The organism is Streptomyces indicus (assembly GCF_900100315.1).
Taxonomy (GTDB): Bacteria; Actinomycetota; Actinomycetes; order Streptomycetales; family Streptomycetaceae; genus Streptomyces; species Streptomyces indicus.
In genome coordinates, this window is sequence record NZ_FNFF01000004.1 from 56671 (window position 1) to 170223 (window position 113553).

The 113553-nt window shown below is 71.9% G+C and carries 105 protein-coding genes, 1 other RNA gene and 1 pseudogene (2 of these 107 cut by a window edge); 57 read left to right on the top strand and 50 right to left on the bottom strand.

Annotated features, from left to right (window positions below):
- A protein-coding gene (locus tag BLT97_RS12320; RefSeq protein WP_093609179.1) for a prenyltransferase/squalene oxidase repeat-containing protein crosses the window boundary here: on the top strand, positions 1-980 show its 3' portion. Its footprint begins 97 nt before the window's first position; the window shows 980 of its 1077 coding nt (coding positions 98-1077); its start codon lies beyond the left edge, outside the window; it ends in the stop codon at positions 978-980.
- Between the two features lie 79 nt (positions 981-1059).
- Here the strand turns inward: BLT97_RS12320 and BLT97_RS12325 are convergent, their stop codons facing one another.
- Complete coding sequence (locus tag BLT97_RS12325) at positions 1060-1350, bottom strand: hypothetical protein (protein WP_093609181.1); 291 nt, start codon at positions 1348-1350, stop codon at positions 1060-1062.
- Between the two features lie 260 nt (positions 1351-1610).
- Here BLT97_RS12325 and BLT97_RS12330 point away from each other — a divergent pair, with 260 nt between their 5' ends.
- Positions 1611-2150 carry a hypothetical protein gene (locus BLT97_RS12330; RefSeq protein ID WP_093609917.1) on the top strand — a complete coding sequence of 180 codons (540 nt, stop codon included), beginning with the start codon at positions 1611-1613 and terminating at the stop codon, positions 2148-2150.
- Between the two features lie 83 nt (positions 2151-2233).
- Here the strand turns inward: BLT97_RS12330 and BLT97_RS12335 are convergent, their stop codons facing one another.
- Positions 2234-3244, bottom strand: a complete 1011-nt coding sequence (locus BLT97_RS12335; RefSeq protein ID WP_093609183.1) for an LLM class F420-dependent oxidoreductase — start codon at positions 3242-3244, stop codon at positions 2234-2236.
- A gap of 153 nt (positions 3245-3397) precedes the next feature.
- The gene (locus tag BLT97_RS12340; RefSeq protein ID WP_093609185.1) at positions 3398-4237 is read right to left on the bottom strand and encodes a DUF5336 domain-containing protein; all 840 of its coding nucleotides are present in this window, start codon (positions 4235-4237) and stop codon (positions 3398-3400) included.
- Between the two features lie 360 nt (positions 4238-4597).
- Here BLT97_RS12340 and BLT97_RS12345 point away from each other — a divergent pair, with 360 nt between their 5' ends.
- Positions 4598-5257: a class I SAM-dependent methyltransferase gene (locus tag BLT97_RS12345; protein WP_093609187.1), complete on the top strand. Its 660-nt coding sequence runs from the start codon at positions 4598-4600 to the stop codon at positions 5255-5257.
- Positions 5258-5300: 43 nt separating this feature from the next.
- On the opposite strand, the gene BLT97_RS12350 is transcribed toward BLT97_RS12345, so the two are convergent.
- The 5 genes from BLT97_RS12350 to BLT97_RS12370 all read right to left on the bottom strand — a co-directional run bounded on the left by BLT97_RS12350 (position 5301) and on the right by BLT97_RS12370 (position 12406).
- Positions 5301-6104, bottom strand: coding sequence for an ATP-binding cassette domain-containing protein (locus BLT97_RS12350; protein WP_093609189.1), 804 nt, complete (start codon positions 6102-6104; stop codon positions 5301-5303).
- Positions 6101-8092 (bottom strand): dipeptide/oligopeptide/nickel ABC transporter permease/ATP-binding protein, encoded by a 1992-nt coding sequence (locus BLT97_RS12355; RefSeq protein ID WP_093609191.1) that lies wholly within the window; start codon positions 8090-8092, stop codon positions 6101-6103. Before BLT97_RS12355 ends, BLT97_RS12350 begins: the two co-directional genes overlap by 4 nt.
- Positions 8089-9111 (bottom strand): ABC transporter permease, encoded by a 1023-nt coding sequence (locus tag BLT97_RS12360; protein ID WP_245769289.1) that lies wholly within the window; start codon positions 9109-9111, stop codon positions 8089-8091. The genes BLT97_RS12355 and BLT97_RS12360 overlap by 4 nt, the downstream gene beginning before the upstream one ends.
- A 118-nt stretch (positions 9112-9229) precedes the next feature.
- Positions 9230-10810 (bottom strand): ABC transporter substrate-binding protein, encoded by a 1581-nt coding sequence (locus BLT97_RS12365; protein ID WP_093609193.1) that lies wholly within the window; start codon positions 10808-10810, stop codon positions 9230-9232.
- Between the two features lie 171 nt (positions 10811-10981).
- Complete coding sequence (locus BLT97_RS12370; RefSeq protein ID WP_093609195.1) at positions 10982-12406, bottom strand: amidase; 1425 nt, start codon at positions 12404-12406, stop codon at positions 10982-10984.
- Between the two features lie 172 nt (positions 12407-12578).
- On the opposite strand from BLT97_RS12370, the gene BLT97_RS12375 reads away from it, so the two are divergent.
- The gene (locus tag BLT97_RS12375; protein WP_093609197.1) at positions 12579-13547 is read left to right on the top strand and encodes an N-acetylmuramoyl-L-alanine amidase; all 969 of its coding nucleotides are present in this window, start codon (positions 12579-12581) and stop codon (positions 13545-13547) included.
- Positions 13548-13563: 16 nt separating this feature from the next.
- On the opposite strand, the gene BLT97_RS12380 is transcribed toward BLT97_RS12375, so the two are convergent.
- A complete protein-coding gene (locus BLT97_RS12380; protein ID WP_143041331.1) occupies positions 13564-13956 on the bottom strand; it encodes a DUF5955 family protein in 393 nt (130 codons plus the stop codon).
- A 2-nt stretch (positions 13957-13958) separates the two neighbouring features.
- A complete protein-coding gene (locus BLT97_RS12385) occupies positions 13959-15899 on the bottom strand; it encodes a hypothetical protein (RefSeq protein WP_245769290.1) in 1941 nt (646 codons plus the stop codon).
- A gap of 191 nt (positions 15900-16090) precedes the next feature.
- On the opposite strand from BLT97_RS12385, the gene BLT97_RS12390 reads away from it, so the two are divergent.
- The 3 genes from BLT97_RS12390 to BLT97_RS12400 all read left to right on the top strand — a co-directional run bounded on the left by BLT97_RS12390 (position 16091) and on the right by BLT97_RS12400 (position 21085).
- Positions 16091-18244, top strand: a complete 2154-nt coding sequence (locus BLT97_RS12390) for an acyl-CoA dehydrogenase family protein (protein ID WP_093609201.1) — start codon at positions 16091-16093, stop codon at positions 18242-18244.
- A 14-nt stretch (positions 18245-18258) separates the two neighbouring features.
- A complete protein-coding gene (locus BLT97_RS12395) occupies positions 18259-19446 on the top strand; it encodes a lipid-transfer protein (RefSeq protein WP_093609203.1) in 1188 nt (395 codons plus the stop codon).
- A 184-nt stretch (positions 19447-19630) separates the two neighbouring features.
- Complete coding sequence (locus tag BLT97_RS12400) at positions 19631-21085, top strand: MFS transporter (RefSeq protein WP_093609923.1); 1455 nt, start codon at positions 19631-19633, stop codon at positions 21083-21085.
- 31 nt (positions 21086-21116) lie between these two features.
- Here BLT97_RS12400 and BLT97_RS12405 read toward each other — a convergent pair whose 3' ends face one another.
- The 3 genes from BLT97_RS12405 to BLT97_RS12415 are packed head-to-tail and all read right to left on the bottom strand — an operon-like array spanning position 21117 to position 24096.
- Positions 21117-22355, bottom strand: a complete 1239-nt coding sequence (locus BLT97_RS12405; protein WP_093609925.1) for a sensor histidine kinase — start codon at positions 22353-22355, stop codon at positions 21117-21119.
- A gap of 5 nt (positions 22356-22360) precedes the next feature.
- Entirely contained in the window at positions 22361-23086 is a 726-nt protein-coding gene (locus tag BLT97_RS12410; protein ID WP_093609927.1) for an ABC transporter permease, read from the bottom strand.
- Between the two features lie 2 nt (positions 23087-23088).
- The gene (locus BLT97_RS12415; protein WP_093609205.1) at positions 23089-24096 is read right to left on the bottom strand and encodes an ABC transporter ATP-binding protein; all 1008 of its coding nucleotides are present in this window, start codon (positions 24094-24096) and stop codon (positions 23089-23091) included.
- 397 nt (positions 24097-24493) lie between these two features.
- Here BLT97_RS12415 and BLT97_RS12420 point away from each other — a divergent pair, with 397 nt between their 5' ends.
- The 3 genes from BLT97_RS12420 to BLT97_RS12430 all read left to right on the top strand — a co-directional run bounded on the left by BLT97_RS12420 (position 24494) and on the right by BLT97_RS12430 (position 27518).
- Positions 24494-25351, top strand: a complete 858-nt coding sequence (locus BLT97_RS12420) for a MaoC/PaaZ C-terminal domain-containing protein (RefSeq protein WP_093609207.1) — start codon at positions 24494-24496, stop codon at positions 25349-25351.
- Positions 25352-25418: 67 nt separating this feature from the next.
- Entirely contained in the window at positions 25419-26495 is a 1077-nt protein-coding gene (locus BLT97_RS12425) for a Zn-dependent alcohol dehydrogenase (RefSeq protein WP_093609209.1), read from the top strand.
- Positions 26496-26567: 72 nt separating this feature from the next.
- Positions 26568-27518: a 3-oxoacyl-ACP reductase gene (locus BLT97_RS12430; RefSeq protein WP_093609211.1), complete on the top strand. Its 951-nt coding sequence runs from the start codon at positions 26568-26570 to the stop codon at positions 27516-27518.
- Between the two features lie 108 nt (positions 27519-27626).
- Here the strand turns inward: BLT97_RS12430 and BLT97_RS37835 are convergent, their stop codons facing one another.
- Both BLT97_RS37835 and BLT97_RS12435 read right to left on the bottom strand, forming a co-directional pair.
- Positions 27627-27767 (bottom strand): hypothetical protein, encoded by a 141-nt coding sequence (locus BLT97_RS37835; RefSeq protein ID WP_176953743.1) that lies wholly within the window; start codon positions 27765-27767, stop codon positions 27627-27629.
- A gap of 107 nt (positions 27768-27874) precedes the next feature.
- A complete protein-coding gene (locus BLT97_RS12435) occupies positions 27875-29029 on the bottom strand; it encodes a hypothetical protein (RefSeq protein ID WP_093609213.1) in 1155 nt (384 codons plus the stop codon).
- Between the two features lie 292 nt (positions 29030-29321).
- On the opposite strand from BLT97_RS12435, the gene BLT97_RS12440 reads away from it, so the two are divergent.
- From BLT97_RS12440 to BLT97_RS12455, 4 genes are all read left to right on the top strand, one after another.
- Positions 29322-30359, top strand: coding sequence for an ABC transporter substrate-binding protein (locus BLT97_RS12440; RefSeq protein ID WP_093609215.1), 1038 nt, complete (start codon positions 29322-29324; stop codon positions 30357-30359).
- Between the two features lie 168 nt (positions 30360-30527).
- Positions 30528-31388: a Nif3-like dinuclear metal center hexameric protein gene (locus tag BLT97_RS12445; RefSeq protein ID WP_093609217.1), complete on the top strand. Its 861-nt coding sequence runs from the start codon at positions 30528-30530 to the stop codon at positions 31386-31388.
- Positions 31385-32128 carry a zinc ribbon domain-containing protein gene (locus tag BLT97_RS12450; RefSeq protein ID WP_218137302.1) on the top strand — a complete coding sequence of 248 codons (744 nt, stop codon included), beginning with the start codon at positions 31385-31387 and terminating at the stop codon, positions 32126-32128. Before BLT97_RS12445 ends, BLT97_RS12450 begins: the two co-directional genes overlap by 4 nt.
- 145 nt (positions 32129-32273) lie before the next feature.
- Entirely contained in the window at positions 32274-33440 is a 1167-nt protein-coding gene (locus tag BLT97_RS12455; RefSeq protein WP_093609219.1) for a bifunctional RNase H/acid phosphatase, read from the top strand.
- Positions 33441-33483: 43 nt separating this feature from the next.
- On the opposite strand, the gene eda is transcribed toward BLT97_RS12455, so the two are convergent.
- Positions 33484-34107 carry a bifunctional 4-hydroxy-2-oxoglutarate aldolase/2-dehydro-3-deoxy-phosphogluconate aldolase gene (eda, locus tag BLT97_RS12460; RefSeq protein ID WP_093609221.1) on the bottom strand — a complete coding sequence of 208 codons (624 nt, stop codon included), beginning with the start codon at positions 34105-34107 and terminating at the stop codon, positions 33484-33486.
- Positions 34108-34221: 114 nt separating this feature from the next.
- Entirely contained in the window at positions 34222-35022 is an 801-nt protein-coding gene (gene yaaA, locus BLT97_RS12465) for a peroxide stress protein YaaA (RefSeq protein WP_093609223.1), read from the bottom strand.
- Between the two features lie 122 nt (positions 35023-35144).
- Between yaaA and BLT97_RS12470 the strand changes: the two genes are divergently transcribed.
- On the top strand, positions 35145-36590 hold the full coding sequence (locus BLT97_RS12470) for an RNB domain-containing ribonuclease (protein ID WP_093609225.1): 1446 nt from the start codon (positions 35145-35147) through the stop codon (positions 36588-36590).
- Here the strand turns inward: BLT97_RS12470 and BLT97_RS12475 are convergent.
- Positions 36572-37237, bottom strand: a complete 666-nt coding sequence (locus BLT97_RS12475) for a hypothetical protein (protein ID WP_093609227.1) — start codon at positions 37235-37237, stop codon at positions 36572-36574. The genes BLT97_RS12470 and BLT97_RS12475 overlap by 19 nt on opposite strands.
- Entirely contained in the window at positions 37234-38013 is a 780-nt protein-coding gene (locus BLT97_RS12480; RefSeq protein WP_093609229.1) for a MerR family transcriptional regulator, read from the bottom strand. Before BLT97_RS12480 ends, BLT97_RS12475 begins: the two co-directional genes overlap by 4 nt.
- Before the next feature lie 167 nt (positions 38014-38180).
- Here BLT97_RS12480 and BLT97_RS12485 point away from each other — a divergent pair, with 167 nt between their 5' ends.
- From BLT97_RS12485 to BLT97_RS12505, 5 genes are all read left to right on the top strand, one after another.
- Positions 38181-38645, top strand: coding sequence for a DUF4260 family protein (locus tag BLT97_RS12485; protein WP_093609231.1), 465 nt, complete (start codon positions 38181-38183; stop codon positions 38643-38645).
- A complete protein-coding gene (locus BLT97_RS12490) occupies positions 38638-39162 on the top strand; it encodes a TetR/AcrR family transcriptional regulator (RefSeq protein ID WP_093609233.1) in 525 nt (174 codons plus the stop codon). Before BLT97_RS12485 ends, BLT97_RS12490 begins: the two co-directional genes overlap by 8 nt.
- Before the next feature lie 114 nt (positions 39163-39276).
- Complete coding sequence (locus BLT97_RS12495) at positions 39277-39939, top strand: deoxynucleoside kinase (protein ID WP_093609235.1); 663 nt, start codon at positions 39277-39279, stop codon at positions 39937-39939.
- A 53-nt stretch (positions 39940-39992) separates the two neighbouring features.
- Entirely contained in the window at positions 39993-40913 is a 921-nt protein-coding gene (locus tag BLT97_RS12500; RefSeq protein ID WP_245769291.1) for an amidohydrolase family protein, read from the top strand.
- Between the two features lie 394 nt (positions 40914-41307).
- Complete coding sequence (locus BLT97_RS12505) at positions 41308-42507, top strand: PP2C family protein-serine/threonine phosphatase (protein ID WP_093609237.1); 1200 nt, start codon at positions 41308-41310, stop codon at positions 42505-42507.
- 157 nt (positions 42508-42664) lie between these two features.
- On the opposite strand, the gene rnpB is transcribed toward BLT97_RS12505, so the two are convergent.
- Positions 42665-43066, bottom strand: an RNA gene (rnpB, locus tag BLT97_RS12510) — RNase P RNA component class A.
- Positions 43067-43207: 141 nt separating this feature from the next.
- Here rnpB and BLT97_RS12515 point away from each other — a divergent pair.
- The gene (locus tag BLT97_RS12515) at positions 43208-43819 is read left to right on the top strand and encodes a VOC family protein (protein ID WP_093609239.1); all 612 of its coding nucleotides are present in this window, start codon (positions 43208-43210) and stop codon (positions 43817-43819) included.
- Positions 43816-44256 (top strand): YdeI/OmpD-associated family protein, encoded by a 441-nt coding sequence (locus BLT97_RS12520; protein ID WP_093609241.1) that lies wholly within the window; start codon positions 43816-43818, stop codon positions 44254-44256. Before BLT97_RS12515 ends, BLT97_RS12520 begins: the two co-directional genes overlap by 4 nt.
- A 48-nt stretch (positions 44257-44304) precedes the next feature.
- On the opposite strand, the gene BLT97_RS12525 is transcribed toward BLT97_RS12520, so the two are convergent.
- On the bottom strand, positions 44305-44790 hold the full coding sequence (locus BLT97_RS12525; protein ID WP_176953744.1) for a hypothetical protein: 486 nt from the start codon (positions 44788-44790) through the stop codon (positions 44305-44307).
- Positions 44791-44948: 158 nt separating this feature from the next.
- On the opposite strand from BLT97_RS12525, the gene BLT97_RS12530 reads away from it, so the two are divergent.
- Positions 44949-45743: a hypothetical protein gene (locus BLT97_RS12530; RefSeq protein ID WP_093609245.1), complete on the top strand. Its 795-nt coding sequence runs from the start codon at positions 44949-44951 to the stop codon at positions 45741-45743.
- The gene (locus BLT97_RS12535) at positions 45740-45940 is read left to right on the top strand and encodes a hypothetical protein (protein ID WP_093609247.1); all 201 of its coding nucleotides are present in this window, start codon (positions 45740-45742) and stop codon (positions 45938-45940) included. Before BLT97_RS12530 ends, BLT97_RS12535 begins: the two co-directional genes overlap by 4 nt.
- A gap of 53 nt (positions 45941-45993) precedes the next feature.
- Here the strand turns inward: BLT97_RS12535 and BLT97_RS12540 are convergent, their stop codons facing one another.
- The 3 genes and pseudogenes from BLT97_RS12540 to BLT97_RS12550 form a co-directional block, all read right to left on the bottom strand.
- Entirely contained in the window at positions 45994-46848 is an 855-nt protein-coding gene (locus BLT97_RS12540) for a polysaccharide deacetylase family protein (protein WP_093609249.1), read from the bottom strand.
- 131 nt (positions 46849-46979) lie between these two features.
- Positions 46980-47180: pseudogene (locus BLT97_RS12545) on the bottom strand (DUF4287 domain-containing protein); the annotation flags it as partial.
- Positions 47181-47410: 230 nt separating this feature from the next.
- Positions 47411-48325: a glycosyltransferase family 2 protein gene (locus BLT97_RS12550; RefSeq protein WP_093609251.1), complete on the bottom strand. Its 915-nt coding sequence runs from the start codon at positions 48323-48325 to the stop codon at positions 47411-47413.
- Between the two features lie 203 nt (positions 48326-48528).
- Here BLT97_RS12550 and BLT97_RS12555 point away from each other — a divergent pair, with 203 nt between their 5' ends.
- The 3 genes from BLT97_RS12555 to BLT97_RS12565 all read left to right on the top strand — a co-directional run bounded on the left by BLT97_RS12555 (position 48529) and on the right by BLT97_RS12565 (position 51504).
- Entirely contained in the window at positions 48529-49539 is a 1011-nt protein-coding gene (locus BLT97_RS12555; protein ID WP_245769321.1) for an aldo/keto reductase, read from the top strand.
- A 97-nt stretch (positions 49540-49636) separates the two neighbouring features.
- Positions 49637-50290, top strand: coding sequence for a TetR/AcrR family transcriptional regulator (locus tag BLT97_RS12560; RefSeq protein WP_176953745.1), 654 nt, complete (start codon positions 49637-49639; stop codon positions 50288-50290).
- The gene (locus tag BLT97_RS12565; RefSeq protein WP_093609257.1) at positions 50287-51504 is read left to right on the top strand and encodes a cytochrome P450; all 1218 of its coding nucleotides are present in this window, start codon (positions 50287-50289) and stop codon (positions 51502-51504) included. The genes BLT97_RS12560 and BLT97_RS12565 overlap by 4 nt, the downstream gene beginning before the upstream one ends.
- A gap of 109 nt (positions 51505-51613) precedes the next feature.
- On the opposite strand, the gene BLT97_RS12570 is transcribed toward BLT97_RS12565, so the two are convergent.
- Together BLT97_RS12570 and BLT97_RS12575 are read right to left on the bottom strand one after the other, a co-directional pair.
- Positions 51614-52441 carry a PhzF family phenazine biosynthesis protein gene (locus BLT97_RS12570; RefSeq protein WP_093609259.1) on the bottom strand — a complete coding sequence of 276 codons (828 nt, stop codon included), beginning with the start codon at positions 52439-52441 and terminating at the stop codon, positions 51614-51616.
- A gap of 64 nt (positions 52442-52505) precedes the next feature.
- A complete protein-coding gene (locus BLT97_RS12575; RefSeq protein WP_093609261.1) occupies positions 52506-53261 on the bottom strand; it encodes an SDR family oxidoreductase in 756 nt (251 codons plus the stop codon).
- A gap of 135 nt (positions 53262-53396) precedes the next feature.
- On the opposite strand from BLT97_RS12575, the gene BLT97_RS12580 reads away from it, so the two are divergent.
- Positions 53397-55049, top strand: coding sequence for an alkaline phosphatase D family protein (locus tag BLT97_RS12580; RefSeq protein WP_093609263.1), 1653 nt, complete (start codon positions 53397-53399; stop codon positions 55047-55049).
- Between the two features lie 156 nt (positions 55050-55205).
- Positions 55206-56306, top strand: coding sequence for a serine hydrolase domain-containing protein (locus BLT97_RS12585; protein ID WP_245769322.1), 1101 nt, complete (start codon positions 55206-55208; stop codon positions 56304-56306).
- Between the two features lie 44 nt (positions 56307-56350).
- On the opposite strand, the gene BLT97_RS12590 is transcribed toward BLT97_RS12585, so the two are convergent.
- The gene (locus BLT97_RS12590; RefSeq protein ID WP_093609268.1) at positions 56351-57676 is read right to left on the bottom strand and encodes a PQQ-binding-like beta-propeller repeat protein; all 1326 of its coding nucleotides are present in this window, start codon (positions 57674-57676) and stop codon (positions 56351-56353) included.
- Between the two features lie 204 nt (positions 57677-57880).
- Here BLT97_RS12590 and BLT97_RS12595 point away from each other — a divergent pair, with 204 nt between their 5' ends.
- The gene (locus BLT97_RS12595) at positions 57881-58870 is read left to right on the top strand and encodes a small ribosomal subunit Rsm22 family protein (RefSeq protein WP_093609270.1); all 990 of its coding nucleotides are present in this window, start codon (positions 57881-57883) and stop codon (positions 58868-58870) included.
- A gap of 42 nt (positions 58871-58912) precedes the next feature.
- On the opposite strand, the gene ddaH is transcribed toward BLT97_RS12595, so the two are convergent.
- Positions 58913-59737, bottom strand: a complete 825-nt coding sequence (ddaH, locus tag BLT97_RS12600; protein ID WP_342742728.1) for a dimethylargininase — start codon at positions 59735-59737, stop codon at positions 58913-58915.
- A gap of 308 nt (positions 59738-60045) precedes the next feature.
- Here ddaH and BLT97_RS12605 point away from each other — a divergent pair, with 308 nt between their 5' ends.
- Together BLT97_RS12605 and BLT97_RS12610 are read left to right on the top strand one after the other, a co-directional pair.
- Positions 60046-60354: a hypothetical protein gene (locus BLT97_RS12605; protein WP_093609274.1), complete on the top strand. Its 309-nt coding sequence runs from the start codon at positions 60046-60048 to the stop codon at positions 60352-60354.
- Positions 60355-60456: 102 nt separating this feature from the next.
- Positions 60457-61107 (top strand): TetR/AcrR family transcriptional regulator, encoded by a 651-nt coding sequence (locus BLT97_RS12610; protein WP_093609276.1) that lies wholly within the window; start codon positions 60457-60459, stop codon positions 61105-61107.
- Positions 61108-61149: 42 nt separating this feature from the next.
- Here BLT97_RS12610 and BLT97_RS12615 read toward each other — a convergent pair whose 3' ends face one another.
- Complete coding sequence (locus tag BLT97_RS12615) at positions 61150-62088, bottom strand: glycerophosphodiester phosphodiesterase (protein ID WP_093609278.1); 939 nt, start codon at positions 62086-62088, stop codon at positions 61150-61152.
- 158 nt (positions 62089-62246) lie between these two features.
- Here BLT97_RS12615 and BLT97_RS12620 point away from each other — a divergent pair, with 158 nt between their 5' ends.
- Entirely contained in the window at positions 62247-62969 is a 723-nt protein-coding gene (locus tag BLT97_RS12620; RefSeq protein ID WP_093609280.1) for a bifunctional DNA primase/polymerase, read from the top strand.
- 79 nt (positions 62970-63048) lie between these two features.
- Here BLT97_RS12620 and BLT97_RS12625 read toward each other — a convergent pair whose 3' ends face one another.
- Positions 63049-63714: a PhzF family phenazine biosynthesis protein gene (locus BLT97_RS12625; RefSeq protein WP_245769292.1), complete on the bottom strand. Its 666-nt coding sequence runs from the start codon at positions 63712-63714 to the stop codon at positions 63049-63051.
- Entirely contained in the window at positions 63711-64682 is a 972-nt protein-coding gene (locus tag BLT97_RS12630; RefSeq protein ID WP_218137299.1) for a helix-turn-helix domain-containing protein, read from the bottom strand. Before BLT97_RS12630 ends, BLT97_RS12625 begins: the two co-directional genes overlap by 4 nt.
- A gap of 173 nt (positions 64683-64855) precedes the next feature.
- Here BLT97_RS12630 and BLT97_RS12635 point away from each other — a divergent pair, with 173 nt between their 5' ends.
- Positions 64856-65251 carry a cupin domain-containing protein gene (locus tag BLT97_RS12635; RefSeq protein WP_093609284.1) on the top strand — a complete coding sequence of 132 codons (396 nt, stop codon included), beginning with the start codon at positions 64856-64858 and terminating at the stop codon, positions 65249-65251.
- A 114-nt stretch (positions 65252-65365) separates the two neighbouring features.
- Here BLT97_RS12635 and BLT97_RS12640 read toward each other — a convergent pair whose 3' ends face one another.
- Entirely contained in the window at positions 65366-66931 is a 1566-nt protein-coding gene (locus BLT97_RS12640) for an HtaA domain-containing protein (protein WP_093609286.1), read from the bottom strand.
- A 55-nt stretch (positions 66932-66986) separates the two neighbouring features.
- Positions 66987-68447 (bottom strand): HtaA domain-containing protein, encoded by a 1461-nt coding sequence (locus BLT97_RS12645; RefSeq protein WP_093609288.1) that lies wholly within the window; start codon positions 68445-68447, stop codon positions 66987-66989.
- Between the two features lie 165 nt (positions 68448-68612).
- Here BLT97_RS12645 and BLT97_RS12650 point away from each other — a divergent pair, with 165 nt between their 5' ends.
- From BLT97_RS12650 to BLT97_RS12670, 5 genes are all read left to right on the top strand, one after another.
- A complete protein-coding gene (locus BLT97_RS12650; RefSeq protein WP_093609941.1) occupies positions 68613-69626 on the top strand; it encodes a heme/hemin ABC transporter substrate-binding protein in 1014 nt (337 codons plus the stop codon).
- Positions 69623-70738 carry a FecCD family ABC transporter permease gene (locus tag BLT97_RS12655; RefSeq protein WP_425442687.1) on the top strand — a complete coding sequence of 372 codons (1116 nt, stop codon included), beginning with the start codon at positions 69623-69625 and terminating at the stop codon, positions 70736-70738. Before BLT97_RS12650 ends, BLT97_RS12655 begins: the two co-directional genes overlap by 4 nt.
- Positions 70729-71565 (top strand): heme ABC transporter ATP-binding protein, encoded by an 837-nt coding sequence (locus BLT97_RS12660; protein WP_093609937.1) that lies wholly within the window; start codon positions 70729-70731, stop codon positions 71563-71565. Before BLT97_RS12655 ends, BLT97_RS12660 begins: the two co-directional genes overlap by 10 nt.
- 177 nt (positions 71566-71742) lie before the next feature.
- A complete protein-coding gene (locus tag BLT97_RS12665) occupies positions 71743-72732 on the top strand; it encodes an SCO2278 family lipoprotein (protein ID WP_093609290.1) in 990 nt (329 codons plus the stop codon).
- A 647-nt stretch (positions 72733-73379) separates the two neighbouring features.
- Entirely contained in the window at positions 73380-74729 is a 1350-nt protein-coding gene (locus BLT97_RS12670) for an MFS transporter (RefSeq protein WP_093609292.1), read from the top strand.
- A gap of 22 nt (positions 74730-74751) precedes the next feature.
- Here the strand turns inward: BLT97_RS12670 and BLT97_RS12675 are convergent, their stop codons facing one another.
- On the bottom strand, positions 74752-74976 hold the full coding sequence (locus BLT97_RS12675) for a hypothetical protein (protein ID WP_176953746.1): 225 nt from the start codon (positions 74974-74976) through the stop codon (positions 74752-74754).
- A gap of 80 nt (positions 74977-75056) precedes the next feature.
- Here BLT97_RS12675 and map point away from each other — a divergent pair, with 80 nt between their 5' ends.
- Complete coding sequence (gene map, locus BLT97_RS12680; protein WP_093609296.1) at positions 75057-75914, top strand: type I methionyl aminopeptidase; 858 nt, start codon at positions 75057-75059, stop codon at positions 75912-75914.
- Positions 75915-76145: 231 nt separating this feature from the next.
- Positions 76146-76808: a biliverdin-producing heme oxygenase gene (locus tag BLT97_RS12685; protein WP_093609298.1), complete on the top strand. Its 663-nt coding sequence runs from the start codon at positions 76146-76148 to the stop codon at positions 76806-76808.
- Between the two features lie 48 nt (positions 76809-76856).
- Here BLT97_RS12685 and BLT97_RS12690 read toward each other — a convergent pair whose 3' ends face one another.
- Positions 76857-77471, bottom strand: coding sequence for a hypothetical protein (locus BLT97_RS12690; RefSeq protein ID WP_093609300.1), 615 nt, complete (start codon positions 77469-77471; stop codon positions 76857-76859).
- A 241-nt stretch (positions 77472-77712) separates the two neighbouring features.
- Between BLT97_RS12690 and npdG the strand changes: the two genes are divergently transcribed.
- Positions 77713-78429 (top strand): NADPH-dependent F420 reductase, encoded by a 717-nt coding sequence (gene npdG, locus BLT97_RS12695; RefSeq protein ID WP_093609302.1) that lies wholly within the window; start codon positions 77713-77715, stop codon positions 78427-78429.
- 93 nt (positions 78430-78522) lie between these two features.
- The gene (locus BLT97_RS37840) at positions 78523-78693 is read left to right on the top strand and encodes a hypothetical protein (RefSeq protein ID WP_176953747.1); all 171 of its coding nucleotides are present in this window, start codon (positions 78523-78525) and stop codon (positions 78691-78693) included.
- Between the two features lie 22 nt (positions 78694-78715).
- Here BLT97_RS37840 and BLT97_RS12700 read toward each other — a convergent pair whose 3' ends face one another.
- Positions 78716-79513, bottom strand: coding sequence for a site-2 protease family protein (locus tag BLT97_RS12700; RefSeq protein WP_093609304.1), 798 nt, complete (start codon positions 79511-79513; stop codon positions 78716-78718).
- Between the two features lie 266 nt (positions 79514-79779).
- Between BLT97_RS12700 and panB the strand changes: the two genes are divergently transcribed.
- The 3 genes from panB to BLT97_RS12715 all read left to right on the top strand — a co-directional run bounded on the left by panB (position 79780) and on the right by BLT97_RS12715 (position 82792).
- A complete protein-coding gene (panB, locus tag BLT97_RS12705; RefSeq protein WP_245769293.1) occupies positions 79780-80679 on the top strand; it encodes a 3-methyl-2-oxobutanoate hydroxymethyltransferase in 900 nt (299 codons plus the stop codon).
- Positions 80680-80918: 239 nt separating this feature from the next.
- A complete protein-coding gene (locus BLT97_RS12710) occupies positions 80919-81941 on the top strand; it encodes an ATP-binding cassette domain-containing protein (RefSeq protein WP_093609308.1) in 1023 nt (340 codons plus the stop codon).
- Positions 81938-82792 carry an ABC transporter permease gene (locus BLT97_RS12715; protein ID WP_093609310.1) on the top strand — a complete coding sequence of 285 codons (855 nt, stop codon included), beginning with the start codon at positions 81938-81940 and terminating at the stop codon, positions 82790-82792. The genes BLT97_RS12710 and BLT97_RS12715 overlap by 4 nt, the downstream gene beginning before the upstream one ends.
- Before the next feature lie 86 nt (positions 82793-82878).
- Here BLT97_RS12715 and BLT97_RS12720 read toward each other — a convergent pair whose 3' ends face one another.
- Positions 82879-86355: an AfsR/SARP family transcriptional regulator gene (locus tag BLT97_RS12720; protein WP_093609312.1), complete on the bottom strand. Its 3477-nt coding sequence runs from the start codon at positions 86353-86355 to the stop codon at positions 82879-82881.
- A gap of 519 nt (positions 86356-86874) precedes the next feature.
- Here BLT97_RS12720 and BLT97_RS12730 point away from each other — a divergent pair.
- From BLT97_RS12730 to BLT97_RS12740, 3 genes are all read left to right on the top strand, one after another.
- Positions 86875-88464 carry an MFS transporter gene (locus tag BLT97_RS12730; RefSeq protein ID WP_093609314.1) on the top strand — a complete coding sequence of 530 codons (1590 nt, stop codon included), beginning with the start codon at positions 86875-86877 and terminating at the stop codon, positions 88462-88464.
- Between the two features lie 103 nt (positions 88465-88567).
- Complete coding sequence (locus BLT97_RS12735) at positions 88568-89215, top strand: TetR/AcrR family transcriptional regulator (protein WP_093609316.1); 648 nt, start codon at positions 88568-88570, stop codon at positions 89213-89215.
- A gap of 233 nt (positions 89216-89448) precedes the next feature.
- Positions 89449-90468: an endonuclease/exonuclease/phosphatase family protein gene (locus BLT97_RS12740; RefSeq protein ID WP_093609318.1), complete on the top strand. Its 1020-nt coding sequence runs from the start codon at positions 89449-89451 to the stop codon at positions 90466-90468.
- 10 nt (positions 90469-90478) lie between these two features.
- Here the strand turns inward: BLT97_RS12740 and BLT97_RS12745 are convergent, their stop codons facing one another.
- The 8 genes from BLT97_RS12745 to BLT97_RS12780 form a co-directional block, all read right to left on the bottom strand.
- Positions 90479-90748: a hypothetical protein gene (locus tag BLT97_RS12745; protein ID WP_093609320.1), complete on the bottom strand. Its 270-nt coding sequence runs from the start codon at positions 90746-90748 to the stop codon at positions 90479-90481.
- 125 nt (positions 90749-90873) lie between these two features.
- A complete protein-coding gene (locus BLT97_RS12750; protein WP_245769294.1) occupies positions 90874-91653 on the bottom strand; it encodes a DUF4190 domain-containing protein in 780 nt (259 codons plus the stop codon).
- Between the two features lie 293 nt (positions 91654-91946).
- Positions 91947-92405 (bottom strand): DUF5990 family protein, encoded by a 459-nt coding sequence (locus BLT97_RS12755; RefSeq protein ID WP_176953748.1) that lies wholly within the window; start codon positions 92403-92405, stop codon positions 91947-91949.
- A complete protein-coding gene (locus tag BLT97_RS12760; protein ID WP_093609324.1) occupies positions 92402-93301 on the bottom strand; it encodes an alpha/beta fold hydrolase in 900 nt (299 codons plus the stop codon). Before BLT97_RS12760 ends, BLT97_RS12755 begins: the two co-directional genes overlap by 4 nt.
- Positions 93302-93339: 38 nt before the next feature.
- Positions 93340-94047, bottom strand: coding sequence for a DUF998 domain-containing protein (locus BLT97_RS12765; RefSeq protein ID WP_093609326.1), 708 nt, complete (start codon positions 94045-94047; stop codon positions 93340-93342).
- A 63-nt stretch (positions 94048-94110) separates the two neighbouring features.
- A complete protein-coding gene (gene gadC, locus BLT97_RS12770) occupies positions 94111-95562 on the bottom strand; it encodes a glutamate/gamma-aminobutyrate antiporter GadC (protein WP_093609328.1) in 1452 nt (483 codons plus the stop codon).
- Between the two features lie 85 nt (positions 95563-95647).
- Complete coding sequence (locus tag BLT97_RS12775; RefSeq protein WP_425442689.1) at positions 95648-96283, bottom strand: DUF305 domain-containing protein; 636 nt, start codon at positions 96281-96283, stop codon at positions 95648-95650.
- A gap of 84 nt (positions 96284-96367) precedes the next feature.
- Entirely contained in the window at positions 96368-97030 is a 663-nt protein-coding gene (locus BLT97_RS12780) for a thioredoxin-like domain-containing protein (protein ID WP_176953749.1), read from the bottom strand.
- A 203-nt stretch (positions 97031-97233) separates the two neighbouring features.
- On the opposite strand from BLT97_RS12780, the gene glnA reads away from it, so the two are divergent.
- Entirely contained in the window at positions 97234-98595 is a 1362-nt protein-coding gene (gene glnA, locus BLT97_RS12785) for a type I glutamate--ammonia ligase (RefSeq protein ID WP_093609330.1), read from the top strand.
- A 39-nt stretch (positions 98596-98634) separates the two neighbouring features.
- Here the strand turns inward: glnA and BLT97_RS12790 are convergent, their stop codons facing one another.
- The 3 genes from BLT97_RS12790 to BLT97_RS12800 all read right to left on the bottom strand — a co-directional run bounded on the left by BLT97_RS12790 (position 98635) and on the right by BLT97_RS12800 (position 100111).
- Complete coding sequence (locus BLT97_RS12790) at positions 98635-99012, bottom strand: hypothetical protein (RefSeq protein ID WP_093609332.1); 378 nt, start codon at positions 99010-99012, stop codon at positions 98635-98637.
- 81 nt (positions 99013-99093) lie between these two features.
- Positions 99094-99564 (bottom strand): VOC family protein, encoded by a 471-nt coding sequence (locus tag BLT97_RS12795; protein ID WP_093609334.1) that lies wholly within the window; start codon positions 99562-99564, stop codon positions 99094-99096.
- A gap of 19 nt (positions 99565-99583) precedes the next feature.
- Positions 99584-100111: a pyridoxamine 5'-phosphate oxidase family protein gene (locus BLT97_RS12800; protein WP_093609337.1), complete on the bottom strand. Its 528-nt coding sequence runs from the start codon at positions 100109-100111 to the stop codon at positions 99584-99586.
- A gap of 220 nt (positions 100112-100331) precedes the next feature.
- On the opposite strand from BLT97_RS12800, the gene BLT97_RS12805 reads away from it, so the two are divergent.
- Positions 100332-103322 carry a bifunctional [glutamine synthetase] adenylyltransferase/[glutamine synthetase]-adenylyl-L-tyrosine phosphorylase gene (locus BLT97_RS12805; protein WP_093609339.1) on the top strand — a complete coding sequence of 997 codons (2991 nt, stop codon included), beginning with the start codon at positions 100332-100334 and terminating at the stop codon, positions 103320-103322.
- An 843-nt stretch (positions 103323-104165) separates the two neighbouring features.
- On the opposite strand, the gene BLT97_RS12810 is transcribed toward BLT97_RS12805, so the two are convergent.
- Together BLT97_RS12810 and BLT97_RS12815 are read right to left on the bottom strand one after the other, a co-directional pair.
- Positions 104166-105038, bottom strand: coding sequence for a phosphatase PAP2 family protein (locus tag BLT97_RS12810; RefSeq protein WP_093609341.1), 873 nt, complete (start codon positions 105036-105038; stop codon positions 104166-104168).
- 235 nt (positions 105039-105273) lie between these two features.
- Positions 105274-106290 (bottom strand): LacI family DNA-binding transcriptional regulator, encoded by a 1017-nt coding sequence (locus tag BLT97_RS12815; protein ID WP_281251128.1) that lies wholly within the window; start codon positions 106288-106290, stop codon positions 105274-105276.
- Between the two features lie 369 nt (positions 106291-106659).
- Here BLT97_RS12815 and BLT97_RS12820 point away from each other — a divergent pair, with 369 nt between their 5' ends.
- The 6 genes from BLT97_RS12820 to BLT97_RS12845 form a co-directional block, all read left to right on the top strand.
- The gene (locus tag BLT97_RS12820; RefSeq protein WP_093609345.1) at positions 106660-107934 is read left to right on the top strand and encodes an extracellular solute-binding protein; all 1275 of its coding nucleotides are present in this window, start codon (positions 106660-106662) and stop codon (positions 107932-107934) included.
- A 116-nt stretch (positions 107935-108050) separates the two neighbouring features.
- Positions 108051-108929, top strand: a complete 879-nt coding sequence (locus tag BLT97_RS12825) for a carbohydrate ABC transporter permease (protein ID WP_093609951.1) — start codon at positions 108051-108053, stop codon at positions 108927-108929.
- Positions 108926-109792 (top strand): sugar ABC transporter permease, encoded by an 867-nt coding sequence (locus BLT97_RS12830; RefSeq protein WP_245769295.1) that lies wholly within the window; start codon positions 108926-108928, stop codon positions 109790-109792. Before BLT97_RS12825 ends, BLT97_RS12830 begins: the two co-directional genes overlap by 4 nt.
- 55 nt (positions 109793-109847) lie before the next feature.
- The gene (locus BLT97_RS12835; RefSeq protein WP_093609347.1) at positions 109848-111572 is read left to right on the top strand and encodes a glycoside hydrolase family 13 protein; all 1725 of its coding nucleotides are present in this window, start codon (positions 109848-109850) and stop codon (positions 111570-111572) included.
- Positions 111560-112627: a LacI family DNA-binding transcriptional regulator gene (locus tag BLT97_RS12840; RefSeq protein ID WP_093609349.1), complete on the top strand. Its 1068-nt coding sequence runs from the start codon at positions 111560-111562 to the stop codon at positions 112625-112627. Before BLT97_RS12835 ends, BLT97_RS12840 begins: the two co-directional genes overlap by 13 nt.
- A 105-nt stretch (positions 112628-112732) precedes the next feature.
- Positions 112733-113553: the 5' portion of a carbohydrate-binding module family 20 domain-containing protein gene (locus BLT97_RS12845; protein WP_093609351.1), read on the top strand. Its footprint extends 883 nt past the window's final position; the window shows 821 of its 1704 coding nt (coding positions 1-821); the start codon lies at positions 112733-112735; its stop codon lies off the right edge, out of view.

A 113553-nucleotide genomic window follows, 5' to 3' on the forward strand; every position in this document is an offset into this window, starting at 1 on the left:
AGGACGGCGCCATCCCGTGGTTCCGCGGCCACCACCTCGACCCGTGGGACCACACCGAGGCCGCGATGGCGCTCGACGCGGCCGGCGAGCACGAGGCCGCCGCGCGCGCCTACGACTGGCTCGTACGCCACCAGCGCGAGGACGGCTCCTGGTACGCGGCCTACGCCGACGGGGACGCCGAGGCGCCCACCGACCGCGGCGCCGAGTCCAACTTCTGCGCGTACATAGCCGTCGGCGTCTGGCACCACTACCTCGCCACCGGTGACGACACCTTCCTCGACCGCATGTGGCCCGCCGTCTACGCGGCGATCGAGTGGGTGCTCGCCCTCCAGCAGCCCGGCGGTCAGATCGGCTGGAAGCGCGAGGAGGACGGCACGCCCGTCACCGACGCGCTGCTCACCGGCTCCTGCTCCATCCACCAGGCCCTGCGCTGCGCGCTCGCCATCGCCGAGCAGCGCGAAGAGCCGCAGCCCGACTGGGAGTTGGCGGCCGGCGCGCTCGGCCATGCGATACGGCGCCACCCCGAGCGGTTCCTCGACAAGGACCGCTACTCGATGGACTGGTACTACCCGGTGCTCGGCGGGGCGGTCACCGGCGCGGACGCCAAGTCCCGTATGGAGGAGGGCTGGGAGCGCTTCGTCGTGCCCGGCCTCGGGGTCCGGTGCGTCTCGCCCAACCCGTGGGTGACCGGCGGCGAATCGGCCGAACTCGCCCTCGCCCTGTGGGTGATGGGGGAGTCCGACCGCGCGCTGGAGATCCTCAAGTCCATCCAGCATCTGCGCGACCCGGAGTCGGGGCTCTACTGGACCGGCTACGTCTTCGAGGACAGCGCCGTCTGGCCGCAGGAACTCACCGCCTGGACGGCGGGCGCGGTGCTGCTCGCGGTGGCCGCGCTCGGCGGGCACGAGGCGACCTGTGCGGTGTTCGGCGAGGACCGGCTGCCGGCCGGGCTCGAACCGGACTGCTGCACCACGCCGTAGCAGGACCCGGCAGCGGCGCCGCGGCGGCGGGGGTTCGGCCGCGGGGCCACTGCCGGATGATCGGCGCCCTGGTACGGGCTCAGTAGCGGCGCAGACGGTTCGCCACGAGGTGGCCGACGAACAGGTACACGATCGCCGCCAGACCGTAGCCGCAGACGACGCGGGCCCAGGCCTCGTCGAAGGTGAACAGGTCGTGCGACCAGCCGGCCAGCCAGCGGGCGGCGTCCTGGACGAACTGCACCAGGTCGTTCGCCCGGTTCGCGTCCAGCAGGTACATCAAGATCCACAGGCCGATGATGGCCGCCATGATGTCGGCGATGACCGCGATCACGGTGCCGGCCTGCCAGGAACCCTTTCCGTTGCGAGACATACGCACCGGGTTACCGGCTTCCACGATTCGAAACCGCCCGCGGTCCGGTCGCCGCACCGGGCCGCCGCCCCCGCGGCACCGGCCCGCATCCCCGCGACACCGGCCCGCATCCCCGCAGCACCGGCCCGCCGCCCCGGATGGGCTCGCCCAAGTGGCGGCATGCGCGGGCCCGGGCGAGGCTGCGTCCAGGGCTGCGGTTCTCGTACGGCGCGGCCCACGTTCCTTGTGGGAGGACCACCGTGCTCAGCTCCGACTCCGCGATACGCCGCCCCTTCGTCGTCCGCGTGATCGCCGCCCTGGCCCTGTGCGGGCTGCTGCTCGCGGGCACCACGGCCTGCGGCTCCAGCGACAACGACGCCGCGGCCGACCCGAGCAGTACCAGCACCGCCGAGCAGCAGAAGTTCGCCAAGACCCGCTTCGTCGCCAACGCCGGGCTCGCGGCGGGCGCCGCCTACCAGTGGATCATCAAGCCGGCGCGTGAGGGCAAGTTCAAGCAGGGCGCGGACGGCCGGAAGTTCACGATGGTCAAGGCCGGTCTCGCCGGCGCCTTCGCGTACAACCGCCTGAAGGCCGCCGCGAAGAACGCCGAGGGCGACCCGCTGCTCTCCAAGGCCGTCGCGCCGCTGGTCGCGGGCATCGAGTCCCTCAAGGACCTGCCGGCCAAGCTGCGCAAGGGCGAGGGCGCGGACGATGTGGCCGGGATGTTCGACAACGTGATCAACTCGGTCAAGGACGCGGGCAAGGAAGCCGGCGCGCCGGTGGAGAACAAGGTGCCGTCGCTGTCCCAGCTGGGCGGCTGACCGCACGGCGACTCACCTGTGAGGTCCGGACGTACGAGGCGTACGTCCGGACCTCGCACGCGTCCTGGCTCCTGTCCGCGCTCCTATCCGTTCAGCTCGGCGAGTACCCGCAGCGTCTCCAGGTCCGGGGACATCACCAGGAGGTCGGTGACCGGGCCCTTGCGCCACAACTCCAGGCGTTCCGCGATGCGTTCGCGCGGCCCGACCAGGGAGATCTCGTCCGCGAAGGCGTCCGGCACGGCGAGCACCGCCTCCTCCTTGCGCCCCTGGGCGAACAGCTCCTGGATGTGCCGGGCCTCCGCCTCGTATCCCATCCGGGCCATCAGATCCGCGTGGAAGTTCTTCGAGGCGTGCCCCATCCCGCCGATGTAGAAGCCGAGCATCGCCTTCACCGGCAGCAGGCCGGCCGCCACGTCCTCGCAGACCTGCACGCGGGCCATCGGCGCGATCCGGAAGCCCTCGGGCAGGTCGGTGAGCGAGGCCTCGTAGACGTCCGTGCGCAGCGGCGACCAGTACAGCGGCAGCCAGCCGTCCGCGATCCGGGTGGTCTGCGCGATGTTCTTCGGGCCCTCGGCGCCCAGGAATACGGGGAGTTCGGCCCGCAGCGGGTGCGTGATCGGCTTCAGGGGTTTGCCGAGTCCGGTGCCGTCCTCTCCCGCGTACGGGTGCGAGTGGAAGCGGCCGTCCAGGCTCACCGGGCCTTCCCTGCGCAGGACTTGGCGGATCACGTCCACGTACTCGCGGGTCGCGGTCAGCGGGCTCTTCGGGAACGGCCGCCCGTACCAGCCCTCCACCACCTGCGGCCCGGACAGGCCGAGGCCGAGCATCATGCGGCCGCCGGAGAGGTGGTCGAGCGTGAGCGCGTGCATCGCCGTGGCCGTCGGCGTCCGCGCGGCCATCTGCGCAACCGCCGTGCCCAGCTTGATGGTTGAGGTGTGGGCGGCGATCCAGGTGAGCGGCGTGAAGCAGTCCGAGCCCCAGGCCTCCGCGGTCCACACGGAGTCGTAGCCGAGGCGCTCGGCCTCCTGGGCCAGCGCCACGTGGTCGGGCTTGGGGCCGCGTCCCCAGTAGCCGAGGGTGATCCCGAGCCGCATGCCTGCCCCCTGGTCGCGTACGCATTCTCCTCGCAACTGACGGGTCGTCAGCTCAGGGCACTGTAGGGGCTGTCCGTACACATGACAACGGCCCCCCGCCCGGTCGGGCGGAGGGCCGTGCTCACTTGCTCTCGTGCGGTGCGCCGCGGAAGGTCAGCCGCGCTGGATGCCCGTGGTGTCCTGGAGCACACCGCGACGGCCGTCCTGGGTCTGGGCGACGAGGCCCGGACCGCGCTGCTCCACCGCGAGGTACCAGGTACCCGGGGCCAGCTCGGCGATCGGCGTCGGGCTGCCGTCCTCGGCGTACAGCGGACGCTGCACCGGCACGGCGAACCAGAACGGCGAGAAGTCGCCCGCCGGCTGCGGGGCGCCGCCCTGCTGCGGACCGGGCTGCGTGGCCGCCGGACCGGGCTGCGGGAACCCGCCCTGCGAGTGCTGCGGCTGCTGCTGGCCGTAGGGCTGCTGCGGCTGACCCTGCTGGGCCCCCGGGTAGCCGTAGCCGCCCTGCGGCTGACCGCCGTACTGCGGGGCGGCGGGGCGGGGGGCGCCCATGAGGGGGGCCTTGAGGGCGGGCACCAGGTTGGTGGCGATGGCGGCTGCGGCGAGGACCAGGGCGGCGATCAGGCCGAGGATCGTGCCGGTGCCGGCATCGATCTGATCCGTGGGGAAGCCCTCCGCGGCGTCGAGGTAGGCCGGCAGGTCGAACATCTTGAAGAGCGCGCTCAGCGCCGAAGCGATCGTGAACGCGACGCCGATCTGCCCGAGCTCGAGCCCTGCGACCTTGCGGGCCGGCTGCTGGGCCCGGCCGACTGCGATGAGCAGCGCACCGACAATGCCGATCAGGTACACGCTGAGCAGGACGGATCCGTCGTCCCACGCCGTGGGGGCGTCGTCGCCGTCGTCGTCGAACATACCCAGGAAGGAGGCGATGAACAGCAACACCGCTGCCGCGATCACCACGCCGTCGCCTCGTGTCAGAGAGCGGAAATTCACTTCAGGTCCTTCATCGTCGTCGAGTCGTCGGTGGGCGTCGCTGTAGCCGGTGCGCGGGTGCGGCGCGCGCGGGAACGTGCACTGTCCTCACGCGCCGGACAGGCTGAATCCCCATCGGCGGCCCCCCATCGTACGGATGACACTATCGCCCGTTCGGCCTGGGTGTCTGCTCGGTATAAAGACCCCGACTGTCTACCCGGCTGTGAGAAAGGAGATGCGGGAGGGCGCTATTGGTTCCCGAACGGATACGGCAGCATGGGCGACCCCGGGAACTGGTGTACGCGTACGACGATCATGCACAGGACCCGCACAACATCCGCCCACCGCCCCGCCGTACGACTGCCGCATGGAGGCCCTCCGATGTCCGCCACCGCCGCGACCCCCAAGCCCGAGGTGCGGGCCGCCTTCGAGTCCGCAAAGGGTTTCATGCCGATCGGCGAGGGCCTCGCGCTGTACGCGGCCGCGGTCGAGGCCGGTGCGCTCGGGCTGCCCCTGCTGGAGGTGGGCACGTACTGCGGACGCTCCACGATCCTGCTCGCCGACGCCGCGCGCCAGACCGGGACCACGGCGCTCACCGTCGACCACCACCGGGGGAGCGAGGAGCAGCAGCCGGGCTGGGAGTACCACGACCCGGAGACCGTCGACCCGGAGGTCGGCCGGATGGACACGCTCCCCACCTTCCGGCGCACGCTGCACAAGGCGGGTCTGGAAGAGCACGTGATCGCGCTGGTCGGGAAGTCGCCGCAGGTGGCGCGGGTGTGGGGCGGGTCGCTCGGGTTCGTGTTCATCGACGGCGGGCACACCGACGAGCACGCCAACGCCGACTACGAGGGCTGGGTGCCGCATCTCGCCGAGGGCGGTCTGCTCCTGATCCACGACGTGTTCCCGGACCCGGTGGACGAGTTCACGGGGCAGGCCCCGTACCGGGTCTATCTGCGGGCGCTCGCCTCTGGTGCGTTCGCCGAGGTCTCGGCCACTGACTCGCTGCGCGTGCTGCGGCGGACCGGCCCCGGACTGTAGACCCGGGGCCGGACCCGTCTCACTTCGATAGGCCGGATCCGCCTCACTTCGATACGGCGGTCCCGCGCCGCTCCCGCAGCGGCTTCCCGTCCGGCACGCTCGCAAGGAGCAGCTTCGTGTAGTCGTGCTGCGGGGACGCGAAGATCCGGTCCCGCTGCTCGTGCTCCACGATCCGGCCGCCCGACATCACCGCCACCTCGTCACTGACATGCCGTACGACGGCGAGGTCGTGCGAGATGAACAGCATCGTCAGCCGCATCGAGGCGCGCAGGTCCCGCAGCACCCCGAGCACCTCGGCCTGTACCGAGCAGTCGAGGGCCGAGGTCACCTCGTCGGCCACGATCACCTCGGGTCCGACCGCCAACGCCCGTGCGATGGCGATGCGTTGGCGCTGGCCGCCGGAGAAGGCGTGCGGGTAGCGGTCGGCCGCGTCGGCGTCCATGGACACCTTCGCGAGCAGGGCGGCGATGGTGTCGCGGTGCGCTTCGGCGCGGCCGCGCAGGGGGTCGATGGCCTCGGCGAGCGCGTCCCCGACGGTCATCCGCGGGTTGAGGGAGGCGTACGGGTCCTGCGGGATCAGCTGGATCCGGCGGCGCAGCCGCGCGATCCGCTCGCGGCCCGCCCCGGCCATGTCCTCGCCGTCGATCAGGATCCGGCCCGCCGCGGGCCGCACCAGGCCCACGACCACCTTGGCGAGCGTGGACTTGCCGGAGCCGGACTCGCCGACGAGGCCGAGCGTGCGGCCCTCGTCGAGGGTCAGGCCGACGTCGTGCAGGACGTGCTTGCGGCGCGAGCCGAAGCCGAACGAGACGTCGACACCGTCGAGTTCGAGCACCCTGGTCGTCATCGTGCGGTCTCCTCCGCGTCCTGGGCGGCGCCCTGTTCCGGCAGTACGGGGCCGGCGGGCACGTCGCTGGTCTCGTGCACCGCGGCCGGTGCGCCCGCCTCGACCGCGGCCGGTGCGCCCGCCTCCGCCGGCTCGCCCACCACGTGGCACGCGGCCCGGGACCCTGTACCCGTGATCCGCAGCAGCGGCCGCTCCTCGTGGCACACCGGCCGCACCAGCGCGCAGCGCGGCGCGAACGCGCAGCCCGCGGGCCGGTCGGCCGGCTGGGGCGGGCGGCCCGGGATCGAGGCGGGCTCGGTGTCCTCGTCCACGGCCGGGGTGGCCGCCAACAGGGCCCGCGTGTAAGGGTGTTGCGCGTCCTTCGCCCGCAGCTGCCCGGCCGTCAGCTCCTCCACGAGCCGCCCGCTGTACATCACGAGCACCCGGTCGCACACGGACGAGACCACCGCGATGTCGTGCGAGATCAGCAGGATCGCCGTGCCGTCGCGCTCGTTGGCCTCCAGGAGCAGCTTCAGGACCTCGGCCTGCACGGTGACGTCGAGCGCGGTCGTGGGCTCGTCGGCGATGAGCAGCTTCGGTTTCGTCAGCATCGCCGAGGCGATCATCGCGCGCTGCCGCTGACCGCCGGAGAGCTCGTGCGGATACTGCTTCATCCGCGCCTCGGGGTGCGTGACATGCGCGAGCTTCAGCTGTTCGACCGCACGCCGCCGGGCCTCGCCCCGTCCCACGCCGCCGTGCACCCGGAGCGTCTCGGTGAGCTGGCCGCCCAGCTTGAGCACCGGGTTGAAGGAGGACGAGGGGTCCTGGTAGACGATGCCGATCTCGGTGGCCAGACGGGACCGGGACGGATTGCCGGTCAAGTCCAGGTCACCGACCCGGAGTTGGGCCGCGTCGGAGCGCAGCGGCTCCGGAAGCAGCTTGGCCAGGGACATCGCCGTAAGGGATTTGCCGGAGCCCGATTCGCCGACCACGCCCACGATCTCGCCGGGCGCGATGGACAGCGAGACGCCGTCGACGAGGCGGGTCCCGTCGGGCAGCGACACCACGAGGTCGTCGGCGACGGCGACCGCACCGGCCGCGGCGGACGCGTCCAGGGCGCCGAGCGCCGCCTTCACCTTCGCCCGGTCGCCGCGCGCCCGCCCGCCGCCCTCGTTCGGGCTGAGCGCCGCCGCGAGCCCGTCGCCGATCAGACCGCCGGCCAGACCCGCGAGCACGATCGCGACCGAGGGGCCGATCACGGGCGCGGGGTTGTTGTAGATGTCCTGGAGCCCGTCGGCGAGCAGCTTGCCCCAGTCGTAGGACGGGATCTGCACGCCGATCCCGAGGAAGGACAGGCCGGACAGAGCCTTCAGAGACACCGTGAACGCCACCGACACCAGCACGAGCAGCGGCTCGGCGATGTTCGGCACGATGTGCCGGCGCAGCAGGCGCAGCGGCGGTACGCCGAGCAGCCGGGCCGTGGAGACGAAGTCGCGGGCCGCGATGTTCGCCGCGAGGTTGGTGGTCAGCCGGGCGAAGGCCGGGCAGGTCGCCAGGCCGATCGCGACCACCGAGGTCACCGCGCCCGGCGAGAGCACCGCCGCGACGATCATCGCGAGCAGCACGGCCGGGTAGGAGATCATCACGTCGATCAGGCGCTGCCCGATCTCCCGCACCCGCGGACCCGCCACCCAGATCGCGGCCCCGAGGCCGATGCCGCCGACGGCCGCGATGGCCGTGGCGCCGAAGCACATGAGCAGCGTCGTGCGGGTGGCCACCAGGGTGCGGGCGAGCACGTCGCGCCCCTGCGGGTCGGTGCCGAACCAGTGCTCGGACGAGGAGGGCAGATACGGGGTACCGCCCAGCGCCTCCGCCTCGTCGCCCCAGATCCACGGGGCGACCAGGGCGAGCAGGAGCAGGGCGGCCATCACGGTCAGACCGGCGATGAGGCCCGGGGTGGGGCGCAGACGGCGGCGCGGGGCCGCGGGCTTGACGGCGGCGACGGTCATGCGGTGTTACCTGCCTTCGCGTTGAGCGTGCGCGGGTCGAGAAGGCCCAGCACCACGTCGACCAGGAGGTTGAGCAGGGCCGCGAGCAGCCCGATGACGAGGACCATGCCCTGGATGACGGGGTAGTCGCGAGCGATGATCGCCTTGAACGAGGCGAGTCCGACCCCGGGCCAGGCGAACACGGACTCGACGATCACGGTGCCGCCGAGCAGGCCGACCAGGATCAGACCGCCGACCGTCAGGGTCGAGGTCAGCAGGTTGGGCAGGGCGTGGCGCGCGTACAGGCGCAGGCCGCGCAGCCGGCGGCCGCGGGCGGTGCGCAGATAGTCCATGGTCAGGACGGCGGAGGTCTCGCGCCGCACGATGCGCGCGAGCGTGCAGACCGGGCCGATGCTCACGGCGAGCACGGGCAGCACCATCGCCGAGAGCGTGGCCGCACCGGACGGCGGCAGCCAGGCCAGCTTGACCGCGAACAGGGCCACGAGCAGAGTGCCGAGCACGTATTCGGGGATGGCCTGCGCGAAGGCGGTGGCCGAGGTGAAGGCCGTGTCGAGGCTCCGGCGCCGCCCGCCGCGGCAGGCCACGGCGACCGCCATGCCGAGCGGCACGCTCAGGACGAGCACCAGCACCATGGCCATCAGGGCCAGTTGGGCCGTGAACGGCATCCCGTCGCCGATCATCTTCCCGACCGGCTGCCCGGTCTGGAAGGACTCCCCGAGATCCCCGCGAAGCAGCCCGCCCACATAGTCGGTGAACTGCGTGAGCACCGGCTGGTCCAGGCCCATCTCCTGGCGGGTCTGGGCCAATTGCTCCGGGGTGGCGTTGGCACCCAGCCGCGCCTGGGCCGGATCGCCCGGCATCAGCTTGACCATGAGGAAGGTGCCGACGACCAGGGTGATCAGGACGCCCGCCAGGCCGACGGCCCGCCGCAGGGCGAACGCCAGCCAGGGCGAGCGGCTGCGCCCCGCTGCGGCACGGGCCTTGGGACCCGGCTCCGTGACGACTGCTGCTTCGGCCACCGGCCGTCCTCCTTTGCGCGCCCCCGTCCGGCGGGGGCTTGGCGTACGTACGAGCGCGGTCGCCGCCCGGCGTCCCGCCCCGCGTACGGGAGCGGAACAGCCGGGCGGCAGGCGGGAGTTACTTCTTCAGGCGGACGGTGCTGGTGTCGAGGATCCCGTCGGGGGATGCGATCTCGACCTTCTTGCCGCTGGTGTAGTAGGCCTTGATCGCCGTCAGGGGCAGCACGTCGCGGTTGGTGAGCGCGGCCTTCTGGGCCTTCTCCCACGCGGCGCACTTCTTCGCCTCGTCGACGTTGGCCATCGCCTCGCCGAAGCCCGCGGCGAAGTCCGGGTTGTTCACGGAGCCGAAGTTGCGTCCGGCCGGCGGGGCCTCGCCCACCAGGAGGCTGGCAGGGTGGGTCAGCAGGTTGGTGGTGTTCACGTTCGGCAGCACCGTGATGTCCCAGTCGCCCTTGCCGCCCGGCACCTCGGTGGCCCAGGTGGTGTTGTCGACGTTGCGCAGCTCGACCTCCGCGCCCGCCGCCTTCAGGACGGCCTGCACGAACTCGTTGCCGGCGCCCGACGCCACCGCGTTGGTGCCGACCACCTTCACCTTCACGCCCTTGAGCGCCTTGGCCGCCGCGGCCTTGTCCGGCTTGGCCAGCCAGGACTCGTCCGTGCTCGCGCACGGCACCGACTTGTCGGCGAGGGAGGCGATGACCTCGCCGGTGCCCTTGGTGACGGTGTCGTTGAAGGCCTTGCGGTCGATGGCCGCGCCCACCGCGTCACGGAACTTCTTGTCCGCGCCCGGGTGGCCCTCCTTCTGGTTGAACACCACCATCATGCGGATCAGCGGGGTGGGCACCATGGTGACCTTGTCCGGGGCCTTCGCCAGGCGGGCCGCGTCGGGGCCGGTGATGCCCGCGTAGTCCAGCGAGCCGCTCAGGAGCTCGTTGGCCATCGTGGACTCGTTGGGCAGGATCTTCATGACGACGGTCTTCGGCGCGTCGCCCGCCGGCGCCTTCTTGTACTTGGCGCCCCACGTGTAGCCGTCACGGCCGGCGAGCGTGTACGCGGAGCCGGCCGTGGACTTGTCCAGCCACCAGCGGCCCGTGCCCGCGCCCTTGCCGCCGGACTTCAGGAGCGACTCGTCCTTCAGGGCCTTCGGGCAGATGATGCCGGCCTGCGGGCTGCTCATCCCGTACAGGAGGTCCGAATACGGCTTCGCCAGCTTGACGTTGACGGTGCCCGCCTTGTCGTCGGCGGTGATCGTCGCGGTGTTGCCCGCGCCGAAGGCCGGGTAGCCGCCGGTCTTCGGGTCGGCGAGCCGCTTCAGCGAGGCGGCGATGTCCGTGGCCGTCAGCTTGGTGCCGTCGGTGCAGGTGATGCCCTCGTTGAGGGTGAACGTGGCTTCCTTGGCGGAGGGCTGCTCCCAGCTCTTGGCCAGGTTGCCGACGATCTCGCCGCCGTCGTCGCGGCGCACGAGGACGTCGTACAGCATCCGCGACATCACCAGGTCCTGCACGGCGGTGCCCTTGGCCGGGTCGAGCGTGGTCGGGTCGCCGGTCAGCTGGAGGGTGGCGGAACCGCCGCCCCCGCCCTTGCCCCCGCCGCCCGTGCTCGTGCCGTCGCTGGTGGTGCAGGCCGTGGCGGCCAGACCGAGGGCCGCTGCAAGCGCGGCCGCACGGACCGCGCCAGTGGTCTTGACCGAACGTGCCATGTTCCAGCCTCCAAGGGCGTACGTGCCTGGGTAGGGCGCGACAACGACAGGCCGCGGCTCGGGCCTGGTCGGATGGTTGGTGCGGGGTGGCGCTGTGTGGGGTTCGGGGTGTGGGGGATGCGGGGTCGGGGTGGAGGGCCGGGACCGGTGATGCTCAGCCCGCGGCGGGCCTCAGGCGAACAGCGGCGGACGCCGGTGGGCCCAGGGCTGTGCGGCCTCGATCTGCGCGCACAAGGAGATGAGCGCGGCCTCGCCCGCCGGACGCCCGGCGAGCATCACACCGATCGGCACGCCGTCCGCGCTCTGCCCGAGCGGCAGGCTCGCGGCCGGCTGGCCACTGGCGTTGAAGGCGGCCGTGAAGCAGCTGAGTCCGGTCTGGCGCTGCGCCTCCAGGAGCGCGTCGCCCTCCTGGAACCACTCGGGCGCCGGCGGGTGGACGGCCAGGGTGGGGGTGAGCACGGCGTCGAACGCGTCCATCGCCTCGACGGCCCGGCGGCTCCCGAGCTGGGTGCCGGTCATCGCGTCGAGGAACTGCTCGGCGCTCAGGCCCCGCCCGATCTCCCGCCACCACTTCGACAGCGGCCGCAGCTGCTCCTCGCTCGCCGTCTTCATCAGCAGGGACTGGGTGGCCCAGATGCCGAGGAAGGAGTCGCGCAGGGTGTCGCCGAAGGGGTTGGGGATCTCCACGACCTCGTGCCCGAGCGAGGCGAGCAGCTCGGCCGCCGCGGTGTGCGCCGCCATGATCTCCGGGTCCACCGCCAGCTCGTCCAGCCCCGGATCCGTATAGACACCGATCCGCAGCCGGCCCGGGTCGCGCCCGGCGTATTGAAGAAAGGACTCGCCGTCCGGCAGCGGAGGCGCCCAGTACGGGTCGCCGGGCTGCGGATGGGCCAGCGCGTCGAGCATCGCGGCGGCGTCGCGGACCGTCCAGGACAGCGGGCCCTGGATGGTGAACCCGGTGACGTCGCTGCCCACCGGACCGTTGCTGATCCGGCCGCGCGAGGGCTTGAGCCCGAAGATCCCGCAACAGGCCGCGGGGATACGGATGCTGCCGCCGCCGTCGCTGCCGTGCGCGAAGGGCACGAGCCCCGCCGCCACCGCGGCCGCGGCGCCCCCGCTGGAACCGCCGGCGGTCCGCGCGGTGTCCCACGGACTGCGCGCCGGACCCACCAGGTCGTTGTCGGTGTAGCCGGAAAGACCGAACTCGGGGGTGTTGGTCTTCCCGAGGCTGATCGTGCCCGCCTCGCGCAGCAGCCGTACGGCGTGCGCCTCGCGCTGCGGCACGAACTCCTCGAAGGCCTTCGAGCCGAAGGTGGTGCGCACGTCCGTGGTGGCGCTCAGGTCCTTGATCGCCGTCGGCACTCCGAAGAGCGGCGGCAGTGCGTCGAGGTCTCCGTGCGTCAGCCGCTGCTCGGCGGAGGAGGCCTGGTCACGGGCGCTTTCCGCGGTTACGGTGAGGAACGCGCCAAGCTGTGCGTCGTACCGGGCGATCCGGTCGAGGTGGTGCTCGACGAGCTCCACGGGGCTGATCTCGCCGCCTCGTACGGCCGCGGCCTGCGCGACCGCGTCGAGCTCGTGCAACCCGGACTGCCCCATTGCGAATCCTCCTGCGCCGGCTGTGCGGTACCTAGCGAGTGGTGCCACGCATCACACCTTCGCGTGCGTCACCCTGTCAATACCGACCGGTTGGTACGGCGCATAACGATTGCGTCGCGCCTGGTCACGGCTGGGGCGGCGGGCCGGGGTGCGGGGCGGCTAGGCTCGCACTGTGTCGTACGACGATCCCGATGACCCCGGCCCGCACCCGCGCCGCCCCCTGAGGCGGGGCGGCGGTCTGGTGGCCGTCGCCGCGCTGGTGCCGACCGCGCTGGCCGGCTGGCTGCTGTGGCAGGCGCTGAGCGGGACGGCGGACGAGGACGAACCCCCGAAGGTGCTGCCGCTGCCGAGCGCGTCGAGCTCCACCGCGCAGCAGACGCCCTCGGGCAAGGCCACCTCGAAGACCCCGGACGACCCCAAGCCGTCGAAGTCCTCCGCGAAGCCCTCCGCTTCGCCGGCCGGGAAGGGCCCGCTGGCCGGCAAGGTCGTCGTCCTCGACCCGGGTCACAACCCCTCGAACTTCAAGCACCCGCGGGACATCGCGCGCCTGGTCGACATCGGCACGAACAAGAAGGAGTGCGACACGACGGGGACGTCCACCAACTCCGGTTATACGGAAGCGGAGTTCACCCTCGACGTCGCGCACCGCGTCCGCGACCTGCTCGAAGACCAGGGCGCCACCGTCAAGCTGACCCAGAACCGCGACCGCGCCTTCGGCCCCTGCGTGGACGAGCGCGCCGAGATCGGCAACGAGGCGAAGGCGGACGCCGTCGTGTCCGTGCACGCGGACGGCTCCGGCGCAGGCAACCGCGGCTTCCATGTCATCCTGCCCGCGGCCGTGCACGCCGGCGGCGCCGACACCCGCGCGATCGTCGGCCCCTCGCGCGACCTGGGCGCGCGGATCGCGGGCAAATTCGTCGCCGCGACGGGCATGCGCCCCTCGAACTACATCGGCGAGGGCACGGGCCTCGACGTCCGCCGCGACCTCGGCGGCCTCAACCTGACAAAGGTCCCGAAGGTCTTCGTCGAATGCGGCAACATGCGCGACGCCACGGACGCGGCCCTGCTGACCAGCCCGTCCTGGCGGCAGAAGGCGGCGAAGGGGATCGCGGACGGGGTCTCGGGGTTCCTGGCGTCGTAGGCGCGACGCCTTCGTTTCAGCCTGCCAGCCCTTGAAGGCTGGCGATGAAGGCCTGCGTGATGGTGACGAGGGCCGCCACCGTGCCGATTCTTCCGCTCAACCCGTCTGCGTCGTCGCCGAGCTGCTGTCTGTCCGGCTGAGGACGACTCAGCTCGGCGTCGATCCGGCCGAGCCATCGTCGGGCAGCGGCACGGTCGGTCTCACTCAGTTCTCCTTCGTGGGCGTCCAATGCTGCGCGCAGGCGGGCGAATTCAGCGCGGGCAGCGACGAGGGCCGGAGGGGCCGGCGTGTGGCCCATGTGGTTGGACTGGGTCATGTCGCCTTTGACGGACCCGGTGTTGATCTGGTTGCTGTCGCCGGCCACGTGCATTCCGTCGTCGGAATCTCCTCGGCCACGGAAAATTGCCATGGTCACCCCTTGGAATCTGCTTCTTTTCCGGATTGGTTCGACTGTTGCATGGCGCCGCCCAGGTTCCCGGTGTTCACCTGGTTGTTGTCGCCGCTGACGAAGATGAACTGGGAGGCTTGCTTGCGGAAGTCGCCAGTCTCCACGCCTTGGTCGGCGAGGAAGGAGCTTGCCGATGCGAACATGCTGCTCTGCAGGATGGATATGTGACGTGTAGCGTCCTCGTGCTGGTGCATGTCGTCGATGCCGTTGTCGGAGCAACGTTCCCGCAGGCTCACCGCTTTGTCGTCCGGCGCCTTCCGTGGATCGAATATTCCGGCCGCTGTGTGCACGACGGCTTCCTTCGCCTTTTTGGCGTGGAGAATGCCGAGGCCACGACCCGTTCTCCGGTACACGTCACGGGCGAGGACCGCGACGTCGCCGACCGCCTGGAGCGGCGTCTGAACGATCTTCCAGACCAGCTCGGCACCATGTGCGGCCTCCACGCGGAGCTCCTCGCGCAGCGGCGCGAGCGCGTGTGGCCTGGTCACGAAGGTGAGCGTCTGGCCTTCAAGTGCTGCATGCGCGAATACGGTGACCACGATGTCGCCGTCCCAGTCGACGACTTGCGCCGCGAGATAGCGGCGGCGGAAGTGCCCGGACGGAGGCCGGCAGGATTCGTCCATCATCTCGCGTGCCTCGGGCCACCCTGCGTGTGTGCCCGGCTCGCTCTCCGTCCCCTTGGCCTGAGGCAGCTTCTTCCACTCGGAGTCGGGGACCGCGAACACTTCGAAGACATCGCAGTGTGGCAGAGCATGCGACTCGACCAAATGCCCCCGCAGTTTTTTGAGTTCGTCGCGCACGTAATCGAGCAGATGGTCTGCTTCGAATTTTCGCATGACCGTCTGCTCACCCTTGGAAGTCCGCTCGGCCAGACCGGGAGTTCCCTCCTGGTCCGCCGGTGTGTCCGCCGCGGTGTGGTCACCGGCGGGGGAGAGCTGGATGCGGACCACGTTCCGGTGAGCACCTCGGCTCGCGCCCACGAATCGGTCCACACGATGCTCGCGCCGATACGGAATGGCCTGCCACGTTTCTGCGGCAGCGCACGCCGCCACTCGCCGGGCGGCGCCAGGGGCCAGCCGGGGGCGCATCTGCGCGCTGGGCTTTCGGTCCGCGGAGAGAGACGCCACGTAGCCGAGGGCGAGCCAGCGATCACACGCGTAGACGGCCGAGAGTAGAGCTGAGAGCCAGAACGCCGCGGACGGCGCGTCTGACAAGGCGCGCTGGATGAGCGGCAGGTGAGGCTTCAGCTGCTGCCACGCGAGGAGCGCACCCGCGGCCAGGAGCGCGGCGGCGATGAGCGAGCCGGTGCCCCAGCGGGCCAGCCGCTTGAGCCGTCCTTCGGCTAGGAGCAACTGGAACAACAGCATCGTCGCTGCGAGTGTGCCCGCACCCCACGGATGCCGGACGGCGACCAGTGCGGTCGCGCCCGCCAGAGCGCAGACCCGAACGTGCCGCACGCGTTCCGCGGCGACGCTGTGCACCAGTGCAGGCACGAAGCTGAACCCGAACGAGGGGACTGGGCGCTTGGGTGCCGTGAGGATCTCATTCTGGATCCACCGGGCGAGACTGTCGCCCTGGAGCGGACTGAGAACTCTGACTGCACGCGGCTTCCGGCCCATCGTCCGGTCGTGCCATTGCCCGATCCGGTCCTTCAGTTGCCCGATCCGGTCCACGCGTGCGTGGACGACGGACGCGATCCGGCGGCTGGTCGGGTTGCCGTCCGGGAGTGGTCCCCGCTGCGCGTAGACGTCCCGTCGGACGCTCGAGCCGTTGAGGGACAGCGGCTTGGCGGTCAGGACGTCCACCGGTATCGCCGGTTCAGGGGCAGGCTTGGCCTGGGATGGATGGTGCCCATTGTCAGACGCATCGTCAGGCGACAGGCTCCACCAGGGTCGCAGGGACATGCTCCACCTCCCTGGGACCCCCGCACCAAGAGGGGCTCATCCTGCACCTGCGAGGCGAGGCTGACCAGAGGGCGAAGCCGCCGCGGGTGGCGATTGGCCGGAATCGCACGTCGCTGTTCGACGTCCGGCCGCGGAAAGCTGCCAGCAATCTGACCTTCCGTCAGATTGAAACGTGTTCTACTCTGCCCGCCATGGGGATCGGGATCACGCAAGAGCAACGCGAGTTGGCCGCTGCTGTGCGCGGATGGATCGCGCGGGCCGTGCCGCCGGAGGAAGTGCGCAAGGTGCTCGACGCGCCCGCCGGCGGCGGGCGGCCCGGGTTCTGGAGCGGGCTCGCCGAGCAGGGGCTGCTCGGGGTGCATCTGCCCGAGGAGTGCGGCGGCGGGGGCGGTGACCTCGTCGATCTCGCCGTCGTGGTCGAGGAGGCGGCCCAGGGCGCGCTGCCCGGACCGCTGATCGCCAACTCCCTTGCGTCCGCGGTCCTGGAGCGCGCCGGCGAGCGCGCTCTCGCGGCCGCGCTGGCCGAGGGGGAGCGGATCGGGGCGGTCGCGCTCGCGGCCGGCACCCTCACCTTCGTACGGGACGGCGAAGGGTATCTGCTCGACGGCGAGGCGCCTCCCGTACTCGGCGGCGGCGAGGCCGATCTGCTGCTGCTGGCCGCCCAAGGGGCCGAGGGCGTGCGGTGGTTCGTGGTCGACGCCGCGGAGCTCGCCGTACGCGTGCAGGAGAGTGCCGACCCGACGCGGCCCACCGCCGAGGTCCGGGCCGAAGGGGCGCGCGGGCGGCTGATCGAGGCCGACACCGGGCTCGTACGGGACCTCGCCGCGGTCGTGTTCGCCGCCGACGCCTGCGGGACCGCCGCCTGGGCGCTGCGGACGGCGGCCGAGTACGCCAAGGTGCGCGAGCAGTTCGGGCGGCCGATCGGGCAGTTCCAGGGGATCAAGCACCTGTGCGCCGACATGCTCGTGCGGGTCGAGCAGGCCAGGGCGCTGGTGTGGGACGCGGCCCGTGCCGCCGGTGAAGAGGCCGGAGAGGTACGGGAGTTGGCCGGGGCGCTCGCCGCCTCCGTCGCGCTCGACGCCGCGTTCAGCTGCGCCAAGGACTGCATCCAGGTGCTCGGCGGCATCGGGTTCACCTGGGAGCACGACGCCCATCTGTATCTGCGCCGTGCGCTCGTCGTCCGTCAGCTCTACGGGGCCGGGGACGCACACCGGCTGCGGGCCGTGCGGCTCGCCGAGGGCGGCGCGCGGCGCGAGCTGAGGCTCGAACTGCCGCAGGAGGCCGAGGAGTTCAGGGCGCAGGCGCGCGCGGCGATCGAGCCCGTCAAGGGACTCGACCCGAAGGCCGTACGGCGCGAGCTCGCGCCCACCGGGTACGCGGCCCCGTATCTGCCGAAGCCCTACGGGCTCGGCGCCGGGCCCGTGCAGCAGCTCGTCGTGCAGCAGGAGCTGCGGTCGGCCGGGGTGAAGGTGGCCGATCTGGGGATCGCGACCTGGGTGGTGCCCTCGCTGATCGCCTACGGGACCGGGGAGCAGCAGGACCGCTTCATCGGGCCCACGCTCCGCGGCGACCTGCGCTGGTGCCAGCTGTTCAGCGAGCCCGGGGCCGGTTCTGATCTCGCCTCGCTGCGGACCCGGGCCGAGCGGACCGAGGGCGGCTGGAAGGTCAACGGGCAGAAGGTGTGGACGAGTTCCGCGCACACCGCGGATTTCGGGATCCTGCTCGCCCGGACGAATCCGGAAGCGCCCAAGCACAAGGGGCTCACGTATTTCCTCGTCGACATGAAGAACACCCCGGGCATCGACATCCGGCCGCTGAAGGAGATCAGCGGCGAGGCGATGTTCAACGAGGTGTACTTCGACGACGTGCTGCTGCCGGCCGACGCGGTGGTGGGCGAGGTCGACGACGGCTGGAAGGTCGCGCGGAACACCCTCGGGAACGAACGCGTGCACATGGCCGACCAGATGACCTTCGACACCGGCCTGGAAATGCTCATCGCGCGCTCCGCCGATCTCGACAACGCCACCCGCGCCCGGATCGGCGCCCTCGCCGCCGAGGCGCACGCCCTCGCCTGCATCGGGCTGCGCACCACCCTCCAGCAGGTCTCGGGCATCGAACCCGGCGCCGGAGCCTCCATCCGCAAGCTCGTCCAGACCCCCCACCAGCAGAAAGTCGCCGATCTCGCCCTCGAACTTCTCGGCCCCGCAGGCGCGTTGCGCGAGGGTCCGGGAGCCGGGGCCGTGTACTCGTTCCTCATGTCCCGCTGTCTGACCATCGCGGGCGGCACCACCCAGGTCCAGCTCAATGTCGTCGCCGAGCGCATTCTCGGCCTGCCCAGGGACTGAAAGGCCACACCAGGATGAAGACGTACATCGTCGGCGTAGGCATGACCAAGTTCGAGAAGCCCGAGAGCCGGGACTGGCAGTACTGGGACATGGCGAAAGAGGCCGGCACGAAAGCCCTTGAAGACGCCGGGATTTCGTACGATCTCGTCGAGCAGGTGCCGGTCGGATACTGCTTCCAGGCCTCCACGGCGGGTCAGCGGGCCGCGTATGAAATAGGGCTCTCGGGCGTTCCCGTCTACAACGTGAACAACAACTGCGCGACCGCGTCGACCGCCTTGATGATGGCCCGGCAGTTCGTGGCCGGCGGGATCAACGACTGCGTGCTCGCGCTCGGCTTCGAGAAGATGAAGAAGGGCGCGCTCGGCGGGGGAGCGGACGGCGGCGACTTCAAGACCTCGCCCGTCGCCCGGCACTACGGGATCATGGCCGCCAAGCACGGCTTCGAGATGTCCCCGCCCACCGCGCAGATCTTCGGCGACGCGGCCCGCGAGCACATGGAGCTGTACGGCACGACCGAGGCGCAGCTCGCGGCGGTCGGCGCCAAGAACCACAGGCACTCGGCGAACAACCCGTACGCGCAGTTCCAGGACGTCTACACGGTGGACGAGATCCTGGCCGCCAAGACCATCCACCGGCCGCTGACCAAGCTCCAGTGCTCGCCCACCTCGGATGGCGCGGCCGCCGCGGTCGTGGTCTCGGAGCGGTTCGTGGAGCGGCACGGGCTCGGTGACAAGGCGGTGGAGATCGTCGCGCAGACCATGACCACCGACACCGAGGAGTCCTTCGCGTCCGGCTCGTGCATCGACGTCGTCGGCAAGCCGATGTCGGCGGCGGCCGGGCGGCAGGTCTTCGAGCAGGCCGGGCTCGGCATCGAGGACGTGGACGTCATCGAGCTGCACGACTGCTTCTCGATCAACGAGCTGCTCACCTACGAGGCGCTCGGGATGTGCGGCGAGGGCGAGTCCGGGAAGCTCGTCGAGTCCGGCGCGACCACGTACGGCGGGAAGTGGGTCGTGAACCCCTCGGGCGGTCTGATCTCCAAGGGCCACCCGCTGGGCGCGACCGGCCTCGCCCAGGTCGCGGAGCTGTCGTGGCAGCTGCGCGGGGAGGCCGGGGCGCGGCAGGTGGAAGGAGCCCGCGTCGGGCTCGCCCACAACATCGGGCTGGGCGGGGCGGCGGTCGTGACGATGCTGCGGAAGTGAGCTCGGCGCGGTCGCCGTGGAGGTGAGGGGTGTCACGTCCGCCGCGGACGTGAGGGCGATCACGTCTGCCGCGGACGTGAACGCCGTGGTGCGGGTACCCGGAGGGACCTAGTCCCCAAGACCGATGGCCGGTGCATCGAAACCCCGATGCGCCGGCCGTCCGCCGACTGAGAGCATGGCCGGCATGGCCCCGACACCCACCGACACCGCGATATCCACCCGCCCGCACCGCAGCCGCTCCATACCGACCTGGGCCGTGGTGCTCACGGCGTGTGCGGGCCAGTTCCTCGTCGTGCTCGACGTGTCCGTGGTCAACACCGCGCTGCCCTCGATGCGCGCCGACCTCGGGCTCAGCGCGCTCGGGCTGCAATGGGTGGTCAACGCGTACTCGATCGCCTTCGCCGGCTTCATGCTGCTCGGCGGCCGGGCCGGCGATCTCTTCGGGCGCAAGCGGATGTTCCTGCTCGGTCTCGCCCTGTTCACCGCCGCCTCGCTCGCCGGCGGACTCGCGCAGGAGAGCTGGCAGCTGCTCGCCGCCCGCGCCGTCCAGGGCCTGGGCGCCGCGGTGCTCGCCCCCTCCACCCTGACCCTGCTCACCTCGGCCGTCCCCGAAGGACCGGCCCGGGTGCGGGCCATCGGCACCTGGACCGCCGTCGGCGCGGGCGGCGGCGCGGCCGGCGGACTCGTCGGCGGGCTGCTCACCGACCTCCTGTCGTGGCGCTGGGTGCTGCTCATCAATGTGCCGGTCGGTGTGCTCGTGCTCGTGGCCGCCGTGTTCTGGCTGACCGAGAGCCGCGGCGGCGAACGGCGCCGGCTCGACCTGCCGGGCGCGGTCCTCGTCACGGCCGGCCTCGCCACCCTCGCGTACGGGATCGTGCAGACCGAGGTCGAGGGCTGGACGGCGCCCGGGACGCTGGTTCCGCTCGGCGCGGGCCTGCTGCTCATCGCCGTGTTCCTGCTGGTCGAGGCGCGCACGAAGGCGCCTCTGATGCCGCTCGGTCTGTTCCGGCTGCGGTCGGTGGCCGCGGCGAACGCCGTGATGATGGTGTGCGGCGCGGCCAGCTTCGCCATGTGGTTCTTCATGACGGTGTACGCGCAGAACGTGCTCGGCTACTCCGCCATCGAGGCCGGACTCGCCCTGGTCCCCTCCTCGTTGACGGTCATGCTCGGCTCGAAGCTCGCACCCCGCCTGATGCGGATGATCGGCGCGAAGAACGTCACCGTCCTCGGCATCCTGATCGCCGCATCCGGCTACGGCGTGCAGCAGGCGACGATCGCGCCCGACGGCGGGTACGTCGCCTCGATCCTGCTCCCCGGCATCCTGATGATGCTCGGCGCGGGCCTGGCCATGACCCCGCTCGCCTCGCTGGCCACCTCGGGGGCGGCGCCCTCGGAGGCGGGTCTGGTGTCGGGGCTCATCAACACCTCGCGCACGATGGGCGGCGCGCTCGGCCTGTCGATCCTGTCGACGATCGCCGCGGCGCAGTCGGGCGGGGCCTCGGATCCGGTGGCGCTGACCGACGGCTACGCGGCCGCGTTCCGTACGAGCGGACTGATCCTGCTCGGCGGGGTGCTGCTCGTCCTGGTGTGGCTGCCGTCGGCGGAGCGCCAGCCGAAGGCGGCCCAGCGCGTCTCCTGAAGTCCCTTCACCGGCAGGCGCGTTGGTGCGCTCAGCGCAGGGCCCGCCGGTCCGCGTCGGTGGCCAGGCGGGCCGTCACCCGGAATCCGCCGCGCTCCGCGGGCCCCCACTCCAGCGATCCGCCCGCTTGCGCGAGCCGCTCGGTGAGGCCGCGCAGTCCGCTGCCCGAGGGCCCTGTGCCCTCGCCCCGCCCGTCGTCGGTCACCGTCAGGACGGTGTCCCCGTCCGCCGCGGCCACCTCGATCCGGCAGACGGTGGCACCTGAGTGCCGTACGACATTGGTGACGGCCTCCCGTACCACCCAGGAGAGCAGCGCACCCGGCACCGGCGCGGGCGGCGGCCCGGACTGGCGGACCAGCGCGTCGATGCCCGCCGAGGCCAACGTGTCGCGGGCGCGGTCCAGTTCGGCCGTCAGGCTCGCGTCGCGGTAGCCGGTGACGGCCTCGCGGATCTCGGTGAGCGCCTGGCGCCCCACCGTCTCGATGTCGGCGATCTGCCGCAGCGAGGCCTCCGCGTCGTGCGGCGCGAGCCGGCGCGCGGCCTCGGACTTCACCACGATCAGGGAGAGCGTGTGGCCGAGCAGGTCGTGCAGGTCGCGGGAGAACCGCAGCCGCTCCTGCTCCACGGCGGAGCGGGCCAACTCCTCGCGGGTCTCGCGCAGTTCCACCACCTTCTCGGAGAGCGCGAGGATCGCGGCGGTCACCAGGCCGGAGAGCAGCGTGCCGTACCCGCTGGTGACCGCGGACCACGCGTCCGTGTCCCGCCACGCGCCGGTCACGGCGGCCGAACAGGTAAGCACCCCGACCGCCCAGGCGAGGCGCCGGCCCCGCAGCGCCGTGCCGACCGCGAGGGACAGCAGCGGGAACAGGGCGAGCCACGGCCCCCCGTAGCCGATCGCGAGCCCGTACGTCACCACCGCCATGCCGGACAGGGCCGTGTAGGTCCACCACGTGTCACGCCGCCGGAAGGTCTGCAACACCACTGAGACGTAGAGGGAGTTGAAGACGAGCAGGCCGATGCCGCCGATCCAGGGGTTGGGCGTCTCGCCGCGTACGACGTTCGAGAAGGCGCCCATCCCGAGCAGTAGCCACGGCAGGAAGGCATACGCGCTGCGCGGGCCGGGGCGCCGCCGCCCGGGTCCGCCGCCCCCGCCGCTCACCGGCCGATGTCCGTCGTCGCTCACCGGCCAGTGCCCGTCGTCGCTCACCGGCCGGTGCCCGTCGTCGCCGCTCGTCCGCGGGCTCGCGCTCTCGGTCCCCGTCACGGGCATCATGGTCACACCGTCCGGGCCGAGCGGCGATAGGAATGCGCCGCATACGCGCCGAACAGGACCAGCCACGCGAGCAGCACCGCGACCGTGCCGGCGCCCGGCGCGGCCCCCTCGGTCGTCGCCCAGCCGAGGTCGGCGAAGCTGTGGGCGGGGGAGTACGCGGACACGGTGCGCAGCCAGTCGGGGAACAGGTCGGCCGGGAACCACAGGCCGCCCACGATGGCCAGGCCCATCGTGCAGAGCATGTTGGCGATGCCGGTGACCTGGGTGCTGAGCCGGTAGCCGTTGCCCAGGCCGAGCATGGTGAACGGCAGCGCGCCCAGCCACAGGAGCAGCACCAGGGCGGCCCACTGCCAGGCCTCCATCCGTACGCCGTTGACGAGCGCACCCGCCGTCAGGACGGAGGCGATCGCCGGGAGCACCGTGACCGAGCCGCTCAGCGCACGGCCCGTCACGGCCTGGCGCGGGGTGAGCGGCGTGACCCGCAGCTGCCGCAGCCAGCCGCTGGAACGGTCGTCGGCGACGGCACCACCGGTGCCGAGCGCCGCGCCCAGCGCGCCGTAGGCCGCCATCCCCACCATGGCCGAGGTCTTCCACTCGGCCCCGTCCTCGCCGCTCGCACCGAGGTTGGTGAAGAGGAGGTACATCAGGACGGGCATGCCGATCCCGAGGACGACGAAACCGGTGTCCCGCAGGGTCCGGCGGATCTCCAGGCGCAGATAGTCGAGCACCATCACACGGACTCCATCTCATCGGTCGTGGCGGAAGGCGGGGTGGTGGCGGGGGCGGTCGTGACGCGGGCCCGCGCTGACCCGGGGGCTGCCGACGCGGTACCAGAGGCGTCCGTGCCGCTCGCGCCGGAGGTCAGGGTCAGGAACGCGGTCTCCAGGGAGGTCGCCTCGACCCGCAGGCCGCGCACCGCACCCCGCCCGGCCAGCGCGACCACGGTCGCGTCCGAGTCCTCGCTGCGCAGGCTCGCGCGGTCACCGCGGATCTCCACGGCCGTCACCCCCGGCAGGCCGGCCAGCCAGCCGGAACCCTCGCCGGCGAGGTCGAAGGAGACGAGCGTTCCGCCGGCGGCCCGCTTGAGCTCCTCGACCGTGCCGTCCGCGACGATCCGGCCGTGGTCGATGACCACGATCCGGTCGGCGTTCGCGTCCGCCTCCTGGAGGTAGTGGGTGGAGAACAGCACGGTGTTGCCGCGCCGGGCGTACGCGCGCATCGAGTCCCAGAACGCCTGGCGCGCCTCCACGTCGAGTGCGGCGGTCGGCTCGTCGAGGACGATCAGGCCGGGGTTGCCGGCGAGGGCGAGCGCGAACCGTACGCGCTGCACCTGGCCGCCCGAGAGACGGTCCACGCGCCGGTCGGCCTGCTCGGTCAGACCGGCGAGCGCGAGCGCTTCGGCCACGGGCATCGGACGCGGGTACGTACGGCCCACGAAACCGATGAGCTCGCGGACCGTGACCCGTGAGATGGGCCGTCCGTCCTGGAGCATCGCGCCCACGAGACCGGCGCGGACGGCGCGTTCGGGGGTGGTGCCGAACAGGCGGACCGAGCCCTCGTCCGGCTCGTCGAGGCCGAGCAGCATCGAGATGGTGGTGGACTTGCCGGCGCCGTTGCGGCCGAGCAGCGCCACCGTCTCGCCGCGCTCGATGGCGAGGTCGACGCCGTCCACGGCACGCACGGAGGGAAAGGCCTTGACCACCTGGTGCAGGTCCACAGCTCGCGGGGTCGTTGTCATGCCTCGACCGTACGGAGCGGGGCGGGGGCGGCGGCAGAATCAGCTGTCAGGAGCTCCGTAGGACAAATGTCATGGGTGGCGGGGTGACATGGGGGGTGTGAAAGGCCGCCGGCCAGGGCGTGCGCAGGCTGAAGTTCCAGCGCACACCAGTGATCTGACATCACGTCAGAATTCTGTGGCGGGACCCTTCACAACTGCCGGGGGGCGCGTTATACATGGGGATCACTGGCCTAGAACGCGTTCTAGAACGGGCCCTGAGAGGGCTCGGACGGGACACTTCGGGGCCGGTCCGATGCGACCTCGGTGCGGCCGACGGTGCGGACGGCCGCACCGAGGTCTTCCACGTGCGTGACCCGCACAGCTCACGCGCACGAACAGCCCAAGGAGCAGCGTCCCCATGCCCATTGATGCCGCCAAGGCCGTTTCCTCCGAGCCGCGCAGCACCGACCTGACCTGGGACCACAAGGACATCCAGCTCTACCACCTGGGTCTCGGCGCGGGAATCCCGGCGACCGACCCGGACGAGCTGCGCTACACCCTCGAATCCAAGCTCCAGGTCCTGCCGAGCTTCGCGACCGTGGCCGGCGGCGGCATGGCGGCCGCGGGCGGCCTGTCCGCGCCCGGCATCGACGTGAACCTCGCGGCCGTCCTGCACGGCGGCCAGACCGTCACGCTGCACCGGCCGATCCCCGTCAAGGGCAAGGCCGTCCAGACCTCGACGATCCCGGCCGTGTACGACAAGGGCAAGGCCGCCGTGATCGTCATGCGCTCGGAGGTCGCCGACGACGACGGGCCGCTGTGGACCTGCGACACCCAGATCTTCGTCCGCGGCGAGGGCGGCTTCGGCGGCGAGCGCGGACCCTCGAACCGGCTCGAACTGCCCGACCGCGCCCCGGACAGGACCGTCGAGAAGCCCATCCGCGAGGACCAGGCGCTGCTCTACCGGCTGTCCGGGGACTGGAACCCGCTGCACGCCGACCCGGAGTTCGCCAAGCTGGCCGGCTTCGACAAGCCGATCCTGCACGGCCTGTGCTCGTACGGGATGACGCTCAAGGCCGTGGTCGACAGCCTCCTGGACGGCGATGTGACCCGCGTGCGCTCGTACACCACCCGCTTCGCCGGCGTGGTCTTCCCGGGCGAGACCCTCCGGATCCGCATCTGGCGGCTGGCCGAAGGCCGGGCCCAGGTGTCGGTGACCGCGGTCGAACGGGACGACGCGCCCGTGCTCGCGGACACCGTGGTCGAGCACTCCTGATTCAGCCCCGCCCAACCTCCTTATTGCTCACGCCTGTTCCGCACCGCATCCGAGAAGGAGCCGCACCATGCGCGCAGCCGTACTGCACGAGATCGGCCAGGACAAGCTGGAAGTGCTCGACGACTTCGAGACCACCGGCTTCGGTCCCGGCAAGGTGAAGATCCGGGTGCGGGCCACCGGCCTGTGCCACTCGGACCTGTCCGCGATGAGCGGTGTGCTGCCCCAGCCCGGCCCGTTCGTGCCCGGGCACGAGGGCGCGGGCGAGATCCTGGAGGTCGGCGAGGGCGTCACGCACGTCAAGCCCGGCGACCGGGTGCTCGTGTGCTGGCTGCCCGCGTGCGAGCAGTGCCCCGCGTGCAAGCGCGGCCAGAAGCAGCTGTGCCTGGCCGGGTTCATGAACGCCGGCATCCCCAACTACAAGCGCCCCAGTGGCGATGTGTTCGGCTTCGCGGGCACCGGCACCTTCGCCGAGGAGACCGTGGTCGACGCGCGCTGCGCCGTGCCGATCCCGGACGACGTGCCCTTCGACATCGCCGCGCTCATCGGCTGCGGTGTCACCACCGGACTCGGCGCGGCCATCAACACCGCCGATGTGGCGGCCGGTTCCTCGGTGGCCGTGATCGGCTGCGGTGGTGTGGGCATCTCCGCGATCCAGGGCGCGAAGCTGAAGGGCGCGGCGGAGATCGTCGCCGTGGACCCGGTGGAGTCGCGGCGCGAGGCCGCCCTCAAGTTCGGTGCCACCAAGGCGATCTCGCCCGAGGAGCTGGACGACGCCAAGCAGAACGTCACGGGCGGCGAGGGCTTCGACTACGTCTTCGAGGTCGTCGGCAAGTCCGCCACCGCGCGCAAGGCCTACGAGACCACCCGCCGCGGCGGCAGCCTCATCGTGGTCGGCGCGGGTGCGCTCGACGACTACCTGCAGTTCAACATGTTCGAGCTGTTCTTCGACGAGAAGAAGATCCTGCCGTCCATGTACGGCGGCGGCGATGTCCTCACCTCGTACGAGCGGGCCATCGCCCTGTGGCGCGCGGGCCGTATCGACCTCGAGGGCCTCATCACGCACCGGGTGCCGCTGAGCGAGATCAACGAGGCCATCGAGCAGATGCGCACCGGTGTCGCGCTGCGCACCTGCATCGAGATCTGAGTACGCCGCACTCCGCAGCGCACGGGGCGCCGTACTCGGAACTCCGAACTCCGTACTTACGAGGGGACTTTGATGTCACAGGGGAACTTGCCGCTGGCCGGCCTTTCCGCGATCGTCACGGGGGCCGGGCGCGGCCTCGGCCGGGCCGAGGCCCTGGAGCTGGCCCGGCTCGGCGCGAGCGTCGTGGTCAACGACTACGGGCAGCCGGGCAGGGACGGTTCCGGCGAGGCCTCGGCGGCTCCCGCCGAGGAGGTCGCCGCCGAGATCAGGGCGGCGGGCGGCCGGGCCGTCGCGCACCTGGGCGACGTCGCCGACCACGAACAGGCCCGCCAGTTGGTGCAGTTGGCGATCGACGAGTTCGGCAAGCTGGACATCCTGGTCAACAACGCCGGCATCCTGCGCGACCGGATGGTCTTCTCGATGTCCGAGGACGAGTGGGACTCGGTGATCCGCGTCCACCTCAAGGGCCACTTCAACACGACGCACTTCGCGTCCGTGCACTGGCGGGCCCGGTCCAAGGAGGCGGGCGGCCCGGTCTTCGGCCGGATCATCAACACCTCGTCGGAGGCCTTCCTCGCGGGGTCGGCCGGTCAGCCCAACTATGCCGCCGCGAAGGGCGGGATCGTGGGTCTGACCACCTCCACCGCGCTCGCGCTCGGCAAGTACGGCGTCACGGCCAACGCGATCTGCCCCCGCGCCCGCACCCGGATGACCGAGGACGTGTTCGCCGGCTTCCAGGAGCCGACGGACGGCACGCTCGACAAGCTGGCGCCCGAGCACGTGGCCCCGCTGGTCGGCTACCTCGCCTCACCCGCGGCCGCCAAGGTCAACGGGCAGCTGCTCGTGGTGCACGGCGGCATTGTCGCGATCGTCGAACGGCCCAAGGTGGCCGCGAAGTTCGACACCGCGAAGGAGGCGTTCACGTACGAGGAGCTCGACGAGCTGATCACGCCCTGGTACGAGGAGCGGCCGGCGGGGGAGACGTTCGCGGCGGCGGAGGTGCTTGGCCTCAAGCACGGCTGAGGTCCTGTGAGCCTCGCACCGAAGCACGGCTGAGGATCTCAAGGCGTACGTGAAGGGCCGACCGGAGCGCATCCGGTCGGCCCTTCACACCTTCCGCGCGGCGCTCGGTCAGGCAGCCGCCCGGCTCTCCTCGGCGACCCGGCGGTGCCGCCCCGCGGGCGTCGTCTCGACGTCCTGCTCGGCGGCCGGGCCGCGGTGGCGGCCGTGCCCCTCCTCGGTCCCTGCCATGCCGCTGTCGTGCTCGCTCATCAACTTCACCCCGTTGATTTTGGTGCTGTCGTTCCGGGTGTGCGTGGTGCGTACCCGTGATTCCCCGGATGATGCATCCGGGGATGCTTGATCATCGGCCGTCGAGTCTAACGACCGGCCAACCGGCCCGTGAGCTGGGCCTGTTGCAGCGGTACGGGCCGCGGGGCGCTCGGCGCGGGCGCGGCCGCGAGGGCGGGCACCGGCGCCGGTCCGGGCACCGGTTCGGGCGCGGGCGGGGTGATCCGCGCCAGGCCGCAGGGGGTGTCCTCGGTGACGTACGGCAGCAGCAGCTCCGCACTCTGCGTCTCCCGGCCCGGCGCCCACAGCGCGCACCCGAGCCAGCCGTAAGGCGCCGCGAGCTGCTGGGTCCGGCGCTGCTGCGGGGACCAGACGCCCAGCCACGAACCGCCCGCCCCGTCGATGCGCAGCGCCACCGCGCACGCCTCGGGGCTGAGGACCTGGCCGGGCTGTATGGCCAGCGGTGTCACCGCGCAGTCCTCCAGACGCAGCGCCTCGGGGAAGCGGACCGGCAGCGTGGAACCCAACTGGCCCCAGCCGAGCCGGTCGTGCCCGGGGGCGTCGGAGCGGACCATGATGAAACCGCTGCCGGGGTCGGCGAGCAGCAGCCGGTCGTCGGAGTCGTCGCCGATCTGGAGCAGCGGCGAGACCTCACCCCCGCGCTCCAGATCGACGGCGACCGTCCTCGTGCGCCCGTCCAGCTCCCGGTCGAGCGCCAGCATCCGCCCCGTACGGTCCAGCCACACCCCGCCCGAGCAGCGGCCCGGCACCTGCGCGACCAGCTCGGGCCCGAACGCGCCGCCCGCCACCAGCCATACCGCACTCGACCGCTCACCCGGTGCGAGCGCATACGCGCAACTGCCGCTGGGCGAGGGCGGAAGCAGCGTCAGGTCGGCGGTCTCGACGGCGCCGAGCGGCAGTTGACCCGTCCCGGGCCCGGTCGGGTAGAGCAGCGAGAACAGATGCCGGCCGTCCGCGACGCGGTGCACGAGCACCCGCCCGTCGGCCAGCGGCAGCACCTCGGTGCCCGGCTCCTCGGGCTGGTCGAGCGGGAGCGGCACCGCGTAGGGCTCGGCGCTGTCGAGGCTCCACCGCTCCGGGCACCACACGTCGCCGCGCGGGGCCAGCCGGGCCGCGTAGGAACCGTCGGCCGCGATCGTGAACCCTGGAAACCGCACCGCACCCGCCGCGTCGGGCGACTCGTCCCCCGAGGCCGTGTCCGTGGCACACGCCGTCGTCGTCATCCAGCCTTCACCTCCGGGGACGAAAGCTAGTTTTCGCACGCACTGGCGTGGGACGCGCCGCCTCGCGCTTCACACCAAAGGGTGGCGATGTCCTGATTCGCCTGAGGGGGAGCGGGGTCGTGTGCTGGTGGCCGTGGGGTGCCCGGTGAGGGTCCTGTCGGAAGCGTCACAGGGGGCGGCGGTGCACGGCGGTGCCCGGGATGCGTAAGGTGAGGGTTGCCTAAGCAAACCCTGTGCGTGCACGTCCCCCCCCCGGCGCGAGCCGTGTGCCGCCCGCCTTTCTGGAGCGTCGATGTCCCTTCGCCGCCGCGGCACCGCAGCCGCAGCCCTCGCCGTAGCCGCCGCGCTGACCCTCGGAGCCTGCTCCGCGGACAGCGGCTCGGGCGGCACCGAGAAGTCGGAGAACGGCTCGGGCAGCAAGAAGGTCGCCACCGGCGGCGAGGACTTCGCGGACGCCGCGGCCGAGACCGCGAAGATGGGCACGGACGCGAAGCCGGGCGAGTTCCCGCGCACCATCACGCACGCGCTCGGCAAGACCGAGATCAAGGCGCAGCCCAAGCGCGTCGTGGTGCTCGACGTCGGCGAGCTCGACAACGTCGTCTCGCTCGGCATCAAGCCCGTCGGCTACGCCCCCACCGAGGGCGACGACGGCATCCCCGAGTACCTGAGCAAGGCCGCCGGCAGCCCGAAGAACGTGGGCACGATCAACTCCCTCAACATGGAGGCCATCGCGGCCCTCAAGCCCGACCTGATCCTGGGCTCGCAGCTGCGCGCGGAGAAGCTCTACCCGCAGCTCTCCAAGATCGCCCCGACCGTGTTCTCCATCCGCCCGGGCTTCACCTGGAAGGAGAACTACCTCCTCAACGCCACCGCGCTCGACAAGCGGGCCGAGGCCGAGGAGAAGCTCGGAGCGTACGAGGAGGCCGCGAAGCAGCTCGGCGCGGACCTCGGCGACAAGAAGCCGACCGTCACGATGCTGCGCTACATGCCGGACCGCATCCGCCTGTACGCGAAGGCCTCGTTCATCGGCACGATCCTGGAGGACGTGGGCGTCCCGCGCCCGAAGAACCAGCAGATCGACGACCTCGCCACCGAGATCAGCCCCGAGAAGATCGACGAGGCCGACGCGGACTGGATCTTCACCGGCGTCTACGGCGACGTGAACAAGACCAAGCGCGACACCGCCGAGGACAACCCGCTCTGGAAGAAGCTCGGCGCGGTGAAGAACGGCCAGGCGAAGGACGTCCCGGACGAGACCTGGTACCTGGGCCTCGGTGTCACGGCTGCGCATGAGGTGCTCGACGATCTTCGTGGGTTCCTCGTCAAGTAACGCGTACGGGCCGGGCGGTCAGCGCGCACGGGCCGGTCGGTGGCGCGGCCACCGCGCGGAAGGCGGGCCACTCCCGGTGGGAGCGGCCCGCCTCCCCGTTCTCCGCCCGGTCCGAAGGCCGCCCCCGGCGATGGGCCGACATCCGCGCACCCCAGGTAGCATCGCTCCGTGCCCCGCCTGAACGAAGTCCTCGCCGCGCTCGACGCCCTCTGGCCCCCCGACCGGGCCGAATCGTGGGACGCCGTCGGCACGGTCTGCGGGGATCCTCAGGCCGAGGTGGGGCGGGTCCTGTTCGCGGTCGACCCCGTGCAGGAGATCGTCGACGAGGCCGTGGCGCTGGGCGCCGACCTCCTCGTCACGCACCACCCGCTCTACCTGCGCGGCACGACCACGGTCGCGGCCTCCCACTTCAAGGGCCGCGTGATCCACGACCTGATCAAGAACGACGTCGCGCTGCACGTCGCCCACACCAACGCCGACACCGCCGACCCCGGTGTCTCCGACGCCCTCGCGGGCGCGCTGGACCTGCACGTCGTACGGCCTCTCGTGCCCGACCCGTCGGACGACAAGGGCCGCCGCGGCCTCGGCCGCATCTGCGAGCTGCGCCACCCGATGCCGCTGCGCGAGTTCGCCGCGTACGCCGCCGAGCGCCTGCCCGCCGCCGCGCAGGGCATCCGCGCGGCCGGCGACCCGGACCAGGTGATCACCACCGTCGCCGTCTCCGGCGGCTCCGGCGACAGCCTCTTCCCGTACGTACGCGAAGCCGGCGTCGACGCCTTCCTCACCGCCGACCTGCGCCACCACCCGGCCTCCGAGGCCGTGCAGCACACCGGGCTCGCCCTGCTCGACGCCGCGCACTGGGCCACCGAGTGGCCCTGGTGCGAACAGGCCGCGGCACAGCTCGACGAAATCTCCGACCGTCACGGCTGGGGCCTTCGGGTCCACGTCTCGAAGACGGTCACCGACCCCTGGACCACCCACGCGGCCGCCGAGGCGGCCGACGACACCACAGCAGGAGCCCCCAACTGAACGCCGCGCCCGCCGACCAGATCCGACTCCTCGACGTCCAGGCCCTCGACGTACGCCTGTCGCAGCTCGCCCACAAGCGCAAGTCGCTGCCCGAGCACGCCGAGATCGAGTCGCTGACCAAGGACCACACCCAGCTGCGCGACCTGCTCGTCGCCGCGCAGACCGAGGAGGGCGACTGCGCCCGCGAGCAGACCAAGGCCGAGCAGGACGTGGACCAGGTGCGCCAGCGCGCCGTCCGCGACCAGCAGCGCCTGGACTCCGGCGCGGTCACCAGCCCGAAGGACCTGGAGAACCTCCAGCGCGAGATCGCCTCCCTCGCCAAGCGCCAGGGCGACCTGGAGGACGTGGTGCTCGAGGTCATGGAGCGCCGCGAGTCCGCGCAGGAGCGGGTCTCCGAGCTGACCGAGCGGGTCGGTTCGGTGCAGGGGAAGATCGACGACGCCACGGCCCGCCGTGACGCCGCGTTCGAGGAGATCGACGGCGAGATCGCCTCGGTCATTAAGGAGCGCGAGGTCGTCGCCGGCTCGGTGCCGGCCGACCTCCTGAAGCTCTACGACAAGCTGCGCGAGAAGGAGGGAGGCGTGGGCGCGGCCCGCCTCTACCAGCGCCGCTGCGAGGGCTGCCGCCTGGAGCTCAACATCACCGAGCTCAACGAGGTCCGTGCGGCCGCGCCCGACGCGATCGTGCGCTGCGAGAACTGCCGCCGCATCCTGGTGCGTACGTCGGAGTCCGGGCTCTAGGACACGGAGGGGCTCGGGGGCGGGCTTCGGGCTTCGGCCTTTCGGATCCGTGCTCCGGGCTTCGGCCTTCCGGGTTCCGGCTCCGGACTTCGCTCAGGGGGACGACAGGCTTCGGGCTGCTCAAAGTGAGGACGGACTGCGGGTCATGCGTTTCGTGATCGAGGCCGACGGCGGGTCCCGGGGCAATCCGGGGCCCGCGGGCTACGGCGCCGTGGTCATCGACGGCGACAGCGGCGAAGTGCTCGCCGAGCGCGCCGAGTTCATCGGGGTCGCGAGCAACAACGTTGCGGAGTACCGCGGTCTGATCGCGGGTCTGGAGGCGGCCTTCGCCCTGGACCCGGCGGGCACCGTGACCGTGCGGATGGACTCCAAGCTCGTGGTCGAGCAGATGTCGGGCCGCTGGAAGATCAAGCACCCGGACATGAAGCCCCTTGCTGCACGGGCGCGTTCGGCCTTCCCGCCGGCCGCGGTCACGTACGAGTGGATCCCGCGCGAGCGGAACAAGCACGCCGACCGCCTGGCCAACGAGGCGATGGACGCGGGCAAGCGGGGCGAACCGTGGGACCCGTCGGCCTCGACGGCGGACCTGGACACGCGTGCGGCGCGCAATGCCGCGGCGGCCCGGGAGCCGTCGGGCGCGGAACCGTCGGCGTCCCCCGCCCCCTCCGCCCCCTCCGCCCCGGACATGGGCACCCCCACCACCTTCGTCCTCCTGCGCCACGGCGAGACCGCGCTCACGCCCCAAAAGCGGTTCTCCGGCAGCGGCGGCAGCGACCCCGCGCTCTCCGACGCCGGCCTCGCCCAGGCCGAACGCGTCGCCGCCGCGCTGGCCGCGCGCGGCACGATCCAGGCGGTGGTCTCCTCGCCGCTGCTCCGCTGCCGCCAGACGGCCTCGGTGGCCGCGGCCCGCCTCGGCCTCGACGTGAGCATCGAAGAGGGCCTGCGCGAAACGGACTTCGGAGCCTTCGAGGGCCTGACGTTCGCCGAGGCCAAGGAGCGCTTCCCGGCCGAACTCGACGCCTGGCTCGCCTCACCCGACGCGGCGCCCCCGGGCGGCGAGTCCTTCGCCGAGGTCGCCGAGCGCGTCGCCGCCACCCGCGACCGGCTGACCGAGCGCTACGCGGGCCGCACGGTCCTGCTCGTCACCCACGTCACCCCGGTGAAGACCCTGGTACGGCTCGCCCTCGGCGCCCCGCCCGAGTCCCTGTTCCGCATGGAACTCTCGGCCGCCTCCCTGACCGCGATCGCGTACTACGCGGACGGCAACGCGAGCGTCCGCCTCTTCAACGACACGTCGCACCTGCGCAGTTGAAGAACTCGCCTGCGCATGTGGGGGACTCGCCCCACCCGCGCAGTCAGCGACGCAGCCCGGCCGCCTCGCGCGCCAGCTTCTCCACCCGCGCCCAGTCCTTCGCCGCCACCGCGTCCGCCGGGAGCATCCAACTGCCGCCCACGCACCCGACGTTCTTCAGCGCGAGGTAGCCGGGCGCGGAGGCCGGGGTGATGCCGCCCGTGGGGCAGAAACGGGCCTGGGGGAGCGGACCCGCGAGGGACTTGAGGTAGGCGGTGCCGCCCGCGGCCTCGGCCGGGAAGAACTTCATCTCGTGCACCCCGCGCTCGAGCAGCGCCACGACCTCCGACGTGGTCGAGACACCCGGCAGGAACGGCACCCCCGACCCCTTCATCGCGTCGAGCAGCGCCTCCGTCCAGCCGGGGCTGACCAGGAAGCGCGCCCCGGCAGCGACGGAATCCTCGACGTTGCGCGCCGAGATGACCGTGCCCGCGCCGACCACCGCGTCCGGCACCTCGTCCGCGACCGCCCGGATCGCGTCGAGCGCGGCGGGCGTGCGCAGCGTGACCTCGATCGCGCGCAGCCCGCCGGCGACGAGAGCCCGCGCGAGCGGCACGGCGTCGGCGAGGTCGTCGATCACGACGACGGGGACGACAGGGGCGAGATCGAGCACGGAGTCGGAAGCCATGCCCTCATCCTGCCGCCCGCACCGCACAATGCGCAAAGCCCATTGCGCCCTCCGCAACGCACAGGTGGGGTGGCCCTTCAGCGGATCGCTTCAGAGGGCCCCAGCGCGACCCCCTCAGTGGATCTCCGTCACCACCACGTCCAGCGACCACGGACGCCCGGCCCGCGCCGGTGCCTCCGCCTCGACCACGTATCCGAGATCCCGCAGCGCCGTGACCAGCTCGGCCGGTGCCGACGGGCTCGCGCCCGCGGTCAGGAGATCCCGTACGAGACGGCCCTTGGTCGCCTTGTTGAAGTGGCTCACCACCGAGCGCTTCTCCACCCCGTCGACCATCTGCGCGTGCAGCACCCGCACCGTCGCCGTCCGCGCGGCCACCTCGCCCTTCGGCTTCCAGGCGTTCGCGTACGCCGACGAGCGCAGGTCCAGGACCAGGCCGTCCCCGGCCGCCTCCGGCATCACCTCCGCCATCGGCCCGCGCCAGTACGCGCCCAGCGCCCCGAGGCCCGGCAGCTTCACGCCCATCGAGCATCGGTACGAGGGGATCCGGTCGTTGATGCGCACCGCGCCCCACAGCCCGGAGAAGACGAGCAGCGACTTCGTCGCGCGCCGCTTGGCCGCCGCGTCCAGGGAGGCCAGGCCCAGGGCGTCGTAGAGGACGCCCGTGTAGATGTCGCCGGCCGGGCGCGCGCCCGCCACGCGCAGCTCCGTGTTCTTGGCGATCTCGCCGCGCAGGCCCTCGCTCAGACCGAGCACCTCGCGGGCCTTCTCCTCGTCGGTGACGCACAGCTCGACCAGCTCGTCGAGCACGGCGGCGCGCGCCTCGGCGAGGCCGGGCAGGGACAGTGACTCGGGCTTGAGCGGGGCGCCACGGCCCGAGTCGGCCTTGCCCTCCGACGGCGGCAACAGCACGAGCACGTTCGTTCTCCTTCAGCGGTACGAGGCGGGGGTGCGGCCCCGGTGCAGGGTACCGAGCCGGAGAGCACCCCCGTGCGTCACCGACCGCGCGCCCGGGCCCTGTCCGCCCTAGGCTCGGTGCCATGCCTCGCCGCCCCATGCATGTGACCGGAGCAGCCGAAGCCCCGCTGCGGGCCGCCTTGCGCGAGCTGCGGACCCGCCTGGAAGTGCCCGCGGACTTCCCGCCCGACGTCCTCGCGGAGGCCGCGGAAGCCGTCAAGTCGCCCGATCTGAGCGGGCACCGGGACGCGACCGACCTGCCGTTCTTCACCATCGACCCGCCCACGTCGAAGGACCTGGACCAGGCGATGTTCCTGGAGCGGCGCGAGGGCGGCGGCTTCCGGGTGCGGTACGCGATCGCGGACGTGGCCGCCTGGGTGAAGCCGGGCGGGGCGCTGGACCGCGAGGCGCACGCGCGCGTGACCACCCTCTACTTCCCGGACGAGAGGACGCCGCTGCACCCGCCCGTCCTCTCCGAGGGCGCCGCGAGTCTGCTGCCCGGCCAGGACTGCCCGGCCCTGCTGTGGACCATCGACCTCGACGCGGAAGGGCGGTCCGTCGCCACGGATGTGCAGCGGGCGCTCGTCCGCAGCCGCGCCAAGCTCGACTACGAAGGCGTCCAGCAGGCCATCGACGCGGGCACCGCCGAGGAACCGCTCGCCCTGCTCAAGGAGATCGGCCTCCTGCGCGACGCCCAGGAGATCGCCCGCGGCGGCATCTCGCTCAATGTCCCCGAGCAGGAGATCGTCGAGCGCCCGGACGGCTACCACCTGGCCTACCGCGCCCCGCTGCCCGCCGACGGCTGGAACGCCCACATCTCCCTGCTCACCGGCGCCGCGGCCGCCGACCTGATGCTCGGTTACGGCACCGGCATCCTGCGCACCCTGCCCTCCGCCCCGCAGGGCGCGGTGGGCCGGCTGCGCCGCTCCGCGAAGGCCCTCGGCATCGACTGGCCGCACCACGTCCCGTACGCCGATGTCGTACGCGGCCTCGACCCGCGCAAGGAGAAGCACGCGGCCTTCCTCCAGGAGTGCACGACCCTCCTGAGGGGCGCGGGCTACACGGTGTTCACCGGCGGCGAGCTGCCCGACCCGCGGATCCACGCCGCCGTCGCCGACGAGTACACGCACTGCACCGCGCCCCTGCGCCGCCTCGTCGACCGGTACGCGGGCGAGATCTGCCTGGCCGCGGCCGCCGGGCGCGGCACTCCCGAGTGGGTGCTCACGGCTCTGGACGCGCTGCCGCAGGAGATGGCCGACGGTACGCGGCGGGCCAACAGCATCGAGCGCGAGTGCGTGGACATCGTCGAGGCGGCGCTGCTCAGGGACCGGGTCGGCGAGATGTTCGACGCCGTCGTGGTCGATGTGAAGGAGCAGCAACCGACCGTCGGCACCGTGCACTTGGAGGAGCCGGCCGTGGTCGCCCGGATCGAGGGCGGCGGGTCCAGGCTGCCGCTCGGCGAACGGCTGCGGGTGCGGCTCACGCAGGCCGATCCGGGACGGGCGAAGGTTCAGTTCGCGCCGGCGTGATCCCCGCTCTCGCGCGCGTCCGCCGCCTGCGTCTGTGCTTGCTTCACCGCGGCCACCAGCGCCGCCGGATCGTCGGCGTTGAACCGGATCACGCGCGCCTCGCCCCGTGATCCCAGCGGCCGTACGAACGGGACCGCTTCCACGAGCTCGACGGTCACGGTGGTCTGCCCGCCGATGACCACGTCGAGCACGCCGTCCTCGCTCAACTGGAAGTGCTTGCCCTGCGGATAGCGGCGCTCCACCCGTACCGACCGGATGTCCCGCGCCCGCAGCCGCAGGTCGAACAGCGCCCCGTACCGGATCCTCAACGAGCCGTCCGCCCCGGCCACATGGGGCCGGGTCACGCACGCCGCGTGCAGCCCGAGGATCTGGAGGACGCCGTACACGTCGACGAACGTGACCACCGCGTGCACGGTCGGCCAGGGGATCAGGAAGGCCAGCACCACGGTCTCGACGACGGCCACGAACAGGAAGCCGAAGATCAGGGCGGTCTGCGCCTGGGTGTACCCCGCGCCGTGCGCACCGGGCCCGACCTCGTGCCGCCGCCGGGTGATCCAGAGCCACAGGCTGCGGAAGGCCTTGAACTCGTGGACGGTGAGCCGCTTCAGAACCCGCCAGGCGGCGCTCGCCCTCGTACCGCTGCTCATCCCGTGCCCCTCCCTGCCCGTGCCGTCAACGCGGTCATGAACCGCCGGATCACCGCCGCCTGCGCCGGCGCGAAATCGTCCAGGAGCGCCTGTCCGTAAGGGTGTTCGCGGCTCGCGTCGCCCACGCCCGCGAGCAGGCCGAGCATCGTGTCCGGCACGGCCGCGGCGAACTCCTCGGCGAGCGGCCCGATCCGCGGATCGTCCGGCGCCGCGTGCTCGAGCGCGTCGAGCCGCTCGTACAACTCCTGCATCCGCGCCGCCAGTCCGGGGTCCTGGGCGAGCGGGCGCAGGGCGGCGAGGATCCGGTCGCGCTCCTCGGACGGTGCCATCGAGTCGATCAGCATCAGATGCTGGCGGTCCTTGGCGGCGCTCGCGGAACGGCTGGGCGAGAACGCGCCGAGCAGCTCCGCGAGCCCCGGCGACACCGGCCCCTCGGCGGGCAGCGTGCCCGCCTTCGCCTGCTCCAGGAGCACCCGCAGGCGCGCCCGGAGCTCCTCGATCGCGGCCTCCTGGCGGGCGAGGTCCTCGTCCAACTCCTGGAGTACCTCGGCCAGTTCGCGCCCCTCGTCGTCGGCGAGGACGTCGCGCACCTCGGGCAGGCCGAGCCCCAGCTCGGTGAGCCGCCGGATGCGGGCGAGCACGACGGCGTGCCGGACGCCGTAGTCGCGGTAGCCGTTGGGCAGCCGGTCGGGTTCGGGCAGCAGCCCGAGGTGGTGGTAATGCCGCACGGCGCGCGGGGTGACCCCGGCGAGCGCGGCGATCTCGCCGATGCGCATGCCCTCAGTAGAAACCCTGACGCTGCGACAAGGTCAAGCCGCCGCGGGCGCCTCTCGCCTGCAGGGCTTGACGGCTAACGGTGTTAGCCCTACGTTGGTGGCTAACGGGGTTAGCCATTCTGAAGCCCGCCGCTTCGAGCCGCCCCCGTCGACCGAAAGGACCCGTCATGGCCACCGCCACCGCCGCGACCGGCGCCGGCTCCGCCACCACCGCGAAGCCCACTGGCGCCACCGCAGGCACGAAGCTCCGCCCGGGCGCCAAACTCCGCCGCGGGGCCTGGCTCGCGAACGGCCTCTTCTGGACGGCGTTCGCGGTCCTGGAGGCCGTCAACCACGGCTGGCTCGCCGGCCTCGTGGCCTTCGCGTTCTTCCTCGCCCCGGACTTCGCGCTCTTCATCGACCTGCCGGGCTCCGCGCGCATGCCGCGCGGCGGACTCTCACCGCGCGCCGTCCCGTACTACAACGGCGCCCACCGCGCACTGCTCCCGGTCTCCCTCATGGCCGCCTACACCTTCCTGCCGGTGGACGCGCCCGCGCTCTTCGCGGGCCTGTGCGGCTGGCTGGCCCACATCTCGTACGATCGCGCCTTCGGCTACGGACTGCGGACGAAGGAAGGGTTCCAGCGTGCCTGAGGGCTCCACCACCGACCGGCTCACCCCGCGCAAGCGCGAGATCGTGACCGAGGCCCGCGCCCTGCTCGAGGAGCACGGCGCCGGCGCGCTGACCATGCGGGCGCTCGCCGACCGCCTCGGCATCAAGGCGCCCTCGCTCTACAAGCACTTCCCGGACAAGGCGGCGCTCGAGCTCGAACTGATCGTGCTCGGCCTGGAGGAGACGGCCGAGGCGCTCGAAGCCGCCGCGGACTCCCTGCCCTCGCTGATGAAGGCGTACCAGGCCTACGCCCTGGCCCACCCCCACCTCTACCGCCTCAACACGGAGCGTGCCCTGCCCCGCGAGAAGCTCCCCGAGGGCCTCGAAGCCCGCGCGGCGGCCCCGCTCCTGCGGGTCTGCGGCGGCGACGTGGACACGGCACGGGCGGCCTGGGCCTTCGCCCACGGGATGGTGATCCTCCAGCTCAACGGCCGGTTTCCGGACGACGCCGATCTGTCGGCGGCATGGGAGACCGGGGCGGACGCCTTCGAAGGGTGAGGAAGGCCGCAGCGGCCCGAGGGTGCTCCGGTCCTGACGACGCGAACTGTCATTTAAGCTTCAGGGCGGCTCGCGGGGAGGTGGGTCGCCTGTACCCGAGGGAGAAGTGAGGTAATGCCGGTGATCTGCGTCGGAGGCATGATCGGAATCGGCAAGACGAGCGTCGCCGAACTGATCGCCAAGGAGCTGGGCAGCGAGGTCTTCTACGAGAGCGTCGAGGACAACCCGATCCTGCCGCTCTTCTACACGGCGACCCCGGAGGAGATACAGGCCAAGCGCTACCCCTTCCTCCTCCAGCTCTACTTCCTGCAGACCCGGTTCGCCGCGATCAAGCAGGCGTACAAGCAGAACGACAACGTCCTCGACCGCTCCATCTACGAGGACTGGTACTTCGCCAAGGTCAACCACGACCTCGGCCGCATCAGCTCCCTCGAGATGCAGGTGTACGAGGGTCTGCTCGACGAGATGATGCGCGAGATCGACGGCCTGCCGTACCGCAAGGCCCCCGACCTCATGGTCTACCTCAAGGCGGACTTCGAGACGGTCCTGCACCGGATCGGCCTGCGCGGCCGCGACTTCGAGCAGGACGAGAGCCTCGTCGAGTACTACCGGATCCTGTGGTCGGGCTACGACGACTGGGTCCACAAGCACTACTCGGCCAGCGAGGTCCTCGTCATCGACATGAACCACACCGACGTGGTGAACCACCCCGAGGACGCGGCCCGCGTGGTCCAGGAGGTCAAGGACGCGCTGGCGGCGGTCGGCCGGCGGGCCTGAGGCCGGCGCACGCACGGCACCCCGATCGCGTGGACCGAAGGAGTCACACGGACGTGCGGGAGACGCAGGACGAAGCGGTCGAGGTCGAGGAGTTCTGGCGCGGGCTCGGCCTGCCCGGACTGATCGACGTGCACACGCACTTCATGCCCGAGCGGGTCCTGAAGAAGGTCTGGGCGTACTTCGACGCGGTCGGCCCGATGACCGGGGTGCCCTGGCCGATCACCTACCGGGACGCCGAGGACGAACGCGTCGGAAGACTGCGGGAGTTCGGCGTACGGGCCTTCACCGCCATGATCTACCCGCACAAGCCCGGCATGGCCGCCTGGCTCAACGACTGGGCCTGCGGGTTCGCCGCCCGCACCCCGGACTGTCTGCACACCGGCACGTTCTTCCCGGAACCCGGTGCCGCAGACGAGGTCCGCCGCACGATCGAGGCCGGCGCCGCGATCTTCAAGGCGCATCTCCAGGTCGGCGCCTACGACCCGACGGACCGGCTGCTCGACGACGTGTGGGGCACGCTCGCGGAGAGCGGCACCCCCGTCGTCACACACTGCGGTTCCGGACCCGTCCCCGGCCGGCACACCGGCCCCGGCCCCATCGGCGCGGTCCTGGCCCGCCACCCCCGACTGCGCCTGATCGTCGCCCACATGGGGACGCCCGAGTACGCCGAGTTCCTGGACCTCGCGGACCGCTTCCCGAACGTCCACCTGGACACGACCATGGTGTTCACCGACTTCACGGAACGGCTGGCCCCCTTCCCGCCCGACCTGCTGCCGCGCCTGACCCACCACCAGAACCGCATCCTGCTCGGCACCGACTTCCCGAACATCCCCTACTCGTACGCACACGCCCTGGACGCCCTCGCCCGCCTCGGCCTTGACGACACCTGGCTCCGCGCAGTCTGCTTCACCAACGCCACCCGCCTCTTCGCCTCCGCACCTGCGGTGCGACGCCTGTCCGGCACACCGGACTGACCACGGCGCCCCGGACCGCGAGCCCGCTGCAGGCGCGGATCAGCTTGCTCCGCGAGGCCGGGTGCCTTCCCGGTCCACCTCCCGCACTGGTCAGCCGGGGCGGCCGGGCGCCGAGCCCGACTGACTTGGCCGGTGAGTGGACCCGCTGCTCGCTTCTTGCGCATGAGGCGCCTGCGCAACGCAAGGAGGCAATCGCACTCAAACGTTCGATGGTCAGGGCAATCATGGCGGGTGATGACCGAATCCCAACCGGGCGTAGCCTGTGCCGGCGAAGGTTGCTCTGTGCCACCGAAGTCTGAGCGGCTCAAGTCACCTGCACCGTGGCGACTGTTGTGGGGGTGATGACCAGGGCGTCGGGGGGAAAGAGGGTCCCTGACTCAGGGAGACTGCAGTGATGGAGCGTAATCGGATCGGGCTGGCCGAGGTACTGGCAGCAGCGGAGGACGCAGCGCCGGTACGTTCCCTTGATGTCGTGGCACACAACCTGCGCGATCGGTTCGGCGCGCGTTACGTGTCGTTCCTGTTCGTCGACGTCGTCGGCAGACGCTTGCTCCGGGTCAATGACAAGGCGACATCGCCACAGGAGCACGCCGCCGAGCAGGTTCCCCTGACCGGCAGTGTCTACGACGACGTCCTGCGCACCCAGAAAGTGGTGCGCGTGCCGGAAGGCGCGCAGGCACAGCGAGTGCTCGCCCCGGTGACCAACCGCGGCGACGCCATCGGGGTCCTGGAGCTGCACATCACCCACGTCACACAGGACGTCCTGGAGCAGGTGGAGGAGGCCGCGCACGCGCTGGCGTACATCATCGTCACCGACCGGCGCTTCACCGACCTCTACCACTGGGGCAATCGCACCGCGACCGTCACCCTCGCCGCGGAGATCCAGCGCCAGCTCCTGCCCTCGGCTCCCTCGTGCGAGGCTGCCGAGTTCACCCTCGCCGGCGCCCTCGTCCCGGCCTCCGACATCGCCGGTGACACGTACGACTACAGCCTCGACCACGACACCCTGCACCTGTCCATCACCGACGCCATGGGGCACGACGTCGACGCCTCCCTCATGGCCACTCTCTTGGTCAACGCCTCCCGCGGCGCCCGCCGCGCCGGCACCGACCTTGCCGAACAGGCCCGCCAGACCCATCAGGCCCTCATCGACCACGGCAGAAGGACCTTCGCCACCGGACAACTGATGCGCATCGCTCTGGACGGGAGCAGCGCCCAGCTCGTCAACGCGGGCCACCTGTGGCCCCTACGGCTGCGCGAGGGCACCGTCGACGAGATCAAGCTGCACATCAACCTCCCCTTCGGCGTACTCCCGCAGGGCGCCTACCGGGTACAGGACATCGACCTGCGCCCCGGCGACCGCCTCGTCTTCTACACCGACGGCATGCAGGAGCGCCAAGCAGAAGCAGTCGACCTACCGCGCCTTATCCGCGACACCTCAACCGAGCACCCCCGCGAGGCCGTACGCGCCATGGTCAACGCCGTCACCGACGCCTGCCACGGCCACGTGAGAGACGACGCCACCGTCCTGTGCCTCGACTGGCACGGCCCTGTCCCCGCGGACCGAAACGCGAAGCACCGACGCTCGGCCTGACACGCAACACCATCACTCGACCTCCGGCGGCACTCGCTCGGAGTTCGCCGTCACGGCAGGCGAACAGCGCTGCTGGAAGAAAGCCCGGCTCGCAGTGGACACCGAATCGCCGTACGAACGGCCTTGGCCGAGGAACCCGAGGTCAGAGCCATAAAGGCGGACGAGTCGGCCTGTACGCCGGGTTCTGTCTCCCCAGTGCCTTGCGGCCCAGGGGGAGGCGGTCATCCATCTAGGGCCGGCATTGCTGCCGGCCTCGTGCGGTCTACCCGCGGACTCGGGCGGGCAGCCCTCGAACGTCCGCGCAGGAGCACCGGGGTGCTCCCTCTTGACCTTGCTCCGGGTGGGGTTTACCTAGCCGCCCGAGTCACCTCGGGCGCTGGTGGTCTCTTACACCACCGTTTCACCCTTACCGGGAGCCGAAGCTCCCGGCGGTCTGTTTTCTGTGGCACTGTCCCGCGGGTCACCCCGGGTGGGCGTTACCCACCACCCTGCCCTGTGGAGCCCGGACGTTCCTCGCCGCAGATCCGAAGATCTCCGCCGCGACCGCCCGGCCGGCTCGTCCGCCGTGCCGCCATCGTACCGGCCCGGGGGCGGGTGTGATCACGCCGCCGTCCGGGGCGGGGCGGCCGGAGCGTGCCCCGGCCGCATCCGTCAGCTTTCGAGAAGCGCGGCTCCGGGACCCGTCGCTAGCTTGAATGACATGACCTCCATCGAGCACCTCACCATCGAGGCCGCCGACGCCGCGGCCGCCCAGCGCTTCTACGCCGAGGCCTTCGGGCTGGAGAAGCAGGTACGCGTACGGGCCTCCGAGGCGCCGACGTCCGGCTTCCGGGGCTTCACGGTGTCCCTCGTCGTCGCCCAGCCCTCGATCGTGCACGGCTTCTTCGACGCCGCGATCGCCGCCGGGGCCACCGAGCTGAAGCCCGCCAAGAAGTCCCTGTGGGGATACGGCGGCGTCGTCCAGGCTCCCGACGGGACGGTCTGGCAGCTCGTGAGCTCCTCGAAGAAGGACACCGGACCCGACAGCCGCAAGATCGACGAGGTCGTGCTGCTGCTCGGCGTCTCGGACATGTCCGCCAGCAAGAAGTTCTACGTCGAGCGCGGGCTCACCGTCGCCAAGAGCTTCGGCGGCAAGTACACCGAGTTCGACGGCACGGGCAGCGCGGTGAAGCTCTCGCTCTATCCGCGCAAGGGACTCGGCAAGGTCGCCGGGGTCCCGACCGAGGGCAGCGGCTCGCACCGGCTCGCCGTCGGCAGCGGCTTCGGGGAGTTCACCGACCCGGACGGCTTCGTGTGGGAGAGCGCGGCATGAGGTTCCGTACGGTGGTCGAACCCCCCGAGCCCATGAACGGGCTCGAAGTGCCGGCCGAGCTCGTCGAGCAGCTCGGTGGCGGCAAGCGGCCGCCCGTGACCATCACGATCAACGGGCACACCTGGCGCAGCCGGGTCGCGATCATGCGCGGCCGCTGTCTGCTCGGGCTGTCCAACGCCAACCGGAAGGCCGCCGGGGTCGAGATCGGCGAGGAGGTGGAGGTGGACCTGCGCCTCGACACCGAGCCGCGCGTGGTCACCGAACCCGAGGACCTCGCCCGCGCCCTCGACGCGGACCCGGCCGCCCGCGCCGCCTTCGACGCCCTGCCCCAGGGCCGCAGGCGGCAGCACGTGCTCGCGGTCGACGGCGCGAAGAAGCCGGAGACGCGGCTGCGCCGGATCGAGAAGGTCATCGAGGAGCTGCGCGCGGCCGGGTGACGACGGCGTTCGCCTCGCCCAGGGAGCGTCATGCTTTCAGGAGGCGCCTCACCACTCCAGTTCGAGCGAGCCCCCCACCGGCAGCGCATGCCAGCGGTCCGCGTACGCGTCCAACTGCGCCACGATCTCCTCGACGACCGGCGGGAGTTCGGCCGGTACGTAGGCCGGCAGCGACGTGGTGAAACCGCGGCGCAGCTCCCAGACCGGGACCGCGATCCCGGCGAGCTCCTCGGAGCGGCCCATGTCCGCCGAGGCCTGCGGGGTGGGCTTGTGCGGCTTGGTCTTGCGGCGGCGCATCGCCTTGGTGCGCTCGGCGGGGTCGGCCGGCCAGAACAGCCCGTTGTCGCCGGCCGCGAGCCGTCCGTACACCCCGAGCCGGATCCCCGCGACCGCCTCGACCACGAAGTGCACGAGATCGTGCGGCAGATAGGGATGTCCGCCCGGGCCGCCCCGAGGGGCGAGCCGCGGCCCGGTCTCGCGGTGGACCGCGATGTCGTAACTCGTCCCGGGGCCCTTGGTGTACACGACGCGCATACGCCGCACGCTAGGCGGCGGCCGGAGCGGCCGCATCTGCTTTTCGGGGGCGCTCCCAGGCGGGAACGGGGGTGCGGTGGGGCGGTGAGGGCCCGGCGGGCGCGGTGCCCGGGCGCGCCAGTAGGGTGCAGGGCGCCGATGCCGACGAGGGGGAGCGGATGGATGCCACCACACGCGCAGCGATGATCCTCGCGGGTGTGACCGCGGTTGTCGTTCTGACCCTCGCCCTGCTCCATCGCTTCACCGACCTGCCGCTGTGGCCGCGCCGCCGGCGGCCGGCCGAGCGGCCCGTCGTCGACTGGAGCTCGGCTCCCGATCTGCCCGCGTACGACTACGCCGTCCTGTACGAGCTCGCAGCCCGGCGCCGCGACGCCCTGGGCCGTGCCGTGCGCTGCGCGCGCGAGGCAGGGCTGCCGCTGCCCGAGGACGGCCTGGACACCGCCTTCGAGCGGCGCACGGGACAGCCGTACGACCGCCGGGCCGAGGAGGGCGTCGACCTCGCAGATGTCGCCGCCGTCCTGGAGGTCACCCGGATCGGCATGCGGTCGCTGGCCTGTCTGACGCAGGGCAGCACCCTCGTCCTCGACCCGCCCTGCTACTTCAACCCGCTGCACGAGCGCGGCACCGAGCGGATCCCGTATCCGCCGGACGCGTTCAGCGCGCCGGATCCCGAGGGCCACGACGGGGACCAGGGCGAGGACGAGGAGGATCACGGGGTGGCCGCCTGTGCGGCCTGCGCTGCCGGACCGGCGGAGCCGCTCCTCGTATGGACGCGCGAAGGGACGTTCCCGTACTACCGGATGGAGTCCGGGACCAAAGCCGTGTACCAGACCTCCGGCTACGGCGCCGCGGTGCCCGAGTGGGACGCGGACGACCTGCTCACGGCCTTCGTGGAGTGGCATGTCTTCGACCAGTACGACGAGAACGGCGCCCTGAAGGAGAACGCCTCATGACCACCGTGGACTGGTCCCGTGCCGTGGCCGGCATCTTGGTCGGGCTGCTGCTCGTCCCGCTGCTCCTGCAACCGCTCGCCCTGCTCACCGCACGGATCGTGCGCCGCAGGCCGCTGCCGCCGACGCGCGCGCAGCGTCGCGCCCGGGCCGAACTGGCCGCCGTACTCGACGAGTTCGCCGAGCACGGGGGCCGGTGAGGAGAGCGGGCGCGGCGGGTGCCGCGGGCCCGTGCGGAAGCGGGCGCGCCGCGCTACGGCCGGTACACCGCCCCCGGCTCGGGTACGCCCGGCGCCATGAGCTGCGGGACCGTGACGAACGTGTAGCCCTGTGCCTTCAGGGACTTGATGATGCCGGGCACCGCCGGGACCGTGCCGTCGTAGATGTCGTGCAGCAGGATGATGCCGTCGCGGTCCGCCTGGTCGAGGACGCGTCGCTCGATGAGCTTCGAGTCCGTGGTCGAGTAGTCCTTGGCCGTGACGCTCCACAGGACCTGCGACAGGCCCAGCTCCTTGCAGACCTGCGTGACCTTCTCGTCGGTGCGGCCCTGCGGCGGGCGCATCAGTGTGGGCTCCTTGCCCGTGATGTCCTTGACGGCCTGCTGCGTGCGGTCGAGTTCGGCGCGGATCTCGTCCTTGCTCAGGTCCGTGAGGATGCCGTGGGTCCAGGTGTGGTTGGCGACCTCGTGTCCCTCGTCGGCCAGGCGCTTGACCACGTCCGGGTACTTCTTGACGTGGTTCTTGCCGAGCAGGAAGAAGGTCGCGGGCACCTTCTCCCTCTTCAGGGTGTCCAGGAGCTCGGGGGTGTCCTTGCCCGGCCCCGCGTCGAAGGTCAGCGCGATGCACTTCGCCTCGCGGCAGTCGACGGCGCCGAACTGCCCCTTGGCGTCGGCGGCCGCGTCGGCGCGTACGTCGCTCGGTGCGACGGTGTCGGTCCCCCAGGAGGACAGCGCGGTGACCGTCGCCACCGTGGCCGCGGTCAGGGCCGCGGCCGCCGCCAAAGCGAGGTGGCGGCGGCGGAACCGCCGCTTGCCGGCGCCGCCCCCGGATGCCCCCGCGTCCTCCCCCGATGCGCTGGTGCCGGCCGTGGATGTGCTGTTGTCGTGCATGGTTCTCCCCCATGGTCGTGCTCAGTCGCCATGGAGGAGGGGGAGGGGGAGGGCCGGGTTGCCTGGTCTGCGTAAGGACGGGGTAAATGTGGCCGGGATCACCGGGGCCGTCCCGGTGGCACGGGACCCGGTCAGGCCTTACGGGACTCCGCGAGCGTGTGCGCCACGAGCGCGTTCGCGTGGCCGTGGCCCAGGCCGTGCTCCGACTTGAGCCAGGCGACCAGCTCCATGTGGCGCTCCAGGGGAGAGGAGCGGATCAGCTCGAACCACTCCTCGACGGGGCGGCCGTACTTCTTCTCGATGGACGGGAAGTAGCTGGCCGGGCCCTTGACCGCGGGCTTGGCGGCGGGCTTGGCAGCGGACCGGGTGGCGGGCTCGGTGGACGCGGCGGCGGTGTTCTTCGAAGCGGCGGTCATCTGTCTGTCTCCTTGGCGCGGGCGCGGGCGCGGGCGCGGGCGCGAATGCGGATGCGGATACGGCGCGGTGCTGTGCTGTCGAGGAGAAGACGCCGCCCGGCGCGGTAACTCATCGCCTGGGTACAGGTGATGTGGATCACTCCTCGTCAGATCACCGGCGGCCGTCCAAGACGCGTCATCCGCCACACCGTCCGCCAGCGCATCGGACGCCGTCCGCCGCACCCGGTGCGCACCCCTTCCGCGAACCCGCCCGCCCAGGCGCGCAGTCCGCCGAGCGCGGTGGCGCGCCCGGGGCCGAGCAGGGCCGGTGCCGTGCGGGCCAGCGTGAGCAGGGTCCAGGTCCCGAGGTAGACGGGGACCAGCGGCAACGGAAGCCGGCGGCGCGCGAGCCAGACGCGGTTGCGGGCGGTCATGCGGAAGTAGACGGCGTGCCGTGCCGGTGAGGTCCTGGGGTGCTGGAGCAGCAGCTCCGGTTCGTACAGGACCTTCCAGCCCGCGTCGAGGGCGCGCCAGGCGAGGTCGGTCTCCTCGTGCGTGAAGAAGAACTCGGCCGGCCAGTCGCCGACTTCGTCGAGCATCCGCATCGAGAAGGCGTGCGCGCCGCCGAGGAAGGAGGTCACGAGCCCGCGCCGCATGGGGTCGCCCGCGCGCAGCCGCGGCACGTGCCGGCGCTGGGTCTCGCCGTGTTCGTCGGCGATACGGAACCCCACGATGCCGAGCCGGCCGTCGGCCGCGTACAGGTCGCGCACCCTGCGCAGCACGTCGGCCTCGGTGAGCAGTCCGTCGTCGTCGAGCTCGACGACCACGTCGATGTCCCCGTACTCCCGCAGACGGGCCAGTGCGACATTGCGGCCGCCGGGGCAGCCGAGGTTCTCTTCGGTCTCGACCACCGTCAACTCGCCCGGCAGGTCCGGGAATCCGCCCAGGCGCGTGCCGTTGCCGACGATGACGATCCGGTCCGGGGCCACGTCCTGCTTGGCGACCGAGTCGAGCAGGGCGGCGACCTCGGCGGGGCGGTTGCCCATGGTCACGATGGCGACGGCGATGCGGGGGTCGCTCACGGGTGCTCCTGAACTCAGGTGGCGGCCGAAGGGGGAGGCCGGCGCGATGGGGCGATGGTAGTCGTTCAGGGGGAGTACGCCTGTCAGGTGGCAGCCGTTCACCGAAGCGCTCCGGCCCACGCCTTGCCTTCGTGTGCGCTTCAACTCCTAGCGTCCGCCGCATGACGAAATCGACGAGCACGACCACGACCACGAGCACGACCATGAGCACGACCACGAGCACGAGCACACGCCAACTCGGCGGCTCCGGTATCACCGTCAGCGCCCTCGGCCTCGGCTGCTGGGCCATCGGCGGTGAGTGGTGGGACACCGAGGGGCAGCCCCTCGGCTGGGGCAAGGTCGACGACGAGGAGTCGGTACGGGCCGTGCGCCGCGCCCTCGACCTCGGCGTCACCTTCTTCGACACCGCCGACACCTACGGTGCGGGACACAGCGAACGCGTCCTGGGCAAGGCGCTCGCCGGGCGGCGCGACGAGGTGGTCCTCGCCACCAAGTGGGGAAACGTCTTCGACGAGTCGACGCGCACCCTCACCGGCAGCGACGACTCTCCCGCGTATCAGAGGAAGGCACTCGAAGCCTCGCTGCGGCGGCTCGGGACCGACCGGATCGACCTCTACCAGCTGCACATCTCCGAGGCGGATCCCGAGCGGGCGGCCCTGCTGCGCGAACAGTGCGAGGAGTTCGTACGGGACGGGCTGATCCGTGCGTACGCGTGGAGCACGGACGATCCCGTACGGGCGCGGGTGTTCGCGCAGGGGCCCGGCTGTGCGGCGGTGCAGCACCGGTGCAACGTGCTCCAGGACGCGCCCGAAATGCTGGCCCTGTGCGAGGAGTCGGGGCTCGCCGCCGTCATCCGCAGCCCGCTGGCCATGGGGCTGCTCACCGGCAAGTACGCCGACGGCGGCACCCCCGGCGCCGGCGACATCCGCAGCGCGCCGCCCGAGTGGCTGCCCGGGTTCGGGGCCGGGGGAGCGCCGGACGAGGAGTGGCTGGCGCGGGTCGAGGCCGTACGCGAAATCCTCACCAGCGGCGGCCGCACCCTCGCGCAGGGCGCGCTGGGCTGGCTGTGGGCCCGCAGCGAGCGCACGATTCCGATCCCCGGCTTCCGCACCGTCGCCCAGGTCGAGCAGAACGCGGGCGCCCTCGCGCACGGTCCGCTGACGTCCGGCCAGCTCACCGAGCTGGACGGAATCCTTGCGCGCACAAAGGATTGACGGTCCGTCAGGAATATGAGTACCTCTACTTATGTCGGCGGCCCGATATAAGTGGCCCCCGCAGCCAAGGCCTGCACGGCGACCGGGAGGGGGCATCGTGGCGCGGCGTACCCAGGCGGAGCGCAAGAGCGAGACCCGGGCCCGGCTGATCGACGCGGCGGCGGAGCTGTTCGCGCGCAAGGGGTTCCACGCCGTGTCCGCCGAGGCCGTGGCGGACGCGGCGGACCGCACGACCGGCGCGCTCTACAGTCACTTCGGCGGCAAGGAGGGGCTGCTGCTCGCCCTCCTGGAGGTGTGGAAGCAGCGCACCGTCGAGCGCCTCACCGCGGAGATCCACCAACTGCCCGACCCCGCACCGCACTTCGCCGCGATGTGGGAGGCGATCACCGCGCCGGCCGAGGACCGCGGCGAGGCCTGGCTGCTCCTGGAGATCGAGCTGTGGCAGCACGGCGCTCGCGACCCGGTGCTCGGCCCGCTGATCGCCCGCCGCTACGCGGAGATCCGCGGCCAGCTCGGCGAAGGCCTGGCCGACTGGGCCGAGGCCACCGGCACCGAGCTCCCGTACGACCCGGACGAGACCGGCGCCCTGGTGCTCGGGCTGCTGCTCGGCTGCGCGCTCCAGCACCGCTTCGCACCCCACGCCGTACCCGAAGAGCTGGTCGTCCACGCGCTGAGCTCGCTGCTCGGCCTGCGGGCCCCGGCGGCACGAGGCAGTGACCGCAAGACACATCCGAAGGAGGCTCGGCCATGACGGCACCCGCATTGAACGAGATCAATCTGCTCGAGGACACCTGGGCCCGTGAAGTCCCGCACGCCCAGTTCAAGCTGCTGCGCCGCGAGGACCCCGTCCACTGGCACGAACTCCCGGACGGCGAGGGCTTCTTCGCCATCACCAAGCACGAGGACATCATCAAGCTGAGCCGCGACCCCGAGCTGTGGTCGGTGGAGAAGGGCTCCTTCTTCATACGGGACCAGACGGACCAGTCCCTGGAGAACCTCGCGCTCACCCTCGTCGGCATGGACCCGCCCAAGCACAGCCGCTTCCGCAAGCTGGTCAACGCCGCCTTCGCGCCCCGGATGATCCGCAAGCTCACCGAGGACATCAAGCGCCGCGCCGACCTGCTCGCGCAGAAGATCGAGCCGGGTGCCGAGATCGAGTTCGTGGAGCAGATCGCCTCGCGGCTGCCCCTGGAAGTCATCTGCGAAATGATGGGCATCCCGCCGGAGGACGAGGACCACATCATCGACTGGTCCAACCGCATGGTGGGCTTCCAGGACCCCGACTTCCGTACGACGCCCGAGGACGGCCAGGTCGCGGCCGCCGAGATCTACCTGCGCTGCAACCAGCTCGCCGAGGAGCGGCAGACCGACCCGCGCGAGGACATCGTCAGCGCCCTGGTGCACGGCGAGGTGGACGGCGAGAAGCTCACCACGCACGAGATCAACATGTTCTTCGTGACGCTGATCGTGGCGGGCAACGAGACCACTCGCAACCTGCTCTCCGGAGCGCTTCTGGAGATCGCTACCAACGACGCGCTGCGCGAGGACCTGGTGCGCAACGTGGAGGACGACGCGCTGTGGCGCTCGGCCACCGAGGAGTTCCTGCGCTGGAACGGCTCGATCCACAACTTCCGCCGCACCGCGACGCGCGACACCGAGGTGCGCGGCGTGAAGATCCGCGAGGGCCAGAAGGCCGTGCTCTTCTACACCTCGGGCAACCGCGACGAGGACATCTTCGAGAACCCGGACGTCTTCGACCCGCGCCGCTCGCCGAACGACCACGTGACGTTCGGCGGCGGCGGGCCGCACTTCTGCCTCGGCTCGGGCCTCGCGCGCACCGAGATCAACGCGCAACTGCGGGCGATCCTGCGCCGCTGCCCGAACGTCGAGCTGACGGGCGAGCCGCGGCGCATGCGCTCGGACTTCATCAACGGCATCAAGTACCTGCCGGTGCGGTTCAGTTGAGCTGTTTCTCCGACCCGGTCAGCTGATCGTGACCGACCCGGTCAACTGATCGTGACCGACCCGGTCAGCTGATCGCGACCGACCCGGTCAGCTGATCGTGACCGCCCGCTCAGCTGATCGCGACCGCGGTGCCGGCGACCCGTACGCGCGGGTCGCCGGCCCGCAGGGTCACGGTCAGGAGCGAGGGCCGGCCCATGTCCTCGCCCTGGTGCAGGGTGAGCACGGACTCCTCCTTCACCAGGCCGAGTTCGCGCGCGTACGCGCCGAAGGCGACGGCCGCCGCGCCCGTGGCCGCGTCCTCCACCACCCCGCCGACCGGGAACGGGTCGCGGACGTGGAAGACCGTCTCGCCCGCGCGGTGCACGAGCTGCACGGTGGTGAGGTCGAGGCGCTCCATCAGGGCCTTCAGGCGCTCGAAGTCGTACGAGAGGTCGGCGAGGCGCTCGCGCGTGGCGGCCGAGATCACCAGGTGGTTGTTGCCGGCGAAGGCGATCCGGGGTGGCAGCTCGGGGTCGAGGTCGGCGGCCGGCCAGCCGAGCGCGGCGAGCGCCTCGTCGAGGTCGGCGGCCCCGACCTCCTTCAGGTGCGGCTCCACGCTGGTGAGCGTGGCGCGCACCTCGCCGTCCACGTCCTCGGTGGTCACGGGGATTTCGCCCGCGGGCGTCTTGAACAGGTAGTCGCCGGGACCGAGGGCCACGGCGGTGGCGACGGTGGCGTGACCGCAGAAGGCGACCTCGGCCTCGGGCGAGAAGAACCGCAGCGTGTGGTCCGGGAGCAGGAACGCCGTCTCGCTGTAGCCGAGTTCGGCGGCGATGGCGAGCATCTCGGCGTCGGTGAGGCCGCTCGCGTCCAGGACGACGCCGGCGGGGTTGCCGCCGGCCGGGTCGGAGGAGAAGGCGGTGTAGCGCAGGATGTCGGGGCGCGTCTCGTGGCTCATGCCGTTAGTAAACCGGCGGGCCGCCGGGCATCTTCCGGCGGCCCGCGAGGGCGTCGGTGTTGCCCTAACCCCGTCCGATATACGGCATGTTGGTGGCGAGGACCGTCGCGAACTGGACGTTCGCCTCCAGGGGCAGCTCCGCCATGAAGCGCACCTGGCGGGCCACGTCCGCCACGTCCATCACGGGCTCGGGTGCCAGCTCGCCGTTCGCCTGGAGGATCCCGGACTGCATCCGTGACGTCATGTCCGTGGCCGCGTTCCCGATGTCGATCTGCGAGGCGGCGATCCGGTACGGCCGGCCGTCCAGGGAGAGGGACTTCGTCAGGCCCGTCATCGCGTGCTTGGTCGCCGTGTACGCCACCGAGTGCGGGCGCGGCACATGCGCCGAGATCGACCCGTTGTTGATGATCCGCCCGCCCTGCGGGTCCTGCGCCTTGAACTGGCGGAAGGCCGCCTGCGCGCACAGGAATGCCCCGTTGAGGTTGGTGTCCACCACGTGCCGCCAGGCCTCGTAGGAGAGCTCGTCCAGCGGGACGCCGCCGGGGCCGAACGTCCCCGCGTTGTTGAAGAGCAGGTCGAGGCGTCCGAAGCGGTCGACGGCGGCGGCGAACAGCGCCGACACCTCGTCCGGCGCGGCCACGTCCGCGGTCACGCACACCACGTCGGCCGGTCCGGCCAGCGCCGCCGTCTCCTCCAGGGCCTCCCTACGGCGCCCCGCCAGGGCGAGGGACCAGCCGGAGGCCGCGAGCTCCAGGGCCACCGCGCGGCCGATTCCGGAGCCCGCGCCGGTCACCACTGCGGTCTTCGTCGTCTGCGTCATGGCCCCGCACCCTACGTCAGCAGGGAACATGTACCGCTCATCTGTCCGCCATGTGATTGTCCTGTACGTGACAGATCGGCGTCGTCCTCCGCCACTCGAATGCCCCTGACGCACATCAGCCAGGGGAGGACACGGATGGCATCCGCCGTATCGCCGAGCAGCCGGGAGAACCAGCACAGCCCCGAACTGCGCGCCGCCGCACGCCACTTGGGCCGCCGCCGCTTTCTGACCGTCACGGGCGCCGCGGCCGCGCTCGCCTTCGCCACCAACCTGCCGGGCACCGGCGTCGCGCACGCGGCCGAGCTCGACGCGCGCAGGATCACCGAGAACCCGTTCACGCTCGGCGTCGCCTCCGGTGATCCGCAGCCCGGCTCGGCCCTGCTGTGGACGAGACTCGCCCCGCAGCCCTTCGCCGCCGACGGCGGGCTGCCCGCCGAGCGGGTGCAGGTGGAATGGCAGGTCGCGCACGACTCCCGCTTCCGGCGCATCGCCCGGCGCGGCACCACGATCGCGCACCCCGAGTTCAACCACTCCGTGCACGTCGAGGCCGACCACCTCGGCGAGGACCGCGTCTACTACTACCGCTTCCGCGTGGGCAGTTGGATCAGCCCCACCGGCCGCACCCGCACCGCGCCCGGCCGGGGCGCCAAGCTGTCCGGGCTCAAGCTCGCGGCCGTCTCCTGCCAGGCGTACCACGACGGCTACTGGACCGCGTACAAGCACCTGGCCGAGGAGGACCTCGACGTCGTCTTCCACCTCGGCGACTACCTGTACGAGTACGCCGTCACCTCCGCCGGCGGCAACCGCAACTACACGGACCGCGTGCTGCCCGACCACTACAACCGCGAGACCGTCACGCTCGACGACTACCGGATGCGCTACGGCCTGTACAAGTCGGACCCCGACCTGATGGCCGCGCACGCCGCCCACCCCTTCGTCGTCACCTGGGACGACCACGAGACCGAGAACAACTACGCGGGCGACACCCCCGAGAACTCGGTGCCGCCGGAGGAGTTCCTGCTGCGCCGCGCCGCCGCCTACCGCGCGTACTGGGAGAACCAGCCGCTGCGCCGCCCGCAGCAGCCCACGGGCCCCGACATGCAGCTGCACCGGCGGCTGCACTTCGGCCGGCACGCCCAGTTCGACATCCTCGACACCCGCCAGTACCGCAGCAACCAGGCGTACGGGGACGGCTGGCGCACTCCGGGCCCCGAGTCGGAGGACCCGGCCCGCACCATGACCGGCGCGAGCCAGGAGCGCTGGCTGACCGACGGCTGGAAGGCGTCGCGCGCCCGCTGGAACGTCGTCCCGCAGCAGGTGGTCTTCGCCCGCCGCAACCACCCCACGGCCGGCAACACCACCGTCTCCATGGACTCCTGGGACGGCTACCCGGCCTCCCGCTCGCGCGTCCTCGCGGGCGTGGAGTCCGCCGGCATCGAGAACTTCATGGTGCTCACCGGCGACGTGCACGTCTCGTACGCGCTCGACATCCACCGCGACCCGGCCGACCCCGCCACCCCCGTGGTCGGCACGGAGATCGTCACCACCTCCATCTCCAGCGGCCGCGACGGCAGCGAGCGGCCCGCGAACTGGGCGGACTACCTGGCGCGCAACCCGCACCTCAAGCACTACAACGGTCAGCGCGGCTACGTCACGGTCGAACTGGCCCGGGACCACGCACGCGCGGACTTCCGGACCGTGCCGTACATCCTGCGGCCCGGCGCCCCGGTCGCCACGGCCGCGTCCTTCGTGGTCGAGGCCGGCAACCCCGGTCTGCGCCCCGCCTGACGGCCACCGGGCCCCTGGTCGGCGGGTGCCGCCCGGGGGCCCGACTGGTGGCGAACGCGTGTTTCATGGCACGGTTCGTAACCAGGGATTTCGTGCACGGCCCTCAACGGGCGGCGCGGATCCGGCAGTCGGACCGTTCGCGGAAGGGGCAGAGCGCTGAGAGCACCACGTCTGCGCCCCGGCTCCGCCGAGCGGGCCGGCCTCGACCCCGCCGAGATCGAGGGCCTGATCGCCGAGGTCTCCGCGCTGCCCGGCACCTGGTGCGCGGGCGCCGTCCTCGCCGTGGGGCGCGGCCCCTTCCTGGTCGTCGAGGAGGCCTTCGGCTGGGCGGTCACCCACCGCTCGGTGGACGAGGAGCTGCCCGCGTACCGCAAAGTGCCCCTGCACACCGGCACACCCTTCGACCTGGCCTCGCTCACCAAGCTGTTCACGACCGTGGCGGCCGTGCAGCAGATGGAGCGCGGCCGGCTCGGGCTCGACGCGAAGGTGGCGTCCTATCTGCCGGAGTTCACCGGAGCCGCACGGCACGGCATCACCGTACGGCAGCTCCTCACGCACACCTCGGGCCTCAGGCCCGAACTCCCGCTCTACGACTGCGCGTCCGACGCCGAGCGGCTCGCGCTGCTGCGCGAGGAGGAGCCGAGCGGCGACCCGGGCACGTATCTCTACTCCGACCTCAACATGCTGCTCGTCCAGCACGTCCTCGAACGCATCACCGGCGAACGCCTCGACCGGCTCGTCCGCGACGGCATCACACGCCCGCTCGGCATGACCCAGACCGGCTTCGGGCCCTGCGCCTTCGCCGCCGCCACCGAGGACCAGCGCCGGCCGTGGGCCAAGGCGGACCGCGGGATGGTGCGCGGCACGGTGCACGACGAGAACGCCTTCGCGCTCGGGGGAGTGGCCGGGCACGCCGGCCTCTTCTCGACGACGGGCGACCTCGCGGTGTTCTGCCGCGCGCTGCTCGGCGGCGGCGGATACGGCACGGCGCGCATCCTCGGACCCGACTACGTGGACCTGATGCTGACCCCGCCCGGACTCGGGTTCCGGCTCGACGAGCCGTGGTTCATGGGCGAGTTGGCGGGCCGGGGCGCGGCCGGGCACACCGGGTTCACGGGCACGTCCCTGGTGATCGACCCGGCGACGGACACCTTCGTGGTGCTGCTCGCCAACACGGTCCACCCGCGCCGCCCGGCGAAGCCGTCGAGCGCGCCGCGGGCCGCGGCGGGGACGAGAGTGGCGCGGGCGGTGCGCTGAACCTGCTCCGGCAGCCCGGTGTTCGTACGTACGCGGACGCCGGCTCAGTTCTTCGCCGCGTACCCGACGAGATGGTGCACGTCCCGGCCGTCCGTCCAGCGGAAGATCCCCACCTCGCCGAGGTCGTGCACCGGCAGCCGTGCCGACCCGGGCAGGGCCTGCGGCTCGGGCACGGCGATCCGTACCGACACCGGCGTACCCCCGCCGCGGAGCGCGTCCTCGGGCGAGCGCGCGCCGCTCGCCCCGTACGCGACACCGCTGTCCCCGACGGTGGCGAGCGTCACGGGCTTGGCGCCGCTCCCGGCGGCGAAGCAGTGACCGCTCTTCCCCTCCAGGTCGAAGGCGAGCTGCCCCGCGACCAGATACCGGCCGTCGGGCGAGGTGACGGCCGCCGGGTAGCGGCCGGGCCGCAGCGCCGGACGGGGGCACTCGGCGGAGGCGAGCACCTTGCCGCTCGCCCCGTCGTGCACCGCCCAGATCTCCCGGTCGACGGGCTTGTTCTTCGCGGGCTTGTGGTCCCAGCGCGCCAGCACCCGGTCACCGGACACGGAGACGGCCGTCCCGGACACACCGCCCTTGGGCGCGGCCTTCCGCCCGTGCCAGGCCCCGCGCACCCAGAACTCGCCCTCGCCGTTGACCAGCGGCCCCTTGCTGGTGACCCCCACGACCTCGGTCAGCCGCCGGCAACCGGCACAGCCCTTGGGGTACTTGAGGTCGCCCGCCTTGTACGTGGCCGTCCGCGCCGTCTCCGGATCGAGCACCGCGGCCGTGCCGGAGCCGACGCCGACCACGAGCCCCGGCCCGGACGCGCTCACGGACGGAGCGGCCTCCCACGGCAGCTCGACCCGCTGCCGTGCACCGCCCACCGCTTCGTACAGGTCGACCACGAGCACCCGGTCCGCCTCGCTGAGCGGATCACCGCCGAGCTTCCCGTACGACCAGGTGGCGAAGTACTCCCGGCCGTCCTTGGCGACGGCGGCCAGCCGCGGCACCGTGCCGGGCGCGGCGGACAGCGGCCGCCAGGCCTCGCCGGCCCAGGCCTGCTTTCCCGTACGGACGTCGACGGCCCGCAGCCGGAAGCGGCCGCCGTCGGCGCGCTGGAGATACGTGAGGACCCGGGCGTGCGGCGCGAGCGCGTACTCCTCGGAGACACCCGAGAGCTCCCAGCCCTTCCCGGAGTCGTACGCGGCGGGCACGTCGAGCCGGGTCGCGGGGCCCCGGCCCGTCGCGGCCGGCTTCTTCGGCGGGCTGCCGTCCCCGGAGTCGTCCCCGGAGCCGTCCTTCTTCCCGCCGCAGGTCGCGAGCAGGAGCAGCAGGGCCAGGACCACCACGCCCACGACGAGGCCGGTGCGCACGATCTTGTCTCCCACTGGTCCCCCCGGTGCGCGACAGTCCGCTCCGCCGGTCGGCTCGTCCTGCCCACCGGCGATCACCGGCAGCGTAGCAACGGGCGCACCCGCCACAGGAGTTCAGCGCCGTCACTGTCCGGATGCAGCCGGGTACGCGGACCGTGACAGTCCGCCCCCTGCCCGGTGCGCACCGGCGGCGCCCCGCGCACCGCCTAGAATCCCGCCGTGAACGCCCCCCTTCCTCCCGCCGATCTCCTGCGCACCGCCCTTGCGGACCTGCTCGACGGGCTCCCGCCCAAGCAGGCCGCCCAGGCCGTCGAGCGGCTGATCGCCAACTACCGCGGCCGGACCCCGACCGACGCCCCCGTGTTGCGCGACCGCTCCGACGTGGCCGCGTATGCCGCGTACCGGATGCCCGCCACGTTCGAGGCGGTACGGGGCGCACTGGACGCACTCGCCGACGCGGCCCCCGGCTGGGCACCGGCCCGCCACACCGACATCGGCGGCGGCACCGGCGCGGCCACCTGGGCCGTGAGCGCCACCTGGCCCGAGCCGCGGCCGGTCACCGTGCTCGACTGGGCCGAGCCCGCCCTCGCCCTCGGCCGCGAACTGGCCGGATCCCACCCGCTGTTGAGCGCCGCGGAGTGGCGCAAGGCGAGGATCGGATCGGCGCTCGCCCTCGACGAGACGGACCTCGTCACGATCTCGTACGTGCTCGGCGAGCTGACCGCCGAGGACCGCACCGCCGTCGTGGCCGCCGCCGCGGGCGCCGCGCAGGCCGTCGTGGTCGTCGAGCCCGGCACCCCCGACGGATACACCCGGATCATCGAGGCCCGCGACGCCCTGATCGCGGCCGGCTTCTCGATCGCCGCGCCCTGTCCGCACAGCGCCGCCTGCCCGATCGAGCCCGGCCGCGACTGGTGCCACTTCTCCGCGCGGGTGAGCCGCTCCTCGCTGCACCGGAAGGTCAAGGGCGGGTCGCTCCCGTACGAGGACGAGAAGTTCGCCTACGTGGCCGCCGTGCGGTTCCCCGCGGAGCCCGCGCCGAACCGCGTCGTGCGCAAGCCGCAGATCCGCAAGGGGCAGGTGCTGCTCGACCTGTGCACGGCCGAGGAGGCACTCGGCCGCGAGACGGTCACCAAGCGGCACGGCGCGCTGTACAAGGCGGCCCGTGACGCGGAGTGGGGCGACCCGTGGCCGCCCCACCAGGAGTGACGCCCAGGGGCGCAGGGCCCCTGGGCGCCAACAGCGCGATGCTCAGGAACGCAGCTCCTGCGTACAGCACTTCACGCTGCCGCCGCCCTTGAGCAGCTCACCGAGATCCATCCCGACCGGCTCGAACCCGCGCTCGCGCAGCGGCTCGAACAGGCCCACCGCGCCCTGCGGCAGCAGCACATGGAGCCCGTCGGAGACGGCGTTCATGCCGAGCGCGGCCGCATCCGGCTCGGACGCGATCAGCGCGTCGGGGAACAGCCGGCGCAGCACCTCCCGGCTGCCCTGCGAGAACGCGCCCGGGTAGTACATGACCTCGTCCGCCTCGTCGTCCAGGACCGCGAGGGCCGTGTCGAGGTGGTAGTAGCGCGGGTCGACCAGGTCCAGGCCGATCACCGGGCGGCCGAAGAACTCCTGGGCCTCGCCGTGCGAAAGCGGGCTGGCGCGGAAGCCGCGGCCCGCCAGGATCCACGAGGAGGTGACGGCGAAGTCGCCCTCGCCCTCGTTGATGTGCACGGGCTCGGCGACCTCGGCGAAGCCGTGGGCGCGGAACCAGGCCAGGTGCTCGGCGGCCTCCTCGGACCGCTCGGCGTGCGCGAACCGGGCCCCGAGCACGCGGCCGTCGATCACGGTCGCGCCGTTCGCCGAGAACACCATGTCCGGCAGCCCGGCCCGCGGCACGAGCTCCTCGACGGTGTGGCCGAGTGCGCGGTAGCGGTCCCGCAGGTCCTCCCACTGCGCGAGCGCGAGCGGGACGTCGACGGGCTTGCCGGGATCCATCCAGGGGTTGATGGAGTAGGTCACCTTGAAGTGCTCGGGTGGGCACATCAGATAGCGCCGGGGTCGGGCGCTGCGAGGCGCAGTACGCAAAGAGGGCTCCTCACGATCGGCCAGGACTCACCAGCCACGAGGCTGGTGCTGCCCATGGTCCGCTGCGAATGGCCCGGTTGCGCGGTGGCGAACGGGTTGTTTTCCCCGCGTCGTGGCAGGGCCCGCCGCCCGCCCTCGCGCGCGGCGTCCGGAAGGGCTCAGAAGAACGCCGCCGCGGGCCGCTGCACCGGGCGTAGGAAGGACCAGCACGGGCGCGCGTGCGCGGCCGCTTGCCGCCCGCCCGGCCCGGTGCTTGCTTGTTCCGTGAGCGCGTCCCGGCCCGGGGCGCGACTGCGGGGGAGGTCCCCATGAGCCAGAAGTTCGTCCAGATCATCGACTTCGCGTCGCAGCGGTTCGACGAGATGCGGGAGATCCTCGACCGCTTCGAGCAGCGGATGCAGGGCACGCCGGGCGGCCCCACGCACCGCATCCTGCTGGCGGACCGCGAGCAGTCGGGGCGCTACCTCGCGATCATCGAGTTCGAGTCGTACGAGGACGCCGCGCGCAACAACGACCGTCCCGAGGTGGCCGAGCTCAACCAGCAGCTCTCGGCGCTGTGCACGCGCCCGCCGGCCTTCACGAACTGCGACCTGAAGGACTCGCGCGAGCTGAAGTGACGGCGAGCTGGAGGAGTCGCAGGCGCCGAAGCGGCAAGCGGGACGATACGAAGCGCCAAGCGAGACGATACGTATCGCCTCGCTTGCTGCTACATTCGACGCATGGCCCCGAAGACCCCTGCCCCCAAGACCTCTGCCGCCAAGTCCGCCCCCGACGCCAAGCGCCGCAGCGAGCGTTCGCGGCGCGCCATCTACGAGGCCGCGCTCTCGATGGTGAGCGAGGTGGGCTACGGCAAGGTCACCATCGAGGGGATCGCCGCGCGCGCGGGCGTGGGCAAGCAGACGATCTACCGCTGGTGGTCCTCGAAGGCGGAGGTGCTTCTGGAGGCCTTCGTCGACCTGGGCCAGCAGGCCGCCGAGGCCGCGGGCGGCGAGGACGCCTTCGCCGCGCTGCCGGACACCGGGGACGTCGCGGCCGACCTCAAGACGGTGCTGCGCGCCACCGTCGACGAACTGCTCGACGAGAAGTACGACGCCCCCTACCGTGCGCTCGCTGCGGAGGGCGTGGTCAACCGCGAGCTGAGCGAGAAGTTCGTCCAGGCGCTCCTCGAACCCGGCCTCAGGCTGTACGTCGCGCGCATCGAGAAGGCGCAGCGGGACGGCCAGATCCGCGCGGACCTCGACCCGCGGATCGCCATGGAGCTCTTCGTCTCACCGCTGGCCCAGCGCTGGCTCCAGGGGACGGGCCCGCTGACGCACGCGTACACGGACACGGTCGTGGACTACGCGCTGCACGGACTCGCGCCGCGCTGACCGCCGGCGGTCCGCGACCGGCAGCCCTGGCTCAGCTCCGGCTCAGCCCTCGCTCAACGGGCGGGCCCGGACCGGGCCCTGCACCGGGGTGCGGGACAGCAGGCCGGGCGCGTCCGTGATCACGCCGTTGCAGCCGAGCCGCAGCACGCGGTCGCGCTGCTTCGGGGTGTTCACCGTGTGCGCCCACACCCGCGGGATGCCCGAGCGCACCGCGCGCTTCAGGTCCTCGTCGCGCGCCCGGTAGTCCACGTCGAGGACGGCCACGTACGGCCGGAAACGCTCGAAGCGGTCCGTGCGCATCTGCTGGTACGAGCGCCACAACTGGGCGGTAAGGCCCAGCTGGTGGGCACGCTTGGCCACGGCCGGCTTGTTGGAGTTGACCAGCACCGAGCGCGTGAGCCCGCGCCTGTGCACCATGCGCGCGAGCGTCCTGACGCTGTCGGCGTCCTTCGCCTCCAGCATGAGCACGACCTTGCCGCCGAAGCGGTCGAGCACCTCCGCGATGGTCGGCGGCCGCTCGGGCCGCCAGCTGTCGCGCAGCGCCGAGTCGGGGCGGCTGCGGACCTGGCGCCACTCCTTCAGGGTCAGTTTGCGGACCGGGCCCGTCTTGTCGGTCGTACGGTCCAGGGTGCGGTCGTGCATCGCCACCAGCGTGCCGTCGCGCAGCATCCGCGTGTCCACGTCGAGCACCTGCGCCGTGCCCCGCTGGTACGCGGCGACCAGGCCCGACATGGTGTTCTCCGGCACTTCCAGGGCGCCCCCGCGGTGCGCGGTGTAGACGACGGGCGGCAGCGCGTCGACGGTCACCGGAGAGCGGTCGGCGCGTGGGGCGGCGGGTGCGGAGGGGGCCGCGGGCGTGACGGCCGCGTGCGGGAAGGCGGCGGGGGCGGCCGGGGCGGGGGCGGCGTGGGCCGGGGTCAGGCCCGTGACGGCGAGAGCGGTGACGGCGGTGAGCGTGACCGGTGCGGCGAGGGTGACCATGACGACACGGTAGGTGCACAAATCCTGACTTGCCCGGCATCGACACCCGTCCGCGCTGCCCGCCCCCGGGCCCCCGGATACGGGGTGCGGCCACCCGGGGCGCAGGATGGTGGCACCATGGACGCCACGGGCGAGGGGAATGCGAGGTTAGGGGATAGATGGGCGAGGAGTTCGGACGCCGCTCCGGCGGACAGAGCAGGTTCTCCCAGTGGCTGCGTACGCGACGCCCCAAGGACACGGGCGACGGCGGCCGCGAAGCCCTGCTCGTCGCCGCCGCGGCAGCGGGCCTGCCGCTCGCACCGGCCGCGCACCCCGCCGGCTACCGCTGCTCCTGTGACCGCATCGGCTGTCCCACGCCCGCGCGCCACCCCGTCTCGTTCGCCTGGCAGACGCAGTCCACGACGGACAAGGCGCAGATCGAGCGCTGGGCCCGGCATCAGCCCGAGGCCAACTTCATCACCGCGACCGGCATGGTCCACGACGTGCTCGACGTACCGGCCGAGGCCGGGCGCGCGGCGCTCGACCGGCTCCTCGAAGCGGGCGTGGCCGTCGGTCCCGTGGCCGAGTCCGGCGACGGCCGCATGCTCTTCTTCACGGCCACCCGCGGCACCCCCGAGGACGAGGACGAGTGGTGGCCCTGCGAACTGGACTGCCACCCCGAGACGATGGACGAGCATCCGGGTCTGCGCTGGCACTGCCGTGGTTCCTACGTGCTCGTCCCGCCCGCGCGGCTGCCCGGTGACCTGTCGGTGGACTGGGTCCGCGGGCTCGAACACCCGCTGCCGGACCCGCTGACGCTGCTCGAGACCCTGACCGACGAATGCGCCCGGGTGGCGGGGGAGTCCCCGGACCCGGCGGAGGCGTGGCCGCTGCGGCGGTAGTCCGGTCGGGCTTCGCCGTGGGCGCTCGCGCCCCGGCGATCCGTGTGCGGCAGCCGTCCGCAGTCGACGGGCGCCGCCGTCAGCGGCGGGTGAGGGCCACCCGGCCCCCGACCTCGATCAGTCCGTCCGGCCCGGGCGCCGTGAGGATCTGCGAGCCCGCGCCCTGCGTGATGTTCAGGGCCCGGCCCAGGTGGTGGGTCAGGCGCAGGGCCGCGGCCCCCGTCGCCTCGTCCTCGTCGATGCCGTCGCCCCGGCCGGGGAACGCCCGGGCCCGTACGCGCCCGGCCGCCTCGTCCTGCCAGGCCCACGCATAGATCCACTCACCGGGCGGCGGTACGTCGAGTGCGTTCACCTCCTCGGGTGAGGAGTGCTGCCGCAGCGTACGGTCCGGCGCCCACTCGGCCCGTGCCGTGATCCATGTGAACTCGCCGTCCTGGCGCACCGCGACGACCCCCGCCGGGGTCACCAGCTCGGGCAGGTCGAGCAGCCAGGCCGCGCCGACGCACGGGTGGCCCGCGAACGGCAGCCGGACGCTCGGCGTGTGGATGTCGATCACGCCGCGCTCGTCGTCGTCCACGAACACCGTCTCGCTGTAGCCGAGTTCGGCCGCGAGCCGCTGCCGCGCCGCAGCGTCGCGAACCGCCGCGCCGTCGCGTACGACACCCAGCAGATTGCCGTGCCCGCCGTCGGGGCCGCAGAAGACCCGGACCACGTCGAGGCGCACACCAGAGGCTTGTTCCGTCACCCGGGCATTGAAGCACTGCCGCGCCGGCCCGCCGCCACGGCCCGTACGGTGCGGTCGACGGTCCGTGCGGCGCCGTCCGTGACTCGTGCGGCGTCGACGCCGGACCGCGTCGTGTCGCCGGCCGCCCAGGCGGTGTCGTCCACGGCCAGCCAGGGAGCCGCGGCCACGGCCGTGGGCGTCATCCCGGCGAAGGCCAGGGCGTCCCGGTGCAGATGGGACTGGTCGGCGTAGCCGCTCTCGGCCGCGACCGCGCCCGCGCTGTGCCCCGCCGCGAGCCGGTGCGCGGCATGGTCGAAACGGACCAGCTGCGCCGCGCGCTTGGGCGTCAGACCGATCTCGGCGCGGAACCGGGACCACAGCCGCTGCCGGCTCCAGCCGACCTCCGCCGCCAGAGCGTCGATCCGGATCTGCCCCCGGTGCGCGGTCAACTCCCGCCAGGTGTGGGCGACTTCGGGGGTGGCGGAGCGGCCGGCCACGTACCGGCGCAGGAGCTCGGCGTCGGCGATCGCGAACCGCTCCTGCCAGGAACCGGCGGCGCGCAGGCGCTCCTCGACCCGGCGGGCCCCGGCCCCCCAGAGGTCCTCCAGGGCGACCATCGCCCCGCCCGCGGACGGGAGTCGGCCGCTCCCGGCGGACGGAAGGACGCCGAGCACCGCATGCGCGACGACCGGGGACAGCCGGATCTGAAGACATTCGATGCCGCTGCCGCGCACGCGCAGGCCGCCGGGCGCGAGCCCGAGCACGGTGCTGCCCCGCTGCCGCCGCCCGTCCTCGCCCTCGACGAGCAGCCCCTCGCCGAACTCGAAGGCGATCATCACCGACGGATACGGCACCACGGGGAGGTCGAGGGGCTCGGCGGACCGGTCACGGAACCCGGCCATACCCACACCCGGCAGCCTCCCCGGCCGCTGCGGGGTGGCCACCTCCCACCGCGCGGCGGCGGCACGTGCGGACTCGACGGTGCGCATGCCTCCAGGTTACGAGGCCGCCCCGGGCCGGGGCTCGGGGCATCGTGATCTGTTCAACTCGGGGCACCGTGACATTTGTTCAATACGCGGCCCGCGGCCCGCGCCGAGACTGGCGGCCTGACCACCTGCCGACAGGCAACCTGTCGACCTGCCTCGCCGAAGGATGTGACCCGGTGACCGTGACCCCGATCGATCTCTTCATGAACTTCCTGCTCCTCGACCAGGGCGGCCAAGTCCGCGCAGAGAAGCCCGTGTTCGACCCGGGCAGGGACGGCTGGCAGCTGATGACCTTCCATGTGGAGACCGAGGCCGACGTGCACGGTGACCACTGGGAGATCCACACGGCCGCCGACGAGCTCGTGGCCTGCCTCTCCGGCGGCATCCGCATGATCCTGCGCCCCCAGGAGCCGGGCGAGGACGAGGAGGAGTGCAAGCTCCCGGCCGGCACCGCGGTCGTCGTGCCGCGCGGCCGCTGGCACCGCATCGCCCTGGACGGCCCGAGCGACATCCTGTCGGTCACGCTGCCGCGGGGCAGCCGCCTGGAGAAGCGGGCCGAGGCCGAGGCCTGAGCCGCGCCCGCACACGCCGACGGCGGGCCCTGTGCACACGCCCGCACACGCCGACGGCGGGTCCTGTGCACACAGGACCCGCCGTCATCCGTCTTGCTGTGACGTGCTCAGGCCTCAGGCCTGCTCGCCCTCCGCCGTGCGCCGGCGGCGGGCCGCGTAGACCACACCGGCGCCGGCGGCGACGACCGCGGCCGAGAGGCCGAGCAGCGGGCCGGCCGGGACGTCGGAACCGGTCGCGGCGAGGTTGCCGCTGCCGCCGACACTGCCGCCGCCGACGGTGCCGCCGCCGGCCGTGGACGAACCGGCGGTCGAGCCGCCCGCCGAACCGCCGCCCGAACCGCCCGTGCCGCCGGGCAGCGTGGCGTCCTCGTCGAGCGAGAGCGCGACCGTCACCGGGTCGAGCGGGTCGCCGGCGTTGTAGGGGGAGCCGACCGTGTCGTTGGCGAAGGTCTCGGCGCCCGCGGCGGTGAACTTCGCCGGGATCTTGTCGAGGAGCAGGACGTCCTTCTCGACCTTGTACGTGGCCTTGGCCAGGTCCAGGGTCGCGAACGCGACGTCGTTCTTCGTGCCGTCGGCGGTCTTGACGTCCACGAGCAGGGTGCCGGTGGCGCCCGCGGCCTTCACCTTGACGTCGCTGAACGTCATGTCGATGCCGTGCGCCTGGTACGCGAACCGCACGCTGCCGTCGAAGGACGCGTCGACCTTCTTGGCGTCGGCGTCGAACTCGGCGCTCTTGTACGGGAATTCATAGCCGGCGGACACCTTCTCGGCACCGCCCGAGGTGGTCACCTGGCCACCGGAGGAGATGTATCGCCGGAAGGACTCCTTGACGCCCCAGGTCAGCTTCCCGTCGACGACCTGCCCGTCGGGCTGCTCGGAGCCACCGGTCCCGCCGGTCCCACCGCTGGTGGACCCGCCGGTGGTCCCGCCGGTGTCGCCACCGGTGTCGCCACCGGTGCTGCCGCCGGTGGACCCGCCGGTGTTGCCACCGGTGGAACCGCCCGTGCTGCCGCCCGTGGAACCACCGGTGCTGCCACCGGTGTTGCCGCCCGTGGAGCCGCCCGTCGACCCACCGGTGCTGCCACCGGTACCGCCGCCCGGCGCCGGTGCCTTCACGGTCAGCTCGTCGCCCGCCTCACCCTCGTACGGGCCACCCAACTGCTCAGCGGCCTGCTTGGTGAGCTTGGTCTCCATGTCCCGCATGGACTGGGTGGCCGTGACCTCGGCCAGCGGTACGTCCTGCGTCAGCTTGCCGTCACGGGTGACATCAGCGGTGATGCTCTTCGCGGCGCTGTCGAACTGGATGTCCTCCAGCTTGACCTCGAAGCCGTGCCCCTTCGGGGGCGCGAGAGAGATGATGGTGACGCTGCCCTTGAAGGCGAGCTTCGTCTCGCGCGTCGGCTCACCGGTGTACGTACCCGTGCCGCCGGTGAACGTGAACACGCCGTTGTCCGCGGCCTGGCTCGCCCCGTCCGCCGTCGTGATCGTGGCAGCGGCCCCAGTGGGGAAGTCGCGGCCCAGGTAGTCGCGGTACGACTGCTTGATCCCCCACGTCAGCGTGTAGTCCTGCAACGGCGTCTCCGCCGCGGACGCCGAGGTCATCGTCAGGGAGGTGGCGCCGAGCGCGAGCGCCGTCGCGGCGGAGGCGGCAAGCGCTATGGAGCGACGGGAGGTGGCCATGACAGTGGTTCTCCTAGGGGGAGTAAGGGAGTTGAAGAGGTGAGGAGCGGCGGGCTCAGGAGTCCTCGGAGCCTTCGGAGGCACCCGTAGCCGCCGGCGCCGTACGCCGCTTGCGTACGACCACGAACGCGGCGCCCGCGAGAAGGAGCACACCCGCACCGATACCGATCGGCACCGCGGGCGAGCCCGAAGAGGAAGAGGAGGCGACCGGCTCGGTCTTCGCGTCGGGCGCGGCCGAGGCCGAGGAAGAGGGTGCGGACGAAGCCGAGGCGTCCGACCCCAGATCGGGCAGCGCCGGCAGCTTCGCCGACGCGTCGAGCGCCACCGCGAGCGACACCGGGTCCATCTCGGTGCCCGCCTTGTACATGCTGTTGAAGGCCTTCGCCCCGTCGGCCGTCAGCTTCGAGGGCGCCTCGGTCAGCGTGACCAGACCGTCGGCCGCCTTGAGCTTCGGCGCCTCGAAAGTGACCAGCGCGGCCTGCTTCTTGTCGTACTCGGGGCTCGCGACATCCGCGTACAGCGTGGCCTTGCCGTCCTTCGACTTCACGGCGAGCGCGCTGAGTTCGACGTCGAGCCCGTGCTCGCCGGTGAAGCGCACGCTGCCCTTGAACTTGGCGTCGAGGGTCTGCTTCTGCTCGTCGAACGTGCCCTCGCCCGCGGTGAAGCGGAACAGCGCTCCGCCGTCCTGCGCGCCCCCGGACAGCTTCCACTCACCCTTGGCGATGGAGCCGCCGACGTACTCGCGGAAGGTGCGGCGCACGCCCCAGTCGACGGCGGCGTCCTCGATACGGCCCGCCTTCGCGTCCTTCTTGCCCTGGTCCTTCTTGTCACCGGACGAGCCGGAGCCCGAGCCGGAATCCGAACCCGAACCGGACGAGGATCCGGACGACTTGAGCACGTCCGCGGACAGGCTGACCGGGTCGAGCGGGGTGCCGGCCACGTAGTAGCCGGCGAAGGCGTTCGCGCCCTGCGTCGTGAGCGTGGCCGGCACGTTGGCGAGGGCGACCGGGGAGCCGCCGCCCTTCATGTTGATCCCGGAGACATTGAGGCTGGCGAGCGGCACCTGCGCGGAACTCGTCACCTTGCCGGTGCTCTTCGCCTTGCTCACCATGTCCGCGTAGAGCGTCCCGGAGCCGCCGGAGATCCGCACGGTGGGCCGGGAGATGGTGAGGTCCAGTTCGTACGAGCCGTCGGACTTCCTGTGGCCGAGGAAGCGCACCCCGCCGGAGAAGCCGGCGCTCAGCGCACCGGTGTCCGGGTTGTACGAGCCCTTGGCGGAGTGGAAGCGGAACTGGCTGGCGCCCGCGGTCGCGGCACCGGCCTGGAGCGTGTAACTGCCCTTGGCTATCGGGCCGGTGACATAGCTCTGGAACGAGGCCTTGATGCCCCAGTCGAGCCGGCCGCCCTGCACCGTACGGTCCTCCGCGTGTGCCGCCGTCACCGGCAGCAGGGCGGCGAACAAGGCCCCGAGGGCCGCTACGGCGCCGGTGCGGGCAGCTCGTCTCGGCGAAGACATCGGTCCCCCTTCAAGGTCTGGTCATTGAGGTAAGGCTAACCTAAACTATGCGCGACCTGGTGCGGAACCCCTACCGGCCCAGCAACCGCAGAGGAAACAGCAGGGCTCGGAGTGAAGCCCTCAACGGCACGACAGGACGGTGGAGTTCGAGTGACCCCGGTGCGCATGCGGCGTCCCCTGCGGCTGGCGGGCGCGCTCGCCCTCGCGGCCTGCCTGGCCCTCACGGGCTGCGGCGGCAAGGCGGACAATCCCGCCGCAACAGCAGCGAAGGCGGACAAGAAGGCTGCTGCCCCGGACCGGGTGGAGCCGCTGTCCGGTACGCCGAAGCCGCAGCTTCCCGTCACCGTCACCTCGGCGGAGGGCAAGAAGGTCACCGTGAAGTCGGCCGACCGCATCGTGCCGCTCACGGGCGCCCTCAACGAGATCGTGTTCACGCTCGGGCTCGGCGACAAGGTGGTGGCCAAGGACATCACCGCCACCTTCGAACAGGCCGGCAAGCTCCCGACGGTGACCCGCGGACACGACGTCTCCGCCGAGAGCGTGCTCTCGCTCAGGCCCACGATCGTGATCGGCGACACCACCTCGGGTCCCGCCGAGGCGATGCAGCAGATACGCGACGCGGGCATCCCCGTGGTGCTCCTGGACACCGCGAAGAGCCTGGAAGACGTGAGCGAGCGGATCGAGGACGTGGCCGAGGTGCTCGGCGTCGAGCAGGCCGGCGAGCAGCTGGTCCGGCGCACCGAGGACCGTATCGCCGCCGTACAGAAGGGAATTCCGCAGCCGAAGGACGGCAGGAAGCCGCGGGTCGCCTTCCTCTACCTGCGCGGCACCGCCGCCGTCTATCTGATCGGCGGCGCCGATTCGGGCGCCGGATCGCTGCTCGAAGCGGCCGGAGCGGTCGACGCGGGTGCCGAGTCCGGCCTGAAGAAGGACTTCACCGCGATCACCCCCGAGGCCCTCGCCAAGGCGCAGCCCGACGTGATCCTCGTCATGACCAAGGGACTCGAGTCCGTGGGCGGCGTCGACGGCCTGGTCAAGATCCCGGGCGTCGCCGAGACCCCGGCCGGCATGGACCGCCGCGTGGTCGACATCCCCGACGGCGTGCTGCTCAACTACGGCCCGCGCACCGACGAGGTGCTCAAGTCGCTCGTCGACCAGCTCTACGGCGGTGCGAAGTGACCGCCACCGTGGCCCCCTCGAAGGACGCGGAGCCCTCCGCCGCCGAAGGACCCGCGACCCCCAAGTCGCCCTCCGGCAGGGCGCGCAGGAGCATCCCGTACCTCCTGACCGTCGGCATGCTCGCCGGCCTGGTCGTCATCTGCCTGCTGTCCGCCGGGATCGGCGCGTACAAGATCCCGCTCGGCGACGTCATCGGCTCCGTGCAGCACCGCATCGGACTCGGCGGCGCCGCGCTCGACCGCGTCGGCGAGAGCGTGCTGTGGAACGTGCGCTTCCCGCGCGTGGTGCTCGCCCTCATCGTCGGCGCTTCCTTGGGCTGCGCAGGGGCCCTGATGCAGGGCGTGTTCGGCAACCCGCTCGCCGAGCCCGCCGTCATCGGGATCTCCTCGGGCGCGGCCGTCGGCGGTGTGGCCTCGATCGCGTTCGGGCTCACCTTCCTCGGCACCTGGACGCTGCCCGTCTGCGCGTTCGTCGGCGGCCTGGTGACGGTCTTTCTCGTGTACGCGATGTCACGCTCCGGCGGCCGCACCGAGGTCGTCACCCTCATCCTCACCGGTGTCGCCGTGACCGCCTTCGGCATGGCGATGATCGGCCTGTTCATCTTCTTCGCGGACAACGCCGAGGTCACCCAGATCACCTTCTGGCAGCTCGGCTCCCTCGCGCAGGCCACCTGGCCGAAGGTGCTCGCCGTGCTGCCCTGGGCCCTGGTCGGTCTCGCCATCGCGCCCTTCTACTCCCGCAAGCTGGACCTGCTCGCGCTCGGCGAGCGGCCCGCGCGCCACCTCGGGGTGGACGTGGAGCGGATGCGCGTGGTCCTGATGTTCACCACCGCGCTGCTCACCGCCGCGGCCGTGGCCGTCTCCGGCATCATCAGCTTCGTCGGCCTGGTCGTCCCGCACCTGCTGCGCATGCTCGCCGGACCCGGCCACCGCTTCCTCATCCCGGGCAGCGCGCTCGGCGGCGCCCTCGTGCTCGCCGTGTGCGACCTGACGGCCCGCACCATCGCCGCCCCCGCCGAACTGCCGCTCGGCGTCCTGACCGGCCTCATCGGCAGCCCGTTCTTCTTCTGGCTGCTGCGCCGCACCCGCCGCAAGCAAGGAGGCTGGGCATGATCCGGTCGCTGTTCTCCGTACGCCACCGGGAACTGCCCGAGCCCGTCGAGCCCGGCACCGTCCTCACCTCCGCGCATGAGCTGCACGTCAAGCTGGGCGCGCGGCACGTCCTGCGCGGCGTGGACATCGAGGCGCGGGCGAGCGAGGTCGTGGCCCTCGTGGGCCCCAACGGGGCCGGGAAATCGACCCTGTTGGCCGCGCTCGCCACGGACCTCGCCCCCGACTCCGGAACCGTGCGGATCTGCGGCAGGGACGCGGGCACGTGGAGCGCCGGCGAACTCGCCCTGCGCCGCGCGGTGCTGCCCCAGTCGGCGCAGCTCTCCTTCCCGTTCCTCGTCGAAGAGGTCGTACGGATGGGCCGGGCGCCCTGGAGCGGCACCCCGCTCGCCGACAACGACGACGAGGTGATCGCCGCCGCGCTGCGGGCCACCGAGGCCACCGAGTTCACCGGCCGCCCCTTCTCGGCCCTGTCCGGCGGCGAACGCGCCCGCGTGGCGCTCGCCCGCGTCCTCGCACAGCAGGCGCCGCTGCTGCTGCTCGACGAGCCCACCGCGGCCCTCGACCTGCGCCACCAGGAACTGGTCCTGCGGGTCTGCCGGGAGCGGGCCGCCGCGGGCGACGCGGTCGTGGTCGTGCTGCACGACCTCGGGCTCGCCGCCGCGTATGCGGACCGCGTGGCCGTGCTGCACGAGGGCACCATCGCCGCCGACGGCCCGCCCGCCGAGGTCTTCGACGGCGAGCTGCTCAGCCGCGTCTACCGCCAGCCCGTCGAGGTGCTGCCCCATCCGCGGACGGGAACGCTGCTCGTGTTCCCCGAGCGCGGCTGAACCGCGCCATGGCGCGGGGCCGGCTGACCGGCGCCATGGTGCGGGGCCGGCTTCAGGTCACGGTGTGGCTGCGCTGTGACCTCCCCGCCCGGACCCCGGGCGCGCCCCCGGTAGGGTTCCGTGCGTCAGCACTGGGGCGGGTGGTCCCCTCGGGGGCCCGGGAGCAGAAGGCGAGCCATGAGCAGGGTGAGTCGGCCGGCAGCGGCGGGGGCAGCGGTGGCGGCCCTGGCCCTGACCGCGAGCGGATGCGTGACCGTGCACGGGGAGCGGGAGATCGTCCCGGCGGCGACGAAGTCCGAGGCCGCGCGTGCCCTGGAGGAGTTCACGGCCGCGTACAACAAGGCCGACAAGGAGTACGACCCGGCCGTCTCGCGGAACCGTGTGACCGGGCCGCTCGCCGCGATCAACCAGGCGGGCCTCAAGGCGAAGGGCAAGAACGCGCCGGAGGGCAACCCGAAGCACACGGAGCTGAAGCTCACCGACGCGGCCTTCCACATCCCCAAGAAGGCGGGCTGGCCGCGGTTCTTCGTGGCCGACACCGACAGCAACCGGGACGTGGACGACGACCCGGCCAAGGACACCCACTGGTTCCTCGTCTTCGTCAAGCACGGCGCCGAGGACCCGTGGAAGGTCGCGTACCTCAACATCCTCTCGCCCGGCGAGGTGCCGGAGTTCCAGAAGGACAAGGACGGCTACGCGACCCCGGCCCCCGTCGGCACGAACGCCCTCGCCCTGGACCCCGGCAAGCTGCCCGCGGGCTATGCCACGTATCTCCAGAACGGCGGCGAGGAGTTCGCGGACGGGCCGCACACCAGCGGCTGGCGCGCGGACCGCAAGCGCCGCGAGTCCAGCCCCGGCTGGTCGCGGCAGTGGGTGGACCAGCCGGAGCAGTCCGGCGACTTCGCCCCGCTCGGCCTGCGCACGAAGGACGGCGGCGCGTTCGTGTTCTTCGCCGCCCGGCACTTCGAGAAGCAGACGGCCTCCGAGGGCCTGAAGATCAACGTCCCGAAGGACGTGCAGGCGCTGCTCACCGGCGAGGTGAAGCAGTCCATCACGCTCGAACGCGTCTCCAACCTCGCGGCCCAGGTCCCACCGAAGAACGCCGCGAAGCCGGGCGTCACGGTGGCCAGCCGGATCATGGGCATCACGAGCGCGACGGGGGAGTAGCGCGGCCCGGGCCCGCCGGACCGCCTTCCGCGTTCGTGGGGTCGCGCGCGGCGTGCGGACGATTGCGCCTCGGGTCCGCGGGCTCGCGCGCCGTGTGCAGTGGGCCGCGTCCCGCGTCTGCGGGCTCGCGCCCTGCCTTTGCCGGCTCGCGCCCTGCCTTCGCCGGGTCGCGTCTCGCGTTCGTGGGCTCGCGTCTCGCGTCCGTCGGATCGCGTCTCGCGTCCGTGCGGGCGCGCGCGGCCTTCGTCGGCCCGCCCGAGTACGTGGGCCCGCCCGAGTACGTGGGCTCGCATCCCGCTCCAGACGGTCCGCGTCCCGCGTCTGCGGGCTCGTGTCCTGCACGGGCCGGTCCGCGTCGAGCGCCCGTGGGTCGGCGTCCTGCCCCGGCCGGTCCACGCGCCGGGCGCGGGATCCGCCTCCGCCGGTCCACGGCGCGCGTCCATGGGCGCGCGTCCCGCTCCGGGCGGCCCTCGCCCTGCCCCTGCCTGTGGGCCCACGCCCCGCCTGCGCCGGCTCGCCCCTCGCGGCCGCCGGATCGCGTCCCGCCCGCCAAGGGGGGCGTCTCTGCACACCGGGAGTGCCCCGTCCGGCGCCCCCGACGGAATTGGGTTGCCGTTCGGTGGCCCCTGCACGGAACATGGCCTCCCGTGAGTGACGAGCCCGGCCGCTTCGCGGCGATACTTCCCGACCTTTCCCCCTGGCGGAGCAGCCGCGACTTCCGGCTCCTGTGGATCCAGGGCCTCGTCACGTACTTCGGCAGCTTCATGGCGATGATCGCCCTGCCGCTGCAGATCAAGGACCTCACCGAATCCCCGCTCGCCGTCGGCGCGATGGGCGCGGTCGAGCTGATCCCGCTGATCGTGTTCGGCCTGTACGGCGGCGCGCTCGCCGACGCCGTCGACCGGCGCAAGGTCATCCTGCTCACGGAGGCCGGCCTCGGCGTCCTCGCGGTGATCCTGTTCGTCAACGCGCTGCTGCCGAGCCCGATGCTCTGGCCCCTGTACGTCGTAGCGGCCTGCGTCTCCGCGCTCGCGGGCCTCCAGCGCCCCGCCCTCGACTCGCTGCTCGCACGGATCGTCCCGCACGACCAGCTCACCGCCGCCGCCGCGCTCAACGCGCTGCGCTGGCAGATCGGCGCCATCGCGGGCCCGGCCCTCGCCGGTCTCGTCGTCGCCTACGCCGGGCACGCCACCGCGTACGCCGTCACCGTCGTCGGCTTCACCGCCTCGGTGCTGCTCTGCCTGCGCCTGACGCCCGCGCCGCCCGCGCACGAGGCCGAGAAGCCCTCGCTGCGCGGGATCGCCGAAGGCGCGCGCTACGCCTGGTCGCGGCCGGTGCTGCTCGGCACGTACGCCATCGACCTGGCCGCGATGATCTTCGCCTTCCCGAACACGATCTTCCCCTTCCTCGCGGACGACCTGGACGCGGAGTGGTCGCTCGGGCTGATGTACGCCGCCGGCTCCATCGGCTCGCTCGCGCTGAGCCTGACCAGCGGCTGGACCACACGGGTGCGCCGGCACGGCCTGCTCGTCGTGTTCGGGGCCGCGTCCTGGGGCCTGGCCATCACGGCGGCCGGCTGGTTCGGCAACGTATGGCTGGTGCTCGTCTGCCTGGCCTTCGCGGGCGCGGGCGACATGCTCAGCGGACTCGGCCGCTCCACGATCTGGAACCAGACCATCCCCGACGAGCTGCGCGGCCGGCTCGCGGGCATCGAGGTGCTCTCGTACAGCGTGGGCCCGCAGCTCGGCCAGGTCCGCGCCGGTGCGATGGCGGGCTGGACCGGGACGCGGACCGCGATCTGGTCGGGCGGCGCGGCCTGTGTCGCCGCCGTCGCCCTGCTCACGGCCGCGCTGCCGCGCCTGGTGTCCTACGACGCGGACACGGACCCGGACGCGCTGGCCCGCAAGGCGGCGCGCGAGGCGGCGGACGCGGGCGCGAAGGCATCGGGTGCGGTAGCGCGGGAGGCGGGCACCACAGACGTGGTCGAGACCGCCTGAGCCGCCCGCCGCCCGGGAGGCCTCAGCTCTGCCCTTCGCCCTCGCGGTCGTGCCACCGCGGATCCGTCTCCCACTCCAGATTCCGCTCCTGGGCCGTCTGCATCGCGTGCGCGGCCTCCTCCCGGCTGGCGTACGGACCGAAGCGGTCCTTGCCGGGGCACTCGGGGCCCTCCTCGACCTTCTTGTGCTCCAGGCAGTAGTACCACTCGCCCGGCTTGCCGACCGTGCGCTTCTTGAACAGGGCCATCACCGGCTCCTTTCCCGCGGGCGGCTCATGCGCTCCCACGCCGCCATCGTGCCCGAAGACCGCTCGTTACACTCACTGGCATGTCTGTTCCGTCGCTGCTCGTACCCGGGGAGCTCTCTCCCATCCGCTCCGTGCCCGGCGCCATCCGGCGCCCCGAATACGTGGGCAAGCCGGCGCCGAAGCCGTACACCGGACCGGAGGTGCAGACCCCCGAGACGATCGAGGCGATGCGGATCGCGGGCCGGATTGCCGCCCAGGCCATGGCCGAGGCGGCCAAGCACATCGCGCCCGGGGTCACCACGGACGAACTCGACCGCGTGGCCCACGAGTTCCTCTGCGACCACGGCGCCTACCCGTCCACGCTCGGCTACCGCGGCTTCCCGAAGTCGCTGTGCACCAGCGTCAACGAGGTCATCTGCCACGGCATCCCGGACTCCACGGTCCTGGGCGACGGCGACATCATCAACCTGGACGTCACCGCGTACATCGGCGGCGTGCACGGGGACAACAACGCCACGTACCTGGTGGGCGACGTGGACGAGGAGTCGCGGCTGCTCGTCGAGCGCACTCGCGAGTCGCTCAATCGCGCCATCAAGGCCGTGAAGCCGGGCCGCCAGATCAACATCATCGGCCGCGTCATCGAGTCGTACGCGAAGAGGTTCGGATACGGGGTCGTGCGGGACTTCACCGGCCACGGCATCAACTCGTCCTTCCACAGCGGCCTGATCATCCCGCACTACGACTCGCCGCACGCCACGACCGTGATCCAGCCCGGGATGACCTTCACGATCGAGCCCATGCTCACGCTCGGCACCCACGAGTACGACATGTGGGAGGACGGCTGGACGGTCGTCACCAAGGACAGGAAGCGGACCGCGCAGTTCGAGCACACACTGGTGGTGACGGACACGGGAGCGGAGATCCTGACCCTTCCCTGAGTCCCCGCGGCCGCACTGTCCAGGCGGCCGCACCCCCGCACCCCGGGCCCGTCGGAAACGGCGGGCCCTTTGCGTTGCCCGGGAGGTTTCACCGACAGGCGTGGCCCGGGAGGTTTTACCGACAGCCCGTCCGGAAACCTTACCGACAGCCCGTCGGAAACCCATTGACTTAGGCAAGCCTAAGTAGCAGGATCAAGCTTACTTCCCGCCTTTCGGATCCGGAGGTCCGCAGTGGACGCAGCGCCCACCCCCTTTTCCACGGTCATCCGCACCGCATCGCACGAACAGCACACCGAGGCCGAGACCTCGACGTTCATGAGCGATCTGCTCGGCGGACGGCTGGGTGTGGACGCCTACACGCGCTACACCGAGCAGCTGTGGTTCGTGTACCGGGCGCTGGAGGACGCGGCGCCGGCGCTCGCCGAGGACCCGGTGGCCGGACCGTTCATCCAGCGCGAGCTGCTTCGCACCGACGCCCTGGAGCGCGACCTCACGCATCTGCACGGCGGCGAGGGCTGGCGCGAGACCCTGCGCCCGCTGCCCGCGACCCAGGTCTACGCGGACCGGGTGGCCGAATGCGCCCGCACCTGGCCCGCGGGCTACGTGGCGCACCACTACACGCGCTACCTCGGCGACCTCTCCGGCGGCCAGATCATCCGCGACAAGGCCGAGAAGACCTGGGGCTTCAGCCGCAAGGGCGACGGCGTGCGCTTCTACGTGTTCGAGGAGATCTCCAACCCGGCCGCCTTCAAGCGCCACTACCGCGAGCTGCTCGACGCCCTCGCCGTGGACGACCTGGAGAAGCAGCGCGTCATCGACGAGTGCAAGCGCGCCTTCTCCCTGAACACCGGGGTGTTCCGCGCACTGGGCGAGGAATTCCCGCTCAGCGCCTGAGAGTTGGAAGGGGCGGGGCTCGCGCAGGCGGGCCCCGCCCCCGCGCGTCTACCAGCGCGCCGGAGGCGGCGCCGTCAGCTGGTCGGCCAGCCGGGAGAGCCGGTCGCGCAGCCGCGGGCGCGAGCGCAGGGCGGGGGCCGGGGACGGCAGCGAGTTCTCGCCGGCGGCCGCGCTGACCAGGTGCTGGACCGTGTCCAGGTCCAGTTCCCGCGTGGGCGGCACGCTCAGCAACTCATGGGCCAGGGAAGGCAGTTCACCGCCGCCCGCGTCCAGCGCGAGCACCGTCGCACCCGCCCGCCGCGCGTCGTGCACCCGCGAGAGCAGCCCCTCACCGGGCGCGTCCGGGGCCACCACGAGCAGGGTCTCGCCCCGCCGGGCCGCCTCGATCCGGCCCAGACCCACGGACAGATGCGCCGGATCCGAGGCGCGCACCTCGTGCCGCACCAGCGTCGGCGTCAGCTCCGGCGTGCCCGACCAGGCCGCCTCGTCCACCAGATGCGCGGCCAGATGCCAGGGCTCGTACTCCTCGGTGCCCACCAGGAGCAGCCCGCCGCCGTGCGGCACCACCGAACCGCGCAGGGACGCGGCGAAGCGGCGGGTGGCCGAGGGCCACTCCGTTCCGGCGAGCACTTCGCGCAGCAGCGCGACCCGTACGGCGTCCATGGTTCGCATGGTGCCCCAACTCGCCCCGCGGGAAGGCAGGTTCACGGCAACTCCATGCCGAGCGGTCGGTCAGGGGAGGGAAGGTTCGTACGGGCGTACGGGCTTCGTGCGCGCGGCGGCCGATGTGCAGGCGCCCGGCGGCAGGCACGTACGCGCCGCACATTCAGGCACGTACGCGCCGAACAGTTAGCACGTCCGGGGCGAACTCAACAGGCCGCTACCGGCAAGTATCGTCAACGCCATGACTACGAATGACGCCCCCGAAGCAGCACCCAAGAAGGCCCCCGCCAAGGACCCCTGGGAGCTGCCCGACGTGTCCGGCCTCGTCGTCGGTGTGCTCGGCGGCACCGGCGACCAGGGCCGCGGCCTCGCCTACCGGCTCGCCCGCGCCGGCCAGAAGGTGATCATCGGCTCGCGCGCCGCCGAGCGCGCGCAGACCGCCGCCGACGAGCTCGGCCTGGGCATCGAGGGCGCCGACAACGCCGAGTGCGCCCGGCGCAGCGACATCGTGATCGTCGCCGTGCCGTGGGACGGCCACGCCAAGACCCTCGAGGCGCTGCGCGAGGACCTCGCCGGCAAGCTCGTCGTGGACTGCGTGAACCCGCTCGGCTTCGACAAGCAGGGCGCGTACGCCCTGAAGGTCGAGGAGGGCAGCGCCGCCCAGCAGGCCGCCGCCCTGCTGCCGGACTCCCGCGTGACCGCCGCCTTCCACCACCTGTCGGCCGTGCTGCTCCAGGACGAGTCGATCGAGGAGATCGACACCGACGTGATGGTGCTCGGCGAGGTGCGCGCCGACACGGACATCGTGCAGGCCCTGGCCTCCCGTATCCCCGGCATGCGCGGGGTCTTCGCGGGCCGGCTGCGCAACGCCCACCAGGTCGAGTCGCTGGTGGCCAACCTGATCTCCACCAACCGCCGCTACAAGGCGCACGCCGGGCTGCGGGTCACCGACGTCTGAGCCGCGGACCCCACGCGCGTACGGACGCGGGCGGGGCATGAGGGACACTGGTCGGCGTACCACCGAATGTGAGACCCGACAGGAGCCCGCCCCATGCCCCGCCTCGCTCTGTACGCGCTGATCGTCTGCGTCCTCGCCGTGGTCGCGGCCGTGGTCTCCTTCGTGCAGGGCAGCTTCATCGGGATCGTGTGGGTGCTGATCGCCGGGCTGTCCTCCAACATGTGCTGGTACTACCTGAAGAAGGGCCGCGCGGTCAGCCGCTGAGCCCGCACGGCCCCGGGCCGGGTCAGCCGCTGAGGCGGCACCCCGGGTTCTGCTCGGCCCAGAAGCGGTAGAGGTTCTGCCCGCAGTACGACTCGAACTCCTCGATCCCCAGCAGCCCGAGCAGCGAGTCGATCAGGTCGAAGAAGGCCACATTGACCTCGGGGATCCACAGCACGCCGAACACGGCGAGCAGCCCGAACGGCGCGAAGGGCTCCAGCTGGCGCCGGATCTTGTACGAGAGCCACGGCTCGATCACGCCGTAGCCGTCGAGCCCGGGCACCGGCAGGAAGTTCAGCAGCGCCGCCGTCACCTGGAGCAGGGCCAGGAACGCCAGCGCGTACCGGAACACGAGCGGCACCCCGTCCAGCGCGTCCAGCCAGAACGGCGCCGTGCAGACGATCGCGAACAGCACATTGGTCAGCGGCCCCGCGGCCGAGATCAGGCTGTGCTTCCAGCGGCCCTGGATCCGGCCCCGCTCGATGAACACCGCACCGCCGGGCAGACCGAGTCCCCCCATGATCACGAAGAGCACGGGCAGGATGATGCTCAACAGCGCATGGGTGTACTTGAGCGGGTTCAGGGTGAGGTAGCCCTTCGCGCCGATCGAGATGTCGCCGCTGTGCAGGGCGGTGCGCGCGTGCGCGTACTCGTGCAGACACAGCGAGACGATCCACGCGCCCGTGACGAACACGAAGACCGCGACCCCCGGATTGTCCGCGAACCCGGTCCACGCGGCCCAGCCGCCCGCGGCCGTGACGGCCACGATGCCGAGGAAGACGGGACTGATCCGCCGGTCGCTGCGTCGGATGGCGGTGGTCATGGGCCGGACTCCTGGCTCGTGGACGGCGGTGGCATGCGGCGGCGGGGCGGCCACGGCCCGACGCTATCGGTGTCGTAGCGGTAACGGGGGGTAGGGGGCGATGGTTCCTCGCCCGGAGTCGCGGGCCGGGCCCGCGGGGCGCCGGGGGAGCGGCTCTCAGGGGGGCCGGGGGGTGCCCTAGCCCCGACCGCCCCCGAGGTGCCACCATGGGAGGTGATCCGGGGACGCCGTCAGGGCGCCTCGAGATGACTGAAGGAGCCGTTGCCATGCCGCAGAATTCGGCTGCCCGCACGCCTGCCGCCGGCGCGGAGAAGTCCGCCGCCCAGCAGGCCACCGACAGCAGCAAGGCGCTGTACGGGGGCAAGTCCACTCGCCGTGTCACCGTCCGCGACCTCATCGCCGCCAAGGAGCGCGGCGAGAAGTGGCCCATGCTCACCGCGTACGACGCGATGACCGCCTCCGTCTTCGACGAGGCCGGCATCCCCGTCCTGCTCGTCGGCGACTCGATGGGCAACTGCCACCTGGGCTACGACACCACCGTGCCCGTCACCCTCGACGAGATGACGATGCTCTCGGCGGCCGTCGTACGGGGCACCTCGCGCGCCCTCGTCGTCGGCGACCTGCCGTTCGGCTCGTACCAGGAAGGCGCCGTGCAGGCGCTGCGCTCGGCCACCCGCCTGGTCAAGGAGGCCGGGGTCGGCGCCGTGAAGCTGGAGGGCGGCGAGCGCTCCCTCGCGCAGACCGAGCTCCTCGTCCAGTCCGGCATCCCCGTCATGTCCCACCTGGGCCTGACCCCGCAGTCCGTGAACACCATGGGCTACCGGGTGCAGGGCCGCGGCGACGAGGACGCGCACCGGCTGCTGCGCGACGCGAAGGCCGCGGAGGCGGCGGGCGCGTTCGCGGTGGTGCTCGAACTGGTCCCGGCCGAGCTCGCGGCCGAGGTCAGCCGCTCCCTGCACATCCCGACCGTGGGCATCGGCGCCGGTCCGGACTGCGATGCGCAGGTGCTCGTCTACACCGACATGATGGGCCTGACCCCGGGCAAGATGCCGCGCTTCGTGAAGCAGTACGCGGACCTGCGGGCGCAGATGGTCTCCGCGGCGCAGGGCTTCGCGCAGGACGTGGTGGGCGGAACGTTCCCGCAGGAGGAGCACACCTTCCACTGAGCCGGTGACCCCATCGAGCCGCTGATCCCATCGGGCCGCTGACGGCTCGCCTCGAACCCTGGTGGCACCACGGACCGGTCCGGCGCTTCCCCCACGCCGGGCCGGTTCGCCGTTCCTGGGGCGCAAGACAGTCCCCTCTGGGTGGGGCGACCTGCGACATCGGCGGAATATCGGCCACCGCCCACCCCTGTCGGTGACCTGTCGGTGTGCTGTCGGCGAGGGGCTCCACAGTTGTCGGCATGACGCGATCCGACAAGAACCCGAACCCCGGCCGCAACGCGGTCACCGTACGAGGGCTCGTCAAGCACTACGGCGAGACGAAGGCGCTCGACGGCGTCGACCTCGACGTGCGCGAGGGCACCGTGCTCGGTGTGCTCGGCCCGAACGGCGCCGGCAAGACCACCCTCGTGCGCATCCTGTCCACCCTCATCCAGCCCACCGCGGGCACCGCCACCGTCGCGGGCTACGACGTCCTGCGCCAGCCCCGCCAGCTGCGCCGCAAGATCGGCCTCACCGGCCAGTACGCCTCCGTGGACGAGAAGCTCGCCGGCTTCGAGAACCTCTACATGATCGGGCGGCTGCTCGACCTGTCGAAGGCCGACGCGAAGAAGCGGGCGAACGAGCTGCTCGAGCGGTTCTCGCTCACCGACGCCGCCAAGCGCACCGCGGGCACGTACTCCGGCGGTATGCGCCGCCGGCTCGACCTGGCCGCCTCGATGATCGGCCGCCCGGCCGTCCTCTACCTGGACGAGCCCACCACCGGTCTCGACCCCCGTACCCGCAACGAGGTGTGGGACGAGGTCAAGGCCATGCGCGACGAGGGCGTCACCGTCCTGCTCACCACCCAGTACATGGAGGAGGCCGAGCAGCTGGCCTCCGAGCTCACCGTGATCGACCGCGGCCGGATCATCGCCGAGGGCGGGATCGCCGAGCTCAAGGCGAAGGTCGGCGGCCGCACCCTGCGCATCCGCCCGGCCGACCGGCTGCACCTGCGCACCATGGCCGCCGACCTGGACGCCTCCGGCCTCACCGGCCTCGCGACCACGACCGTCGACGCCGAGAACGGCCACCTGATCGTGCCCGTGCAGAGCGACGAGCAGCTCACCGCGATCGTGGCCCACCTGGCCGCCGCCGGTTTCCAGCTCGCCGACATCGCCACCGAACTGCCCAGCCTGGACGAGGTGTTCCTCTCGCTGACCGGCCAGAAGGCCAGTGCTCCGCAGGACGCTCCCGCCCGTGAACTCGAGGAGGTCTCCGCATGAGCACCGCAACTCTCAACAAGCCCGCGCCCGTTGAGCAGCAGCCCCTGCTCAACGGCGAGGAGGACGGCCGTATCGGCCTGCGCGCCAACCTGCGCCACACCGGCGCCCTGATCCGCCGCAACCTGCTGTGGATCAAGAAGGACCCGGAGTCGATGTTCGACGCCCTCCTGATGCCGGTGGTCTTCACCCTGCTGTTCGTGTACGTCTTCGGCGGTTCCATCGGCAAGGCGATGGGCGGCGGCCACGACACCTACGTCCAGTACGTGATCCCCGGCATGCTCGCGATGATGTCCATGTCGATCGCCCAGGCCGTCGGCACCGGCTTCAACGAGGACTTCCACAAGGGCATCATGGACCGCTTCCGGTCCCTGCCCATCGGGCGCGGCTCCGTGCTCATCGCGAAGATCTCGGTGGAGATCCTGCGCATGCTGATCGCCACCACCGTCCTGATGGTCGTCGCGGTCCTCGTGGGCTTCGACATCGAGAACTGGCCCGGCCTGTTCGCGGCCGTGGGACTCTCGCTGCTCTTCGGCTCCGCCGTGATGTGGATCTTCCTGGTGCTCGGTGTGACCATGAAGAGCGCCCAGTCCGTGCAGGCCATCGGCTTCCTCGTGATGATGCCGCTCCAGTTCGGCTCGTCCATCTTCACGCCGACCGCCAACATGCCCGGCTGGCTGGAGAGTTTCACCAAGTACAACCCGATGTCCGGCCTCGCCGACGCGGCCCGCGGTCTGATGACGGACCAGGGCTACCCGGTCGCCCACGGCCTGTGGGTGACGCTGGCCTGGACGGTCGGCCTGACCGCGGTCATGGCCCCGTACGCCATCTACAAGTTCGCGAAGAAGAGCTGATGCGTACGGCGGGCCGGGCCCCGCAGACCTGATCCGCACCGTCGGATCGCGTCCGCGCGGCACGGATCAGAGAGCTGAGCGGCAGCTCAGAACAGGGCGGCGGCCTCCTCCACGGAGAGGTCGCCGCCCTCCGCGTGCGCCCGCTCGTAGGCCTCGTCGTCCACCAGGGCGCGGACCGCCGCCTCCGCCTCGGCGCGCAACTCCCTTTCGAACTGGGGCGGTACGTGCATCCGGGGCCGGTGGGCGTCGGACGCGCCGAGCAACCGGGCCGCGGTGAGGGCCCGTTCGGCGCCTCCGAGGCCCGCGAGCGCCTTGGCCGCGAGCGACAGATGGGAGGAGGCCATTTGCGGCATCACCATCTGCGACATCGGCTGGACCGCGTGGGCCATGGCGTCGCGCGCGTGGACGAGGGCCGATTCATTGTCGCCGTCCACGGTGTCGAGCCAGCCGAACATCCCGTCCAGCATGCCGCGGAACATCACGATGGGCCCGGACAGGAACTGGTCGCGCAGCCAGGACAGATGGCCCCGTGCCTCCTCGGTCCGCCCGGTGCGGCCCAGGCGCAGCGCGAGGTAGAGCCGGGCGAAGGCCTGCGCCTCGCTGAGCGTGGGATCGGTCTCGTCGAGGATCTCGCGCAGGATGGCCTCCGCCTCCTCGCCCCGGTCGAGTTCGAAGAGGGCGCCTCCGGCCAGACGCGACTTGAGCACCATCACCTGCGTGCTGGCGCCGATGCGTCCGGCCTGCGCGATGGCGGCCCGGTAGTCGTCGGCGGCCCGTTCGAACTCGCCCTGCCGCTCCCAGGCCTCGCCGCGCGCCGCCAGCGCCTCGGCCTGCCCCCATACGTCGCCGAGCTCGGTGTAGATCGCGAGCGCCTCGTCCGCGTTCGCGCAGGCGTCGGCGGCCCATTCGCTGCGGTTGGCGAGGATGTTGGCCCGCATCTGGAGCGCGCCCGCCAGCTCCCAGCGGTAGCCGAACTCCCGGCAGGCGCGCACCTGTTGGGCGCTGAGGTCGAGCACGTCGAACGGCTCGCCGTTGAGCAGCCGCGCGAAGAACCAGATCGAGCCGGGCATCCGGCAGGTCTGCGGCATGCCCGCCCGGTACGTGTCCACGACGGCGTTCAGGAGGTCCTGGCCGCCGTCGTCGCCGACCACGCCCGTCCACAGGTCGTGCCCGTGGTCCATCGTCGCCAGCTGGATCAGCCGGGCCCCGCGTCTGGCCTCCGCGAACACCTCGGGGCGCATCGGCGGCGGATCGTCGGTGCACCGCTCGTACACGTCGGGCGCCCGCGTCACCGGGGGCGCGAAGGGCTCGGGGCCCAGTTGCAGTACGGCCGTCGACCAGTACTGCGCCTCGGCCCGCTGGTCGCGCATCTGCCAGTACCAGCACAGCGCGTGCACCAGGCACAGCGCCTCGTGCTCGTCGCGCAGGGCGACGGCGCGGCGCAGGGCGGTGCGCAGGTTCTCGTACTCCGTCTCGATCCGCCCGATGGCCTCGAACTGGCGGCTCGTGCGCAGCAACGGGTCGGTGGTGCGGGCGAGTTCGCGGTAGTGGACGAGGTGGGCGCGTTCGGCCAGGGCGCGTTCGCCGGACTCGTCGAGGCGCTCGGCGGCGTACTCGGCGACCGTCTCCAGGAGCCGGTAGCGCATCTCGCCCTCGGCCGTGGGCGCCGCCACGACGAGCGACTTGTCGACGAGCGAGCCGAGCAGGTCGAGGACGTCGCGCCGGTCGACCATGAGGTGCAGATGGCAGGCGGCGTCCCCGTCGGTCTCCGGTACGGCGCCGCAGACGGCCTCGGCCGCGGCGAGGTCGCAGCCGCGTGCGAACACCGAAAGCCGCCGCAGTACGGCCCGTTCGGGGTCGTCGAGCAGGTCCCAGGACCAGTCGACCACCGCGCGCAGGGTCTGCTGGCGCGGCAGCACCGTACGGCTGCCGCCCGTCAGGAGCCGGAAGCGGTCGTCGAGCCGGTCGGCGATCTGGCGCGGGGTGAGCATCCGCAGGCGGGCCGCGGCGAGTTCGATGGCGAGCGGCTGTCCGTCCAGGCGGCGGCAGATCTCCGCGGCCGCGTCCCGGTCGTCCGCGACCGAGAACCCGGGCCGCGCGGCCGCACCGCGCTCGTCGAGCAGCCGCAGCGCCATCGCTTCGGGCAGCGGCCCGAGCGGGCGCACCGACTCGCCCGGCACGCCGAGCGGTTCACGGCTCGTGGCGAGCACGGTGAGGCCGGGGCAGCGCCCGAGCAGATACGCCAGCATGTCGGCGGCGGCGCCGATCACGTGCTCGCAGTTGTCGAGGACGAGCAGCAGCTCACGCCGTGCGAGATGTTCCGCCAGGCGTACGAGGGGGTCCTGGCCGCCGCGGTCGGCGGACCGCAGCTCCTCGGCGCCCGCTCCGTACAGGACGGTCTCGCGCGCGCCGAGCGCGGTGAGCACCGCTTCGGGCACGGCCTCGGGGTCGGCGCCGGCGTCCACCGGGGCGAGCTCGGCGAGCCAGACGCCGTCGCGGTACGCGAGCCCGTCGGCGGCCTCCTGCGAGAGGCGGGTCTTGCCCGCGCCGCCGGGTCCGAGCAGGGTCACGAGGCGCGCCCGCGCGAGCTCGCCGCGCAGCGCCTCGATCTCCTCCTCGCGGCCGACGAAGGAGGTGAGGCGGGCGCGGAGGTTGCCCTTGGGGGTGGGGGGAGGTGGGGTTCGGGGGAGTGGGGTGGGGGTGGCGGGTGGTGCGGTGGTCGGGGCGAGGGTGGGTGGTGCGGTGGTCGGTCCGGGGGTGGCTGGTGCGGTGGTCGGTCCGCTGCCGGTGCCGTCGGTGACGGTGGCGGGTCCGTCGGCCGAGGGTGCGGGCGGCGCGGGGGTGAGCAACTCCGCGTGCAGCGCGCGCAGTTCGGGGCCCGGGTCGGCGCCGAGCTGTTCGGCGAGCCGCTCCCGTACGCCCTCGTACGCGGCCAGCGCCTCGGCCGCGCGCCCGGCGTCGCGCAGCGCCCGCAGCCGGAGCGCCTGCAACGGCTCGTCCAGCGGGTGGGCCTCGGCGAGCGCGCCCAGCTCGGGCAGGATCTGTTCGGCCCGGCCGAGCGCGAGCTCGGCGGTGAAGCGCCCGCGGCGGGCCTCCAGGCGCCGGGCCTCCCAGCGGGCGGCCTCGGCGGTGCGGTCGGGCAGATCGACGAGTGCGGGGCCGCGCCACAGCGCGAGGCCCTCCTCGTACAGGGTCACTGCCTTGACCGGGTCGCCGTCGGCCAGCGCGTTCGCCGCCTCGGCGGCCAGGCGCTCGAAGCGGTACGCGTCCACGTCCTCGTTCTCGGCCGCCAACCGGTAGCCGCCGGGGCCGAGTTCGACCGCGGCGGCGCCGAGCGCGCGCCGCAGCCGGCCCACCAGGGCCTGGAGCGCGCCGTGCGCGTCGGCGGGCGGCGCACCGTCCCAGACCTCGTCGACGAGCCGGCCGACGGTGACGGGCCGCCCGGGCGTGAGCGCGAGCACGGTGAGCAGCGCGCGCAGGCGGGCGCCGGCCAAGGTCACGGGGGTGCCGTCGGGGTGATGGGCCTGGGTGGTGCCGAGGACGGAATAGCGCACGCGTGCCATTGTCTCTTGTCGGGGTGGGTTCCTTGCCGCGGTCCGCCCGGCGGGCCTGCTCCGCCGCTCCGCGGCGGGGGATGTTGGTGGGGCTGACGCCCCACCGCCCCTGCGGGGGCTCCGCCCCCTGCACCCCTGCGGGGGCTCCGCCCCCTGCACCCCTGCGGGGGCTCCGCCCCTGCACCCCCGCGGGGCTTCGCCCCCTGCGCTCCCTTCCGCGGTCCGCACAGCGGGCCTGCTCCGCCGCTCCGCGGCGGGGGGTGTTGGTGGGGCTGAGGCCCCACCGCCCTGGCGGGGGCTCCGCCCCCTGCACCCCCGCGGGCTCCGCCCCCTGCACCCCCGCGGGCTCCGCCCCCTGCACCCCCGCGGGCTCCGCCCCCTGCACCCCCGCGGGGGCTCTGCCCCCCTGCACCCCCGCGGGCTTCGCCCCCTGCACCCCCGCCACCTCACCCCCCGTACAAGTAAAGACTCCGTAAGGCTTTCCGATACGAGACGGTGTCGTATCGGAAAGGGGTTACGCTCAGGTGCATGACGACGAACCCGCCCGCCCCCGCCCGCATACCCGAAGCCGTGCACCGGCGTCGTTGGGTGATTCTCGGGGTGTTGATGCTCAGTCTGCTGATCGTGGTGCTCGACAACTCGATCCTGAACGTCGCGGTGAAGACCATCTCCGAACCCGCGCCGACCGGACTCGGCGCCAGTCAGGGCGAGTTGGAGTGGGCGATCAACTCCTACACGCTCGTCTTCGCGGGCATGCTGTTCACCGCCGGACTGCTCGGCGACCGGCTCGGGCGCAAGAAGATGCTGCTCGCCGGACTGCTCGTGTTCGGCATCGGCTCCCTGCTCGCCGCCGAGTCGGGCTCGCCCGCCGCCCTCGTCGCCTTCCGCGCCGTGATGGGATTCGGCGCCGCGTTCGTGATGCCCGCGACCCTCGCCATCCTCATGAACGTCTTCGAGCGCGACGAGCAGCCCAAGGCCATCGGCATCTGGGCCGCCGGCGTCGGACTCGCCATCGCCATCGGCCCGATCACGGGCGGCCTGCTGCTCGACCACTTCTGGTGGGGCTCGGTGTTCCTGATCAACGTGCCGATCGTCGCCCTCGCCCTGGTGCTCATGGTCGTGCTCGTACCGGACTCGAAGGACCCGAACCCCGGCCGCATCGACCCCGTCGGGGTGCTCCTGTCGATCCTCGGTCTCGTCCTTCTCGTGTACGGGATCATCGAGGGCGGCCGGCTGGCCGACTTCACGGACCCGACCGTGCTCGCCACCATGGGCGCGGGGCTCGCGGTGCTCGTGCTCTTCGTGGTGCATCAGAAGCGCAGCGACCATCCGTCCATCGACGTCACGTACTTCAAGAACAAGGTGTTCTCCGCCGCGATCGGCGCCATCGCGCTCGTCTTCTTCGCGATGATGGGCGTGACCTTCTTCTCGGTCTTCTATCTGCAGAGCGTGCGCGGCTACAGCCCTCTGGAGTCCGGCCTCATGCTGATCCCGCTGGCCGCCGCCCAGTTGCTCTTCGCGCCGCGCGCCCGGCTCGTCGTCGACCGCTTCGGCAACAAGGCGGTGTGCACCGCGGGCCTGCTGATCATCGCCGGCACCCTCGCCGCGTTCGCGACCCTCGACGCGGACACCCCGATCTGGCTGCTCGAAGTCGTCTTCTTCCTGATGGGCACCGGGATGGCGCACATCATGACCCCGGTCAGCGTGGTCATCATGCAGGCGCTGCCCCGCGAGAAGGCCGGCTCGGCCTCCGCGCTCAGCAACACCTTCCGGCAGGTCGGCGGCGCGCTCGGCATCGCCATCCTCGGCTCGGTGCTCTCGGCCGCCTACCGCTCCGGCATCGAGGGCGACCTCGCGGGGCTGCCGGCCGGGGCGCGGCATGCGGCGGGGGAGTCCATCGAGGCCACGCTCGGTGTGGCCCGCTCCCTCGGCGAGCGCGGTGAGGCCCTGGTCGCCCCGGCCCACCAGGCGTTCCTGGACGCGATGCACGTCACGGCCCTGTGCGGTGCGGGGGTCGCGCTGCTCGGCGCGCTGGTCGTCGCCCTGTTCCTGCCCGGCCGTCCGCCGGCCGCGGACGCACCGGCCGAGACCGCCGAGCCGGTGGGCGCCGGACGGTGACGACGCCGGCGCAGGCCGGTGGACGAGAATGGCTTCCGCGCGTCCGCGCCCCGCATCCGGGGCGCGGACGACGGCGTACGCACAGGGAAGAGGAGCGCGGGGCATGGGCCTGAGGGACCGGCACGAACGGTGGCACGAGCGGCACGGGCAGGCCGGGCCGTCGGGCGGTTCCCCCGTCGTGCGCGGCCGGCCCCGCAGCGAGGCCGTCGAACGGGCCATCATCGAGGGCGTGATGAGCCTCCTCGAAGAGGGCGTCTCGCTCGGCGACATGTCCATCGAGCGGATCGCGCGCACCGCCGGCGTCGGCAAGGCCACCATCTACCGGCGCTGGAAGGGCAAGGAGGAGCTCTTCGTCGAGGTCATGCGTGCGACGGATGAGCCCGACCCGGAGCTGCCGGGAGACTCCGTACGCGATGATCTCGTCGCCGTCCTCGAAGGCATCCGCCGCCGCGGCCTGGCCAAGCGGTCCTCGGCGCTGTTGCAGAGCCTGCTCGCCCAGGCCAAGAACTATCCGCAGCTGTGGGAGCTCTACCACGAGGAGGTCGTCGCCCGGCGCCGCGCCCGCGTCACCGAGGTGCTGCGGCGCGGCGTCGAAGCCGGCGAGCTCCGCGGCCACCTCGACCTGTCGCTGATGGGCGACCTGTTCACCGGACCCATGCTCGCCCGCACCATCCTCAGCCACGACGCGCCGCTGCCGGACGGACTTTCCGAGTCGATCGTCGACACCGTGCTCGCCGGGCTGCGGCCCTGACCACCGGCCGCGGGCGCCGCGCGGGATGCGGCCTTGCGCCGCTGATGTGCGCGTTTCGTCACAGAGGCCGGTGCGCACCCGGTCCGGCGGAACTGTCCGTGCCCGGCACCCGTCCTCGTAGCAGTACGGCCGTCCCAGGGAAGCCACACCCGAAGACGGCAAGGCACGACACCGTCATCACCTAGGGTCGAACGGGTACGAGGGACGGTGTGCACGGCGAATGAGGCGACGGTATGGCGCAGGCGTATATGACGGAGACGGGGACCAGCGGCTCGGGGCCTGAGCACCGCTCCCGTGTCCGGCGCCTGCTCGACGGCTGGAGAGGCGACCGGGACATCTGGCGCCGCGGCATCGTCGTCGCGGCCGTCGCGGTGGTCCTCGCCCTGGTCATGGGACTGCACTCGCGCATCCCCAACCGCATCGGCAACATCGGCTCGCTGACCGAGACCTTCCTGCCCTGGCTCGGCCTCCTCGTGCCGGTGCTCCTCGTCCTCGCGGTGCTGCGCAAGTCGGCCACGGCCCTGATCGCCGTCCTGCTCCCGGCCCTGGTGTGGATGAACCTCTTCGGCGGCCTCATCTTCGACAAGTCATCGGCCGGCGGCGACCTGACGGTCGCGACGCACAACGTCAACGCCGAGAACCCCGACCCCGAGGGCACCGCCCGCAAGATCGCCGCCTCCGGCGCCCAGGTGGTCGCCCTGGAGGAGCTCACCGGCGAGGCGTTGCCCACGTACAAGAAGGTCATGGCCGAGACGTATCCGTACGCGGCGGTGGACGGGACCGTCGGGATCTGGAGCAAGTACCCGCTCAGCGACAGCCGTCCGGTGGACATCAAGATGGGCTGGACGCGCGCGCTGCGCACCACCGTCGAGTCCCCGAAGGGCGCGTTCGCGGTGTACGTGGCCCATCTGCCGTCCGTGCGCGTCAAGTTGAACGCCGGCTTCACCGCAGGTCAGCGCGACAGCAGCGCCGAGGCGCTCGGCGTCGCGATCCGCGACGACAAGGTGAAGAAGCTGATCCTGCTCGGCGACCTCAACGGCACCATGAACGACCGCGCGCTCTCCCCGGTCACCTCGCAGCTGCGCTCCACGCAGGGCGCTGCGGGGGACGGGTTCGGGTTCAGCTGGCCGGCGTCGTTCCCGATGGCGCGGATCGACCAGATCATGGTGCGCGGGATCGAGCCGGTGAAGTCGTGGACGCTGCCCGGCACCGGGAGCGACCATCTGCCGGTGGCGGCCTCGGTGGATCTCTGACCCGGACCGGTCAGGGGCGGGGCGCCGGGCCGGTGACGTCCTGTTCGTGGAAGGTCCCGGCCCCGGGGCGGGTGCCCACCTGCACCTCGACGGCCCCCGTGCCGCCGTCCGTCGCGTGATGCCCGTAACCGGCAGGGCCGATCCCGGCCAGCGCGTCGAGCACCGCGGCCACCGCCAGGACCAGCGCCGCGACCGCGGCGCCGTGGCGCGGGTCCGGCAGATACGTCGGCGGGATCATGACGAACGGGCCCTTCGGCGGGGGACGTGCGGAATCGCCCATCGGGCAACCCGACCACGGTGCCGGCCTCTTACGGCGGCCACCGCCGGATTACTTCCTCACTTGCCCTGCCGAAGGGCCCGCTGCGAACGGGGCCGAGGTCCCAGGACCCCGGGTTCCCGGGGGAGTTACTTGGCGGAGCCCGTCCAGATGGCGTCCTCGTACTCGAGGATCTCGGGGCTCATCTCCAGCTGGAGGTCCTTCTCGGCGCCGGCGGGGACGGAGAAGGCGTACTTCGCGGTGGCCTTCTTGCCGGGGAGCACCGAGCCGCCGAAGGGCTTCGTGCCGTTGCTGCCGTCGAAGACCATCTCGGCGTCGGCGCCCTGGCCGTCGCGCAGCGTCGGGAAGGCGGAGCTGATGTCCAGCTTCTCCTTGCTGCCGTTCTCGATGGTGATCGTGAACTGGAAGGCCTTGTTGCCCTTCTCGTGGCCCGCGGCGAACTCGTCCGGGGTGTACGCCTTCGGCTCCGAGACGGTGACGGTCACGCCGTCCTCGTACTCGTAGCTGTCGCCGAACGCGGCGGGGTCGTCGGCGCCGGCGGCGTCCTCGGAGCCCGAGCCGGAGTCGGCGGAGTCCTCGCCCGGGTCCGCGGGGGCGGTGGTGGCGGTGTCCTTCTTGGCCTTGTCGAGTTCCTCGTTGACCTCGTCGACGGCGTCCTTGACGATCACCACGGCGACGATCAGCCACACCACGGACGCGACGACCGCGAGACCGCCGAGGATGGCGCCCGCGAGCGCCATACCGCCGTTGGTCGCCTCACCGCGCTTGGCGCGGCTGCGGCCTATGAGGCCGAATATCAGGCCGAGCACACCGAGGATGACGCCGATCCAGATCGTCCAGAACATGACGACGCCGAGGATGCCGACGACCAGGCCGGCGACGCCCAGACCGTTCTTCGGCTGCGGCATGAACGGACCCGGGGGCGGGGCCATGGGGTAACCGGCGCCGAGCGGAGGCGGCGGAGGGACCTGACCCGGTACGGGGCCGGAAGCAGGCGGCGGGGCCCAGGGGGACTCAGGGCCGGGCGGCTGCGGAGTGCTCATTGGCGTTCCTTGTGCGAGCAGTGTGAATTTTCGGCAACCGTAACAGAGGCTTATGTTTGCTTTATCACCGCCTTCACCTGCGCGAATCGGGCATCGTGCGCGGTGCCCGGAAGGCGGTGGGCGGCGCGTCCGCAGGGCTCCCGGACCGTGTGCTTCCGCTAGCTCCAGCGCACTTTCGGCGGCCGGACGGCGGCGCACAGCGGCAGCCCGTCGGCGTCCGTCAGACCCAGCTCCCCATGAGCCGCCCCGGCCGCCACCAGGGATGCGGGGAGGTCGGCGAAGTACAGCTTGGCCCGGCGGAACATCGTGAAGGCGCCGCCCTGAGGGCACTCTCCCCAGGTCAGATAGAAGAAGCGCTCCCCGCGCCGGCCCTGCACATGGGGTCCGCGGAAGTCCACCGTGCCGTCGGGCAGCTGCACCACGGTGACCGCGAACTCCCAGACGGCTTCGGCCGCATCGCCGGGCACCGGGTGCTCGGGCTCGCGACCGCGCTGCACGGCGACCTGCACCTCGCGGAACGGGCCGCAGGAGCGGCCGGGCAGCTCGCGCCCGGTGATCCGCAGCCGCAGCTCGCTCCGGGTGTCTGTGGCCGGCTTGCTGTCCGCGGCAGGTGTCATGGGGTCATCTCAGCACGGGCCACTGACAACGGGCCCTCCGCCGGGTCCCCGGCGGACAGCACGGCCGCGGCCACCGCGTCGGGCCGGTCCAGCATGACCAGGTGACTGGCCCCGGACACGGCATGGAAAGCGGAGCCGAGCTCCCCGGCCAGGGCGCGCTGGAGCGCCAGCCACCGCGCGTCGTCCCCGGCCGCGAGCACCGTGACGGGCAGGCCGGCGGGGAGCGGGAACTGCCGCCGTACATACACCAGTTGGGCCGCGAGGTCCGGATACGTGGCGTACTCGGCGAGCATGGCCCGCAGCGACCGGCTCGTGCCGTAGGTGCGGCGGACGAGGGAGTACGGGGCGGGGTCGCCGCCGCGCCGCCCGCGGACCAGTCGGTACGCGGCCCGCCGGCCCGCCGGGCCCAGCGCGTACGGCACCCCGGCCGCACCCAGGACAGCCGCGGCCACCCGCGTGAGGCCGGTGTGCAGGGTGGGCGCCGGGCGCGGCAGCGCGGCCGGCTCCACGCTGGAGTCCACCAGGACCAGGCCGGCGGTGCGCGCGGGATGCAGCCGCGCGAAGGCCTCGGCGTGGAAGCCGCCCAGGGAGTGCCCGGCCACGGTGACGGGACCGTCCAGCCCGCACGCGTCCAGGATCCGGGCGATCCGGTCCGCCTCGCCGGCCAGCGAAGGCGGCACGGGGGAGGGGCCGCTGAGGCCGAGCCCGGGCCGGTCGAAGCGGACCACCGTGCGGTGCGGGGCGAGCAGCGCGGCCACCGCGTCCCAGTCGAACCACGCCATCCCGAGCCCTGGTGTGAGCACGCACGCGGGCCCGCTGCCCTCGACGACCACGTGGTGCGGCACGCCGCCGATCCGCACGAAGCTCCCCGGCACCGGGCGCCCGTCCCTCCTCATCCGCACGAACCTCCCCGGCACCGGGCCCCCGTCCCTCCTCATCCGCGAGCCCTCGCCTCGTACGGCCGGGGCACCCGCCGCCCGGCCTCGTACGCGAAGAGCCCCAGCCACACCGCGATCAGCAGCACCTGCGAGCGCTGCCCGAGGCCGAGCAGCCAGGTGCCCTTGCCCGCCTGGAAGGCCGCGACCGAGGCCAGCGTCCAGACGGTGACGCCCAGTTCGGCCGCCACGAGCCAGGGGCCGACCCGGGCGAGCAGCGGCCACCGGCCGTAGCGGCGGGCCGCCACGGTCAGGGCGACGATGCCGATGAGCGCGCCGCACACCGCCACCGAACTGCTCACCGCGTGCGCCGCGTGCGTGGCCGGCACCAGACCGGCCGTCTCGCGCGCCGCGCACTCCGGGTCGGCCGTCGGCGTGCAGCTCAGCGGCAGCCGCGAGTCGACCGCGGTGGCCGCGCCGAAGAGCGCGAGCCCCGCCCAGCCGGCCGTGGTCCACCGTCCGCGCGGGCGGTCGCGCAGCAGACCCCACACCGCGCCGGCCAGGACGAGCAGTCCCGCCGCCAGGTCGGTGGTCCGGAAGAGGCCGCCGAGCGGTTCGCTCTGCGCGGCGAGTTCGCTGACGTAGGTCCGTATCGGATCGAGGCCCGTGGAGACCACCACCTCGATGACCCACGCGGTGTACGCGAGCGCGCCCAGCGCGAGCAGCACGGCGGCGGGCCGCAGGCCGCGGGGGGAGGAAGGGCTCATCACTGCACACACCACCGGGAGGGACATAGTGGTCCAAACCCTACGCGCCTCGGTCCGCGGCCTTCACTCCACGGGTGCCCGCGCACCCTGGTACTCGGGGTGCACCCAGCTCGGCTTGCGGAACTTCAGGAACGCCAGCGGGATGACGACGCCCAGGATGAGCAGTCCGCCGCCGACGATCAGCAGATAGCGCCACAGCGGCCCGTCGCCGAACTGGTCCGGCGGCACGAAGCCGATCACCATCGCGCAGGCCGAGGCGATGAACCCGACTCCCGCGACCAGCGTCACGGCCGGCACCACGAAGCCGCGCGGCCGGTCCGGCTGGGTCTTCCGCAGCTTGATCACGGCCACGAACATCAGCAGATACGCGATCAGATAGATCTGGACGGTGATCACCGAGAACATCCAGTACGCGGAGGACACGTCCGAACTGAACGCGTACAGCACACCGATCAGGGTGGTGATCACACCCTGGGCGATCATGATGTTCTGCGGGACGCCGTGGGAGTTGAGCTTCTGCAGGAACGGCGGCAGATAGCCCTCCTGCCGCGAGAGCTGGACGAGACCCTTCGCGGGGCCCGCGAGCCAGGTCAGCATGCCGCCAAGCGCGGCCATCACCACCATGATCCCGACGATCTTCGTCAGCCAGGCCACCCCGAAGTGGTCGAAGAAGGCGTGGAAGGCCTGCATCAGACCGGCGGTGAGGCTGGTGTTCTCGGCCGGCAGCACCCAGCTGATCGCGAGCGCCGGAAGGATGAAGATCAGCAGCACAAGGCCGGTGGCCAGGAAGATCGAGCGCGGGTACTCCGAACGCGGCTCGCGCAGGCTGGAGACGTGCACGCCGTTCATCTCCATGCCCGCGTAGGACAGGAAGTTGTTGACGATCAGGACCAGGCTGGCCAGGCCCGTCCACGGCGGCAGCCAGTGGTCGGCGCTCATCGGCGCCTCGGACGGGTTGCCCTGCGCGAGGAAGACGATGCCGAGCACGACGAGCACGACGCCCGGGATCAGGGTGCCGATGATCAGGCCGAAGCTGGAGAGCCCGGCCACCGTCTTGGTGCCGCGCGAGGTGATCCAGACGCCGGTCCAGTAGATGACGACGATGACGATCGCGACGTACAGGCCGTTCTCGGCGAGGCTCGGGTGGATGACGTACGCGAAGGTCGAGGCCACATACGCGAGCAGGCTCGGGTAGTACGCGATGGTCATGGCGAACTGGCACCACACCGCGAGGAACCCGAGCGGCTTGCCGAGCGCCTCGCTCACCCACCGGTAGATGCCGCCGGTCCAGCCCGAGGCCAGCTCCGCGCCGACGAGGGCGGTGGGCAGCAGGAAGACGATCGCGGGCAGCAGGTAGAGGAAGATCGCGGCGAGGCCGTAGATCGCCATGGAGGGCGAGGGGCGCAGGCTCGCCACGGAGGCGGTGGTCATCAGGGCGAGCGTCACCCAGGAGATGAACTGCCTCTTGGTGCCGTCGTCGCCGAGCTGTTCCCCGGCCTCGTCGGTGGTCGTCATGCGGCCATGATCAATCCGATACGGGCGCTCCGCATGCGGAGCCGTACCGCACCCGGGCCCGTGCCTCCGCCGGGGGTGGCCGCGGTCAGCGGGCCTTCGCGCCCCGCTCCTTCAGGAGGTCGGCCATCAGGTCGATCTCCGACTCCTGCGCGTCCACCATCCCCTGCGCGAGCCGCTTCTCCACGCCCACCGTGCAGCGGTCCACACAGCCCTGGGCCATGTGCACCCCGCCCTTGTGGTGGTCGGTCATCAGCTGGAGGTAGAAGATCTCGGCTTCCTTGCCGCTGAGCCTGCCGAGCCGTGCCAGCTCGGACTTCGTCGCCATGCCCGGCATCAGGGCACCGTCGTGGCCGGGCGCCGGCGAGGCCGGCATCTCCATCCAGCCCATCGGGGCCTTGCCGTCCGCGATCGGCAGACCCCACAGGTTGAGCCAGCCGAGCAGCATGCCGCGCTGGTTGGCCTGGGTGTTGGCGATGTCGTACGCGAGGCGGCGGATGTCCTCGTCCTCGGTGCGGTCGCGCACGATGAAGGACATCTCGACGGCCTGCTGGTGGTGCACGGCCATGTCCCGCGCGAACCCCGCGTCCGCGGAGTCGGTCGAGGGGGTGGCCGCGGCGGCCGGGGGCTTCTCGTCCTGCCCGTCCGCGAGCGCGAGGGTCATGCCCCCGCCGCCCGCGAGCAGCACGGCCGCGGCGATGCCCAGCCAGGTTGCGCGCTTCACAGCAACAGTCCGTTTCCTCAAGGCAGTTGGTCCCCCGGGGCCGCTCTCCCGTGAGCGCGGCCCCGGATGCAGGGTACTGCGCGCCTACTGCGCGATGCCGTTGGTGCAGGCGGCGCCCGGCTCGGGGGTCTGCTCGCCCTGCACGTACTTGGCGAAGAAGCTCTCCACGCGCTTGTCCTTGGCGCTGTCCACCGTGACCTGCTTGCCCCAGGCGGTCAGCATGAGCGCGCCCTTCTGGCCCTCCACCGGGCTCATCAGGGAGTACGGGGTGGCCTTGACCTTCTCCTGGAGCGCCTTGATGTCGGCGTCCTTGGCCTGCTTGTTGTACGTGACCCAGACGGCGCCGTGCTCCAGGGAGTGCACCGCGTGCTTGTCCGGGATCGCCTTCTCGTAGACGTCGCCGTTGCAGTTCATCCAGGCCTGGTCGTGGTCGCCGCCGACCGGGGGCGTCTGCGGGTACGTCACCGGAGTCGTGACGTGGTTGCGGCCCAGCTTCTTGGCGTCGAACTCCTGAAGGCCCGCGATGTCGGCGTTCTTGGCCGCCTCGACCTTGGCGTCCTCTTTGTCCTGCTTGTTCTGCTCGTTGATGAACAGATACGAGCCGAAGCCGACCAGACCCACCACTATGACGGTGCTGATACCGATGGTGAGCAGCCGGTTGCGGCGCTCGCGGGCCTGTTCGGCGCGGCGCATCTCCTCTATACGGGCCCGGCGGTCGGCGGAGGAGTTCTTGCGGGCGGAACCCATGCTCGTGTGTCCGTTCTCCAGTGGCAGGCGGGGTAGCTGATGTTATAGGCGGCCTGGCGCCACGTCAGCCGCCCCCGAGGCCCGGATGGACCGGGCCGGTTTGCAACGTGTTCGAAACCGTGTGGTGGGATGCTCAAGTGACCCCGGGCAGATGAGGCACGTTCCGGTGGTCGGCCGGCCGCGAGGATGGGTGGAAAGTCGCAATGGACAAGCAGCAGGAATTCGTGCTCCGCACCCTCGAGGAGCGCGACATCCGGTTCGTACGCCTGTGGTTCACGGATGTCCTCGGCTTCCTGAAGTCGGTGGCCGTGGCCCCGGCCGAACTGGAGCAGGCCTTCGACGAGGGCATCGGCTTCGACGGCTCCGCGATCGAGGGCTTCGCCCGGGTCTACGAGTCCGACATGATCGCCAAGCCGGACCCGGTGACCTTCCAGATCCTGCCGTGGCGCGCGGAGGCCCCCGGCACGGCCCGGATGTTCTGCGACATCCTGATGCCCGACGGCTCCCCGTCCTTCGCGGACCCGCGCTATGTCCTCAAGCGCGCCCTCGCCAAGTCCTCCGACCTCGGGTTCACCTTCTACACCCACCCCGAGATCGAGTTCTTCCTCCTGAAGGACAAGCCGGTGGACGGCTCGCGCCCGACCCCCGCCGACAGCTCCGGCTACTTCGACCACACCCCGCAGAACGTCGGCATGGACTTCCGCCGCCAGGCGATCACGATGCTCGAATCCATGGGCATCTCGGTGGAGTTCAGCCACCACGAGGGTGCGCCCGGCCAGCAGGAGATCGACCTCCGCTACGCCGACGCGCTCTCCACGGCGGACAACATCATGACCTTCCGCCTGGTCATGAAGCAGGTGGCCCTGGAGCAGGGCGTGCAGGCCACCTTCATGCCGAAGCCGTTCTCGGAGCACCCGGGCTCGGGCATGCACACCCACCTCTCGCTCTTCGAGGGCGACCGCAACGCGTTCTACGAGTCGGGCGCCGAGTACCAGCTGTCCAAGGTCGGCCGCTCCTTCATCGCGGGCCTGCTCAAGCACGCCGCCGAGATCTCGGCCGTCACCAACCAGTGGGTCAACTCGTACAAGCGCATCTGGGGCGGCTCGGAGCGCACCGCGGGCGCGGGCGGCGAGGCCCCCTCGTACATCTGCTGGGGCCACAACAACCGCTCGGCCCTGATCCGCGTCCCGATGTACAAGCCGGGCAAGATCGGCTCGGCCCGCGTCGAGGTCCGCTCGCTGGACTCCGGCTGCAACCCCTACCTCGCGTACGCCGTGCTCCTGGCCGCCGGCCTGAAGGGCATCGAGGAGGGCTACGAGCTCCCGCCGGGCGCGGACGACGACGTGTGGGCGCTGCGGGACGCGGAGCGCCGCGCGATGGGCATCGAGCCCCTGCCGCAGAACCTCGGTGAGGCGATCGCGCTGATGGAGCGCTCGGAACTGGTCGCCGAGACGCTCGGTGAGCACGTCTACGACTTCTTCCTCAGGAACAAGAAGCAGGAGTGGGAGGAGTACCGCAGCGAGGTGACGGCGTTCGAGCTGCGGAAGAACCTGCCGGTGCTGTAGGGGTTTGAGCACTCAGGCCGTGCAAGGCGGACTACGGCATCACGTGCTGCATGGCACCGGTGTCACCGCGTCGAACAGCGGCCAGGCGTCCACAGCCACCTCGCCCGCCTCGGGAAACCGTGCGCGGGCGAGGTGTGCGTCGAGGAGCGCCCTGACGGCGCCCGGCTCGTACAGGTTGAGACAGGCGCGGTCCGGCATGCGGACCGCCGCTCCCCGGTCGAAGAAGCAGTCGGCGATGATCCGCTCCTCCGTGGGCCGGAACACCAGCCGCAGCCGGGCCCGGCTGCCCGGCCGCCACAGACTCACCGTGCTGCGGCACCCGCTGTACCCGCGTACACGGTCGTGCCGGTGCGCGAAGCACCACGCATAGACCGTGTCACCGACCACGAGTCGGCGGATGCGTCGTCTGCTTGCCATGGCGGCACCCTAGGCTTCAGGGCCCGCCAAGGCCTCTGGATTTCCGGCGGCTCCTCGCTCCGACGGCAGGCCGGCGGGGGCTCAGCGCTCCGACAGCGGTGACGGGGCCTCCTGGAGGACCCAGCCGTTGCCGTCCGGGTCCTTGAAGAAGGCGAAGGAGTTCCAGGTCTCGCCCTTGCCGGGCTCCCAGCCGTTCGCACCCACGTGCATGATCTCCGAGATGTCCACGCCGCGGCCGGACAGCTCCGCGTGGGCGGCCCGGATGTCCGTGACGCAGATCTGAAGGCCCTGGAGCGAGCCCGGCTCCATCGAGGTCTGGCCCGGGGCCGGCGGCATGCCCTCCTCCAGGGCGATCGAGCAGCGCGAGCCCGGCGGGGTGATCTGGATGATCCGGGTGGTGGGCGATGGGGGTGCCCCCTGCTCGAACGAAGTTGAGAGCTTGGGGGACTGCTGGTCGAGGTCGACCTTGAAGCCGCACCTGTCGGCGTAGAACTCCTTGGCGCGGTCGGCGTCGGAGACCGGGACGACGACGACTTCGAGGGTGTATTCCATGGACTGCTCCCAGAGGTGGTCAGACGGACGCGGGCTGCGCCTCGAAGGTCCAGCGGGTCTGGCTGAACGGCTCCCCCTTGCCGAAGCCGAGGACCTTGCGCGGGGCGACCTCGAACACCAGGGCCTTGCCCGGACCGTGCTCGAAGTAGCCGTCCCGCACGTCGAAGTGCCAGAAACTGCCGTACTTGCATTCCCAGGCGGCCGCGAGCGTGTGCAGGCGGGCGTCGTCCGTGACGCGCACCGCCTCGCCCTCGACCACCAGGTCGAAGCCCTTGTCCCAGGTGTTGGTGCCGGTGGTGAGGATCAGGTGGGGGTTGACCGCAAGGTTCAGCGCCTTGCGTTCGGCGGGGCCCGTGCAGAAGTGGAGCTTGCCGTCGCGCCAGACCGCGGGCAGCGGGGTGACATGCGGCCGGCCGTCCGGGCGTACGGTCGAGATCCAGAACAGCTCCGCCTCGACGAGGATCGCCTCGGCCCGCTCCCACGGGACGGCCGTCGCGCTCTCGTCGCTGTAGCGCGCGTCCAGTTCGGTGCGGGGTGCTTGCGGCATGGTGCCTCCTGGATCCGATGGTGCCTGCGCAGAGGTGACTGCGCGCGGGGGTGGAACTCATCGGTGCCGGGGGCGGAACTCATCGGTGCCTGGGCGGCGGAACGCACGGCTCCCGCGAGGAGGCGGCCGGGGCGGGTCACAACGCGGGCCGGGGCGGGTCACAACGCGGGCGGAAAGACTAGGCTCGACCCCGGACCTTGATCGACGGAAGGGGCCGCAGATGACCGTGCCGGGGCGCCGGAGCAGTGCCTTCACCAGGCTTCTCCGGCACGGGTTCACCGACCCCTCCGGCGCCGAGCGCCACCTCGCGGGGCCGCAGCTCGCCGCCGTGCGCTCCAACCCCGTCCTGCTCGACGCCCTCGGCGCCACCGCCGACCCCGACCTCGCCCTGCTCGGTCTGGTCCGGCTGGCCGAGGCGCAGCCCGATGAGGAGCAGCGGCGGATGCTGCTCGACACCCTGCTGTCCGGCAAGCCCTTCCGCGACCGGCTGCTCGGGGTGCTGGGCGCCTCGGAGGCGCTCGCCGACCACCTCGCCCGGCACCCCGGCGACTGGCAGGCGCTCGTCACGTATGAGGCGAGTGATCTGCACCCGGGCGTGGAGGAGTTCGAGCGGGGACTCGCGCACGCGACCGACCCCGTGACCCTGCGCGTGGCCTACCGCCGGTGTCTGCTGTCCATCGCCGCCCGCGACGTGTGCGGCACGACCGACGTGGCCGAGACCGCCGCCGAACTGGCCGACCTCGCCACCGCGACCCTGCGCGCGGCCGTCGCGATCGCCCGCGCGGCCGCGCCCGAGGACGCCGCGCTGTGCCGGCTCGCGGTGATCGCGATGGGCAAGTGCGGGGGCCATGAGCTCAATTACGTGTCCGACGTCGACGTGATCTTCGTGGCCGCCGCGGTCGACGGCGCCGAGGAGGGCAAGGCGTTGCAGGCCGCCACCCGGATCGCCTCGCACATGATGCGGATCTGCTCCGAGACCACCGTCGAGGGCACGATCTGGCCCGTGGACGCCAATCTGCGGCCCGAGGGCAGGAACGGTCCGCTCGTACGGACCATGGCCAGCCACCTCGCGTACTACCAACGCTGGGCCAAGACCTGGGAGTTCCAGGCGCTGCTCAAGGCGCGGCCCGTCGCGGGCGATCCCGAGCTGGGCGAGGAGTACATCGAGACCCTCGCGCCGCTGGTGTGGCAGGCCGCCGAGCGGGACAACTTCGTGCCCGACGTGCAGAAGATGCGGCGCCGCGTGGTGGACTCCATCCCCCAGGCCGAACTGGAGCGCGAGCTGAAGCTCGGCCCCGGGGGACTGCGCGACGTCGAATTTGCGGTGCAGCTGCTGCAGTTGGTGCACGGCCGGGGTGACGCCTCGCTCCGCAGCGGCTCCACGCTGGAGGCCCTGAACGCGCTCGCGGCCGGCGGGTACGTGGGGCGCGCGGATGCCGCCCAGCTCGACGAGGCGTACCGCTTCCTGCGCGCCATGGAGCACCGCATCCAGCTGTACCGGCTGCGGCGCACCCACCTCGTACCGGAGGACGAAGCGGATCTGCGGCGGCTCGGGCGTTCGCTCGGGCTGCGAACCGAGCCGGTGACGGAGCTGAACAAGGCCTGGCGCAAGCACAGTTCGGCCGTGCGGCGGCTGCACGAGAAGCTCTTCTACCGGCCGCTTCTCGACGCGGTGGCGCAGCTCGCGCCGGGTGAGACACGGCTGTCCACGGACGCGGCGCGCGAGCGGCTCGTGGCGCTCGGGTACAACGATCCCTCGGCCGCGCTGCGGCATCTGGAGGCGCTGGCGTCCGGGGTCTCGCGCAAGGCCGCGATCCAGCGGACCCTGCTGCCGGTGCTGCTCGGCTGGTTCGCGGACTCCGCCGACCCGGACGCGGGCCTGCTCGGCTTCCGCAAGGTGTCGGACGCGCTCGGCAAGACGCCCTGGTATCTGCGGCTGCTGCGGGACGAGGGCGCCGCGGCCGAGAACCTCGCCCGGGTCCTGTCGGCCGGGCGGCTCGCCCCCGACCTGCTGATGCGGGCGCCCGAGGCGGTGGCGCTGCTCGGCGACGAGCGCGGGCTCGAACCGCGCGGCCGGGTCCAGCTCGAGCAGGAGGTGCTCGCGGCGGTCGGGCGCGCCGACGGGGCCGAGATGGCGGTGGCCGCGGCCCGCGGGGTGCGCCGGCGCGAGCTCTTCCGTACGGCCGCGGCCGACCTCATCCGCTCCTACGGCACCGAGGAGCACCCCGCCGAGGCGGACCCCGGCGCGCTGGTGGACCGGGTCGGCAGCGCGGTCTCCGACCTCACGGCCGCGACGCTGGCGGGCACGCTGCGGGCGGTGGTGCAGCAGGGGTGGGGCGCGGAGCTGCCGACGCGGTTCACCGTGATCGGGATGGGGCGCTTCGGCGGGCACGAGCTCGGATACGGGTCCGACGCGGACGTGATCTTCGTGCACGAGCCGCGGGAGGGGGTGGACGAGCACGAGGCGGCGAAGGCGGCGAACGCGGTGGTCTCGGAGATGCGCCGGCTCCTGGAGATCCCGAGCCAGGATCCGCCGCTGCTCATCGACACGGACCTGCGGCCCGAGGGTAAGAACGGGCCGCTGGTGCGGACGCTCAAGTCGTACGAGGCGTACTACCGGCGCTGGTCGCACGTCTGGGAGAGCCAGGCGCTGCTGCGGGCGGAGCCGGTCGCGGGGGACGAGGACCTCGGGCGCCGCTTCATGGACATGATCGCCACGCTGCGTTACCCCGCGGAGGGTCTCGGGGACGACGCGGTCCGGGAGATCCGGCGGCTCAAGGCCCGCATGGAGTCGGAGCGGCTGCCGCGCGGGGCGGACCCGAACCTGCACGCGAAGCTGGGGCGGGGCGGGCTCTCGGACGTGGAGTGGACCGTGCAGCTCCTCCAGCTGCGGCACGGGTGGGCGGAGCCGGGCCTGCGCACGACGCGCACCCGCGAGGCGCTGGCGGCGGCGCGGTCGGCCGGGCTGCTCTCGACGGAGGACGCGGCGGTCCTCGACGAGGCATGGGTGCTTGCCACGCGCGTGCGCAATGCCGTGATGCTGGTGCGGGGGCGGGCCGGGGACACGTTCCCGTCGGACGGACGCGAGCTGGCGGCGGTGGGGCGGTATCTGGGGTACGGGGCGGGGCTGGTCGGGGATCTGCTGGACGACTATCGGCGGATTACTCGGCGGGCTCGGGGGGTGGTGGAGGAGTTGTTCTACGGGGGGTGAGGTGGGGTTTGGGGGTGGGCTTCGGGGGGCTTTGTCGGGCGGGCTTCGTGGGGCTCGGCTCCATGCGCTGCCCGTGCTGCGCTCCATGTCTTGCCGGGGCTCGGCCCCATGCCGCGTGCTGTGCTCCGTGCCCTGCCCGGGCTTTGCCCCAGCCTCGTCGGGGCTTTGCCGCTTGCGGGGGCTCGGTCCGATGCCCCGTGCTGTGCTCCGTGCCCTGCCCGGGCTTTGCCCCAGCCTCGTCGGGGCTTTGCCGCTTGCGGGGGCTCGGCCCCATGCCCCGTGCTGTGCTCCGCGCCTCGCCCGGGCTTTGCCTCAGGCCCGCCGGGCTCTGCGTCGCGTTTCGTACAGCGGTGCGTGGCGGGGGTGCAGGGGGCGGAGCCCCCGCTGGGGCGGTGTGCCGGACGGGCTCTTCTGTCCTGCGGTCCCCAGCCTGATCACCTTCCGGCACGTCTTGGTTCGGGAGGCCGCCTCCCGTGGCGCCGAGCTGCACCGGTTGCGTTTCGCCCTGCGGTCCCGGCTGCTGCCGTCCCGTCCCCTTCCCGCTTCCTGCCGCGCGTCCCGCCCCGCGTGCCGGTTCGTTTGGGGTCGGTGCCGGTCCGGGGTACCGGTTACACGGGCAATGGCGCCGTAGGTCTGCGAGCGTGGTCGTCCGGGTGGGGAGCGCCCGTGTAACCGGCACCCCTCCCCGTCCCCTCACGCCCGGATCGCGGCTGCGGGTTCGGTGGGAGTGTGCGTTACGACACCGCCCGGCGTCCCGGGCTGCTCCGGCCGCGCGCGGCTGCGGATACGCGTGAGGGCGGGAGTCCTGGGGACTCCCGCCCTCATCGTCGTGTCGAGGTGGTGCTACGTGCGCAGTGCGCCCAGGAGCGGGCGGGGCGGGGTTTGGACCAGGCGGGGGAGGTTGAACGGGAGGGAGCCGTACCAGGCGGAGACCACCGCGAAGCCGAACATCAGGCAGAGGATGCCGCCCACCGCGTCCATCCAGAAGTGGTTGGCCGTGGCGATGATGACCACCAGCGTGGCCACCGGGTAGAGCGCGCCCAGGATCTTCGCCCAGGGCGCCTTGGCCAGGGCGAAGATGGTCAGGCCGCACCACAGGGACCAGCCGATGTGCATCGAGGGCATCGCCGCGTACTGGTTCGTCATGTGCTTCAGGTCGCCGGATGCCATCGAACCCCAGGTGTGGTGCACCAGGACGGTGTCGATGAAGTTCTGGCCCTCCATGAGGCGCGGCGGGGCCAGCGGGAAGAGGTAGAAGCCGACCAGGGCGACACCCGTGGTGAGGAAGAGGACCGTGCGGGTCGCGGCGTAACGGCCCGGGTGGCGGCGGTAGAGCCAGACCAGGACGCCGATCGTCACGATGAAGTGCAGCGTCGCGTAGTAGTAGTTCATGCCGACGATCAGCCATGTCACCGAGTTGACCGCGCGGTTGAAGGCCTCTTCGAAGCCCAGACCGATCGCGTGCTCGGCGCGCCAGATCCAGTCGGCGTTGCGCATCGCTTCGGCCTTCTGCTCCGGCACCGCGTTGCGTACCAGCGAGTAGAGCCAGTAGCTCACGCCGATGAGCGCGAGCTCGATCCAGATGCGCGGGCGCCGCGGCTGACGAAGCCGCTGCCACAACGTCCCTTCTGCGGCAGTCTGTCGACCCTTTTCGTCCCCCTTGGGTGGCGCCGCGGCCTCCGGGCCGTTCAGTGTCCTCACAGTCGTGTCACCCATGGAAGGAGAGTCTGCCAGATACCCGCACCCACCTGATCATCCCTTGGTCGGGTCTTGAACGCATCCAGTCCGCCCTGCGGACGAGGTGACCCCCAGGGTTCGCAGGCCCCGCCCCTAGGGGCCTGTGCGTCTACTGCGACAGACGCAGAGTGGGGGGCCGGGGTTCCGTGCGGCGGCGTCGGGAAGTGAGGCTGCGGGTTCCGTATCCGGCGAGGTCAGCGGGGTGCCGAGACGGTCAGCGCGGAGCCGAGGCGGTTGAACCGCGAACCACCAGCTCCGGCATGAACACGAACTCGCTGTGCGGCGCCGGCGTCCCGTCGATCTCCTCCAGGAGGGCGCGGACCGCGGCCTGGCCCATGGCCGGGACCGGCTGGCGGATCGTGGTCAGCGGCGGGTCCGTGAAGGCGATCAGCGGGGAGTCGTCGAAGCCGACCACGGAGAGGTCCCCGGGGACCCTGAGACCGCGCTGGCGCGCGGTGCGGATCGCGCCGAGCGCCATCATGTCGCTCGCGCACACGATCGCCGTGCAGTCCCGGTCGAGCAGCGCGGAGGCAGCGGCCTGCCCGCCCTCGAGGGTGTAGAGCGAGTGCTGGATGAGGAGGTCGGTCTCGCTCTCGGCGAGGCCGAGGCGGCCGTGCATCGCGCCGACGAAGCCCTCTATCTTGCGCTGGACCGGCACGAAGCGCTTCGGGCCGAGCGCGAGCCCGATCCTGCGGTGCCCGAGCGCGGACAGGTGGGTCACGGCGAGGTCCATCGCGGCCCGGTCGTCGGGCGAGACGAACGGGGCCTTCACATGCGGTGAGAACCCGTTGATCAGGACGTGCGGGACGCCTTGCGCGCGCAGCGCGTCGTAACGCTGGGTGTCCGCGGTGGTGTCCGCGTGCAGGCCCGAGACGAAGATGATGCCGCTGACCCCGCGGGCCACGAGCATCTCGGTGAGCTCGTCCTCGGTGGAGCCGCCGGGCGTCTGTGTGGCGAGCACCGGGGTGTAGCCCTGGCGCGTCAGCGCCTGGCCGATGACCTGCGCGAAGGCCGGGAAGATCGGGTTGTCCAGCTCGGGGGTTATCAGCCCGACCAGACCCGCGCTGCGCTGCTTCAGGCGCACCGGACGCTCGTAGCCGAGCACGTCGAGTGCGGCAAGGACGGATTCGCGGGTGGTCGCGGCCACACCGGGCTTGCCGTTGAGCACGCGGCTGACTGTGGCCTCGCTGACACCCGCCTGGGCTGCGATGTCGGCGAGCCGTGCGGTCACGGCACTGGACTGTACCGGTCGGATCGCCGATTGCCCACCGCGTGTGCACGGTGCGTGCACGGGCGGGCTCGGGGAGTCGCCGTATGCGTCTTGCAAGGTCTTGCAAGGGTGCGTGGAGGCCGTTGCAGGATCGTGCAACCTTGCCCTGTACGGGCTGTCCAGGAACGTAAGGACAAGGGAAGGTAACGATCCGCATCTCTTGCAGAAAGTTGCCGCAAAGTCTTTCCAACAGCTTTCAGCCTTGTTACGTTCCTGGCCGAACCCGGCGCCGCGTGGGAGCGGTCGGCGGGGATGGGTGGGGAAGCCGGCAGGGCGGCTGCCCCGATGAGCCCAGCCCCCTTCATCCGGGCATCTGTTGAAGGAGTACTCATGCGGCGTGGCATATCGGCCACCGCGCTGGTCGCGGCGATCGCGCTGGCGGCGACGGCGTGCGGCGGGGACGACGGCGGGGACAAGGGCGGCAAGAGCGCCGGCGGTGAACTCTCCGGCACGGTGACCTTCTGGGACACGTCCAACGACGCCGAGAAGGCCACGTACAAGGAGCTCGCCGAGGGCTTCGAGAAGCTCCACCCGAAGGTCGACGTCAAGGTCGTCACGGTCCCGTTCGGCGAGGCCAACGCCAAGTTCAAGAACGCCGCGGGCGGCAACTCCGGCGCCCCGGACGTGATGCGCACCGAGGTCGCCTGGGTCGCGGACTTCGCCAACCTCGGCTACCTCGCCCCGCTCGACGGCACGCCCGCCCTCGACAAGACGGACGACTACCTCGAACAGGCCGCCGCCTCCACGAAGTTCAACGGCAAGACCTACGGCGCCCCGCAGACCATCGACACCCTCGCGCTCTTCTACAACAAGAAGATGCTCAAGGACGCCGGCGTCGAGGTCCCCGCCTCCTTCGACGAGGTCAAGTCGGCCGCCGCGAAGATCAAGGACAAGAGCGGCAAGACCGGTCTCTACCTGCGCGGCGACGACCCGTACTTCTACCTGCCCTACCTCTACGGCGAGGGCGGTGACCTCCTCGACACCGCCAAGAAGGAGATCACCGTCGACGACGAGGCCGGCGCCAAGGCCTTCAAGGTCATGAAGGACCTGGTCGACTCCAAGGCCGCGATCACCGACGCCTCCGACGGCTACAACAACCAGCTCAACGCCTTCAAGGACGGCGAGGTCGCCATGGCCATCGACGGCCCCTGGTCGATCGAAGGCGCCCTGGCCGGCAAGGAGTTCAAGGACAAGTCCAACCTCGGTGTCGCCCCGGTCCCGGCCGGCTCGGCGCGCGCCGCGTCCCCGCAGGGCGGCTGGAACCTCTCGGTCTACGCGGGCTCCAAGAACCTGGACGCCTCCTACGAGTTCGTGAAGTACATGAGCTCCGCGAAGGTGCAGCAGACCACCACGGAGAAGCTGAGCCTGCTGCCGACCCGCAAGTCGGTGTACGAGGTGCAGTCCGTCAAGGACAACCAGATGGTCCAGTTCTTCAAGCCGGCCGTCGACAAGTCCGTGCAGCGCCCCTGGATCGCCGAGGCCCAGTCCCTGTTCGAGCCCATCCGTCTCAACATGGAGAAGGTGCTCAGCGGCAAGGCCTCGCCCGAGGACGGTGCCAAGGGTGTCGGTGACGCGTACAAGAAGCTCCTGAAGGACTACAAGTAACCGTGACGGTGCTCACCGAGAAGAAGGCGCCGGCCGCCGAGGAAGTGACGAAGGCGGCCGGCCGGCCCCCGGGGCGGGTGCGCCGGGCGCTGACGACGCACTGGTACGCGTGGGCCATGGTGGCCCCGGTGGTCACGGTGATCGGCGTGATCATCGGCTGGCCGCTGGTGCGCGGCATCTACCTGTCGACGACGAACGCCAACGAGGCCAACGTCGAGCGCACCATCGGGGTCAACCACATCCCCGCGACCTACGAGTCCGTCGGTCTGGACAACTACACCGCGATCCTTAACGACGGGGTGTTCTGGGACCGGCTGACCTGGACGCTGGTGTGGACCGTGTCCTGCGTGACGCTCTCGTTCGCGCTGGGCCTCGGCCTCGCTGTGATGCTCAACCGGAAGCTGAAGGGCCGCACCTTCTACCGGATGGCGCTCATCCTGCCGTGGGCGGTGCCCGCCTTCGTCTCGGTGTTCACCTGGCGGCTGCTGTTCAACGAGAAGAACGGACTGTTCAACTCGCTGCTTGCCGGCGGCGGCATCGACGCCATCCCGTGGCTCAACGACCCGACGTGGGCGAAGCTCTCGGTGATCGCGGTCAACGTCTGGCTGGGTGTGCCGTTCATGCTGATCGCCATGCTCGGCGGCCTCCAGGCGATCCCAGCCGATCTGTACGAGGCCGCCGAGATGGACGGCGCGAACGCCTGGCAGCGCTTCCGGCACATCACGCTGCCGGGGCTCAAGCCGGTCAGCTCCACCGTCGTCCTGATCAGCGGCATCTGGACCTTCAACATGTTCCCGGTGATCTTCCTGCTCACCCGGGGCGGTCCCGGTGACGCCACCGAGATCCTGGTGACGTACGCCTACCGGCTCTCCTTCGTCGTCAGCCCCCGCGACTTCGCGGGCTCCGCGGCCTGGGGTGTGCTCATCCTCGTGCTGCTCTCGCTCTTCGCGGTGGTCTACCGCCGTGCGCTCCGCAAGCAGGGGGAAGTCTGGTGACCACCGACACCACCACCAGGACCAGGAAGCCGCGCCTGCGGGGGGAGCGCGGGCCGCTCGCCTCCGTGGCGCTGCACCTCACGCTCGCCGTGGCCAGTGTCATCGCGGTGTTCCCGCCGCTGTGGCTGCTCGTCACCTCGCTGAAGCCGAAGGACGAGGCGTTCACGACCGACCTGGTCAAGGACTTCACGTTCTCGAACTACGCGCACGTCCTCGGCGAGACCGAGTTCCTCACCTGGCTCGGCAACTCGCTGATGGTCGTGGGCCTGACCACCGTCATCGGCGTGTTCATCTCGGCCACCACGGGATACGCGGTCAGCCGCTTCAAGTTCCCCGGGATGCGGCCGCTGATGTGGCTGCTCCTGGTCACGCAGATGTTCCCGGTGGCCGTCCTCATCGTGCCGCTGTACAACCTGCTCGCCACGCTCGGCCTGCTCAACCAGCCGGTCGGCCTGGTCATCACGTACCTGACCATCGCCATCCCGTTCTGCGCCTGGATGATGAAGGGCTACTTCGACACCATCCCGGTGGAGATCGACGAGGCCGGACGCGTCGACGGGCTCAACCCGTTCGGGGTGTTCTGGCGGCTCGTGCTGCCGCTCGCCAAGCCCGGGCTCGCGGTCACCGGCTTCTACAGCTTCATCACCGGCTGGGCCGAAGTCGCCTACGCCTCCGCCTTCATGACCGGCGAGGAGAACCTCACGCTCGCCGGCGGCCTGCAGACCTTCGTCAACCAGTACACCAGCGACTGGGGTTCGCTCACCGCGTCCGCCGTCATCGTCGCCGTACCCGCAGCGGTGATCTTCGGCTTCGCGCAGCGCCATCTGGTGGCCGGTCTGACCGCCGGGGCGACCAAGTCCTGATAGAGCTGTTCGTCCGCAGTTGTACGAACCTGTACCTCATACCCACAGGGATGCCATGACTCAGCACCTTGCTGACGCCACGCCCACCACCCCGCACACCGCCACCACCCCGCACACCGCCACCACCGCCGTACCGGCCGCCACCCCGGCCGCGCGGAGCACCGACTGGTGGCGCGACGCGGTGATCTACCAGGTCTATCCGCGCAGTTTCGCCGACGCCAACGGGGACGGCATGGGCGACCTGGAAGGGGTACGGAGCCGGCTGCCGTATCTGCGCGACCTCGGCGTCGACGCGGTCTGGCTCTCCCCGTTCTACGCCTCGCCGCAGGCCGACGCCGGCTACGACGTGGCCGACTACCGTGCCGTGGACCCCATGTTCGGCACGGTCGAGCACGCCGACGCGCTGATCCGCGACGCCCACGACCTGGGCCTGCGCATCATCGTCGACGTGGTGCCCAACCACTCGTCGGACCAGCACGAGTGGTTCAAGCGCGCCCTCAAGGAGGGGCCGGGCTCGCCGCTGCGCGAGCGCTACCACTTCCGCCCCGGCCGGGGCGCGGAGGGTGAACTCCCGCCCAACGACTGGGAGTCCATCTTCGGCGGCCCCGCCTGGACCCGCACCACCGACCCGGACGGCACCCCGGGCGACTGGTATCTGCACCTGTTCGCGCCCGAGCAGCCCGACTTCAACTGGGACCACCCGGCGGTCGCCGACGAGTTCCGCTCGATCCTGCGCTTCTGGCTGGACCTGGGCGTGGACGGCTTCCGCGTGGACGTCGCCCACGGCCTCGTGAAGGCGGCCGGGCTGCCCGACATCGGCGGCCAGGACCAGCTCAAGCTGCTCGGCAACGCGGCCATGCCCTTCTTCGACCAAGACGGCGTGCACGCGATCTACCGCTCGTGGCGCAAGGTCCTCGACGAGTACGCGGGGGAGCGCATCGCCGTCGCCGAGGCGTGGACCCCCACGGTCGACCGCACCGCGCTGTACGTGCGCCCGGACGAACTGCACCAGGCGTTCAACTTCCAGTACCTGGCGACGTATTGGGACGCGGCCGAGCTGCGCGAGGTGATCGACACCTCGCTGGCCGCGATGCGCCCGGTGCACGCCCCGGCGACCTGGGTGCTCTCGAACCACGACGTCACCCGGCACGCCACCCGCTTCGCCAACCCGCCCGGCCTCGGCACCCAGCTGCGCACCCCGGGCGACCGCGAGCTCGGCCTGCGCCGCGCCCACGCGGCCACGCTGCTCATGCTCGCGCTGCCCGGTTCCGCGTACGTCTACCAGGGCGAGGAGCTCGGCCTGCCCGACGTCACGGACCTGCCGGATGAGGTGCGCCAGGACCCCTCGTTCTTCCGCGCGGCCGGCCAGGACGGCTTCCGCGACGGCTGCCGCGTGCCCATCCCCTGGACGCGGGAAGGGAGTTCGTACGGGTTCGGCCCCGGCGGGAGCTGGCTGCCGCAGCCCGCGGAGTGGGCCGGGCTGAGCGTCGAGGCGCAGACCGGCGACCCCGGCTCCACCCTGGAGCTGTACCGCAGCGCGCTCGCCGTGCGCCGCGCGCACCCGGGCCTCGGCGCCGGCGACTCGGTGGAGTGGCTGCCGATGCCCGACGGCGTGCTGGCCTTCGCCCGCGAGGGCGGCTTCATCTGCACGGCGAACACGACGGGTGCGCCCGTACGGATTCCGACGCCGGGCCGCGCGATCCTGTCCAGCGCCACCGTGCTCTACAACGAGCAGGCCGCCGAACTGCCCGCCGACTCCACCGTCTGGTGGCAGGCGTGACCGTCCCCATAGCGCGGGGTGCCGCAGCGAACGCGAGCACCCCGCGCCTGGCCGACATAGCCGCCCAGGCCTCCGTCAGCGAGGCCACCGCGAGCCGGGTGCTCAACGGCAAGGCGGGGGTCGCCACGGCCACCCGGCAGCGGGTGCTCGCCGCGCTCGACGTGCTCGGCTACGAGCGGCCCACCCGCCTGCGCCAGCGCAGCGCCGGCCTGATCGGGCTGGTGATCCCCGAGCTCACCAACCCGATCTTCCCGGCGTTCGCGCAGGTCATCGAGCAGGTCCTGGCCGGGCACGGCTACACGCCCGTCCTGTGCACGCAGATGCCGGGCGGCGCCACCGAGGACGAGCTGGTCGAGCAGCTCGAACAGCGCGGCGTGAACGGCATCGTGTTCCTGTCCGGACTGCACGCCGACACCACGGCCGACCCGGCCCGCTACACCCAACTCGCCGCGCGCGGCGTGCCGTTCGTCCTGATCAACGGCTATCACCCGCAGATCGAGGCCTCGTTCGTCTCGCCCGACGACCGTGCGGCCGCCGAGATGGCGGTACGGCACCTCGTCGAGCTCGGCCACGAGCGCATCGGTCTCGCGGTGGGCCCCACCCGCTACGTGCCCGCACAGCGCAAGGCGGAGGGCTTCACCGACGCACTGCACGACCTGCTCGGCGTCCCACGGGGGGATGCCGAACTCCTCATCCAGCGCACCCTGTTCAGCGTCGAGGGCGGCCAGGCGGCCGCCGGCGTGCTGCTCGACCAGGGCTGCACCGGCATCGTCTGCGCCAGCGACCTCATGGCGCTGGGCGCGGTCCGCGAGGCCCGCAGGCGCGGACTCGACGTGCCCCGGGAGGTCTCGGTGGTCGGCTACGACGACTCGCCGCTGATCGCCTTCACCGACCCGCCGCTCACCACCGTGCGCCAGCCCGTACAGGCCATGGCCACGGCGGCGGTGGGCGCGCTCCTGGAGGAGCTGCGCGGCAATCCCGTGCAGAGGGCCGAGTTCGTATTCCAGCCGGAGCTGGTGGTGCGCGGCTCGACGGCACAGGTCCCGCAGCGCTAGGACACCCACCTGCCCGCGCCCCGCACCTCCGCGCAAGACATCCCCGCACACCGCACATACCGCACACCGCACTGCACCACGTAACTCCCCACAGTTGGAGGACACATGGCACGTGGCAGACAGCTTCTCGGTGCGATCGGCGCGATAGGTCTCGGCCTGGGTCTCACCGTGGCCGCACCCACGCCCGCCCAGGCCGCACCGCTCGGCGGCAAGGACGTCACCGCCGTCCTGTTCGAGTGGCGCTTCGCCTCGGTGGCGAAGGCCTGCACGGAGGATCTCGGCCCCGCCGGGTACGGGTACGTGCAGGTCTCGCCGCCGCAGGAGCACATCCAGGGTTCCCAGTGGTGGACCTCGTACCAGCCCGTCAGCTACAAGATCGCCGGAAGGCTCGGCGACCGCACCGCCTTCAAGAACATGGTGGATACGTGCCACGCGGCCGGTGTGAAGGTGGTCGCGGACTCCGTGATCAACCACATGGCGGCCGGTGACGGCACTGGCACGGGCGGCTCGGGGTACACCAAGTACAACTACCCCGGGATCTATTCGGGCGCCGACATGGACGACTGCCGGGCGCAGATCGGCAACTACGGCGACCGCGGCAATGTCCAGAACTGCGAGCTCGTCGGCCTGGCCGACCTGGACACCGGTGAGCCGTACGTCCGCGAGCGGATCGCCGCGTATCTGAACGACCTGCTCTCGCTGGGCGTGGACGGCTTCCGGATCGACGCCGCCAAGCACATGCCGGCCGGGGACCTCGCGAACATCAAGTCCCGGCTGAGCGACCCGAACGTGTACTGGAAGCAGGAGGCGATCTACGGGGGAGGGGAGGCCGTCTCGCCGAGCGAGTACCTCGGCAACGGTGACGTCCAGGAGTTCCGTTACGCCCGCGGGCTCAAGCAGACCTTCCTGAACGAGAACCTCGCGAA

Bases quoted from the DNA above. Each gene is read 5' to 3' on its own strand.
- BLT97_RS12325 (WP_093609181.1), bottom strand. From the start codon at position 1,350: ATGTCTCGCAACGGAAAGGGTTCCTGGCAGGCCGGCACCGTGATCGCG.
- BLT97_RS12335 (WP_093609183.1), bottom strand. From the start codon at position 3,244: ATGCGGCTCGGGATCACCCTCGGCTACTGGGGACGCGGCCCCAAGCCC.
- BLT97_RS12345 (WP_093609187.1), top strand. From the start codon at position 4,598: ATGTCCGCCACCGCCGCGACCCCCAAGCCCGAGGTGCGGGCCGCCTTC.
- BLT97_RS12350 (WP_093609189.1), bottom strand. From the start codon at position 6,104: ATGACGACCAGGGTGCTCGAACTCGACGGTGTCGACGTCTCGTTCGGC.
- BLT97_RS12355 (WP_093609191.1), bottom strand. From the start codon at position 8,092: ATGACCGTCGCCGCCGTCAAGCCCGCGGCCCCGCGCCGCCGTCTGCGC.
- BLT97_RS12365 (WP_093609193.1), bottom strand. From the start codon at position 10,810: ATGGCACGTTCGGTCAAGACCACTGGCGCGGTCCGTGCGGCCGCGCTT.
- BLT97_RS12370 (WP_093609195.1), bottom strand. From the start codon at position 12,406: ATGGGGCAGTCCGGGTTGCACGAGCTCGACGCGGTCGCGCAGGCCGCG.
- BLT97_RS12380 (WP_143041331.1), bottom strand. From the start codon at position 13,956: ATGGCAATTTTCCGTGGCCGAGGAGATTCCGACGACGGAATGCACGTG.
- BLT97_RS12385 (WP_245769290.1), bottom strand. From the start codon at position 15,899: ATGTCCCTGCGACCCTGGTGGAGCCTGTCGCCTGACGATGCGTCTGAC.
- BLT97_RS12390 (WP_093609201.1), top strand. From the start codon at position 16,091: ATGGGGATCGGGATCACGCAAGAGCAACGCGAGTTGGCCGCTGCTGTG.
- BLT97_RS12395 (WP_093609203.1), top strand. From the start codon at position 18,259: ATGAAGACGTACATCGTCGGCGTAGGCATGACCAAGTTCGAGAAGCCC.
- BLT97_RS12400 (WP_093609923.1), top strand. From the start codon at position 19,631: ATGGCCCCGACACCCACCGACACCGCGATATCCACCCGCCCGCACCGC.
- BLT97_RS12405 (WP_093609925.1), bottom strand. From the start codon at position 22,355: ATGCCCGTGACGGGGACCGAGAGCGCGAGCCCGCGGACGAGCGGCGAC.
- BLT97_RS12415 (WP_093609205.1), bottom strand. From the start codon at position 24,096: ATGACAACGACCCCGCGAGCTGTGGACCTGCACCAGGTGGTCAAGGCC.
- BLT97_RS12420 (WP_093609207.1), top strand. From the start codon at position 24,494: ATGCCCATTGATGCCGCCAAGGCCGTTTCCTCCGAGCCGCGCAGCACC.
- BLT97_RS12425 (WP_093609209.1), top strand. From the start codon at position 25,419: ATGCGCGCAGCCGTACTGCACGAGATCGGCCAGGACAAGCTGGAAGTG.
- BLT97_RS12430 (WP_093609211.1), top strand. From the start codon at position 26,568: ATGTCACAGGGGAACTTGCCGCTGGCCGGCCTTTCCGCGATCGTCACG.
- BLT97_RS37835 (WP_176953743.1), bottom strand. From the start codon at position 27,767: ATGAGCGAGCACGACAGCGGCATGGCAGGGACCGAGGAGGGGCACGGC.
- BLT97_RS12435 (WP_093609213.1), bottom strand. From the start codon at position 29,029: ATGACGACGACGGCGTGTGCCACGGACACGGCCTCGGGGGACGAGTCG.
- BLT97_RS12440 (WP_093609215.1), top strand. From the start codon at position 29,322: ATGTCCCTTCGCCGCCGCGGCACCGCAGCCGCAGCCCTCGCCGTAGCC.
- BLT97_RS12455 (WP_093609219.1), top strand. From the start codon at position 32,274: ATGCGTTTCGTGATCGAGGCCGACGGCGGGTCCCGGGGCAATCCGGGG.
- eda (WP_093609221.1), bottom strand. From the start codon at position 34,107: ATGGCTTCCGACTCCGTGCTCGATCTCGCCCCTGTCGTCCCCGTCGTC.
- BLT97_RS12470 (WP_093609225.1), top strand. From the start codon at position 35,145: ATGCCTCGCCGCCCCATGCATGTGACCGGAGCAGCCGAAGCCCCGCTG.
- BLT97_RS12475 (WP_093609227.1), bottom strand. From the start codon at position 37,237: ATGAGCAGCGGTACGAGGGCGAGCGCCGCCTGGCGGGTTCTGAAGCGG.
- BLT97_RS12480 (WP_093609229.1), bottom strand. From the start codon at position 38,013: ATGCGCATCGGCGAGATCGCCGCGCTCGCCGGGGTCACCCCGCGCGCC.
- BLT97_RS12485 (WP_093609231.1), top strand. From the start codon at position 38,181: ATGGCCACCGCCACCGCCGCGACCGGCGCCGGCTCCGCCACCACCGCG.
- BLT97_RS12495 (WP_093609235.1), top strand. From the start codon at position 39,277: ATGCCGGTGATCTGCGTCGGAGGCATGATCGGAATCGGCAAGACGAGC.
- BLT97_RS12505 (WP_093609237.1), top strand. From the start codon at position 41,308: ATGGAGCGTAATCGGATCGGGCTGGCCGAGGTACTGGCAGCAGCGGAG.
- BLT97_RS12515 (WP_093609239.1), top strand. From the start codon at position 43,208: ATGACCTCCATCGAGCACCTCACCATCGAGGCCGCCGACGCCGCGGCC.
- BLT97_RS12520 (WP_093609241.1), top strand. From the start codon at position 43,816: ATGAGGTTCCGTACGGTGGTCGAACCCCCCGAGCCCATGAACGGGCTC.
- BLT97_RS12525 (WP_176953744.1), bottom strand. From the start codon at position 44,790: ATGCGCGTCGTGTACACCAAGGGCCCCGGGACGAGTTACGACATCGCG.
- BLT97_RS12530 (WP_093609245.1), top strand. From the start codon at position 44,949: ATGGATGCCACCACACGCGCAGCGATGATCCTCGCGGGTGTGACCGCG.
- BLT97_RS12535 (WP_093609247.1), top strand. From the start codon at position 45,740: ATGACCACCGTGGACTGGTCCCGTGCCGTGGCCGGCATCTTGGTCGGG.
- BLT97_RS12540 (WP_093609249.1), bottom strand. From the start codon at position 46,848: ATGCACGACAACAGCACATCCACGGCCGGCACCAGCGCATCGGGGGAG.
- BLT97_RS12555 (WP_245769321.1), top strand. From the start codon at position 48,529: ATGAGCACGACCACGAGCACGAGCACACGCCAACTCGGCGGCTCCGGT.
- BLT97_RS12565 (WP_093609257.1), top strand. From the start codon at position 50,287: ATGACGGCACCCGCATTGAACGAGATCAATCTGCTCGAGGACACCTGG.
- BLT97_RS12570 (WP_093609259.1), bottom strand. From the start codon at position 52,441: ATGAGCCACGAGACGCGCCCCGACATCCTGCGCTACACCGCCTTCTCC.
- BLT97_RS12575 (WP_093609261.1), bottom strand. From the start codon at position 53,261: ATGACGCAGACGACGAAGACCGCAGTGGTGACCGGCGCGGGCTCCGGA.
- BLT97_RS12580 (WP_093609263.1), top strand. From the start codon at position 53,397: ATGGCATCCGCCGTATCGCCGAGCAGCCGGGAGAACCAGCACAGCCCC.
- BLT97_RS12605 (WP_093609274.1), top strand. From the start codon at position 60,046: ATGAGCCAGAAGTTCGTCCAGATCATCGACTTCGCGTCGCAGCGGTTC.
- BLT97_RS12610 (WP_093609276.1), top strand. From the start codon at position 60,457: ATGGCCCCGAAGACCCCTGCCCCCAAGACCTCTGCCGCCAAGTCCGCC.
- BLT97_RS12615 (WP_093609278.1), bottom strand. From the start codon at position 62,088: ATGGTCACCCTCGCCGCACCGGTCACGCTCACCGCCGTCACCGCTCTC.
- BLT97_RS12620 (WP_093609280.1), top strand. From the start codon at position 62,247: ATGGGCGAGGAGTTCGGACGCCGCTCCGGCGGACAGAGCAGGTTCTCC.
- BLT97_RS12630 (WP_218137299.1), bottom strand. From the start codon at position 64,682: ATGCGCACCGTCGAGTCCGCACGTGCCGCCGCCGCGCGGTGGGAGGTG.
- BLT97_RS12640 (WP_093609286.1), bottom strand. From the start codon at position 66,931: ATGGCCACCTCCCGTCGCTCCATAGCGCTTGCCGCCTCCGCCGCGACG.
- BLT97_RS12645 (WP_093609288.1), bottom strand. From the start codon at position 68,447: ATGTCTTCGCCGAGACGAGCTGCCCGCACCGGCGCCGTAGCGGCCCTC.
- BLT97_RS12650 (WP_093609941.1), top strand. From the start codon at position 68,613: ATGCGGCGTCCCCTGCGGCTGGCGGGCGCGCTCGCCCTCGCGGCCTGC.
- BLT97_RS12665 (WP_093609290.1), top strand. From the start codon at position 71,743: ATGAGCAGGGTGAGTCGGCCGGCAGCGGCGGGGGCAGCGGTGGCGGCC.
- BLT97_RS12675 (WP_176953746.1), bottom strand. From the start codon at position 74,976: ATGGCCCTGTTCAAGAAGCGCACGGTCGGCAAGCCGGGCGAGTGGTAC.
- map (WP_093609296.1), top strand. From the start codon at position 75,057: ATGTCTGTTCCGTCGCTGCTCGTACCCGGGGAGCTCTCTCCCATCCGC.
- BLT97_RS12690 (WP_093609300.1), bottom strand. From the start codon at position 77,471: ATGGACGCCGTACGGGTCGCGCTGCTGCGCGAAGTGCTCGCCGGAACG.
- npdG (WP_093609302.1), top strand. From the start codon at position 77,713: ATGACTACGAATGACGCCCCCGAAGCAGCACCCAAGAAGGCCCCCGCC.
- BLT97_RS37840 (WP_176953747.1), top strand. From the start codon at position 78,523: ATGCCCCGCCTCGCTCTGTACGCGCTGATCGTCTGCGTCCTCGCCGTG.
- BLT97_RS12700 (WP_093609304.1), bottom strand. From the start codon at position 79,513: ATGACCACCGCCATCCGACGCAGCGACCGGCGGATCAGTCCCGTCTTC.
- panB (WP_245769293.1), top strand. From the start codon at position 79,780: ATGCCGCAGAATTCGGCTGCCCGCACGCCTGCCGCCGGCGCGGAGAAG.
- BLT97_RS12710 (WP_093609308.1), top strand. From the start codon at position 80,919: ATGACGCGATCCGACAAGAACCCGAACCCCGGCCGCAACGCGGTCACC.
- BLT97_RS12715 (WP_093609310.1), top strand. From the start codon at position 81,938: ATGAGCACCGCAACTCTCAACAAGCCCGCGCCCGTTGAGCAGCAGCCC.
- BLT97_RS12720 (WP_093609312.1), bottom strand. From the start codon at position 86,355: ATGGCACGCGTGCGCTATTCCGTCCTCGGCACCACCCAGGCCCATCAC.
- BLT97_RS12730 (WP_093609314.1), top strand. From the start codon at position 86,875: ATGACGACGAACCCGCCCGCCCCCGCCCGCATACCCGAAGCCGTGCAC.
- BLT97_RS12735 (WP_093609316.1), top strand. From the start codon at position 88,568: ATGGGCCTGAGGGACCGGCACGAACGGTGGCACGAGCGGCACGGGCAG.
- BLT97_RS12740 (WP_093609318.1), top strand. From the start codon at position 89,449: ATGGCGCAGGCGTATATGACGGAGACGGGGACCAGCGGCTCGGGGCCT.
- BLT97_RS12745 (WP_093609320.1), bottom strand. From the start codon at position 90,748: ATGGGCGATTCCGCACGTCCCCCGCCGAAGGGCCCGTTCGTCATGATC.
- BLT97_RS12750 (WP_245769294.1), bottom strand. From the start codon at position 91,653: ATGCCGCAGCCGAAGAACGGTCTGGGCGTCGCCGGCCTGGTCGTCGGC.
- BLT97_RS12755 (WP_176953748.1), bottom strand. From the start codon at position 92,405: ATGACACCTGCCGCGGACAGCAAGCCGGCCACAGACACCCGGAGCGAG.
- BLT97_RS12760 (WP_093609324.1), bottom strand. From the start codon at position 93,301: ATGAGGAGGGACGGGCGCCCGGTGCCGGGGAGCTTCGTGCGGATCGGC.
- BLT97_RS12765 (WP_093609326.1), bottom strand. From the start codon at position 94,047: ATGAGCCCTTCCTCCCCCCGCGGCCTGCGGCCCGCCGCCGTGCTGCTC.
- gadC (WP_093609328.1), bottom strand. From the start codon at position 95,562: ATGACGACCACCGACGAGGCCGGGGAACAGCTCGGCGACGACGGCACC.
- BLT97_RS12780 (WP_176953749.1), bottom strand. From the start codon at position 97,030: ATGGGTTCCGCCCGCAAGAACTCCTCCGCCGACCGCCGGGCCCGTATA.
- glnA (WP_093609330.1), top strand. From the start codon at position 97,234: ATGGACAAGCAGCAGGAATTCGTGCTCCGCACCCTCGAGGAGCGCGAC.
- BLT97_RS12790 (WP_093609332.1), bottom strand. From the start codon at position 99,012: ATGGCAAGCAGACGACGCATCCGCCGACTCGTGGTCGGTGACACGGTC.
- BLT97_RS12795 (WP_093609334.1), bottom strand. From the start codon at position 99,564: ATGGAATACACCCTCGAAGTCGTCGTCGTCCCGGTCTCCGACGCCGAC.
- BLT97_RS12800 (WP_093609337.1), bottom strand. From the start codon at position 100,111: ATGCCGCAAGCACCCCGCACCGAACTGGACGCGCGCTACAGCGACGAG.
- BLT97_RS12805 (WP_093609339.1), top strand. From the start codon at position 100,332: ATGACCGTGCCGGGGCGCCGGAGCAGTGCCTTCACCAGGCTTCTCCGG.
- BLT97_RS12810 (WP_093609341.1), bottom strand. From the start codon at position 105,038: ATGGGTGACACGACTGTGAGGACACTGAACGGCCCGGAGGCCGCGGCG.
- BLT97_RS12820 (WP_093609345.1), top strand. From the start codon at position 106,660: ATGCGGCGTGGCATATCGGCCACCGCGCTGGTCGCGGCGATCGCGCTG.
- BLT97_RS12825 (WP_093609951.1), top strand. From the start codon at position 108,051: ATGGTGGCCCCGGTGGTCACGGTGATCGGCGTGATCATCGGCTGGCCG.
- BLT97_RS12835 (WP_093609347.1), top strand. From the start codon at position 109,848: ATGACTCAGCACCTTGCTGACGCCACGCCCACCACCCCGCACACCGCC.